Source organism: Pseudomonas sp. NFACC05-1 (assembly GCF_900100135.1).
GTDB classification, from domain to species: Bacteria; Pseudomonadota; Gammaproteobacteria; order Pseudomonadales; family Pseudomonadaceae; genus Aquipseudomonas; species Aquipseudomonas fluorescens_Q.
On sequence record NZ_FMTR01000014.1, the window covers coordinates 53,533 to 141,492 of the forward strand.

An 87,960-nucleotide genomic window follows, 5' to 3' on the forward strand; every position below is an offset into this window, starting at 1 on the left:
CCCGCCAGATCCCATGTGTTCATGTCATAGAACTCGGCTGGCAGCACGATCATATCCGTGGAGCGCTTGCCTACCTGCACACCCTTCAGCTTCGGTATGGCCCAGGCCGTCAGAGCCTTATAGATGAACAGCTGCGGTGCCGGCGAAACCATGCGAGCGACCAGGCGGCCAATGGCGGCTACCTTGTTGGCCTTGTGGGTGGAGTACTTCGCCACCAGCACATCCCACTGAGCCGGCTCAAGCTGGCGGTGCAGCAGCGCATACAGGCAGCAGTCATAATCGAACTTGTCCCGCACTGACAGCGTGCTGCCGGTGCCACCCTGGCGCAGGTCTGCGTCAATCAACTTCTGCCAGGACTGCTTGGTGCTGTTGTCGATGTTGTCCGCTGCCAGCACCCGCACCAGGGTGCCCATCACGTCTTTGTACATAGCCATGGCTCAATCCCCTGTGTAATTGGTGCCGCCGGCGCCGCGGCGATTGTTCTGTTCATACTGAGCCGACGGGCACGATGTGGGCCCAGGGCGGCTCATCAGCTTGATCTGTCGCTCAGCAGCCTGAAGGCGAATGCTCAACTGCGTCACCAACACCTCCAACGGCAACGGCTCGCCGGTTTCGGCGGTGACCCAGCCCGAGGCATTGCACTGCACGCAGGCCAGCTCATGGAATACCCCACTGATCACCGCCTTGCCTCGGCATGCCGGGCACTTGGCAAGGTCTAGTAGGGCCGCGCGGAAGGCTGGGCCGTGGGACTTCTTCATTTGGCCGGCACCTGCTCGACTGGACAAAAGATCACCCGGGTGCCAAGGCCTGGAACAGGATCTCCACGCTGATCCATCAACCCAATAACGCCATTCGCCCAGCAACGCTGACCATCTACCTCATAAACCTGGTGACCTGCAGCGGTCCTCTCACCCTGGACGAGGAGAACTTCGCGGCTACCGAACTGTACCTTCATGGTCGATTTAGTCACTTTTAAACCTCGCCTTTTACGGATTCTTGATTTGTCTGGAGGCCGCGCCGCTCAAGGCCTCGTCGGGGTTCTGCGAATTTCCATTTCCACCGCATATGCACCCATGAATAGAGGCGAATCCATTCCCGTCTAACCATGCGTGCCACTTCTCCAACGCTTCGCGCTTGAGCACCGATGCCGATGTGTGGATATAGGTCTGCACGTTCCTGCTCAGGGTGTGATTCACAAGCATCTCGCCTATGAGGAAATCTACGCCGAGATCCGTCCAGGCTGTTCGGGCAACTTTCCGGAGGTCGTGGCTTGTCCACTCGCCCTGGCCCAGGCTGGCGAACACTGCGCAGGCCTGACCCTCTGTCATGGCGCGGCCATTTTTGGATGGGAACAGATAGGCGCCGGTATAGCCGCGTGCGGACTGGCAGTCGCGGTACCGCTTCAGCAGTGCCCCGACCTGTGGCGTGACGGGCAAGGTATGTTCACAGCGGGTTTTGGTGTTCTCGGCTGGCATGAACCACTCGCCGGCCTCGCCAAGGGTGATGTGAGCCCAACGGGCCTGGCGCGTCTCCCCTACCCTTGTGCCATGGCAGAGCATCATCAGCGCCAGCATGCAGCCCGCCGGATCATGATCGAACCCGGCGGCCAGTTGCCCAAGGATCGATTCGATCTGCACGGACCGCAGTCGCGATGTCTTAGGCTGGATTTTCGCCTTGGTGAAGTCCGTGAACTTGAACCCGGCAATCGGATTGGTGGCGATCATCTTCAGCTTGAAGGCCTGCTGGAACGCAACCACCAACACGCCCCACATCAGGCGCACGTAGGACAGGCTCAGCACCTCCTGAAGCGGCCACATTACGGCCTGGTCCAGGCTGGAACGCGTAACGGAAGCAACCGGCATGTCCGCCAGGCGTGGGAGAAGGTGACAGTTGATGGCTGACTTAGCGGTTTTCCGGCGCTTCGAGGACAGGCTACGGTCACGGGACTGCCGATCTGCAAACCACGTCAGCAACTCGCCGACGGTGCTCAAAGTACCCTCAACGGCGGTGGCCGATGGATCGGCAGCGAGTCGCGCGCGGATCTGGGGCAGCACGCCGAGCAGCGTCTTGGCGTTCAAGTCAGGGTAGCCGGCGATGCGCTCCCACTTCTTTCGATGGACCAGATACCAGGTGCCCCGCTGGCGGTCCTGAGCGAACCGCATGTACAAGCCCGGGTGACGGGGGTCACGTAGCGTTGTCACCGCCTGGTCGGCGGCCTGCCGGCGGATCTCGGGCTCGGTGAGTGATACGACGGCGGTGGTCATGCGGCGCCCCTCGTTGGTGGTTGCAGTAGATAGGCCCGGATCGCTTCCAGGGCGTCGATGTGCCCACGGCAAACGATGGCGAGATAGCCTTGCTCGGTCAGCGCCTGGATGTAGGCGTCCTGGCTGGCAGAGACGGCCGCGTCGAACGGCGGCATGGCCTTGAACTCGATGTACAGCCCGAAGTACCCGCCGCGGGCCATGGGCAGCACCAGGTCAGGAACCCCGGCCTTCACGCCCTGCTCTTTCAGCTTGATCGCCACCAGCTTGTGGCGGTGTCCGCCGTTCGGGACGTGGTAGATCAGCTTCGCGGCAGCCGGGTAACGCAGAGTGACCTCCTTCAGTAGCGCGGCCTGCTCCAAGCCTTCACGGTCGATGGACTTGGCGCGCTTCGGCTTCAACCCAAACGCCTTCATGCGGCCCCCTCGACGGTCAGTATCCCGGCACTGATCAGCGCCTCGTGGGTTTCGGCAATGGCGCGCGGCATATCCGCCCACTCAACGTCCCCGGCGGCCCGGCCGTCGATGACATCGTGGCAAGCGCTGCAGGCGTAGACCGCGACTGTGTCGAAGCCCTTCATGCCCATACCCTTCTGCCCGCATGGCAAATGTGCCAGGACGGTGGTTTCCGGATTGTGGTTGCAGATGCCGGGCATACGCACGGCGCAGTCCTGGCCGTTGGCCGAGGCGCGGAGTTTCTTAGAGGCAACCTTCATTCCAGGCCCCTCGCACGCTGCTCCAGCTCGATCAGCAGTTCGAGGAAGTGCTTCGCCTTCTCCAAATCAGCAAGGCCGCCCTTGTCACGCCACCGCGTCACGTACTTGATCACGCTGCCTTCAGCAAAAGGAATTCCGTTGGCATGGATGTATTCGATCGGCTGGATCTTCAGTGACTTGTAATGACCACCGGCCACTTGGGTATCTAATGCGCTCATTGAGATGCTCCGGCGCGGATCGCGCGCAGTTTGGCCAGGGCCTCGTTGCCAATTTCAGGGGTTCGCTTTGCTTGGGGTGCTGCCAGCTCTGCGGCGGGGATCGGTCCCAGCGCCTCGCCTTTCCAAATCTTCCGGCACTGGGCCAGGTAGTGCCGCTCGAAGCTGGCAAGGCCCAGTTCCCGGGACAGCAGCGGAAGGCTGTGGAAGCCGGCGGCTGCCGTGGCGTGGTAGACAGCCGGGTGCATCCACTTCGCCGAGGTGCGCATCGCTGGGTGGCAGTTGCGCAGGCCCTGGGCGTATGCCTTCTCGACACTGGGTAACCCCAGGCCTTCGGGCGCAAAACACCAGCTGACAAAAACGCCAGGCGCTGGGACAAATGCAACCCTACTCGCGCTGAGCACTCGCATTCCGTGGTCGATCTGCTCCATTCGGGTGATGCCCGACCGCATGAACTCGCCCAGCCACTCCAGCTTCGCGGAGTTCATCACCGCCTCGGTTGGCCAGGATTGACGCCAGGCGCCGCACGCGCCACGCAGCCGTAGGAAAAGGTCGTCGATCACGGCCTTCGTTGCGGGGTCGACTTCAGCAACGACTGGATCCGCCGGGGGATGATAGGTCGGGTCAGTACGGCGTGTGGCGATCAGATCTCGGACATGGATTGCGGTTTTCACAGGCGAACCCCCTTGGCGGTCCAGTCACCGGAACCGTCCATATCGTCGACCACTTCGCCAGACTTCACCGCACGGTCACGCTTGATCCACTTGGCCAGGCGATAGCACCAGCCACCGGCCGAGTCGCGGGTTTCGCTTTTTGCGATGAAAAATCCCTTGAACGAGCCGACGGTCTCGGCGGTGACGGCGTCGAACTTCAGGCCCATCAGGTGGAGCTGACTTTCCAGTTGCTTGGGCTCGTAGGTCCACTCGGCGAACATGGAGAAGCGTTGCCGGGAGTCGGCTGGTTGAGCGATAGCGTCGAGCGTTTGGCGATCCTGCTCATCGACATGATCGGAAACCTCGCGCTGCAGCTGCTGTTCGGTTACTTGATGGTTAATTGACGTATTGGGTGCAGATTCTGCACCCCGTTCTGTCTCAGGCTGCACCCCGTTCTGTTGTGAGTTGCACCCCGTTGCGTCATCTGCACCCCGCTCATTACGGGGTGCAGGATCTGCACCCCGTATCAGCTGGAGGTCATAGACCACCGGGCGCCGGTCGTGGCGATCGATGTGCACAGCGGCGATCGCCTGGTTTCCCTTCTTGATCAGGCCCGACTCTTCCAGGGCGTCCAGCTTGTAACGCACGGTGCGCTCGGACAAGCCAGTGTCCTGGGCCAGGGTAGAAGCCGATGGGAAGGCCCCGGCACCGTTGGAGCCGGCATAGTTGGCAAGGCATAACAGCACGTGGCGGGCGCTGGAGTCCTTCAGGGTTTGAACGGGCAGCGACAGCGCCCATGACATTGCTTGAACGCTCACAGCGAGGCTCCGATATTCTTTTCGGCCAAGTAGGCAAGGCCTTTGGGGGTGATCATGGGGTCGAACGCGGCGCGCTCGATGCCGGTCTCTGGGTCAGCCTTCAGGGCGGTGACCTTGTGGACCATGTAGCCAGCGGTTATGCGCGGCTGATAAGCGACCCAGCGCCTGGACCCCTTGCGCCGATAGATCCAGCGGTGCTGTTCCAGCCAGGCGAACAACTTGGAGGGCTGGACCTGCAGCTGCTTGGCCGAGTCAGTGATGCAGATCGCCCCGCCGGCGGCGGCCAGGCGCTTTATGGCAGCTACTTTGGGTTCCTGGTCCAGGATCACCAGGCGCAACGACTGGTTGTCGCGGGCCTGATCCGCCGCAGCTTGCAGCGCCTCGGCGTAGGTGGCCGGGATACAGAACTGTCCAACCTGCGCCTCCAGCTCCTGCCAGCGGTCGATGATCTTGGCGCGCAACTCGACGCTGTAACCCGAGACCACCACCAAGGTGTCACGCTGGGTCAGCAGGAATTCACGGTAGACCTGGCCGTTCTGAGGGTGGACATAGGGGGTGTCGTTTGAAGAAACGACACCCTTTGCAACTAAGGCACGGATGGTTTTCAAGACGTTGTCGTGACTGCTGCCTGTGAGTTCGGCAATCTCGCGCGACGACATGGTGTTACACGACACCTTTTCAGATGGAACCAAAAGTGTCGCGACATGCCGGGTATTGCCTGGAGCGGTGTTGATGTTCATAATGGCCCCACTGTGTTTTACCAGTTGTTGAAAGAACCGCCCTGCCAGGCGGTTTTTTTATGCCTTCGATTTGGCACTGTATGAATGAACAGCCAATCCGGCGCACTGCCATTGTCTTGGCCAACCCTCGACAATGTGCTCATCGAAACAAGCGCTGCTTAGGCGGCCGCGAGCTCTGGCCAAATTTGTTGCCAGTCATCAGGTCTTAGCGCTTTCCGTGTTACACGGCCGCCGGTTACGGATTCAGTACGAGCCGCAATTTCAGCGGACGCGGTCTTGTGGCCGTACGCAATCAACCGCAAATACGCACGGCTAGTGCCGGTGAGGGCAACTGCGTCATCGCTGGCGGTTTTCAACCACTCAAGAAGTTGAGGATTTTTGGTCCGCATGTCGGGCCTCCTTTTAGATGCCTCGGATTATTACCCGCAGGTAATCGCAAAGCAATACCCACGGGGAATTTACCTGCTGGTAACAGTAACGGATGATTTGCGGATGGAAATTTCAGATATTCGCCGCGAAAATTTGCGGGCACTTATGAAGCAGCGCTTCGATGGAAGGCAGGCCCGATTGGCCGATGCTTTAGGGAAGAGCGCCAATTACATATCTCGCTGCCTGTCGACAGCACCCTCATCAGCTGGTAGTAAAAACATTGGGGAGGAGTTCGCGCGCGATATCGAAGCGAAGCTCGGCCTCGAGCGTTACCAACTGGACCAAAAAGGCATGCAGCCGGCGGAGAAGGTCGTCAGTAACGCCGAGTACCTGGGCCCTTTCTCGGTCTGGGACGATGAGACACCGCTGGATGATGATGAGGTGTACGTGCCATTCCTTAAGGAAGTAGAACTATCCGCAGGCAGCGGAAGGACGGCGGTGGAACCTAACCTTAAGCAGAAGCTGCGGTTTGGAAAGAACACGCTCCGTCGTCAGAATGTCCAGCCAAGTGAGGCTGTATGCGTTACCGTCAATGGGAACAGCATGGAGCCGGTGCTTCCTCATGGAAGCACGGTCGGCGTTGACCAGGGCTGTACCGCCATCACCGACGGAAAAATGTATGCCCTAAACCACAGTGGCCAGCTGAGAGTGAAGACTTTGTACCGAACGCCAGGCGGCGGGATCAGGATGCGAAGTTACAACCGGGAAGAACACCCCGATGAAGAGTACAGCGCAGATGAAATGCTGCAAAAAGACATAATCGTGATCGGCAAGGTTTTCTGGTACTCAGTTCTGTTGTAGATCCAGAACAAAAAAGAACCCCACCAGCCCGCTATCAGCGGGCTTTTTTTTGCTCACCAAAAAATAATTACCTACAGGTATTGACCTGTATCGTTACCCACAGGTAATGTTTGTCCATCGCCGGATAACAACCGGCCAGATGGAAGGCAGCGATGAACCGGCCTCAACGGTTCAGAGGGTTGGCAACTGACCCGGGCGTGCAGCGTAAAGCGCCAAATCGAGTTATCCGGCGGACAGGGTCGCGGTCGGAGGAAAAATTTGAATGAGCCCGTACCGCGCCAGCAGCGCCGAAGGGACACGGTGTTTTTCGCTGATGCGCCTGGAAACCCCGGGCGCATTGGGAAATCAACCGAGAGGCAAGCAGCATGGAATCAATCATCAAGAGCGGCACGTGGACCGGCCATCTCGGCCGGGGGCTTGCTCGCAGAGAACTTCAGTTTTTGCTTTTAGTCGCCCAAGGGCTTACCGCCAAGCAAATCGCCCGATCTCACGATGTTGAGCCAGGGACGGTGGCGAAGCGAATCTCCAATGCCATGTTCAAGCTAGGCGTCAGTCGCCAGTCTGCGGCGGTGGCCGAGGCGATGCGGCGGGAAATTATCGTGGGACACGTTGACGGTCCTAATCCTCAAGGTCCAGTTGGGGAATCAAACGATGGTGTTTTTATCGCTTAAACAACGGCATGCATCACTTCTGCACCTTGGCGACAGGGTGCAGCGGGATGACAACCAAGCTTGCAGGCGAATCGCGGGGTCGTTCAGGTACGAGCGGCCAGGCCTGATACATGCCGGGCGGTGCCGGCCACCTGCATTTCACTTCAGCCAACCCAGAGGGTGACCATCATGAAATAGCCCAGACCAAAGCCCTTCCAATGAAGGCACTCAGCGCTCACGTAGGGAGGTCTTCGTGACGCCAACAAAAGCCCGGTTTCGACTGGGCTTTTTTACGCCTTTATCCGTCAGCACTCTCCCCGGCGCCCAACGGCAAACAACCGGCGGCCAGAGTGCTGACGAATAAACGCAACCCCACACCGAGGGATAAGCAATGCACCCAGCAATGCAAGCTCGCGTCGAAGGCAATATCGCGCTCCAGATCCGGGCCACGGCAGCAACCGCAGAGTTCTACGCGATGATTGGCAGGCCCGTGCCAGTCAGCAAGATTCGCTACCAGGTCGTCACTAAGGGCAACGCCTATCACATCGTTGAGCGCTCCACCGGCTTGACCAAGGGCTTCCGCTGGACCTGGAAGGCTGCGATCAACTTCGCCCAGGTGCTGGAAGCTCGGGCCGATGGCATCAAGGTCTCGCTGTCGGGTGGCAGGCAATGATCGGCGAACCAATGCCCAACCCGCGGGACGCAATCATCCAGGACCTGAATCAGAAGCTCGATCAGTTCTTCGGCAGCGGGAAGACCATCCAGCAGATCGAAAGCGGAGTCAGCGCAGAGGCACCCTTCTTCGGCACTACCGCTCACCACGCCAAGCTGCGGGCCCAGCGGGACAAGCTGGCGCCAGCAGTACGAGAGCAGGCCGACGCCGGCAAGACAGTCAGCGAAGCTGCCAGAGCTTTGAAGATGCACATCAAGCGCGTCCAGCTCATCGCCAGCGAAAACGGTTTCACGTTCGCCGAGCCCTCATGAGACGGATCAACAACCAGGTGCGCCAGCGCCGACGGCAAACATGGCTGGAATTGCCAGCCCAATCATTAGCGAGGAATTACGATGAAGCCCGAAATGATCACTCTGAAGCACGGCGACGCCACGATCAAGATGCCGGCGTCCTCTCTTGCCAAACTGGCACTCGCCAGCACGTTCGCAGTGGTGTTTCCGCCGGCAGCGAACGTTGACCCCGTCGCACCGGCAGCCATTCCGGCCCTGGGCGGTTACTGGCCCGGCCAGGGCGGCATCAACGGCGGCTTCGTTGCTGCTCGCGGCGATGTCCCGGCGCACTATCTGATCTTCGCTGCAAAGGATGCCGGAAGCTTCGAGTGGGGTCCGCGTAACACTGACCTGACTGGCACCAGCAAAACGGACGGCAAGCTCAACACCAAACTGATGTGCTTCGACGAGAAGAATTACCCGGCGGCCAATGCCTGCGCCGAGTTCGAAGCTGACGGCCACAACGACTTCTACCTGCCCGCCGCCGCCGAGCTGTACCAGGGCTGGCTGAACTGCCCCGAGGTTTTCGCCCAGGACTGCTACTACTGGTCATCATCGCAGCGCTCCGCCTACGGCGCGTTCGGCATGGGCTTCGGTGATGGCGATCAGGACAACTACGTCAAGACCAGCGAGCTCCGTGTCCGCCCCGTCCGCAGATTCTTTATTTAATCCTTCATCCATTCGTTCTTGATCCGGCACCGGGCGCAGCAGCGCCTTTTTTGTTGCCTTCGAAAAGAGGAAAGACCATGTCCGCAGCAGCTCAAGCAGCACCAGTAGTGACCGTCCCGGAAATCGGCCAGCCATTCGGCGGCGGCTTCTTCTCCGGCATCACCCGCGACCCGGAGACCGGCAAGCGTTACCTGAACATCACCGCCGGCGCCGAGCACGAGCTGGTCGGTGCCTGGGGCAAGTACGGCGAAAAGATCGACGGGGCCGACAGCTTCACCGACAGCCGGGCCAACACCGAGGCCATGGCCGCCTCTGGCAGCGAGCTGGCTCAGAAGGTTCTGGCCCTGGATATCGGCGGCTTCACTGACTGGGCGATCCCGGCCCGCGACGTACAGGAGCTGCAGTATCGCCACTTCAAGCCGACCACCGAAGAGAACTGGGCTTACGGTCGCAACGGTGACAACCCCAACAGCGAGCCGGTTGGCCTGCTGTACACCGATGAGTCGCCGACCCAGACCAGCATCGAGGCCTTCCGGGAAGACGGTCCTGAAGCCTTCCAGGATCGTGCTTACTGGTCGAGTTCGCAGCGCGCCGCCTACTACGCGTTCTACGTGACCTTCGGTGATGGCAATCAGGACAACGGCGCCAAGGACGGCGAGCTCCGTGTCCGCCCCGTCCGCAGTCAATTAATCGATTGATTCATTAATTTAATCCGGCCGCTTGCGGCCGGTTGCTCTTCAGGGAGATCCACTGCAATGGGAATGCACACAGAGCTGAGCATCTACAAGGTGTCGATGGGCTTGTTGCTCATGGCCACGAACCTGACTCGGAACATCCCCCGCGATCTGAAGCAGTCGCTCGGCAAGCGAGTGATCGACGAGTGCATCGACGTGCTGATGTTGATTGCCCGAGCCAACTCGACCCGGGACAAGCATCCACACCTGACCTCGCTGGTTGAGAAGGTCCAGGTCATCGAGTTCCTGATGCGACTTTTCAAGGAAAGCCGATTCATCAGCGTCCCGCAGCATGCCAAGGCTATCGAGGTCACCACCTCAATTGGCAAACAGGCCAACGCCTGGAAACGCTCCACCCCAACCGCGCCCGCCATCTGAGAGTTACGGCTTTCAGGTCTGTGCGAATTGAATCTGGTCGTGCCGCTGGTCTTCGGGCCACCGCCATGCGCACAAGAGATACCGCCGGTCTAAAGCGTCCGTGTAGGTCTCGCGCAGTTTCCTTGCTGATCGGCTCTGCCTTCGGCTTGGCGACGTAGATAGCACGATAGGTCGCAGCGCTCCGCCAACAACGCATTCAACATGAACTTCGATGATGGCAATCAGAACAACAACGACAAGAACAACGAGCTCCGTGTCCGCCCCGTCCGCAGATTCGAACGTTGGCCCCTACCCGTTCAGCGATCTTGTACAGGCCTATTACGACTGCCGACGCTCCAAGCGCAACAGCGACAGCGCGCTGGCTTTCGAAATGGATCTGGAGCGGAACCTGATCGACCTGCACAACGACCTGACCGCCGGCACTTACCGGCCAGGCCGCTCCATCTGCTTTGTGGTCACCCGACCGAAAGCCCGGGAAGTATGGGCGGCAGCCTTTCGGGACCGCGTCGTCCACCACCTGCTGTACAACCATGTGGCCCCTCGCTTCTACGCCAGCTTCATAGCGGACAGTTGCGCATGTATCCCGGGGCGCGGCACGTTGTACGCCGCAAAGCGCCTTGAGTCGAAGATCCGCAGCGCCAGCGATAACTGGGCGAAGCCGATCTACTACCTGAAATGCGACCTGGCAAACTTCTTCGTCGCCATCGACAAAGAGGTGTTGCGTCGGCAGTTGGCCGCCAAGATCACCGAGCCGTGGTGGCTGGCCCTCGCTGAACAGATCCTGATGCATGACCCTCGCGAGGATTACGAGGTGCGCAGCCCGGCCCATCTGTTCAACCGGGTGCCGCAGCACAAGCGCCTGACAGCACAACCTGCGCGCCTGGGCCTGCCCATCGGCAACCTGTCGTCGCAGTTCTTCGCCAACGTCTACCTCGATGCCCTGGACCAATTCGCCAAGCACCAGCTCGGAGCCAAGCACTACGTCCGCTACGTCGATGACTTCGTGTTCCTGCATGAGTCTCCGCAGCAGCTCAACCAGTGGCTGGCCCAGGTGCAGGCGTTCCTGCCCAGCCTTGGCGCCAAGCTGAACCCAACGAAAACGCTACTTCAGCCAGTTGACCGGGGCGTTGATTTCGTCGGGCACGTTATCAAGCCCTGGCGGCGGACCACTCGCAAGCGATCCCTAGCCCAGGCGCTGAAGCGAACAGCCGCAGCACCGGCCGAGGAACTCCGCGAGACGGCCAACAGTTACTTCGGCCTGCTCAGTCAGGCCAGCCACAGCGAGAAAGATCGGGTGGCGCTGGCCCGGGTCGTGCTGAAGCGCGGCCATACGGTCAACGGCAGTCTGACCAAGACCTACCCGAAGAAATAACCCCACAAACTCGAATCACGCCAACCGGCGAGGATTTTCTATGTCTCCTATCGCTATGCAGGCGCTTGAGAGAGCGAGAGCCAGGGCAGCCCCAGCGCCATCAAGAAAGCATTGGTCGAGCGGTGAAGAGCGCCAATTGACCGAGCTCTATCCCAATACACCCATGCCTGAGCTTATGAAGGTAATCGGCAAGTCAGAGCGCGCCATTTATGCAAAGGCCTATCTGATGGGGTTGAAACGGAGCGAGGCATACCTTGCCAGTGAGCATGCCTGTCGTCTTCGCCGGGAGAACAACCCAGGCATTGGGTCGAGGTTCAAAAAGGGCGCCATATCCTGGAACAAGGGGATCAGCTACACCGCTGGTGGGAGGTCGGGGGAAACGCGATTCAAGGCCGGGACGCTGAACGGAAAGGCCGCGATGCTACTTCAGCCAATCGGTACGGAGCGCGTGACAAAGGACGGCATCCGCCAGCGCAAGATTCGCGATGATGGCCCGCCGCAGAGACGGTGGAAGTCCGTTCACATGATTCTCTGGGAACAGGCTCACGGGGACGTGCCTATGGGGCACATCGTGGTTTTCAAAGACCGCAACACCGCCAACATCGATCTGTTGAACCTAGAGCTGATCTCCCGAGCGGAGAACATGCGCCGCAACACGATCCATCGATATCCCCAAGAGCTGAAAAACACCATTCGGCAACTCGGCAAGCTCAAAAAAGCGATAAGCGAGGCATCCAATGAAAAACAAGATGACTGACCTTCGAGATCATCTTTTTGCAACCCTGGAAGCGCTTCAGGACCCAGAAAAGCCGATGGAAATCGAGAGGGCAAAGGCAATCGCTGATGTTGCCAAAGTGCTGGTCGACTCCGCGAAGGTGGAGGTTGCCTTCATCGTTGCAATGGATGGAGATGTAGAGACCACGGGATTCATTGAGTCCGCCAAGGCCTTGCCATCCCCTCCAGTAACCACTCGCCAATGACTCCCCCACTCCACCGCCCGGGCATGCCCCGGCAAAGGACATAGCCATGCCCGCAGAAAATAAAATCGCTCCAAATATCCGGCTAGCCCTCGACTACTCCCGAAGCTTCGCCACAGCCAAGCCCAATATCGGCTTGACCGAGAAGGAACACATCGAGGGGCTGGCGAACCTGCTGGAGCGAACTGCCACCGAGAACTTGGCTTTGCAGGAGGAACTGGAGCGCCAGAAGCGCTACGTGGAGATCAATGCCGACTCAGCTCAGGGCAAGCACTTGGAAGGTCTTCGCTATAGGGATGAGCGGAACGCCCTGCAAGAAATGCTCAACCAGCGCGACGAACAGTTGAACAGCCTGGAACAGCGCCGCCATGCAGAGCAGCAGGCGTGCCAGGCGGCAGAGCGGCGGGTTGAGGAGTTGGCGGCCTAGGTTAAGCGACTTGATCTGATGGTTTCTCAGGGCGATTACAACTACGACGCAGACCGAGGCCAATTTAAAGCTCGCATTGCGGAGCTTTCAGCAGATAACCAACACCTGCGCAAGCTGCTCGAACAGACCCTGGCAGCCGTTAACCCTACCAAGCGGCTAGCAAAGGCGATGCGCGCCGCCCTCAACCCCACCGCCGAGGCAGCAAGCCATGAGTGAACGAGAAGAATTCATGGCAGCCATCAAGCGCATGTGGCTCAACCTGGGTCGTAGCGAAAACACCTGGGATGCGGTTCATGACTGGGATCTGTATTTCAATCTTTGCGGGCGTAAGGCTGAAGGCGCAACAGCAGCCTTTGCCGATGCACTGGAGTGTGAGTAATGAAGAATGAAACCGTAACCCTGCTGCCGTGCCCTTTCTGTGGCGAAGCGTTGACAATCAATAACGCCAACCTTGGCGCCCATCCAAGATTTTCAGAATGCATCTATGCGCAGCAAGTGGTCGTAGCTGATGACGCTGCCCAAGTAGCTAAGTGGAACACTCGCGCCACCCTGGCTGAGCCTGTGCCGCCTGCTGGCGGGGAGGTGGAAGTGCTGGGCTATCGCTACGATTCTACGAGTGAGGCGTCGAAGTGCCTGCCATTGTTGCGCGAAGACAAAATTTCTACATGCCGGGCAGCGCTTTGGGTGGGACGCGAACTGGTAGACCGCGCCCACGTCACCCGGCTCCAGGCTGAGGTCGAGCGGCTGAAGGGGCTTGCCAAGGCCTACATCGTTTCAGATGGCGACCGCTCTTTACGGGAGCATGCGTTGCGTCAGGATAATGAACGTCTGCAATCCGAGCTGACCAAGGCGCGGGAGCGTGTGTACGAACTGGAACACGCGATATTTCACGCCCTGGATGATTCCATTGAGTACGAAGCGCTCATCGACGAAGTAGCCATAACGAAGCTGGACTTTGAAAAGCTCAATGCTCTGCTGCCAGAAGACTGGGAGCACCGGACCGAGCCCCACCAATCCGCGCCAGCCGCGAAGGACGACCTTGTCGAGTGCGATGCCTGCCCGACTTCCGGCGGATGCGTAAACACCTGCATGAAGGCGAAAGACCAGCAGCCCGCGCCGGTAGCGGTGGTTCTGCCTGAGAGAAGAGCAACGGTTTCGTTTGGCGAGCCAGATATCCGCGGCGAAGCCTGGAACGCCTGCCTGGACGAAGTAGCCCGCCTCAACCCAATCAAGCCGTAACCCCTCCCCCTTCAAAGTCAGCCGCTATAGCGGCAAGGACCGGTATTGCCCGATGAAAGCACTTTCAATTCGCCAGCCCTGGGCCTGGCTGATCATCCATGGCGGCAAGGACATCGAAAACCGGAGCTGGCACACCAAGTTCCGCGGGCGCTTCCTGGTTCACGCTGCCCAAAGCATGACCCGCCTGGAATACAACTACGTCGCCGGTCACGGTGAAACGATTGGCTTCCTTGAAGACGCCGGCATAAATGTGACGCTGCCAGCCTTCGAAGATTTGCAGCGTGGCGGGATCATCGGATCGGTTGAGTTGCTGGATAGCCTCAACGACTGCAGCTCGCCCTGGTACATGGGTGATAAGGGATTCTGGCTGCGCCGACCAATGGCTTTGCCATTTACCCCGTTCAAGGGCCGGCTCGGCTTCTTCGAAGTCCCTGATGAACTGGTGACCCCATGATCCCCAAAGCCCTGGCCCTCAGCGCAATCCTGTGGGGCCTTCTCATCCTCTCTGCTGCATTGGTGATGTCATGAGTGAACAGATGCGAGAAGAGTTCGAAAAGAGCCCGCGATTCAGGGGCATGGATTTCACCCGCTCCGCCACTCATCCAGAGTATTACGAGAGCCCTTACGCGAATGGGGCCTGGGATGGATGGCAGGCCTCACGCGCCGCCCTGGTGGTGGAACTGCCGTCCCGCGTCGATGCCAAGCCATACGCCTGCTACGAGGGTGGCTGGAACGATATGCACGACGAAGCCCGAGAAGCCATCGAAGCCGCCGGCGTGAGGGTGAAGCCATGCCCGTAGACAAAGCGAAGTACGAGCGCCTGATGCAGGTATGTCAGAAGGGCTACCCGGCATCGAACATTCACGTCGAATATGCGAACAACACCCTGGCCGAGTGCTATGGCGCCATTGGCGCTCTGATGAGCGAGTTGAAGAAGATTGATAAAGACCGCAAAGCCTGCTGGGCGGAGTTCAAGGTCCAGGGGCGCCGGCTCGACCAGATCAAGGCCGAGAACGAACGTCTGCTCCAAGCGCTCCAGGCCATCGCGACCCAGGTCAACGGCAACATCCGCCCAACCGTCCGGGATTGCGTGAACGGCCAAAACAACGTCCAGGACATCTACGGCTACTGCGATCAGATCGAAGCGATTGCAGCGGCAGCGATGAAGGAGCCGCAGCCATGATCCTCCCCCTGCTCTACATGGCCTGGCTCGTGTATCGAGGGCCCAGGCCATGAGCGATGCCCCTATCGAGCCACAGGAATACCTGTACGGCGTGAAGGTCGTCCAGATCGAAGACATCCGGGTTGCCCGGGGCCTTACCCGCCGGCCTTCATCTTCATGCACGCACAGGAAGATGGTCTATGACGACAAAGAGCGCCGCGTCTGGTGCAGCGATTGCGAGACCGAGGTCGAATCGTTCGACGCGTTTCTCCACCTGGTGGAAAAGTTTAGCGCCGCCGCAGGTCGGATAAATCGGCGCGCAGCCGAGCTGGCCGAGGCAGAAAAATTCCAGATCCGCAGTCGCGCCGCCAAGGTGATGGACGAAGCCTGGCGAAGCACGAAGACGGCACCGCTCTGCCCTCACTGTAATAACGCCCTCCTACCAGAAGATGTTGTTGGCGGCTTGGCCAGCATATCGAAAGCATTGGTTGTTGCTGCTCGCAAACGAAAGCAGGCGAAGCAGTAACCCCTAACCCCAATCCCCCTACAGCCTGCCGGTGAACGGCGGGCCACCTTCTGCCGCCACGCGCGGCATGGAGCACACCCATGTCTGCAAAAAAACTGTTCGAAGTCCTGATCGGCGCCCTGCTGTACCTGCTGCTCACCCTCCTCTGGTTCGCCTACGCCGTCCCAGGAATGCTTGAGCACGGAACGGACGCAGCGCTGATCACCGCCGGCTTCGTCTCGCTGGTCTGGCTCGCTGCCACCGGCTGCATCGTCATTTACATCATTCAGAAGTCCCGCCCGTAACAGTGGCGCAACATCAATGCCGCCATGCGCGGTACGGAGCATCATCATGGCAAAAGTCATTGCCCAGATTACTGTAAAGCTCCCGCGCCTCATGGAGGTGAGCGAGTATCGAAAGCTGCGGTATGCCGGCGGCAAGCCCAGCGTCCAGCAGCTGAAGAAATGGATTGAGGAAGGCGAAGTAATCGGGGAAGTAAAAGGCGGGATGTACTTTGTGGACTTGCAGGCGGCCGTCATGGGTTCGAATGACCCGCTCCTGGCTCAAATGATGGAGTTAGGCTGATGGCTGCTCGACCGCGCACGCTCAAGAACAGAAAGCTGCCGCCCAACCTCTACCCCAACGGAAAATATTGGCGGTACCGCAACCCGGTTACGGGATTGATGACCAGCATCAACCGCCCCTTGGAGGAGGCAATCAAGCTGGCGCGGGCCGCCAATCTCAAACTGGCCGCGCTGGTCGTCGACGATGGCGCCCTGCTCACGCTGCTAACAGGCGATCGACTGCCCACGGTCAGCAACCTACTTCAGCGCTTCCACGATGAATGGGTCGTGGACAAAGGCTACGCGGCGCGCACCCTGGAAGAAATCAAATTCAAGCTTCAGCGATATCGGCAGGATCTTGGTGACCGGCTGATTGGGCAAATGGATGTGCTCGCCATGGCTGAATACCTGGACCAGTTCAGCAACAACGCCTACACCAAGCACCGGGGGCTATGGGTGCAGATCTTCGCCTTCGCCGTGGCCAAGGGCCTGGCGGAACGAAACAACGCCGAGTTGACCCTGGTGAAGAAGGAGGCGGAGAAGAAGCGCCAGCGGCACACGGTAGAGGGATTGAAGCTCATTATCGATGCCGTCACCACGCCGCCCTGGCTGAAGCGAGCAATACGCCTTGCCCTGACCAGCCTCCAGCGAAGGGAAGACATCGTGACCTGGCTGAAGTCGGCAGCGGACATGGATCAAAATACGCTGACCGTCTCGCCGGGGAAAACCCAGGGATACGACAACCCGGTGCACCTGAAAATTACCATGGGAGCCGCGTTGCGCGAGGTGGTTGGTGAGTGCCTTCGCTCGCCGATCGCGTCGCCGTACCTGATTCACTACAAGCCTAAGGCCAGGCGAAGGGAGCAAATCGACGCCAAAGATCATTGGACGTCAGTGACGCCGGATTATTTGACCAAGGAGTTCAGCAAGGCTCGGGACGCAGCCCACGCCTACGATCATGTCCCGGCCGGAGAGCGCCCCACTTTTCACGAGATTCGCGCTTTGGGTGCCTGGCTCTATGAGCAGCAAAATTTCCCAATGGAATACATCCAGGCCTTGATGGGGCACGCAGACGAGAAGATGACCAAGCACTACCAGGAAGGGCATGGCAGTAAGACGATTGAGTACGTCGAGGTGTGCGCCGAATTGGCGTTCTGAGGTGGGGGTTTTGCAAAAGTTTTGCAAAAGTTTTGCAAATGGCAGAAAGCAAAAAGGGGCTACCGTTTCCAGTAACCCCTTCTAGACCGCCCAGCAGAGCGGATTTTGTTTGGTAGGCGCGATTGGACTCGAACCAACGACCCCCACCATGTCAAGGTGGTGCTCTAACCAACTGAGCTACGTGCCTGCTGTGAGGCGGCATTCTACGGAATTCCGGAGGGGTGTCAACACCTTTTTTTCACCTAACCCTATGAATATGCAAAATATTTAATTTCGCCGATGCGACGAAGACTTGGCGGTGGCTGGCGGCCGATTTTTATCTCGGGTAGGATCGCTGCATTCGTAAAAAATATAAAACAGAGGTTGCAGAATGGCGAACACATCCTATCCAGCGTCCTATTACGCCGCGTCGGCCAACCCCACTCCTCCGCGCCCTACCCTGCAGGATGACGTCGAGACGGATGTGTGCGTGATCGGCGCTGGTTACACCGGCCTGTCCTCTGCACTGTTTTTGCTGGAGAACGGTTTCAAAGTCACCGTGCTTGAGGCGGCGAAGGTCGGCTTTGGGGCTTCGGGTCGCAACGGCGGGCAGATCGTTAACAGTTATAGCCGCGATATTGATGTGATCGAACGCAGCGTTGGCCCTCAGCAGGCGCAGTTGCTGGGCAACATGGCGTTTGAGGGTGGACGGATCATTCGTGAGCGGGTGGCGAAGTATCAGATTCAGTGTGATTTGAAGGACGGCGGCGTATTCGCCGCCCTCACCGCTAAACAGATGGGCCACCTGGAGTCGCAGAAGCGCTTATGGGAGCGTTTCGGGCATACCCAGTTGGAGTTGCTGGATCAGCGGCGTATTCGCGAGGTGGTGGCTTGCGATGAGTATGTGGGCGGCATGCTCGATATGAGCGGCGGGCATATTCATCCGCTCAACCTGGCGCTGGGCGAAGCGGCGGCGGTGGAGTCGCTGGGTGGGGTGATTTATGAACAGTCGCCTGCGGTGCGTATCGAACGAGGCGCCAGCCCGGTGGTGCATACACCACAGGGCAAGGTCAGGGCCAAGTTCATTATCGTGGCGGGCAATGCCTACCTGGGCAACCTGGTGCCGGAGCTGGCCGCCAAGTCCATGCCGTGCGGCACCCAGGTCATCGCCACTGAGCCGCTGGGTGATGAGCTGGCTCGCCGCCTACTGCCGCAGGATTATTGCGTTGAAGACTGCAACTACCTGCTTGATTACTACCGCCTGACCGGCGACAAGCGCCTGATCTTCGGGGGCGGCGTGGTATATGGCGCGAGGGATCCGGCGAACATTGAGGCGATCATTCGGCCGAAGATGCTCAAGGCCTTCCCGCAGCTCAAGGATGTGAAGATCGATTACGCCTGGACCGGAAATTTCCTGCTGACGCTGTCGCGTCTTCCACAGGTCGGGCGACTGGGGGATAACATTTATTATTCCCAGGGCTGCAGCGGCCACGGCGTGACGTATACGCATCTGGCGGGCAAGGTTCTGGCGGAAGCACTGCGGGGTCAGGCTGAGCGCTTTGATGCGTTTGCCGACCTGCCCCACTACCCTTTCCCCGGTGGGCAGTTGTTGCGTACGCCGTTCGCGGCAATGGGGGCTTGGTATTACGGGTTGCGGGATAAATTGGGGTTCTGAAGCCACCAACAACAAGGGCTGCTTCGCAGCCCTGCGGGGATAAATCCCCTCGCCACAGCAAGCTCCCTCGCCACGGGTTTGTTCCAATGTCATTTCGCCAAAAACAAAAAACCCCGGTCTTTCGACCAGGGTCTTTGCTATCGATTAGAAGTAGCTTTGCAGCTTTCTTCTTAGCTTCAAGGCGTTCAGTGGGCCTCAAAGCAGATATGGCGCAGCGGACGGGACTCGAACCCGCGACCCCCGGCGTGACAGGCCGGTATTCTAACCGACTGAACTACCGCTGCGTATCGCTATGGACTTGCGTCCAGTTAACTCGTCTGACCCAACCCCTTTGAGCTTGGATCTCGAACCAGGCGAACCTGCTTCGGAAAATATGGCGCAGCGGACGGGACTCGAACCCGCGACCCCCGGCGTGACAGGCCGGTATTCTAACCGACTGAACTACCGCTGCGCGTCGGTGGAGGCTTTTGACAGCTTCCGTCTTGCTTTCGCAAAACTCTCGTAAAACATGGTGGGTGATGACGGGATCGAACCGCCGACATTCTGCTTGTAAGGCAGACGCTCTCCCAGCTGAGCTAATCACCCTTTGCTTCGTTGAGGCCGCGAAATTTACGCAGGTACCGAAGCTAAGTCAATAGCAGGGTTGGGTTTTTTTCAAAAACAGCTTCGAGCGGCAAGCTTCAAGCTACAAGTCAGAAGCACCAACACCGCATAGTCGCTTGCAGCTTGCAGCTCGCCACTTGCAGCTGCTCCTCACTCATAAATCATTTTCTTGGTCATGCCGCCGTCCACCACGAACTCCTGCCCCGTGACAAAACCGGCGTTGCGCGACAACAGCCACGCCACCATCGCCGCCACGTCCTCTACCGTGCCTACCCTGCCCGCTGGATGCTGGGCGTGATCGGCGTCGGTCAGCGGCTGTGCACGACGCTGTGAGGGATCGCGCGCGTCGATCCAGCCAGGGCTGACGGCGTTCACCCGGATCTCCGGCCCGAGGCTGATGGCCAGGGCATGAGTCAGGGCCAGCAAGCCGCCCTTGCTCGCCGCATAGGCTTCGGTGTCAGGTTCCGATTGCGCAGCGCGGGTCGAAGCCAGGTTGACGATGGCGCCGTTGTGAGCGCGCAGATACGGCGCGCAGTGCTTGGCCAGCAGCATCGGCCCACCCAGGTTCACCGCCAGGACCCGATTCCAATAAGCCAGGTCCAGGCTTTCCAGGGTGATGTTGTGCGGGTCGGCGATGGCCGCGTTGCACACCAGCGCGTCGAGCCGCCCGAACTGCCCAAGCACCTCGGCGATACCGGTGGCGACCTGCGCCTCGTCCGCCACGTCCATGGCGATGAACCAGGCATTGTCGCCCAGGGTCTTCGCCACCTTGGAACCGCGTTCGCGGTCCAGGTCGGTCAGCACCACCTGCCAGCCTTCACAGATCAGCCAGGCAGCGATGCCCAGGCCGATGCCCCGTGCGGCGCCCGTAACCAGGGCAACCCGGCCATGAGTGCCGCTCGGTGGCGTTGCCAGCTCGATCACAAGGCCGCCAACCCGCGGGCCAGGTCGGCTTGCAGGTCAGCCACGTCTTCCAGGCCGACCGCAACGCGGATCAAGCTGTCACGAATACCCGCCGATTCACGCTCCTGGGGCGACAGGCGACCGTGGGACGTGGTGCTCGGGTGGGTGATGGTGGTCTTGCTGTCACCCAGGTTGGCGGTGATGGAAATCAACCGGGTCGCGTCGATGAAGCGCCAGGCGCCCTCCTTGCCCCCCTTGACCTCAAAGCTCACCACCGCGCCGAAACCGCGTTGCTGACGCAAGGCCAGGTCATGCTGCGGATGGCTCTTGAGGCCGGCGTAATGCACCTTCTCGATGCCATCCTGCTGCTCCAGCCACTCGGCCAGGGCCTGGGCATTGGCGCAATGGGCTTTCATGCGCAGGCCCAGGGTTTCCAGGCCCTTGAGGAAAATCCAGGCGTTGAACGGGCTGAGGGTGGGGCCTGCGGTGCGCAAAAAGCCCACGACTTCTTTCATCTGTTCGCCACGACCGGCCACCACGCCGCCCATGCAGCGACCCTGGCCGTCGATGAACTTGGTGGCCGAATGCACCACCATGTCCGCGCCCATTTTCAGTGGCTGTTGCAGCGCCGGGGTACAGAAGCAGTTATCGACCACCAGCATGGCGCCCTTGGCGTGGGCGATTTCCGCCAGCGCGGCGATGTCCACCAGCTCGGCCAGAGGGTTGGAAGGCGACTCGACGAACAGCAGCTTGGTATTGGCCTTGATTGCCGCATCCCAAGCAGACAGGTCCGCCAGGGGCACATAATCGACCTCCACGCCAAAGCGCTTGAAGTACTTCTCGAACAGGCTGATGGTCGAGCCGAAGACGCTGCGCGACACCAGCACATGATCACCGGCGCTGCACAGGCTCATCACCACGGCCATGATCGCGGCCATGCCGGTGGCAGTGGCCACCGCTTGCTCAGCGCCTTCCAGGGCGGCGATGCGCTCCTCGAAGGCCCGCACGGTCGGGTTGGTGTAGCGCGAGTAAACGTTGCCCGGCACTTCGCCGGCAAACCGTGCGGCTGCATCGGCAGCGGTGCGGAACACGTAGCTGGAGGTAAAAAACATCGGATCGCCATGTTCGGCTTCCGGTGTACGGTGCTGACCCGCGCGAACCGCCAGGGTATCGAACGCTACGCCTTCAAGGTCGCTGTCCAGCCGACCGGCATCCCAATCCTGACTCATGCTGTCACTCCTGAAATCGGTTTAAACGCAAACCGGCCCCTCAGGGCCGGTTGGTTAATCAATTGTTGTACAGATCGATGATCGCGCTGACCGCCTGAGTCTTGGCCTTGGACGCATCGTTACGTGCGTTCTCGATCTTGTTCAGGTAGGCCTCGTCGACGTCGCCGGTGACGTACTTGCCGTCGAATACCGCGCAATCGAAGTGCTCGATCTTGATCTTGCCGCCACCGACCGCTTCGATCAGGTCCGGCAGGTCCTGGTAGATCAACCAGTCGGCGCCGATCAGGTCGGCCACATCCTGGGTGGTACGGTTATGAGCGATCAGCTCATGGGCACTCGGCATGTCGATGCCGTAGACGTTAGGGTAGCGCACGGCCGGGGCCGCAGAGCAGAAATACACGTTCTTGGCGCCGGCTTCACGGGCCATCTGAATGATCTGCTTGCACGTGGTGCCACGGACGATGGAGTCGTCCACCAGCATCACGTTCTTGCCGCGGAACTCCAGTTCGATGGCGTTGAGCTTCTGGCGTACGGATTTTTTCCGTGCAGCCTGGCCTGGCATGATGAAGGTCCGGCCAATGTAGCGGTTCTTCACGAAGCCTTCGCGGAACTTGACGCCCAGGTGGTTCGCCAGCTCCAGGGCCGCGGTGCGGCTGGTGTCCGGGATCGGGATGACCACGTCGATGTCATGGTCCGGACGCTCGCGCAGGATCTTGTCGGCGAGTTTCTCACCCATGCGCAGGCGGGCCTTGTAGACCGAGACGCCATCGATGATCGAGTCCGGACGCGCCAGGTAGACGTGTTCGAAGATGCACGGGGTCAAGGACGGGTTGGTCGCGCACTGACGGGTGTGCAGCTTGCCGTCTTCTGTGATGTAGACCGCTTCGCCCGGGGCCAGGTCGCGAATCAGGGTGAAGCCCAGCACGTCCAGGGACACGCTTTCGGAGGCAATCATGTATTCGACGCCTTCGTCGGTGTGGCGCTGGCCGAACACGATCGGGCGGATGCCGTGGGGATCGCGGAAACCGACGATGCCGTAGCCGGTGATCATTGCCACCACCGCATAGCCGCCGACGCAACGGTTGTGCACGTCGGTCACGGCGGCAAATACGTCTTCTTCGGTCGGCTGCAGCTTGCCGCGCTGGGCCAGCTCGTGGGCGAACACGTTGAGCATCACTTCCGAGTCGGAATTGGTGTTGACGTGGCGCAAGTCAGATTCATAGATCTCCTTGGCCAGTTGCTCGACGTTGGTCAGGTTGCCGTTGTGCGCCAAGGTGATGCCGTACGGCGAGTTGACGTAGAACGGCTGGGCTTCAGCCGACGTCGAGCTGCCCGCGGTCGGATAGCGCACGTGGCCGATACCCATGTGACCGACCAGGCGCTGCATGTGGCGCTGGTGGAACACATCACGCACCAGGCCATTATCCTTGCGCAGGAATAACCGGCCGTCATGGCTGGTCACGATACCGGCAGCGTCCTGGCCGCGGTGCTGGAGCACGGTTAGCGCGTCATACAGCGCCTGATTGACGTTCGACTTACCGACGATACCGACGATGCCACACATGCGACGCAACCCCTACTTAATGGATCTGAACTGAACAACACTCACTGCGGCGTTTTGGCCGTCGGCAAGAGGTGTTCCTTGAACGGTATTTCAGCGGGTACGCTGATACCGCTGGCAAGCCACTGACTACTCCAACCCAGGATCAGGTTTTTGGACCAGTCTGCGACCAATAGAAATTGTGGCACGAGCCGGGACTCCTGCCACCACGTATCCTGCTGTACCGGCCCCAGGCTCAAGAGCCCGACGGCCACGACCACCAGCAACGCGCCACGCGCCGCGCCAAAGGCCATGCCCAGGAACCGGTCCGTCCCGGAAAGCCCGGTGACGCGAATCAGTTCGCCGATCAGATAATTGATCATTGCGCCAACCAGCAAGGTGGCGATAAACAAGATGGCACAGCCCGCGATCACGCGAGCCGACGGAGTTTCGATGTATCCGGCGAGGTACTGGGACAGCGAACCACCAAACATCCAGGCTACGACTCCCGCGATGATCCAGGTCAGCAGCGAGAGGGCTTCCTTGACGAAGCCGCGACTCAGACTGATCAATGCGGAGATGGCGACGATCGCAACGATCGCCCAGTCAACCCAGGTAAATGGCACGGTGCAGCCTACAGACGGATAAGGCGGCGCATTTTAGCAGAGCGCAGGGCTGTCGGTAAGCTGCACGATTCAAATCAGCCAAATCGCTGTCAGCCGCGCTCTGGCTGGAAGCGCACCACAAAACCCTTGAGGTTCTGCTGGCGGCTAAGCAGATCACGCAGGCGGTCGGCTTCGGCGCGCTCGATCAGCGGCCCGACAAACACCCGGTTCTTGCCATCGGCGGAGCGGATGTAGGCGTTGTAGCCCTGGCTGCGCAGGGTTTTCTGCAAGTTCTCGGCACTTTCGCGACTGGTCAGGCTGGCCAGCTGCACCGACCAGCTGACCGACAGGCCATTGGCATCCACGCGGCTTTGCGTGGTGTCAGGCTTGGTCGTGGCGGCGGTAATCGGCTGGCTTGGAGCCGGCTTGACCGCTGGAGCAGCCGGAACGGGAGCTGGAGTTGGAGCGACTGACGGCTTGGTCGGTGCGGCAGGCGCAGGCGTTGCGGGTGCAGGCGCAATCGGCATCGACGGCACCGATTGTTCGGCCAATTCCTCGTCGCTCGGGACAGGTTCCTGAGGCAACGCCTGGGGCTCGGGCACCGCCACTGGCTCGACTTGCACCGGCGGCACCGAAGGCGCCTGGGGCGCGGCCGGCGCGTCGACCGTGACCTGGCGTTGCTCGTCCTGACGGGAAAACAGCATCGGCAGGAAAATCACCGCCAGGGCCACCAACACCAAGGCCCCGACCATGCGCTGCTTGTACGCCTTATCCAGCAATGCCATCTGCAGCCTCCTCCGTGGAGCGCCGGGCCAACCATTGAAGGGCCTCGGCAACACAAAAAAATGATCCGAACAGCAGGATTTCATCATCGGCCGTCGCCAGCGCGCACTGCCCTTCCAGCGCGGCGGCCACGCTAGCGTAGGCCTGCACTGAAGCGCCATGGCGCTGCAAGGCTTCCTGCAACTGCGCCGCGGTACGCGAGCGCGGCGAATCCAGTGACGTCACCGCCCAATGCTGGACACTAGCACCCAACGCCTCGACAACGCCATCCAGATCCTTGTCAGACAGTAGCCCGAACACCGCCAGGCGCCGCCCCACCACGGGTCGCCGTGCCAGGCGCTCGGCCAGGTACTGCGCCGCGTGGGGGTTATGGCCGACATCCAGCAACAGGTTCAGACGCTTGCCTTGCCAGTCGAACTGACGACGATCGAGGCGCCCGACCACACGGGTCGCCTGCAGCGCCTGGACGATTTGCCCGGCATCCCATGGCAAACCCAGCAACAGGTAGGCCTGGAGCGCCAGCGCGGCGTTTTCCATCGGCAGGTCCAGCAAGGGCAGATCGTGCAACTCCACTGGATTGCCCTGCAGGTCGCTGCCGCGCCATTGCCAATGCTGCTCGGTCATCGCCAGGTCGAAATCCCGCCCGCGCAGAAAGAACGGGCAGCTCAATTCGCGAACCTTGTCCAGCAACGGCTGGGGGGGATTGAGATCGCCGCAAAGCGCAGGCGCGCCCTGGCGAAAGATGCCGGCCTTCTCGAAGGCCACGGATTCGCGGGTATCGCCCAGGTAATCGGCATGGTCCACACCAATGCTGGTGACCAGTGCAATGTCTGCGTCCACCAGGTTGACCGTATCCAGCCGTCCGCCCAGGCCCACCTCCAGCACAACCGCATCGAGACCGGCACGGGCAAACAACCAGAACGCCGCCAGGGTGCCCATCTCGAAATACGTGAGGGTTGTATCGCCTCGCCCGGCTTCCACCGCGGCAAAGGCTTCGCACAGCTGGACGTCAGTGGCTTCGACGCCGTTCACTTGCACCCGCTCGTTGTAGCGCAGCAGGTGCGGCGAGCTGTAGACACCGACGCCCAGCCCCTGGGCCCGCAGCAGCGAAGCCACGAAGGCGCAGGTCGAACCCTTGCCGTTGGTGCCAGTGACGGTGATGACCCGGGGCGCCGGCTTGGACAGCCCCATCCGGGACGCTACCGCTTGCGACCGCTCCAGCCCCATGTCGATGGCCGAAGGATGCAACTGCTCGAGGTAGGCAAGCCAGTCGCCCAGGGTGCGTTGGGTCATAGTCCGGCAGGCACTGGCGGAACCACGATCGGCTCGATCGGCGCGGCGACGAATTTCGGCGTCGGCAGCCCCATCAGTTGCGCCAGCAGATTGCCCAGGCGCGGACGCAACTCCTGACGATGGATGATCATGTCGATGGCGCCGTGCTCCAGCAGGAACTCGCTGCGCTGGAAGCCTTCCGGCAGTTTTTCACGCACGGTCTGCTCGATCACGCGCGGGCCAGCGAAGCCGATCAGGGCTTTCGGCTCGCCGACGATCACGTCGCCCAACATGGCCAGACTGGCGGAAACGCCACCGTAGACCGGGTCGGTCAGCACCGAGATGAACGGAATGCCTTCTTCGCGCAGACGCGCCAGCACCGCGGAGGTCTTGGCCATTTGCATCAGGGAGATCAGCGCTTCCTGCATCCGCGCACCGCCGGAAGCGGCGAAGCAGATCATCGGGCAACGGTTTTCCAGAGCGTAGTTGGCGGCACGAACGAAGCGCTCACCGACGATGGCACCCATGGAGCCGCCCATGAAGGAAAATTCGAAGGCCGACACCACCACCGGCATGCCCAGCAGGGTGCCACTCATGGATATCAGCGCGTCTTTTTCGCCGGTCTGCTTCTGGGCAGCGGTCAGGCGATCCTTGTACTTCTTGCCGTCACGGAATTTCAGACGGTCCACTGGCTCCAGGTCGGCACCCAGCTCAACACGGCCTTCTGCATCGAGGAAAATGTCGATACGGGCACGCGCACTGATGCGCATGTGATGGTTGCACTTGGGGCAAACGTCCAGGGTCTTTTCCAGCTCGGGGCGGTACAGCACCGCTTCGCAGGATGGACATTTGTGCCACAGACCTTCAGGCACCGAGCTTTTCTTCACCTCGGAACGCATGATCGAAGGGATCAGTTTGTCTACCAACCAGTTGCTCATGCTTTCTTTCTCCAGTACCGGCGGCCCGAACGCTTTGGTTCGCGGCCCCGCGTATGCCCTTGAGCTAAATTCATTGTGCGGCGAGTCGAGGGGCCACCACGGTCAGTACAAAACATGACCTGCGTGCAACCCAACCTTCCTCAGCCATCCCGGCAACCGCACGGCGGCTACCACTTCGCTATCGGCCCACCCGGAGGCGGCACCTGCCTGCTTTGTACAGTGCTGGTATGGACGGCGGCAGTCTGCCAGCCGTCACATTGACGACTGGCTGCTGCGCACAGCGGCCATGAATGCACGAATCTTTGCAGGGTCCTTGATGCCCTTGCCCTGCTCCACACCTCCGCTCACGTCCACCGCGTAAGGGCGGACCTGGCGAATGGCCTGGGCCACGTTGTCCACGGTCAGGCCACCGGCCAGGATGATCGGTTTGTCCAGGCCTTGGGGCACCAGCGACCAATCGAACGCTTCGCCGGTCCCTCCGGGAACGCCTTCCACATAGGTGTCCAGCAAAATGCCGCTGGCACTGGCGAACGCTGCGCAACTGGCGGCAATGTCATCCCCGGCCTTGACCCGCAACGCCTTGATGTACGGACGATGCCAGCCTTCGCAATCGGCCGGGGCCTCGTCGCCATGAAACTGCAACAGGCCCAGCGGCACCGCATCGAGTATTTCACCCAACTCGCAACGACTGGCGTCGACGAACAGGCCCACGGGCGTCACGAACGGCGGCAAGGCCTGGATAATCGCCCTCGCCTGCTGCACCGTCACCGCGCGCGGGCTCTTGGCATAAAACACCAGCCCGATGGCATCGGCCCCGGCCTCGACAGCCGCCAACGCGTCCTCGACGCGGGTAATCCCGCAAATCTTGCTGCGAACGACCGGCATGGTGGGTAAAACCTCAGGCAAATCCGTGAAAGTCCCGGATGGTAGCAAATGCTGCGGAGGGCGTCAGCCGTCGAGTTCCGAGAAGCCCGTGAGGAAATGTGGCCCGATGTAACGCTCCGGCAGCTCGAATTCATCGCGATATTCGACCTGTACCAGGTACAAGCCAAACGGGTGCGCGGTGACGCCACCGGAGCGACGGACACGACTGTCGAGCACTTCCTTGATCCACTCCACCGGCCGTTCGCCAGCACCAATGGTCATCAGCACGCCGGCAATGTTGCGCACCATGTGATGCAGGAACGCGCTGGCGCGGATGTCGAGCACGATCATCTTGCCGTGACGGGTCACGCGCAGGTGATGCAACTCCTTGATCGGCGATTTGGCCTGGCACTGGCCGGCACGGAAGGCGCTGAAATCATGGACACCGACCAGGTATTGCGCGGCCTCGGCCATGCGTTCGACGTCCAGCGGGCGGTGATTCCAGGTGATTTCTTCATTCAGGTGCGCCGGGCGGATCTGATCGTTGTAGATCACGTAGCGATAACGCCGGGCGATGGCCTTGAAGCGTGCATGGAAATGCGCCGGCATCACCTTCGCCCAACTGACGCTGACGTCGTGGGGCAAGTTGATGTTGGCGCCCATCACCCAGGCCTTCATCGAACGCTCGACCTGGGTGTCGAAATGCACCACTTGGCCGCAGGCATGCACGCCGGCATCGGTACGGCCGGCGCAATGCAACGACACGGGCGAGTCAGCGACTTTGGACAGGGCGTTTTCGAGGGTTTCCTGCACCGTCAACACACCGGAAGCCTGGCGCTGCCAGCCACGATAGCGCGAGCCTTTGTATTCAACGCCCAAGGCGATCCGGAAAAAGCCGTCGGCCGCCATTTCGGCGGCCGGGTTGTCTATGTTTGCCAAGGAATTACAGCCTGCTGAAGTACGCAAAGGCGGGCATTATAAGGCCGATGGCTAGGGATGCCAGTCCGGCGGGTGATCCTGTGTTGAATGGGCTGGCGCTATCGCGAGCAAGCTCGCTCCCACAGAGGCTCAGGTGATTTTCCGGACCAAGACAAGCCCTTGTGGCGAGGGAGCTTGCTCCCGCTCGAGTGCGCAGCGCTCGCAAAAGTGCTCGAGGCACCATGGAGAGGGTCTGCTTCGCAGCCCAGCGGGAGCAAGCTCCCTCGCCACCAAGAGCGGTGCGAATCACCCGCAAAAAAAACGGCAGCCTCACCGGCTGCCGTTTTTGTATAACCGCTGATTCACGCCAGGCGCGACAACATCTCCTGCGCTTCGCTCTTCTGGGTAGCGTCGCCTTCGCTGAGGACTTCGCCAAGGATGTCGCGGGCGCCGTCGTTGTCGCCCATGTCGATGTAGGCCTGGGCCAGATCGAGCTTGGTCGCCACTTCATCGGTACCGCTAAGGAAGTCGAAGTCCGGTTCATCTTCGGCGCCGACCAAGGCATCTTCGGCGGTAAACGTCGGCTGGCCCAGGCTGTCGGACAGGCGATCCAGCTCGGCGTTCACATCGTCCAGCTCGGACTCGAAGGCATCCTTGGGCGCATCGTGCGCGTCCATTTCGTCAGACAGGGACAGATCGAAATCCGCTGGCAGTTCGAGATCGTCGGCTGGGATGTCGGCCAAGGCTGGCGTTTCAGTCGCAGGCAGATCCAGGCCCTTGAGGTCGTCGTCCAAGTCCAGCAGGAAGTCTTCATCGTCGAGCGCCGCAACCGGCGTCGGCGCCTCGGCGCCCAGGTCCAGGTCGAATTCCGACAGGTCGTCCAGGCTTTCGTTGGCTTCAGTCTGCTGCTTGAGCACCGACTCGAAACTCAGGTCGTCATCTTCCGGGAACGCGTCCAGCTCAGCGACAGGCTCTGGCGCCGGCGCAACCGGGGTCGCTTCCAGGTCATCCAGGCTCAGGTCGAAAGCGTTGTCCAACTCCTCGTCGGTCGGCGTCTTGTCTTCCAGCAGGTCCTTGACGTACTGCGCGTCCAGCTCTGCTGCCACGGTCGCGGCGGCCAAGCCTGCGGCGGTGGCGACCACCATGGCCGGGAAACGGCTTTTCAGCTGTTCGACCTGGGCGAAATTCTCGCCATTGGCCACCAATTGGCGTTCTTGGGCGACGAAAGCGTCGCGGTCGCCCTGCTGACCGTAGACTTCCATCAGCTTCAGGCGCAGGTCGCTGCGCTGAGGCTCGGCCTTGATGCCTTGCTCAAGCAAGTCAGCGGCCTGGTTCAAGCGACCGCGGTCGATATGGGACTGGGCCTGGGGCAGCACGTCGTCGGAGCGCTCGGCAGCCGGAGCCACCAATGGCGCCGCGATAGGCGGTGTGACCACCACAGGCGCGACCACCGGAGCCGGCTTGGGTACTGGCGCAGGGGCAGGCGCGGGTTTTGGCTCGAGTTTCACGCTTGGCGGTGGAACATCAATGCCCTCGAAGCTGCTCGGGGGCAGATCGAGCTCCGGGGAGAAGTCAGCCTCCTCCTCAAGGGCTCGAGCCATGCGCAAATGCTTTTCCGCTTCCTGTTGAGCCTTGCGGCGACGGGCGAGCAACAACAGCAGCAACAGCAGGAGCACCGCGCCGCCGCCAATCAATCCCAGCAGGATCGGGTTGGTCAGCAGGTCGTTGTACTTTTGCTCGTTGGACGCGGCAGGCGTCGGCTCGACCGGAGCGGCAGGCGGCGTCGCTTCCGGGGCCGCCTCTGGCGCAGGCGCAGCCGTCGGGGCCTGTGCCGCTGGCGCAGGGGTCAACTCTGCGGACATTGCAGGAGGTGCCTCGCCAGCAGGAGGAACGGCAGCACCTTCGGCCTGCATCTTGGCCAGTTGGTTGTTCTTCAGCTCGATCAGGCGCTGCAGTTTGTCCAGTTGGCTCTGCAGATCTGCCATGCGACTTTTCAGTTCTTCGTTATCCCGGCGAGCCGAGTCGAGGCTTTCCTGGGTGACTGCAAGCTTGTTGCTAAGCGCCTGGGCATCACCGGCAGCGCCCTTGCCCTTGCCGCCCGCCTTCGCCGAGTCGGCCGACACCAGGCTCAAGTTGTCGCGACCGGCAGCCTGCGCCGGCGCGCCTTCGCCACGGCCACGCTTGGTGGCATCCAACTGCTGCTTGCCAGCACCCGCCACGCCACGGCGACCCGAGCGCCAGGCGGCGTTCTGCGCAGCCACTTCAGCGATGGCCTGGGGTTGCGGCAGTGCAGTGCTTTGCACCGGGTCGGGCAGGCGCAAGACCTGACCGGTCTTGAGCAGGTTGATGTTGCCGTTGATGAATGCGTTCGGGTTCAACGCCTGGATCGCAAGCATGGTTTGCTGGACCGACCCACCATTACGCACCTTGGCGGCGATTTCCCACAGGGTATCGCGCGGCGTGGTGGTGTATTGGGAAGGCTTGGTGGCCCCGGTGACCGGCGTGGCCACGACCTGGGGCGGTTTCGCCCGGGCCGCGTCAGCGGCCTGTGGCGAGAATTTGGAAGGATCGAGCAATACGCTGTAGTCGCGCAGCAGACGGCCGTTGGGCCACATCACCTGCACCAGGAACTTGACCATCGGTTCAGACAGCGGCCGGCTGGACGTTACCCGCAGGACGCTCTTGCCATTGGCGTTGATCACCGGGGTGAAGCTCAGGTCGTTGAGAAAGGCCTGGCGGTCGACGCCGGCCTTGGCGAAGTCATCGGGCGAGGCCAGGCTCGGCACGACTTCGGCAGCGGTCAGTTGCTGGACGTCGAGCAACTCGATCTCGGCGACCAGAGGCTGGTTCGGCGTCGACTTCAGGGTCAATTCCCCGAGCCCGAGCGCTTGCGCCATACCGGAGGACAGCGCCGAGGCGGCCGCTATTGCTAACACCAGTTTGCGAACTTGAACCATAGCCTCTTCCTTTGTTTGAACATTCCTCGGCCAGCGAGAAGGTATTGATGCCGCTGCCGTAAGGCATTGCGCGCAGCCCCGATGCGACGGTGCGCGCGATCATTTCACTCATGCCCCGGGAAAGTCGCCCAGAGGGATGTTCGCCTTCAGCACTCCGACCAAGCATAGCGCCCAGCTAGAATCATTCGACAAATTGATGCCAAGTATCTTTTACAGCAAGTCTTTTATCAACAACTCAGCCACCTGCACGGCATTGAGTGCCGCGCCCTTGCGCACGTTATCTGACGTCAGCCACATATTTAGTTCCGCCGGATCGTCGATCCCACCGCGCACACGACCAACGTAGACCACATCCTGCCCCACCGCATCGCCCACCGCCGTCGGATAATCGCCCGCATCCACCAACTCGATACCGGGTGCCGCTTCCAACGCCGCGTTGACCTTGACCAGGTCGATGGGACTCGCAGACTGCACAGTCACGCTAAAGCTATCGCCAAAAAACACCGGGGCTTGAATGCAAGTTACGGAAATCTTTAACAAAGGTTGATTCAGCAGCTGGCGCAACTCGCGGACCAGGCGCTTTTCCAGTTGCGTATGACCCTGCTCGTCAGGGGTGCCGACCTGAGCCAGCAGGTTGAACGCCATCTGTCGATCAAAGAATTTCGGCTCCAGCGGACGGGCGTTGAGCAGCTCGGCGGTCTGGCGCGCCAATTCGCTCACCGCCACGCGGCCCTGGGCCGACACAGCGAGGCTCGCGGTCAGGCTGATGCGCTGCAAGTCCAGGCATTCGCGCAGCGGCGCCAGCACCACCGCCAAGGCCGTGGCCGAAGCGCTGGGGCTGCTGACCTGCAACGGCTTGCCCAAGCCGGCGAGCATCTGGGCATTGGCTTCCGGCACGATCTGCGGGGCCTGTTCAGGCGGCAAGGCCCCGGACAGGTCGATCAGCGCACAGCCAGCCGCCGTGGCCCGCGGGGCGAAACTCAGGGTCACTGCCGGACCAGCGGCGAAGAACACCAGTTGGACCTTGCTGAAATCGAACTCGTCGACTTCGCGCACCCGCACGTTTTTGCCGCGGAACATCACCGAGCTGCCTGCCGATTCGCTGCTGGCCAGCAGGTGCAGGTTGCCGACCGGGAAGTCCCGCTCTTCGAGAATCTGCACGAGGGTTTCGCCGACAGTACCGGTGGCGCCGATCACGGCAATATCAAAGGACTGGCTCATGGGTCTACCTCAGGTAAAACGTGGGGAGCGGCACTTTACCGGGTGGCTGGCGGGCAAGCAATTGAACACAAGAGAACCTGTGGCACTCACCCGACCGAGATAAAAAAACCCGCACCTCTCACAAGGCACGGGTTCTTTCACAGCAGCAATCGATCAACGTTCGAGCAGGATCCGCAGCATGCGACGCAGCGGTTCGGCCGCGCCCCACAGCAGTTGGTCGCCGACGGTGAAGGCACCGACGAACTGCGAACCCATGTTCAGTTTGCGCAGACGGCCCACCGGTACGTTCAGGGTGCCGGTGACCTTGGTCGGGCTCAGCTCCTGCATGCTGATTTCGCGGTTGTTCGGTACCAGCTTGACCCAAGGGTTGTGCTGGCTGATCAGCCCTTCGATGTCGGCGATCGGCACGTCTTTGTTCAGCTTGATGGTCAGCGCCTGGCTGTGGCAGCGCATGGCGCCGATGCGCACGCAGATGCCGTCCACCGGGATCGGGCTCTTGAAGCGACCGAGGATCTTGTTGGTTTCGGCCTGGGCCTTCCACTCTTCGCGGCTCTGGCCGTTAGGCAGTTCCTTGTCGATCCAGGGGATCAGGCTGCCGGCCAGCGGTACGCCGAAGTTCTCGGTCGGGTAGGCATCGCTGCGCATCGCCTCGGCGACCTTGCGGTCGATGTCGAGGATGGCGCTGGCCGGGTTGGCCAGGTCATCGGCGACGGCGGCGTGGGTGGCGCCCATCTGCTTGATCAGCTCACGCATGTTCTGCGCGCCGGCACCGGACGCCGCCTGGTAGGTCATGGCGCTCATCCATTCCACCAGACCCGCTTCGAACAGGCCGCCCAGGCCCATCAGCATCAGGCTGACGGTGCAGTTGCCGCCGATGTAGTTCTTGGTGCCCGCGTCCAGCTGCTGGTCGATGACCTTGCGGTTCACCGGGTCGAGGATGATCACCGCGTCATCCTGCATGCGCAGGCTGGAGGCGGCGTCGATCCAGTAACCCTGCCAGCCGGCTTCACGCAGCTTGGGGAAGACTTCGCTGGTGTAGTCGCCACCCTGGCAGGTCAGGATCACGTCGAGGGTCTTGAGCTCTTCGATGCTGTAGGCATCCTTGAGCGCACCGATGTCCTTGCCCACGGACGGGCCCTGGCCACCGACATTGGAAGTGGTGAAAAACACCGGCTCAATGAGATCGAAATCCTGCTCTTCCAGCATTCGCTGCATGAGCACGGAACCGACCATGCCGCGCCAACCGATCAGACCTACACGTTTCATCGCAACTACACCTATACAAAAGTGGGCCACCGTCGGAGCGGTGGGCCCGAAAGATTACAGATTCCGCAGCGCGGCGACTACTGCATCGCCCATTTGCTGCGTACCGACTTTGGTACAACCTTGCGACCAGATGTCACCGGTGCGCAAGCCTTGGTCCAGGACCACACTGACGGCTTTTTCGATCGCGTCGGCGGCATCGTTCAAGTTGAAGCTGTAGCGCAGCATCATCGACACCGACAGGATGGTCGCCAACGGGTTGGCAATGCCCTGTCCGGCGATGTCCGGCGCCGAACCGTGGCACGGCTCGTACATGCCCTTGTTGTTGGCATCCAGGGAGGCCGACGGCAGCATGCCGATGGAGCCAGTGAGCATCGACGCTTCGTCGGACAGGATGTCGCCGAACATGTTGTCGGTGACGATCACGTCGAACTGCTTCGGCGCACGCACCAGTTGCATGGCGGCGTTGTCGACGTACATGTGGCTCAGTTCGATGTCCGGGTAATCCTTGGCCACCTGCTCGACCACTTCACGCCACAGTTGGCTGGAAGCCAGTACGTTGGCCTTGTCCACCGAGCACAGCTTCTTGCCACGCACGCGGGCCATGTCGAAGCCGACCCGGGCGATACGGCGGATTTCGCTTTCGCTGTACGGCAGGGTGTCATAGGCCTGGCGCTCGCCATTTTCCAGCTCACGGGTGCCACGCGGGGCGCCGAAATAGATACCACCGGTCAACTCGCGGACGATGAGGATGTCCAGGCCCGAGACGATTTCCGGTTTCAGGCTCGAGGCGTCGGCCAGTTGCGGATAAAGAATCGCCGGACGCAGGTTGCCGAACAGGCCCAGTTGCGCGCGAATCTTCAGCAGGCCGCGCTCAGGACGGATGTCGCGTTCGATCTTGTCCCACTTCGGGCCGCCCACGGCACCCAACAGCACGGCATCGGCTGCACGGGCACGGTCCAGGGTTTCATCGGCCAGGGGCACGCCGTGCTTGTCGATGGCGGCGCCGCCGATCACGTCGTGGCTGAGTTCGAAGCCCAGGCCATACTTGTCGTTTGCCAGCTCCAGGACCTTGACCGCTTCGGCCATGATTTCCGGGCCAATACCGTCACCGGGGAGAATCAGAATCTGCTTGCTCATGCGTTCCTCGTTTGCGCTATCGGCGCGCCAGGCTTTGTGTCCCTGGCGGGCCGGGAAAAATGCTATCGCTCGGCCCACAGCACCAGTACATCTGTACTGAACGAACCATCGGCCTCAATCTGAAAATATTCACGCACTTCGTCGCCCATCGAGCGCTGCAGTTGGAGAATCGCCGCCCGCATCACCTCGGGGGTACGCATGCGCTCGACCCACGAGCGGTACTCCAGGCGCAGGCGCTGACGCGAAGTACTGCGGGTGTACAGCCCCGCCTCGCTGACCTGCCGCAACCACTCACCGGCCGAATAATCGCGCACATGGCTGGTGTCACGCAGCACTTCGACGCTTTGCAGGTACGTGTCCAGCAACGGCGCGCCAGGCGACTGGACATCGATGAACGCCGCCACCCCGCCCGGCTTGAGCACTCGGCGCACTTCCCGCAACGCCAGGCCCAGATCGCTCCAATGATGCGCCGAATAGCGGCTGAACACGAAGTCGAACTCAGCGTCGGCGAACGGCAGGTGCTCGGCGGCGCCCCGTACCGTGCCGATATTACCCAGGCCACGCTCGGCAGCCGCCGTGGCAACCACGTCGAGCATCTGCTGGGACAAATCATAAGCCACCACTTCACCGGCCAGCGGCGCCACGTGGAAACTCACATGGCCGGCACCGCACCCCAGGTCCAGCACCCGCGCATCGCCACGACCGGCCAATGCAGCTTGTAGCAGCGCGAATTCAGCACCCTGGGCGTGCACGGCACTGCTCAGATAGGCCGAGGCCTGTTCACCGAATTGCTTTTGTACAACCTGACTGTGGGCGGTGCTGGTCATGGGATGTCCTTGTGGTTTTGTCTTGCCTGGGCCGGCCCCATCGCGAGCAAGCTCGCTCCCACGGGGGCTTTGTGAACGCCGCAAATCCAATGTGGGAGCGAGCTTGCTCGCGATGGTGTCTTTACGCCTTACGCAAAATCAAGCATCGCGAAACAACCAAGGCTGGCTCGCCCGGTGCTTGGCCTCGAACGCAGCAATCGCCTCGCCGTCCTGCAAAGTCAGGCCGATATCGTCCAGGCCGTTGAGCAGGCAATGCTTGCGGAACGCGTCGATCTCGAAACCCAGCACCTTGCCGTCGGGACGGGTCACGGTCTGGGCGGCCAGGTCGATCTGCAACTGATAGCCCGGGTTGGCCTCGACCTGCTGGAACAGCTCATCCACGTCAGCATCGCTGAGGATGATCGGCAGCAAACCGTTCTTGAAGCTGTTGTTGAAGAAAATGTCGGCATAGCTCGGCGCGATGATGCTGCGGAAACCGTACTCTTCCAGGGCCCATGGCGCGTGCTCACGACTGGAACCGCAGCCGAAGTTCTCACGGGCCAGCAGCACGCTGGCGCCTTGGTAACGCTCGGCGTTGAGCACGAAATCCTTGTTCAATGGCCGCTTGGAGTTGTCCTGGTACGGCTGGCCGACATCCAGGTAGCGCCACTCGTCGAACAGGTTCGGGCCGAAGCCGGTGCGCTTGATGGACTTCAGGAACTGCTTGGGAATGATCTGGTCGGTGTCGACGTTGGCACGATCCAAAGGCGCGACAAGACCGGTGTGCTGGGTAAAAGCTTTCATGCTGCGCTCCTTCAGATCAATTCGCGGACGTCGACGAAACGGCCGTTGACAGCCGCCGCCGCGGCCATGGCCGGGCTCACCAGGTGCGTACGGCCACCGGCGCCCTGACGGCCTTCGAAGTTACGGTTGGAGGTGGAGGCGCAATGTTCGCCCGACTCCAAACGGTCCGGGTTCATCGCCAGGCACATGGAGCAGCCCGGCTCCCGCCATTCGAAACCGGCTTCAAGGAAAATCTTGTCCAGCCCTTCCGCTTCCGCCTGGGCCTTCACCAGGCCCGAGCCCGGTACCACGATGGCCTGCTTGATGGTCGAGGCGACTTTGCGGCCCTTGGCGATCACCGCCGCAGCGCGCAGGTCTTCGATCCGCGAGTTGGTGCAGGAGCCGATGAATACGCGGTCGAGCTGAATATCAGTGATCGCCTGGTTGGCGCTCAAGCCCATGTATTTCAAGGCGCGGACGATGGAGTCGCGCTTGACCAGGTCCATTTCCTTGGCCGGATCCGGTACGTTCTGGTCCACCGCCAACACCATCTCAGGCGAAGTGCCCCAGCTGACTTGCGGCTTGATCTGCGTTGCGTCGAGCTCGACCACGGTGTCGAACTTGGCATCGGCATCGGAGACCAGGTCTTTCCAGGCCTCGACCGCCATGTCCCATTCGGCGCCTTTCGGGGCGAACGGACGGCCCTTGACGTATTCCACGGTTTTTTCATCGGCGGCCACCAGGCCGACGCGGGCACCGGCCTCGATGGACATGTTGCAGATGGTCATGCGGCCTTCGACGGACAAGTCGCGGATCGCACTGCCGGCGAACTCGATGGCATGGCCGTTACCGCCGGCGGTGCCGATCTTGCCGATCACGGCCAGGACGATGTCCTTGGCGGTCACGCCGAACGGCAACTTGCCTTCCACGCGCACCAGCATGTTCTTCATTTTCTTGGCGACCAGGCACTGGGTGGCAAGCACATGCTCCACCTCGGAGGTGCCGATGCCATGGGCCAGGGCGCCGAAAGCACCGTGGGTCGAGGTGTGCGAGTCACCGCAGACCACGGTCATGCCAGGCAAGGTCGCGCCCTGCTCCGGGCCGATGACGTGGACGATGCCTTGGCGCACATCGTTCATCTTGAATTCGACGATGCCGTATTCGTCACAGTTATCGTCGAGGGTCTGGACCTGCAGGCGCGAGACCTGGTCGGCAATGGCTTCGATGCCGCCCTTGCGCTCTGGCGTGGTCGGTACGTTGTGGTCCGGGGTCGCGATGTTGGCATCGATGCGCCAAGGCTTGCGCCCGGCCAGGCGCAGGCCTTCGAAGGCTTGCGGCGACGTCACTTCGTGGATGATGTGACGATCGATATAGATCAGCGCCGAGCCATCGTCGCGCTGCTTGACCAAATGCGAATCCCAGAGCTTGTCGTAGAGCGTTTTGCCGGCCATCAGACGGTTTCCTCATCAGCTTGTTTCTATGCCCCGGGTCCTGAGCGAATCAATAACCCCTTGGCTTGTGAGGCTGATCCTATGGGGTTACATTAAATAACTCAAATTCATATTTTTCATACTTTGCATAACCAACTGGAATTCAATCGGAACCGCCATGGATCTCGCCAACCTCAATGCCTTTATAGCCATCGCCGAGACGGGCAGTTTCTCCGGCGCCGGCGAACGCTTGCACCTGACCCAGCCGGCCATCAGCAAGCGTATTGCCGGCCTTGAGCAACAGCTCAAGGTACGCCTGTTCGACCGTCTCGGTCGTGAAGTGGGCCTGACCGAGGCGGGCCGGGCCCTGCTGCCACGGGCCTATCAGATCCTCAACGTGCTGGACGACACCCGCCGCGCCCTGACCAACCTGACCGGCGAAGTGACCGGGCGCCTGACGCTCGCCACCAGCCACCACATAGGCCTGCACCGCCTGCCGCCGTTATTGCGGGAATTCACCCGACGCTACCCCCAGGTGGCGCTGGATATCCAGTTTCTGGATTCGGAAGTGGCCTACGAAGAAATCCTCCATGGTCGGGCGGAACTGGCCGTCATCACCCTCGCCCCCGAACCCCATACGCTGGTACGGGCCAAGCCAGTGTGGGACGATCCCCTGGATTTCGTGGTCGCCCCGGAGCATGCGCTGCTGGAAAACGGCGCGGTCAGCCTGGCGGACGTTGCCTTGCATCCAGCGGTTTTCCCGGGGGGCAACACGTTTACCCATCACATCGTGCAACGGCTGTTCGAAGCCCAGGGCCTGACGCCGAACATCGCCATGAGCACGAATTACCTGGAAACCATAAAAATGATGGTCTCCATCGGCCTGGCCTGGAGCGTCTTGCCGCGCACCATGCTCGACGAACAGGTGGCGCGCATTCCTTTGCCGGGCATACAACTCAGTCGCCAGCTAGGCTATATCTTGCACACCGAACGGACGCTATCGAATGCCGCACGGGCTTTCATGGCCTTACTGGACGCACAAATCGATTTGCCAGGGACAAGGGCATAGGTTGTGCCGCGCCTGTAGGGCCCGAACGCTTGTGCTTTATGCCCAAACCCGCTCAAGGCTCGCGAGATAATGCCCAAACCCGCTGACCACCTTCCGCCCTTGCCACGCATCCAGGCGCTCGACCCGAAACGGTCCGAACAAAGCTGGGACAGCGCGCAGCAGTTGCTGGCCGCCCTGAACGGTGCACGGCTGGGGGCCTGGTCGTGGGACATCGACAGCGGACAGATCAGCTGGTCCCGGGGCACCCAGGCGCTGTTCGGCTTCGATCCGCGCCAGCCATTGCCAGCGGATGTGGATTATCTGGACCTGTTACTACCCGAAGACCGGGCCCGGGCCGTGCGCGCCTTTCACGCAGCAGTGGCCGGAGCGCCGCTGGAACAGGCCATGCACCACCGCATCGTCTGGCCCGATGGCAGCCTGCACTGGCTGGAGATCAGCGGCAGCGTGCTGCCCGACAAACATGGGCGCCCGCGCATGATCGGGGTGATCCGCGAAATCACCCATCAGCGCGAGCGGGAACAGGCGCTGCGCAGTTCGGAAAAGCGCTTTGCCACGCTGTTCCACCTGAGCCCGAACATGGTGTTGCTGACCCGCCAGGAAGACGGGATGATCAGCGAGGCCAACCAGTATTTCGAAAGCCTGTTCGGCTGGCCGCTGCACGATGTGATTGGCCGGACCACCCTGGAACTGGGCCTGTGGGTCGACCCCGGGCAACGGGTAAAACTGTTGGAGGTCATCAAGGCCAGGGGCGAACTGGCGAGCATGGAGGTGGAACTGCGGGCCAGCAACGGCCAGATCCACACCGGCCTGCTCAGCGCACAGAAAGTCGAGCTGGAGGGCCAGCCCTACCTGTTGAGTACCTTCCTCGACACCACCGAGCGCAAACTCGCCGAACAGGCCCTCAAGGACAGCCAGGAACGCCTGGACCTGGCCCTTGACTCGGCGCAACTGGGCACCTGGGACTGGCACATTCCCAGCGGCATGCTCTACGGCTCGGCCCGGGCCGCGCAGCTCCATGGCCTGGAGCCCAAGCCGTTCCACGAATCGTTCGATGCGTTTTTCGAAGGCGTCCCCACTGAAGAACGCAACAACATGCGCAATGCCTATCGCAGCCTGCGCGAAGGCCCGGCGGGCAACTATCAGTTGACCTACCGCGTGCAACTGCCGGACGGCAGCTCGCGCTACCTGGAAAGCCGCGCCCGCCTCTACCGCAACGACGACGGCAGCCCCTTGCGCATGGCCGGCACCTTGCTCGACATCACCGACCAGGTGGAGCGCGAACAGAGCCTGGCCGCCTCGGAGGAAAAATTCGCCACACTATTCCAGGTCAGCCCCGACCCCATCTGCGTCACTCACCAGGACAGCGGCCGGTTCCTTGAGATCAATTCCAGTTTCACCCAGACCTTCGGCTGGACCGCCAGCGACGTGATTGGTCTCGACGCCGACGAAATCGGCCTATGGGATGCCTCGGGCAGCAGCCTGCAACGCATCGAACGGGTGATCCGCGAACAATCGCTGAACAATGTCGCCATCGTCGTTCACCATAAGAACGGCCAGCCATTGACCTGTGTGATTTCCAGCCGGCAAATCAACGTCGGCAACCAGCCCTGCATCGTCACGACCTTGCGGGACATCACGCAGCAACAACGCTCCGAAGCCGCCCTCAAGGCCAGTGAAGAGAAATTCGCCAAGGCGTTTCATTCCAGCCCCGACGCCATCACCATCACCGAGCTCGAAAGCGGTCGCTACCTTGAGGTCAACGACGGCTTCTGCCGGCTGACCGGCTACCGCGCCGACGAAGTGATCGGGCACACCGTCTACGAAGTGGGAATCTGGGCCGAAGAAAAACAGCGAGCCGCCTTGCTGGCCGAGCTGCGACTCAAGGGCCGCGTCGTTCACCAGGAGATGCTCGGGCGCAATAAACGGGGGGAAATCCTTACCGTGGAGGTCTCGGTCGAGCCCATCACCCTCAATGAAACGGCGTGCCTGCTGCTGACCGCCCGGGACGTGAGCCTGCTGCGCAATGCCGAAGCCCAGATCCGCCACCTGGCCTACCACGACCCGCTGACCAACCTGCCCAACCGCGCCTTGCTGATGGACCGGCTGAGCCAGCAGATCGCCCTGCTCAAGCGCCACAACTTGCGCGGCGCCCTGCTGTTTCTCGATCTGGATCACTTCAAGCACATCAACGACTCCCTCGGTCACCCGGTGGGCGACACCGTGCTGAAGATCATCACCGCACGCCTGGAGGCCAGCGTGCGCCTGGAAGACACCGTCGCACGGCTGGGTGGCGATGAGTTCGTGGTGCTGCTCAGCGGCCTGGAAGGCTCACGCAGCGATGTCAGCAAGCAAGTGCAGACCCTGGCCAACACCCTGCGCGAATTGCTCTCGGAGCCGATGTTCCTCGATGGCCAACGACTACAGGTCACGCCGAGCATCGGTATGGCGCTGATTCCCGACCACGGCTCCACACCCACCGATTTGCTCAAGCGCGCCGACATTGCGCTGTACCGCGCCAAGGACTCAGGGCGCAACACCTCGCAGATGTTCCACACCACCATGCAAAAAGCCGCCAGCGAACGGCTGCGCATGGAGACCGACCTGCGCCTTGCCCTGGCCCGTGGCGAGTTCAGCGTGCATTTCCAGCCCCAGGTCGATGCCCGGGACAACCGCATCATCGGCGCCGAAGCCCTGGTGCGCTGGCACCACCCGGACCTGGGCGCCCAATCGCCTAACGAATTCATCAAAGTGCTGGAGGACAGTGGCCTGATCCTGGAAGTCGGGACCTGGATCCTCGATGAAGCCTGCGACGGCTTCAAGCAACTGATCGCCAAGGGCAAGATCGATCCCCAGCAATTCAGCCTGTGCGTGAACATCAGCCCACGGCAATTCCGCCAGAGCGACTTTGTCGAACGCATCGAAAATAGCCTCATCACTCATGGCCTGCCCTTCTCCCTGCTGAAACTGGAGATCACCGAAGGCATCGTGATCCAGAACCTGGACGACACCATTGCCAAGATGCGCCGGCTCAAGAAACTGGGGGTGAGCTTCGCCATGGATGATTTCGGCACCGGTTATTCGTCGCTGACCTACCTCAAGCGCCTGCCGGTGGACACGCTGAAAATCGACCAGTCATTCGTGCGCGACGCCACCAGCGACCCCAACGACGCCGAAATCATCCGCGCCATCGTCGCCATGGCCCGCAGCCTCAACCTGATCATGATTGCCGAAGGCGTGGAGACCCTGGAGCAATTGCACTTCCTGCAAGGGCTCGATTGCCATCTATACCAGGGTTATTTGCATAGCCGACCGCTGCCGCTGGAGGCGTTTGAGCGGTTGTTGCCATAGAAAGGAATATGAGAAAGCCGAGCCAGGCGATGTTGTGGCGAGGGAGCTTGCTCCCGCTGGGCTGCGCAGCAGCCCTACAAAGCGGTCGACTGTACCTCGACAATTGATTGGGACTGCTGCGCAGTCCAACGGGAGCAAGCTCCCTCGCCACAGGTACAAATATGAAAAAGGGCGCCATCTGGCGCCCTTCTTCAGTTGCGATGCATCAGTTTTGCAGCGCGGGTTGCTGCTGCGCACCGTTGATCGGGATGCGCTTGGCTTTCGCCTCTTCCGGAACCACTCGCAGCAGGTCGATGCTCAACAGACCGTTACGCAGGCCGGCGGACTTGATCTCGATATGGTCGGCCAACCGGAAGGACAGCTTGAACGCACGCTGGGCGATGCCCTGGTGCAGGTAGGTGACGCTGTCGTTACTGGCTTCACGTTTGCCACCACTGATGGTCAGCACACCTTTTTCCACTTGCAGGTCCAGGTCTTCTTCCTGGAACCCGGCGGCGGCGACCACGATGCGGTACTCGTCATCACCATGTTTTTCCACGTTGTAGGGTGGATAGCTGCTGCCCGGCTCGTTGCGCAGGGCGGTTTCGAACAAGTCATTGAAACGGTCGAAACCTACCGAGGAACGGAACAGAGGGGCCAGCGAAAATGCAGTACTCATGATTCAAATCTCCTGAAAAATTCAGCAAGTTTTTTTGTCTCCGCGACCCGAATTCGGCATCGCGTAACCCTTATCTAGGGACCGCCAAAAACTTTTCAAGAGCTTTTTCTGAAATTTTTTTCAGGCCGCTTCGGTGCGCTGCACACCCAGCAAATGGCCCACCGCGTCCAGGTCGGTTTCCCGGCGCAAAGCGCTAAACAGCGCCACCGCTTCGGGGTAATTGCGAGTCAGCATCGCCAGCCACTGCTTCAACCGGCCCGGGGCCTGGCGCGGTGTCAGCTGCTCGACCACTTGCACCCAGAAGTCGTGGAGCATCGGCTGCAGTTCGACCCAGGACATCTCGACCACCTCCTCACCGGCTCGAGCGGCGGCGATCTGCCGGGCCAGGTCAGGACGGGAAACGAGACCGCGACCGAGCATGATGTCTTCGACACCGCTGATTTCGCGGCAACGGCGCCAGTCGTCCACGCTCCAGATATCGCCGTTGGCGAACACCGGCACCTTGACCACTTCCTGCACCCGCGGAATCCACTCCCAGTGGGCCGGAGGCTTGTAGCCGTCGACCTTGGTCCGCGCATGCACCACGATATGCGCCGCGCCACCTTCGGCCAGCGCCGTGGCACACACCAGCGCGCCGTCCGGGCTATCGAAACCCAGGCGCATCTTGGCGGTAACGGGGATATGCCTGGGCACCGCGCGGCGCACGTGTTCGACGATCTGGTTGAGCAACTCCGGTTCCTTGAGCAACACCGCCCCACCCCGGGATTTGTTCACGGTCTTGGCCGGGCAACCGAAGTTCAGATCGATAACCTGGGAACCCAACTCGCACGCCAACGCCGCGTTTTCCGCCAGGCACACCGGATCGGAACCGAGCAACTGCACCCGCAACGGCACGCCGGCAGCCGTCTGGGCACCGGTCAGCAACTCAGGGGCGAGCTTATGGAAATAGGCCGGCGTGAGCAGGCGGTCGTTGACACGGATGAACTCGGTGACACACCAGTCGATCCCGCCAACACGGGTCAGGACATCCCGCAGGATGTTGTCGACCAACCCCTCCATGGGCGCCAGGGCAATTTGCATGAAAAAGACACACTCAAGGAAAAAACGTGCGGCAGTTTACCGGATTTTGCCCATGACATCGGAATTCACCATCAATCCCTGTGGGAGCTGAGCTTGCTCGCGATGGCGGTGGATCAGCCCACGAGGATGCCGGACGGTTCCAGGGCGGGACCATAACCCTCGATGAATTCCTGCGGCATACGCTTGGGCCGGCCAGTGGACAGTTCGATGCAAACGAAGGTGGTCTGGGCCCGCAGCAACGTGGTGTTGTCGCTTGGCCGAATCAGCTGGAAATGCCGGGTCATCTTCAACCGCTGGTCCCAGTCGACGATCCAGGTCGCCAATTGCAACTCGTCGCCTTCATAGGCGGCTGCCAGGTAATCGATTTCATGCCGCACCACTGCCATGGCCCGGTCGAGGCGCCGGTACTCCACCAGATCCAGCCCCAGGCGCTGGGAATGACGCCAGGCACAGCGCTCGAGCCAGGTAACGTACACCGCGTTGTTGGCGTGCCCCAGCCCGTCGATGTCTTCGGCATTTACCTGAAGATCAATAATGAACGGTGTTGCGCGATCCCAGCCCATGCCCCTCTCCCGGTTGAATGTGGATCGGGGCAGTGTAACGGATGATCAAGCCGATTGCCGCGCTTGCAGGCTGCGCCCGGCCAGCAGTGATAACACCCCATCAATGACACGAGGATCGGCCAGCACCCGCTGGTGCCCACCCTCGGGCAATCGCAGCAAGCGGCTGTCGAACCAGGCTTCGTGGATCAGTTGCGATTCCTTGACCGAGACGAATGTGTCGTCCTCGGCATGGACGATCAGCCCGGGCAGATCCAGCTGGTAGTGGGAGACGTCCATCTTTGCGGCCCGCATGCCGACGTCACGCTCCACTTCGCGAATGAAGGCCGAACGTGCCTTGGGTGGCAACCCCATGATCCGGGCGAACCCGCGCAACACGCCAAGAATGCGGCCGGGCGCGGCAACACTGACCAGGGTCTCGGTACGCAACCCCAACTGAACCGCCAGCATGGCACTGGCACCGCCCATGGAATGCCCGATCACGGCTTGCAGCGGCGGTAATTCAGCCGCTGCTTCAAGCATGGCCCTGGCGAACAGCAAGACATTCGCCTCGCGACCAGGAGAGCGACCATGGGCCGGGCCATCCAGCGCCACCACCATGTAGCCGGCGTCCACCAACGCAGTGATCAACGCCCCGAACTGAGTGGGCCGCCCTTCCCAGCCGTGCATCAGCAGGACGACCGGGCCCCTGCCCCAACGTAACGCCGACAGACCGAAACGCAAGGTGATGCGCTCAGAACTGGCCAGCAGCGGCAACTCCCAGTCGCGGGGCGGCAGGTTCCGGGGCTGCATGAACACCCCACGCATCTTCTTCGCTACCAGGCGCGGAGCCACCCAACCAAGCGTGCCATTGACGCTACGAATCCAGCTCAACCTGTTCATCGCTCATCTCCAGGGCTTGCGCCTTAGCTCATCGCACCGCCGACTTGGCGGCGCGCAGCAAACGATCCGACAACTCTCCCGGGCCCAATGCCCGTGCCAGGGCCAGGCCACCCACCATCAAGGCAATGTCGGCCAAGACTTTGTCGGCGTCTTCCGGGCTGGCCGCCAATTGCGCGGTCATCAGCTCGATATGCTCATTGAGGACCTCACGGAACGCATCCGGCAGCCGGCCGAGCTCGCCGACCGACGCCGGGATCGGACAAGCGTTTTCGGTGGAATCGCGGTGCTTGCGCGACAGATAGAACGCCGCCACCAGGGCGCGCCGCTCTTCGCCTGTCAGCTCGCCGTCCATGTCGGCGATCAGGCCGCGACGCCGGCTGAGCAAGTGCTTGAATGCCTCCAGCATCAAGGCATCCTTGCTTTCGAAATGGGCATAAAAACCGCCCACCGTCAGGCCGGCCGCGCCCATCACCTCGCCCACGCTCGGCTCAGCCGGCCCACGCTGGATCAGCGCGTCGCTGGCGGCCTTGAGAATGCGTTCACGGGTTTGTGCCTTTTTATCGCTCATCGTCGCCTCCGAATATTACGATTGAAATATTATTCCTATAATAATTTTCCGCAAGCGGAAATTTTGACCGCCGGTCAGAAGTCTATTTTCAAGGACAAGGGAATTGGCCGAACGCCAGACAAACAAAAGGGCCATTCAAGAATTGAATGACCCTTATAAAATCCCGCAGAGCGGGTAATCGTGGCGTCCCCTAGGGGACTCGAACCCCTGTTACCGCCGTGAAAGGGCGGTGTCCTAGGCCACTAGACGAAGGGGACACAAACCTTCTGACTTGATCAGTGCTGAGAACTGATCGATTCAAGGACCGTGTGGCCAGACCTTGAACCTGTAATTGGTGGAGCTAGACGGGATCGAACCGTCGACCTCTTGCATGCCATGCAAGCGCTCTCCCAGCTGAGCTATAGCCCCGGATTTTTCGCCTCGCGGCGGAGCGACATCTTGCAACATCGCTTCTGTAAAACTGGCGTCCCCTAGGGGACTCGAACCCCTGTTACCGCCGTGAAAGGGCGGTGTCCTAGGCCACTAGACGAAGGGGACGCAAACCCTTCTATACAACTGATCAACGCTGAGTGTTGATCGCTTCAAGACCGGTGTGGCCAGGCCCTGAAGTGTAAATTGGTGGAGCTAGACGGGATCGAACCGTCGACCTCTTGCATGCCATGCAAGCGCTCTCCCAGCTGAGCTATAGCCCCTCATCGCTGAGGACGGGGCGAATCTTAAGGGCGTATCGGAGGGCTGTCAAATTTATTTTCAACAAATTTGAAAATTTTTTGCCGGGATAACAATCACTTACCGACAAACCCCGGAAAACCGGGGTATGTCCTGCCTCATTGAACGCTTATGCGATCGCGCCCAGCAGTTTTTCCCACTCCTTGTTTTCCTTCTTCGACACACCACCGAGCAGATCGATGGCCTGGCGCAGGCGGAAACGGGTCAGGTCCGGCCCGAGGATTTCCATCGCATCGAGCACCGACACCGAACTGGCCTGGCCAGTAATGGCGGCGAACATCAGCGGCATGGCATCGCGCAGTTTCAACTCCAGCGATTCGACCACGGCCTGGATGGTCGCGGTGATGCTGTCCTTCTCCCACTGACGCAGGCTTTCGAGCTTCCACAGGATCAGTTGCATCAACTGGCGCACCTGGTCGCCCGAAAGCTTCTTGGATTCGAACAACTTCGCATCCGGCGTCACGCCGCCGGCGAAGAAGAAACCGGCCAGCGGGGCGATCTGACTGAAGGTCTCTACCCTGCCCTGCACATGAGGAGCGATCTTCATCATGTACGCAGGGTTCAATGCCCACTTCTGCACACGTGCGGCGAACTCCTCCACCGGCAGGTCCCGCAGCCACTGGCCGTTGAGCCACGACAGTTTCTCGACGTCGAAGATCGGCCCGCCCAGGGACACGCGCGACAGATCGAAATGCTCGACCATTTCCTGCAGCGAGAACTTCTCGCGCTCGTCCGGCATCGACCAGCCCATGCGTCCCAGGTAGTTGAGCATCGCCTCGGGCATGAAGCCCATGCGCTCGTAGAACGTCACCGAGGTCGGGTTCTTGCGCTTGGACAGCTTGCTCTTGTCCGGGTTACGCAGCAGCGGCATGTAGCACAGCTGTGGTTGCTCCCAGCCGAAGTATTCGTAGAGCAGGATCAGTTTCGGCGCCGACGGCAGCCATTCTTCACCGCGCAACACGTGGGTGATGCCCATCAAGTGATCGTCGACCACGTTGGCCAGGAAGTACGTCGGCAGGCCGTCGGTCTTCATCAGCACTTGCATGTCCATGCGATCCCACGGGATCTCGACATCGCCACGCAGCATGTCCGGCACCACGCAGACGCCTTCGGTTGGCACCTTCATGCGGATCACATGAGGCTCGCCAGCCGCCAGGCGACGAGCGACTTCTTCCTTGGACAGCAGCAGCGCCCGGCCGTCGTAGCGCGGGGTTTCGCCACGGGCCATTTGCTCGGCGCGCATCTGGTCCAGCTCTTCGGCGGTGCAGAAACACGGGAACGCATGCCCCATGTCCACCAGTTGCTGGCAATACTGCTGGTAGATGTCACCACGCTCGCTCTGGCGATACGGACCGTGCGGGCCGCCGACGTCCGGGCCTTCGCTCCAGTCGATCCCCAACCAGCGCAGGGCGTCGAAGATCTGCTGTTCGGACTCGCGGGTCGAACGCAACTGGTCGGTGTCCTCGATCCGCAGAATGAACTCGCCGCCATGCTGCTTGGCAAAGCAATAGTTGAACAAAGCGATGTAGGCGGTGCCGACATGGGGATCGCCAGTGGGCGAAGGCGCGATGCGGGTGCGGACGGTGGTCATGGCATGTCTCGGAAAGAATATAAAAGCGAAGATCAAACAGGGGGCGAATGGTAACAGGCGATGGCGGGCGGGCTCCAGTGAGAGCGGGATTTGTGTCGCCAGTCGTCAGACCGAATCGCCCCCATCGCGAGCAAGCCCACTCCCACAAAGGATCATTGGGCGACTCGATCGAACTGTGGGGGCGAGCTTGCTCGCGATGACGCCCTTAAGGTCGCCACACAACCTCAGACAACCAGCAAACGCTCGCGCAACTTGCCAATCTCATCGCGCAACTGCGCCGCCGCCTCGAACTCCAGGTCCCGGGCCAACTGGTACATCTTCTCTTCCAACTGCCGGATGCGCTTGGTGATTTCGCTCGGCGAGCGCAGTTCGGCCTCGTAACGAGCGCTCTCTTCGGCCGCCTTGGCCATGCCCTTGCGCTTCTTGCTGCGCGAGCCGGGCACGGTGGCGCCCTCCATGATGTCGGCGACGTCCTTGAACACGCCTTTGGGGGTAATGCCGTTGGCCAGGTTGAAGGCGATCTGCTTGTCGCGACGGCGCTCGGTCTCGCCGATGGCCCGCTCCATGGAGCCGGTGATGCGGTCGGCATACAGAATCGCCCGGCCATTGAGGTTACGTGCCGCACGACCAATGGTCTGGATCAACGAACGCTCGGAACGCAGGAAACCTTCCTTGTCGGCGTCGAGAATCGCCACCAGCGACACTTCCGGCATGTCCAGGCCTTCGCGCAGCAGGTTGATCCCCACCAACACATCGAAAGTGCCCAGGCGCAGGTCGCGAATGATCTCGACCCGCTCCACCGTGTCGATGTCCGAGTGCAGGTAACGCACCCGCACGCCGTGGTCGGCCAGGTAGTCGGTAAGGTCTTCGGCCATGCGCTTGGTCAGCGTGGTGACCAGCACTCGCTCTTCCAGCGCCACGCGCTTGGAGATTTCCGAGAGCAGGTCGTCCACCTGGGTCAGCGCCGGGCGCACTTCGACTTGCGGGTCCACCAGCCCGGTCGGTCGCACCACTTGCTCGACCACCCGCCCGGCATGCTCGGCTTCGTAGTTGCCGGGCGTGGCCGAGACAAAAATCGTCTGCGGACTGACGCTTTCCCATTCGTCGAAGCGCATCGGCCGGTTGTCCAGCGCCGAGGGCAGGCGGAAACCGTATTCCACCAGGGTTTCCTTGCGCGAACGGTCGCCCTTGTACATGGCGCCGACCTGGGGCACGCTGACGTGGGACTCGTCGATGACCAGCAGGGCATCGGCTGGCAGGTAGTCATACAAGGTGGGGGGTGGCGCGCCCGCCGGACGGCCCGACAGGTAGCGCGAGTAGTTTTCGATGCCGTTGCAGTAGCCCAGCTCCAGGATCATCTCCAGGTCGAACCGGGTCCGCTGCTCCAGACGCTGGGCTTCCACCAGCTTGTTGTTCGAACGCAGGTATTCCAGGCGCTCCTGCAACTCGACCTTGATCCCTTCAATGGCGTCCAGCAGGGTTTCCCGGGGCGTCACATAGTGGCTCTTGGGGTAGAACGTGAAGCGTGGCAACTTGCGGATCACTTCACCGGTCAGCGGGTCGAACGCCGAGAGGCTCTCCACTTCATCGTCGAACAGCTCGATGCGAATCGCTTCCAGGTCCGATTCCGCCGGGTAGATGTCGATCACATCGCCACGCACCCGGAACGTCGCCCGGGCGAAATCCATGTCGTTGCGGGTGTACTGCAAGTCCGCCAGGCGCCGCAGCAAGGCGCGTTGGTCGAGTTTGTCGCCACGGTCCACGTGCAGTACCATCTTCAAGTACGTTTCCGGGCTGCCCAGGCCGTAGATGCACGACACCGTGGTGACGATGATCGCGTCCTTGCGCTCGAGCAAGGCCTTGGTCGCCGACAGTCGCATCTGTTCGATGTGATCGTTGATCGAGGCATCCTTCTCGATGAAGGTGTCCGACGACGGCACGTAGGCCTCGGGCTGGTAGTAGTCGTAGTAGGAAACGAAGTATTCCACGGCGTTATTCGGGAAAAACGCCTTGAACTCGCCGTACAGCTGCGCCGCCAGGGTCTTGTTCGGCGCCAGTACCAGGGTCGGGCGCTGAATCTGGGCGATCACGTTGGCGATGCTGAAGGTCTTGCCCGAACCGGTCACACCGAGCAACGTCTGGTGCGCCAGCCCGGCCTCGATGCCTTCGACCATCAGGCGGATGGCTTCCGGCTGATCGCCGGCGGGCTGGAAGCGGGTGACTAGCTGGAATTCAGACATGACATAACCTCTGGATTCACCCCTGTCGGCCAGCCGACAGGAACGAGAAAGACCGAAACGACGGGTGTCGCCCGAGGAAAAAGCTGGGATGCACACAATGTGGAGGTGAATGCCTTCGCTTTCAAGACGAACGTCCTACACGCCTTGAAGACTTTGACGCGGCGAAAGGACTAACGGTCGAAAAAAATCGAAAAAACTTAGCCTGAAAGCCGAATCGCCTGTCGCCGTGCCGAGTGATGGCCTCTATACTAGCTCCCCGTTTGTGCACCGCTCTAGTGCATTCGGCTGGAGCGCCACACCTCCCCTCACTCTCCATTAGAGCCGCGCAATAATGAGCCTGTTTTCCGCTGTCGAATTGGCACCCCGCGACCCCATCCTGGGCCTCAACGAAGCTTTCAACGCCGACACCCGTACCAACAAGGTCAACCTGGGTGTAGGTGTTTACTGCAATGAAGAGGGGCGTATTCCACTCCTGCGCGCCGTTGTCGAGGCCGAGACGGCTCGCGTGGCTCAGCACGTTTCCCGTGGCTACTTGCCGATCGACGGCATTGCCGCCTACGACCAGGCCGTGCAGACCTTGCTGTTCGGCAAGGATTCGCCGCTGATCGCCTCCGGTCGCGTCATCACCACCCAGGCCGTGGGCGGCACCGGCGCACTGAAGATCGGTGCCGACTTCCTCAAGCAACTGCTGCCTGACGCCGTCGTCGCCATCAGCGACCCAAGCTGGGAAAACCACCGCGCCCTGTTCGAAACCGCTGGTTTCCCGGTGCAGAACTATCGCTACTACGACGCCGCCACCCACGACGTGAACCGCAGCGGCCTGCTGGAAGACCTCAACGCCCTGCCCGACCGCTCGATCGTTGTGCTGCACGCCTGCTGCCACAACCCGACCGGCGTGGACCTGAGCCCGGAAGACTGGAAAAACGTGCTGGCCGTGGTCAAGGCCAAGAACCACGTTCCGTTCCTGGACATGGCCTACCAGGGCTTTGGCGCCGGTATCGACGAAGACGCGGCGGCCGTGCGCCTGTTCGCCGAGTCGGGCCTGACCTTCTTTGCCTCCAGCTCGTTCTCCAAGTCGTTCTCCCTGTACGGCGAGCGCGTCGGCGCCCTGTCGATCGTCAGCGAATCGAAAGAAGAAAGTGCCCGCGTGCTGTCCCAGGTCAAGCGCGTGATCCGCACCAACTACTCCAACCCACCGACCCACGGCGCCAGCATCGTCGCCGCCGTGCTCAACAGCCCGGAACTGCGGGCCCAGTGGGAAGCCGAGCTGGCCGAAATGCGCCTGCGCATTCGCGGCATGCGCATCCAGATGGTGGACATGCTGGCCAAGGCCGCCCCGCACCACGACTTCAGCTTCGTCGCACGCCAGAGCGGGATGTTCTCCTACTCCGGCCTGACCGTTGAACAAGTGACGCGCCTGCGCAACGAGTTCGGCATCTATGCCCTGGACACCGGCCGCATCTGCGTGGCCGCGCTGAACCAGAACAACATCGATGCGGTGACCAAGGCCATCGTCCAGGTGATCTGAAGGTCTCTGTAATGAAGAACGGGAAGCCATGGCTTCCCGTTTTTTTTGAGCCCGCACACCGACCCGTGGCGAGGGAGCTTGCTCCCGCTGGGCTGCGAAGCGGCCCTAAAGCCAGCCACCGCGGTGTGTCAGACTGATTGGCTCAAGCATTTCCTGGGGCTGCTACGCAGCCCAGCGGGAGCAAGCTCCCTCGCCACAAAAAGCCTCCAGGACTACAACTCCGTCGCCCGCTGGCTCGCCGCATCGTCGTACACGACGTACAGCGACTCGGCCACCTGGCTCTTGATCGCCTTGGTACTTTCCAGCCCCAGGACAAAACCCTCGGCCTTGCCCCCGGCACGGTTCAATTCCTCAGCCGTGCTGGCCTGGGTGATGGCGTCGTACAGTTTCTCGGCATGAGGCCCCACACCCTTGGGCAAGCTGATCTGGGCGGTACTCACAAGAGCACCTCGGCGCGGCGGGCACTGAGAAGAGGTAACAGGTGGTTCATGGCGCGTACCTTAATGTCGGCGAATGGCCGGCAGCGCATCCTGCCACTTCCGGGCGACCATGGTAGTCCTCTCCTGCCCTGACGGTAACTGCCAATCGTTGATTGACCATCAAAGGGCACCAGGAATGCGCCGCCCGCCAATGGACGCTTGACTTCTCTTTTCCAATCAGTAACATACGCGCCATTCCGCGATAGCTCAGTTGGTAGAGCAAGTGACTGTTAATCACTGGGTCCCTGGTTCGAGTCCAGGTCGTGGAGCCAGATAGCAAGCAATCAAGCCCCTGAATCGAAAGGTTCAGGGGCTTTTTTGTGGGAAAAATAAAGCGCAGCTGGTTGAAAAGACTTGCCGAGGTCGCTACAGGAACAATAATCCGGCGCCAAAAAGGCATTATGGTCTGAATCCTGCTTTCTTTTTTCCAACAACCCAAGCTGTCACGTGAGCGTCATGACAGGGCCGCAAACTGGCTCTGTCCGCCAACAACAGCTTCATAAGAACAAGGACGAAGGTATGCCCACACAAAACCCCCATCGCATCGTCGGCCTGTGCACCTCAAGCAAGGTGTACAACGTGCTGACCGAACTCAAGCAACTCGAAGGCCACCGCAGCGCCAAGTTCCTTTCCCTGTTGGCGGAAAACCTGGTGCGCAAGGGCCTGCTCAACGAGCAGGAAGTGGTGCACATGCTCGATCTGGTCGTCGATTGAGCGGCATCGATTCCTACTATTGAGCCGGTTGATTTTTCGTTACCCCCACTGAGTCGTAAGGTAACCCCCATCGATTGATGGAGGTGTCCCATGCCCAAGGTTCAAATCATGTCTGTCATTGGCAGCGCCGTCCCTGCCCCACTCCGGGAGCTCGGGTTGCTGGCCTGCTGGTATCTGGTGCAAGACGGCGTGACCATCAGCGGCCCGCTGACTTCACTGCCCGCCGCCCAGGCCCTGTCGCAACGCATCGGCCCGTACCTGCTGAGCGCCTAGGGCAACTGCACCCGCGGCGTGGTTTCGACGAACAGGGCCCAACTCGACATGAACAGCGCGGCGATCAGCGGCCCGATCACGAAGCCATTGAGCCCGAACACCGCCAGCCCGCCCAATGTCGAGACCAGCACCATGTAGTCGGGCATCTTGGTGTCCTTGCCCACCAGGATCGGGCGCAGGAAATTGTCCACCAGGCCGATCACGAACACCCCGAACAGCGTCAGCACCACGCCCTGCCAGATCGCCCCGGAAAGCAGGAAATACACCGCCACTGGCGCCCAGACGAGGCCCGCCCCCACCGCTGGCAACAACGACAGGAACGCCATCAGCACCGCCCAGGGCAACACCGTCGGAATCCCCAGGACCCAGAAGATCAGCCCACCCAGCGCCCCCTGGCTGATGGCGACCAGCAGGTTGCCTTTCACCGTGGCGCGCACCACTCGATTGAACTTCAGCTGCAGGCGGCGCTTTTGGTGTTCCGCCAAGGGAATGGCCATGCGCACCTTGCGCACCAGCTCCGCGCCGTCGCGCAGAAAGAAGAACAGCAGGTAGATCATCACGAAGAAGCTGACCATGAACTGAAAGGTGCCCTGCCCGAAACTGAAGGCCTGGGTGGCGAAGAACTCGCTGCCCTGCATCGCGCTCCTGACGATCTTGTCGCGCAAGCCGTTCAGGTTGCCCAGGCCGAAGCGGTCCAGCAGGTGCTGAAAGTACGGCGGCAAGGCATCCTTGAAACGGGCCAGGTAATCGGCAATGTCCAGTTCTCCGCTTTCCAGGCTCTTGTACAGCGCCGCGCCTTCCTGGACCAACAACGTGCTGATGATGATCACCGGCAAGATCGCGCTGACCACACAGATGCTCAACGTGAACAGCGCGGTGACATTGCGGTGCCAGCCGAATTTCAACTGCAGGCGGCGCTGCATCGGCGCAAAGACGATGCCCAGGATCACCGCCCAGAACACCGCGCCGTAAAACGGCAGCAGAATCCAGATGAACGCGATGGTGACCAACACCAGGAGCAGCATCTGGGCTTTGTTTTGCAGCATCTTTCGATTCATCAGCTTTCCATGTCCTAAGGCGGGATAAACATTAGTCAGCCAGGACTCGTGGGAGTGCCTTCTCGTTTGCGCCGTGCATTGATTCAGATCAATAAGGCCTGGCCGACCATGGGCTACCCTCGCCGCCTTTTGCGATCCGACGCCATCATGACCCTCGCCGCCCCCGAACTGCTGGCTCCCGCCGGTACCCTGAAAAACATGCGCTATGCCTTCGCCTACGGTGCCGATGCGGTGTATGCCGGCCAGCCGCGCTACAGCCTGCGGGTGCGCAACAACGAGTTCGACCATGCGAATCTGGCCTTGGGTATTGCCGAGGCCCAGGCCATGGGCAAGCGCTTCTACGTGGTGGTGAACATTGCCCCGCACAACGCCAAGCTGCGCACCTTCCTCAAAGACCTTGAACCGGTGATCGCCATGGCGCCGGACGCGCTGATCATGTCCGACCCGGGGCTGATCATGCTGGTGCGCCGGCACTTCCCCCAGATGCCGATTCACCTGTCGGTGCAGGCCAACACGGTGAACTGGGCGAGCGTCGAGTTCTGGCAGCAGCAGGGCTTGAGCCGGATCATCCTGTCCCGGGAACTGTCCCTGGAGGAAATCGCCGAGATCCGCGAGCAGGTGCCGGCCATGGAACTGGAAGTGTTCGTCCACGGAGCGCTGTGCATGGCTTATTCCGGGCGCTGCCTGCTGTCCGGCTATTTGAACAAGCGCGACGCCAACCAGGGTAGTTGCACCAATGCCTGTCGCTGGAAATATGCGGCACAACCGGCGGTGGAAAATACCGTGGGCGACATTGTGCAGAGCTATCAGCCCGAGCCGACCCTGGGCCTCGGCGCGCCCACCGACCAAGTGTTTTTGCTCCAGGAAGCCAACCGCCCGGAAGAATCCATGCCGGCCTTCGAGGACGAACACGGCACCTACATCATGAATGCCAAGGACCTGCGCGCCGTACAACACGTCGAGCGCCTGGCGCGCATGGGCGTGCACTCGCTGAAGATCGAAGGCCGGACCAAGTCGCACTTCTATTGCGCGCGCACCACCCAGGTGTATCGCCGGGCTATCGATGACGCGGTGGCCGGCCGGGAATTCGATCGTGGCCTGATGACCGACCTGGAGTCCCTGGCCCAGCGCGGCTACACCGAAGGTTTTCTGAGGCGCCACGTGCACGACGAATACCAGAACTACCAGAACGGCAGCTCGGTGTCGGAGCGCCAGCAGTTCGTCGGCGAACTGACCGGCGAACGGCGCGAACGCCTGGCCGAAGTGCGGGTGAAGAACCGCTTTGGCCTGGGGGATCACATGGAACTGATGACCCCCAAGGGCAATTTCCACTTCGACCTGCATCAGTTGCAGAATGCCAAAGGCCAGGGCATCGAGGTGGCACCGGGGGATGGACACGTGGTGTACCTGCCCATCCCGGATGCGGTGGACCTGCGGTTTGGGTTGTTGATGCGCGATGTGCGCGAGTTGCCTGCCTGATTATGGCAATGTGGCAATGTGGCAATGTGGCAATGTGGCAATGTGGCAATGTGGCAATGTGGCGAGGGAGCTTGCTCCCGCTGGGCTGCGGAGCAGCCCCAAAAAGGTGATCAGCCCGTTACACCGAGGTGCCTGGTTCCAGGGTTGCTTCGCAACCCAGCGGGAGCAAGCTCCCTCGCCACTTACCCGGCAGGAACTGCCGAAGGCTGCGATCCTTCTTTCTCGATAAGACCCGGTTGCCCGGGTGAAAACATCTGGATCGAGAGCAAAAGATCGCAGCCTTCGGCAGCTCCTGCTGCGATGGGATCAGATCCGGAACTGCCCCACCAGCTTGCCCAGGCGCTGGCCCAGGTCAGCCAGGCTGCGGGAGGTCTGGGCGCCGAGTTGGGTTTCGTCGGCGACGCTGTCCACGGCCACGGCGATCTGATGCACGCTGCGGTTGATTTCCTCGGCCACCGCGGTCTGTTCTTCGGCAGCGCTGGCGATCTGGGCGTTCATCGAGTTGATGGTGCCGATCAGTTGCGCCATGGTGTCCAGGGAGGCGCCCGCCTCGTTGGCCCGTTCCGAGGTGCCGTCGCCGGCCTCACTGGAACGGCGCATCGCTTCCACCGCCGCGTGGGTGCCTGATTGCAGGCGATCGATCATGCCCTGGATTTCCTGGGTGCTCTGCTGGGTCCGGCTGGCCAGGGCCCGTACTTCATCGGCCACCACGGCAAACCCACGCCCTGCCTCGCCAGCACGTGCGGCCTCGATGGCGGCGTTGAGGGCCAGCAGGTTGGTCTGTTCGGCAATCGAACGAATCACTCCGAGCACGCTGACGATCGAGGCCACGTCCTGCTGCAGGCTGTCCAGGGACACGCCGCTGCTGCGGATATCGTTCACCAACGCATGAATCTGCTGGATGCTGCCGGCCACCACACGCTTGGCCGATTGTCCTTCCTCGTCGGTCTGCTGGGCCGCGACGGCGGCACCCTGGGCGCTGCGGGCGACTTCCTGGGCCGCCGAGGACATCTCGTTGATCGCCGTGGCGACCTGGTCGGTTTCGTGGCGCTGGCGTTCCATGGCCTGTTCGGAGCGCTGGGCCTGCTCGGAGACTTGCGTCACCAGCCCGGTCAGTTGCGAGGTCATGTCGGTGATCTGCCGCACCAGGCCGTGGATCTTGTCGACGAAGCGGTTGAACGAACCGGCCAGTTGGCCGAGCTCGTCCTGGCTGGTGATGGTCAGCCGACGGGTCAGGTCGCCCTCGCCCGCGGCGATGTCGTCGAGGTTGTCTTTCATCAGGTGCAGGGGACGCAGGATCGCATTGGCCAGCAACAGGCCCACGACCGCGATCACCAGCAACACCACGGCGGCGATCCCGACAATGCTCAATATCACGCCTTGTACACGATCGTGGACCTTGGCTTCCACCAGGGCCACCTGGGCCTCGATGCCGTCCAGGTTGACCGAGCTACCGACTGCCAGATCCCACTTGGACAGGTACTCGGTGTAGCCGAGCTTGGGCACCAAGTCCTGGCTGCCGGGCAGTGGCGAGCTGTATTCCAGATAATGCGTTCCGTCCTTGGCGACTTTCACCAGGTCGCGGTTGACGTAGACACCGTTCGGGTCGCGGTTGTCCTTGAAACTCTTGCCAACGCCATCGGGGCTGTTGGCCTTGAACAGACGAATGGTCTCGGAGTCGTAGCCGAAGAAATAGCCGTCCTTGCCGTAGCTGATGTTCGACAGCAGCTTGATCGCCTGGGCACGCGCTTCATTATCGCCAGGCGCAGCGGCATCGTAGAGCGGCTTGATGGCGGTCAGGCCCACTGCCACATAGTTCTGCAGCGTGGCCTTGGCCTCGCTGAGCAGGCGTTCGCGGGTCTGCTGGACCTCTTTGCTAGCTTGCTCCTTCAAGATGAAAGCCGTGGTCAGGCTGATGATCACGGCGGACAGCAATACCGGCAGTATCGCAAGGGACAGGACTTTAGCCTTCAGGCTCAGGCGCATGCTGTTCACTCTTGTAGGTGTTATTGGCGTGGTTAGCTGTATTAACGGCACCGCACGGCAAAACTGTAGGACAGGTTTAACCGGCTATCGCGTACAGGCAGCAACTTCTTCGCGGGATTCAAAGGCCTCATCGCGAGCAAGCCCGCTCCCACAAGGGATCGCTGGTGCACACATATTCTGTGTTCATTGCGGATCCAGTGTGGGAGCGGGCTTGCTCGCGAAGGATGCGACTCGGTCCTTGAGCCCTGTTGAATCAGCCTTACAACACCATCGCCGCCACCCAACCAAACACCAGCAGCGGCAGGTTGTAGTGGATGAAGGTCGGGACCACGGTGTCCCAGATGTGATGGTGCTGGCCGTCGATGTTCAGGCCGGAGGTCGGGCCCAGGGTCGAGTCCGAGGCGGGCGAGCCGGCATCGCCCAGGGCGCCGGCGGTGCCGACGATGCAGACGATCGCCAGCGGGCTGAAGCCCAGTTGCAGGCACAGTGGCACGAAAATCGTCGCCAGGATCGGCACCGTGGAAAACGACGAGCCGATGCCCATGGTCACCAGCAGCCCCACCAGCAACATCATCAGCGCGCCAATGCCCTTGTTGTGGCCGATCCAGGCCGCCGAAGACTCCACCAGGCTCTGGACTTCGCCGGTGGCCTTCATCACTTCGGCGAAGCCTGAGGCCGCGATCATGATGAAGCCGATCATCGCCATCATCTTCATGCCTTCGGTGAACAGGTCGTCAGTCTCGCGCCAGCGCACCACCCCCGACAGCGAGAAAATCAGGAACCCGACCAGGGCGCCGATGATCATCGAGTCCACCAGCAGTTGCACCGCAAACGCCGCCGCCACCGCAAAACCGGCCACCATCAGGCTCAGTGGGTTGTAGCGCACGGCCACTTGCTCGACCCGGGCGATTTTCTTCAGGTCATAGACGCGCTTCTTGCGGTAGGAGAACAACGACAACAGCAGACCAAACACCATGCCCAGCGCCGGGATGCCCATGGCATGGGTGACGTTGATGCCACTGACGTCCACACCGCTGCGGGCGATGTTGGCCAGGAGGATTTCGTTGAGGAAGATATTGCCGAAACCAACCGGCAGGAACATGTAGGGGGTGATCAGGCCGAAGGTCATGACGCAGGCGATCAACCGGCGGTCCAGCTGCAACTTGGTCAGCACATAGAGCAGCGGCGGCACCAGCAGCGGAATGAAAGCGATATGGATCGGCAAAATGTTCTGGGAGGCGACCGCGACCGTTCCCAGCAGACCGATCAGCACCCATTTGACGCCCGTGCCGCCGGCGGTGTCCTGGCGATCCACCAGGGCCAGGGCTTTGTCCGCCAGGGCGTGGGCCATGCCAGACTTGGCAATCGCCACGGCGAACGCGCCGAGCAAGGCGTAGGACAACGCCACCGTCGCACCACCACCCAGGCCGGCGTTGAACGCCTTGAGCGTCGCCTCGATCCCCAGGCCACCCGTCAGGCCACCCACCAACGCACCGATAATCAGCGCGATCACCACATGCACGCGGGCCAGGCTGAGCACCAGCATGACGCCAACCGCGGCAATTACTGCATTTATCATCATTACCTCAAAGCACAGCGATGGAAAGCCACCGGACAAAAAGGTCGCGACTTTGCAGCAAGCGGCGGCAAGCTGCAAGGGCCGTGGGGCGGGTTTTCAAATCTCGCAATATTGACTACCACCGCCGCCCCACCCTAGTGGGAGCGAGCTTGCTCGCGATAGCGATCTTTCGGTAGCTATCCATGTGGCTGAACTGACGCCATCGCGAGCAAGCTCGCTCCCACAGTAGGGCGGCGCCATGCGATAGAGGTCAGCGCTTGGGCAACTCAATCACGACCTTCAATCCACCCCACTCGCTGTCGTCCAACGCCAGCAGGCCGCCCCAGGTGTCGACGATGTCCCGCACGATGCCCAGGCCCAAGCCGTGTCCATCGGTCTGTTCATCCAGCCGCGTGCCGCGGCTGAACACCTGGTCGCGGCGATCCCTGGGGATGCCCGGGCCGTCGTCTTCCACGGCCAGACTGAATCCGTCGGCTGTCTCGGTCATGGTCAGGCGCACTTCGGCGTCGGCCCATTTGCAGGCGTTGTCCAGCAGGTTGCCCAACAGCTCCAGCAGGTCTTCACGATCCCAGGGCAGGTGCAGGCCCGGCGGGGCAGCGTAGCTCAGGTGCAGGTGTTCGCCGTGGATCATGTTCAGTGTGGCGAGCAATCCCGGCAGCTCGGCATCGCAGTCCAGGTGCGCGCCGGGCAAGGCATCGCCGGACAAGCGGGCGCGGTTGAGTTCCCGGTTCAGGCGCTGGCGGACCTGCTCCAGTTGATCGAGCAGCAGCTTGCGCAACTCGGGATACGGATCGAGCTTCTCGTTCGAAGCCAGGCTTTGCAGCACCGCCAGCGGGGTCTTCAAGGCATGGCCGAGGTTGCCCAGGGCGTTGCGTGAACGCTTGAGGCTGTCCTCGGTGTGGGCCAGCAGATGGTTGATTTGCGCCACCAGCGGTTCCAGCTCCCGTGGCACCTGTTCGTCGAGTTGCGAACGCTGCCCGCGCTGCAACTGGGCAATCTGCTCCCGCGCCCGGTCCAGCGGACGCAAGGCGCGGCGCACGGTGATGCGTTGCAGCAACAGAATCAACAGCAACCCCGCCAACCCGAGCCCCAGGCCGATCTGCTGCATTCGGCGGAAGCTGTCACGCACCGGCGTGTAATCCTGGGCCACGCTGATGGAGATCGCCTGGCCCAGCCGTCGATAGTCGGTGCGTAGCACCAGCAGCTTCTGGCCCTCAGGCCCCAGTTGCAGGTTGCTGTGCAGGCCCGGGTGATCGAGCCGGGGCAATTCCTGGTCCCACAGGGAGCGGGAGCGCCAGTGCACATCGGCAAAGTCGATACGGAAATAATGTCCGGAAAACGGCCGCTGATAGGCCGGCGACAAGCGTCGTTCATCCAGTTGCAGCCCCTGCGGGCCGCGCACCAGGGCCACCAGCAGGTTTTCGCTGTCGTTGCGCAGCCCGGCTTCCAGGTAACGCTGCAAGCCCAGCTCGAACAACCACAGGCTGGTCTGTGCCAGAACCAGGCCGACCACCACCATCACACCGATCAACCCCAGGCTCAGGCGCCGCTGGATGGATCTCACTGCGCCTGCCCGCCGAACAGGTAACCCTGGCCGCGACGGGTTTCGATCACGCTGCGGCCCAGCTTGCGCCGCAAGTGATTGACGTGGACTTCAAGCACGTTGGAATCGCGCTCGGTCTCACCGTCGTACAGGTGTTCGGCGAGATGGCTTTTAGAAAGGATCTGCTCGGGATGCAGCATGAAATAGCGCAACAGGCGGAACTCGGCGGCCGTGAGCTGGATGTCGGTGCCGTCGCGGACCACGCACTGGCGACTCTCATCCAGGTGCAACCCGGCCGACTTCAGCGTCGGCTGGTTGACCTGGCCGTGGGAGCGGCGCAGCAACGCCTGGATCCGCAACTGCAGCTCTTCAGGATGAAAAGGTTTGGTCAGGTAATCGTCGGCCCCGGCCTTGAGGCCTTCGATGCGCTCGGCCCAGGAACCGCGCGCGGTAAGGATCAACACTGGCGTGCTCAAACCACCGGCACGCCATTGGGCGAGCACCTCAAGCCCCGGCACGCCCGGCAGGCCGAGATCGAGGATGATCAGGTCGTAGGGTTCGCTGCTGCCCTGGTACACCGCGTCGCGACCATCGGCGAGCCAGTCGACGGCGTAGCCCTGGCGTGCAAGCCCGGCCATCAATTCATCAGCCAGGGGCACGTGATCTTCCACCAGAAGCAGGCGCATCAGTCTTCCTTATCTTTGAGTAAGCGGCCGGTCGCGGCCTCCAGGTCCAATTCGCGCACGACGCCGTCGGTGTCCAGCAACTCGACCTCATAAATATAGACGCCGTGTTTCTCCTCCAGCTCGGCTTCCAGCAGTTTGGCGCCCGGGTGCAGGTCCAGCGCCTGTTGCAGCAGTTGCTCCAGCGGCAAGATCACACCCTGCTGGCGCAGTTGCAGGGCCTCGTCCTGATCCAGGTCCCGGGCCACGGCCAGCGAACAAAACGCCAGCAGCGCCAGCGCCCATCGATTATGGGCGCGCAGATTAAGCTTCATTACGTATCCTGATGATTCTTGAGCACCTTGCCGTTGGTGGCGTCCAATTCCAGATCCCACTCAATGCCCTTCGTATCGCGCAAATCCACCTGGTAAATGTACTTGCCGTACTCTTCGTCCAGCTCGGTATCGGTCAAGGTGGCGCCAGGGTGTTCGGCCAGGGCAGCGGCGTTGAGTTTTTCAAAGGACAGGATGGTACCAGCGTCTTGCAGTTTGCGGGCTTCGTCCGTGTCCAGGTCTCGTGCGTGAACCAGGCTGGTTCCCAGTGCCATCAGGGTCGCGATAAAAAAGGCAGTCAGGCGGTTCATGGGGTATCTCCTTCTTATAATCTTTACCGGGGCGACTGTATCGGGGTGAACTTAACTGAAACTGAATGGCCATCATGGGACCCACATCAATAACAAGGTTTTGTGTCGTTATAATCAGCCGCTTACCCGCATTCGAGACCGGTATGACCGCCATCCACATCAAGTTTCCCGCCCTCACCCTCAAGGCCGGCCCCCGTGCGTTCGCGCGGATTCGCCAGGCCGGCTTGAACGCCGCCGACGTCGGCATCCTGCCGGGCGCTGCCGGTGGTCCCAAGGCCCTGGGCATCCAGGGGCTGGACTTGGCGCTGTTCGACGAATGGCTGCCCGCCGCGCCCCGGGAGCGCTCGCTGATCGGGGCCTCGGTGGGTGCCTGGCGCTTCGCCAGCGCCTGCCTGCCGGATGCCGCCGAGGGCATCCGGCGCCTGGGCACCTTGTACAACGAACAAAGCTTTGCCAAAGGCGTGACCATGGCCGGGGTCAGCCAAAGCTCGCAACGCATGCTCGATGATTTGCTCGACGGCCGCGACGCTTCGATCCTCGATAACCCGCGATACCGGCTCAACATCATGGTGGTCAAGAGCCACGGCCTGCTGGCCCAGGATCATCGCGGCCGGCTGGGCCTGGGCTTGTCGTCGGTGATCGCCGACAACCTGCGAGGTCGGGCGCGGCTGTCGCGGCATTTCGAACGGCTGATCATCCATGACCCGCGCCTGGCCCCGCCCCTGCATCCGTTGAATGACTTTCCGTCACGCTTCGTTCCGCTGGCGGCCGGCAACCTGCGCCAGGCCCTGCTGGCCTCGGGCTCGATCCCGATGGTGATGGAAGGCGTGCGCGACCTGCCGGGCGCCGGTGCCGGTACCTACCGCGACGGCGGTCTGCTGGACTACCACCTCGACCTGCCCTACAGCGGCGAGGACATCGTGCTCTACCCGCATTTCACCGACCGGGTCATCCCCGGCTGGTTCGACAAGGGCCTGCCGTGGCGCCGGGGCAACGTCGACCGCCTGCAAGACGTGCTGCTGCTGGCACCGTCCCGTGAATACCTGGCGCGCCTGCCCTACGGCAAACTGCCGGACCGCAACGACTTCAAGCGCTTCATGGGCGATGACCCGAGCCGCCGCAAGTACTGGCGAACGGCGATGGACGAGAGCCGCCGGCTCGGTGACGAGTTCCTGGAGCTGACGGCCAACGGTGGCTTGGGCGAGCGTTTGCTGACCCTTTAGTCAGCACGGTCGCGCAACACCGTTATCAAACTGATAAACTCCGCCGCCTGCCTCGCGACCGCTACCTTCAAAGAGCCCGAACCTGTGGAAATCTTCAAAGAGTTTACCTTCGAATCCGCTCACCGCCTGCCCCACGTGCCGGACGGCCACAAGTGCGGCCGCCTTCACGGCCACTCGTTCAAAGTGGCGATCCACCTGAGCGGCGACATCGATCCGCACACGGGCTGGATTCGTGACTTCTCGGAAATCAAGGCGATCTTCAAGCCGCTCTACGAGCGCCTGGACCACAACTACCTCAACGACATTCCTGGCCTGGAAAACCCTACCAGCGAAGTCCTGGCCAAGTGGATCTGGAATGAATTGAAGCCATTGCTGCCGGAACTCAGCGCCATCCGCATCCATGAGACCTGCACCAGCGGTTGCATCTACCACGGCGAATAACCCCTTTCCTTGTGGCAAGGGAGCTTCTGTGGCGAGGGAGCTTGCTCCCGCTGGGCTGGGCAGCAGCCCCAAAAGCAGCGACTCGATTCAACCTGATACACCGCAATCTCAGGCTTGAGGACCGCTTCGCGGCCCAGCGGGAGCAAGCTCCCTCGCCACAAGGGTGTCTCCCCTGCTCAATGGCATTGGCCTATGCTCTAGCCCCTGAGCCATTTTCTGGGGAGTATCGATCATGACCCACTGGACGCTGGATCAAACATACGACTTCAACGGGCACTGCATCCGCTACGCCATCCACGGCGATGGCCCGCCGTTGGTGTTTGTCCACGGCACTCCTTTCTCTTCCTACGTGTGGCACCGGATCGCCCCGCTGTTCTTCGCCACCCACCGGGTGCATTACTTCGACCTGCTGGGGTATGGCCAATCCGCGCAACCCGATGCCGACGTGTCCCTCGGCGTGCAAAACCTGTTGTTCGCACAATTGCTGGAGCATTGGCGCCTGGATTGCCCGGATGTGGTGGCCCATGACTTTGGCGGTGCCACGGCCCTGCGCACGCACCTGCTAAACGGCAAGGATTACCGCAGCCTGACCCTGATCGACCCCGTGGCGCTGTCACCCTGGGGTTCGCCCTTTGTGCAGCATGTCCGCCAGCATGAAGCGGCCTTCAGCGGCCTGCCCGACTACATTCAGCGGGCCATCGTGCCGACCTATGTCCGCGGCGCGATCAAACGGGACATCCCGGACGCGGAACTGGCGCCCTACGTGCAGCCGTGGCTTGGCGAGCCGGGCCAGGCGGCGTTCTACCGGCAGATCGCGCAGATGGACGAACGCTACACCCGGGAAGCCGAGGGGCTGTATCCGAACGTGCGCTGCCCGACCCAGATCCTGTGGGGCGAGGATGATCAGTGGATTCCCATCGAGCGCGGCCGGGCCCTGCAACGGATGATCCCAGGGGCACAATTTCATCCCATTCCAAATGCCGGGCACCTGGTCCAGGAAGACGCGCCGGAGGCCATCGTCGCGGCGGTGTTGCGGTTCCTGCCATTGCATCTTGGTCCCTGAAGAAACCGCTCCCACAGGGGATTCCCTGCGAGTGAGATCCGTGTTCCAACTTGAATCACTCTTGCACCGCTTTTGGTCCCTGCGCCCACCCAATCCCCAGGATTGTCTATAAATAACCTCGCGATCACTCGCTTGGCACGGGCGCTGCACGTTTGCGATATCCCCATCATCCGCAAGGACCGCCACATGACTCAGAACGATCCGGGCAATGACTATCCCTTGAGCGAAGTCCCGATGCACGCTCGCAAGGGCCTGGCCTCCACGGCCATGGTGCTGCTGGGTTTCACCTTTTTCACCGCCACCATGTTTGCCGGCGGCAAGCTGGGGGTAGCGTTCGGTTTTGCCGAGATGCTCACGGTCATCGTCATCGGCAATCTGCTGCTGGGCCTCTACGCCGCAGGCCTGGGCTATATCGCCTTCAAGAGCGGGCTCAATTCGGTGTTGATGGGGCGTTTCTGTTTCGGCGAGGTGGGCAGCAAGCTCAGTGACTTGATCCTGGGGTTCACCCAGATCGGCTGGTACGCCTGGGGCACGGCGACTGCCGCGGTGGTGTTGGGCAAGTATTTCGAGTTGAGCGAGAGCACCGTGCTCGGGTTGATGGTGCTGTTCGGCCTGGGGTTCTGCGCCACGGCCTACATTGGTTATCGCGGCTTGGAAATCCTCTCCTACATTGCCGTGCCGGCCATGATGTTGCTGCTGATGCTGTCGATGTGGGTCGCGACGGTGAAGGTCGGCGGCTTCGAAGGCTTGTTGGCGGTGGTGCCGACGGGCAGCCTCGACTGGTCCACCGCCATCACGTTGGTGTTCGGCACCTTCGTCAGCGGCGCGACCCAGGCCACCAATTGGACGCGTTTCTCCCGCTCGGCGAAGGTCGCGGTGCTGGCGAGCCTAATCGGCTTCTTCCTGGGTAACGGCCTGATGGTGCTGATCGGCGCCTACGGGGCCATCGTCTATCAACAACCGGACGTGGTCGAAGTGTTGCTGCTGCAGGGCTTCGCCATGGCGGCGATGGCGATGCTGCTGCTCAACATCTGGAGCACCCAGGACAACACCATCTACAACTTCGCCGTGGCCGGTTGCAACCTGCTGCGCACCCGTCGGCGCAAGACCGTAACCCTCGGCGGCGCGGTGATCGGCACGTTGCTGGCGCTGCTGGGCATGTACGATCTGCTGGTGCCATACCTGATCCTGCTGGGCACCGTCATCCCACCCATCGGCGGGGTCATCATGGCCGATTTCTTCTTCCGCTGGCGTGGTCGTTATCCGCGCCTGGCCGAGGCGCAACTGCCGGCGTTCAACTGGCCCGGGCTGTTGGCCTATGGGGTTGGCACCGTCGCGGCGTTCAATTCACCCTGGGTCGCGCCGCTGGTAGGAATCGCTGCCGGCGCGCTAACGTATGTGCTATTGATCAGCGTAATGGGTACTCGCACCGCTGATGCGTCCCTACAAAACCTCTAAAGGATTCGCCTGATGCACATCATCAACGCCCGCCTGCGTAACCGTGAAGGCTTGCATGAACTGCACCTGGAAAACGGCTTGATCGCCAACATCGCCCGCCAGACCGAGGCACCCAGCCTCGGCCCGGAAGACCTCGATGCCGGCGGCAACCTGGTGGTCCCGCCCTTCGTCGAACCACACATCCACCTGGACGCCACGCTCACCGCCGGTGAACCGCGCTGGAACATGAGCGGCACGCTGTTCGAAGGCATCGAGTGCTGGGGCGAACGCAAGGCCACCATCACCGAGGAAGACACCAAGACCCGCGCCAAGAAAACCATCCAGGCCCTCGCCGCCCATGGCATCCAGCATGTGCGCACCCACGTCGACGTGACCGACCCCGAGCTCACGGCGCTCAAGGCCCTGCTGCAAGTGCGCGAGGAAAGTCGTCACCTGATCGACATGCAGATCGTCGCGTTTCCCCAGGAAGGCATCGAGTCCTATCGCAACGGCCGCGAGCTGATGGAAGAAGCGATCCGCATGGGCGCCGACGTGGTGGGCGGCATTCCCCACTTCGAGTACACCCGCGACCAGGGCGTCAGCTCGGTGAAATTCCTCATGGACCTGGCCGAACGCACCGGCTGCCTGGTGGATGTGCATTGCGACGAAACCGATGACCCGCACTCACGTTTCCTCGAAGTGCTCGCCGAAGAAGCCCGCAGCCGCGACATGGGCACGCGTGTCACCGCCAGCCACACCACGGCCATGGGCTCCTACGACAACGCCTACTGCGCCAAGCTGTTCCGCCTGCTCGGGCATTCGGGCATCAGCTTTGTCTCGTGCCCGACCGAAAGCATTCACCTGCAAGGGCGCTTCGATAATTTCCCCAAACGCCGCGGTGTCACCCGGGTCAATGAACTGCTCGAGGCCGGGATGAATGTGTGCTTCGGCCAGGACTCCATCGTCGACCCGTGGTACCCGCTGGGCAACGGCAACATCTTGCGAGTCCTCGAAGCCGGCCTGCACATCTGCCACATGCTCGGCTACCGCAACCTGCAAAGCGCCCTCGACCTGGTCACCGACAACAGCGCCAAGGCCATGGCCCTGGGCGAGCGTTATGGCCTGGAACCCGGGCGTCCGGCTAACCTGCTGATCCTGTCGGCGGACAGTGACTACGAAGTGATCCGCAGCCAGGGCTTGCCGCTCTATTCGATTCGCAACGGTGAAGTGCTGATGAAGCGGCAGATGCCGGTGGTGGAGTTTGCGCAGCAGCCAGGCTGATGTCCCTGTGGGAGCGGGCGCGCTCGCGATAGCGGCATCGGCCACGCCACAAACCTTCAGAAAGCTCTAGGGCACAGACCGCGCCGTCCCAAACAACCTGACCCGCGCCAACTCTCCCGCCTCTTCTTCCAGCAAAATCGGCGCAGTCCCCCCTGGCATCATCACACTCACCGCCCCCGCCTGCACCCAACCCACCCGCCATGCCGCACTGGCCACGGCACTGGCGCTGGTGCCCGAGGATGCGGTGGGACCTTCACCCCGCTCGAACACCCGGGCGGCGATTCGCCCTTCGGCTTCGAGCCAGGCCCATTGCAGGTTCACCCCCATAGGGCACGGCATTCCAGACCCACCCGGCGGAGCATAGGCGATGCGGGTCAGGCTCTGGCACAGTGCCGGCGCACGCATCTGCGAATTGCTCGGCAGCGCCTCGGCACTGTCCACCAGCGTCACGCAATGCGGGTTGCCAATGTTCACGAACTGGCTGTTGCCCCACGCCGGGTTCAATCGTTCAAGCGCCGCCACACGGCTGACATCGCACTGGTTGAACATCACACGCTCGACGTCCTGGGCACCGACGGCGCCGGGCCCGAACAGCGGTTTGCCCAGGTCCAGCCAGAAGCCTTGGGCGCCTTCGAATTCAGCAGCGCGAACCGAGGTTTGCAGCGGTGACAAACCGTCGGGTTTATCGTGATGGACCTGCAGCAAGCAATCACCCGTCCCTGCCATCAAGCCCTGCTCTTGCAAGGCCTGGGAGAAAATCGTCAAGCCGTTGCCACTGCGCTCGGCCAGGGTGCCGTCGGTATTGACGATCAACAGATCAAAGGGCGGTTCGTTCTGGAACGGGCCGATCAGCAAACCGTCACTGCGATGAGCCTTGGCTTGCGGCGGAGCTTCGCCCGGCGCCCAGGCGCAGAACGCGTGCACGGCAGCCGTTGCCCAAGACTCGCGTGTCTGCGCAGCCTGGGCAGCCGACTGAGGCAGAGCGATGCCGTGGTCTCGAACCTGCCGAGGGGAAATGACGCCATAGATATTGCCGCGCGCGTCATAAAACTTCGTCATGGATCTGTCCGGTATCAGCCAGCAAGGACCGCTACTTTATGTCGGCAAAGGCCAGGGAGCAAAGCTTGCTGGCAACCGGATATTCGCGTCGGCACCTTGGGGTCGCGGTGCGGTCAGTGGATATGCAAGCATAGGCTCCTGCCTGCACCACCGCATCGCACGTAAGCCAAGGACGTTTCATGACTGCCATTACGCCCCCGCCCACCTTTATCCCCGGACGCCTGGAACAGATGTCCACCCGCATCGCCTATCTCATCGCCGGCATCGGCATCGCCGCCTGGGCGCCGCTGGTGCCTTACGCCAAGGTGCGGGCGAACCTGGATGAAGGCACCCTCGGGTTGCTGCTGTTGTGCCTGGGGGTCGGGTCGATCCTGGCGATGCCGATTTCCGGTGCGCTGGCGACGCGGTTCGGCTGCCGGCGGGTGCTCAGCGGCGGTACGATTCTGATCTGCCTGGCGTTGCCGTTACTGGCGACAATGACTTCCCTGCCCTGGCTGGTGGCCGCATTGTTCCTGTTTGGCGCCGGGCTCGGCACCGTGGACTCGACCGTGAACCTGCAAGCGGTGATCGTCGAACGGGCCAGTGGCAAGACCATGATGTCGGGTTTCCACGGCATGTTCAGTCTCGGCGGGATCATTGGCGCGGCGGGTGTCAGTGCCCTGCTTGGCCTGGGGCTTTCGCCGCTGGGGGCGACGCTGGTGGTCAATGGCGTGCTGCTGGTAGCGTTGTTCAAGGCTGCGCCGCACCTGCTGCCCTACGGCAGTGAAAGCTCGGGTCCGGCGTTCGCCATTCCCCACGGCGTCGTGCTGTTTATCGGCATCCTGTGTTTCATCGTATTCCTGGCCGAAGGCGCGGTGCTGGACTGGAGCGCCGTATTCCTGGCCACCGAACGCGCGGTGGATACCGCCTATGCCGGGCTGGGTTATGCCGCCTTCGCGCTGACCATGACCGTCGGCCGGCTGACCGGCGATTCAGTGGTACATCGCCTCGGAGCCAAACGCGTGATCATCTATGGCGGATCGATCGCGGCAGCCGGGTTCCTGTTGGCGACCCTCGCACCGATGTGGCAAGCCGCGCTACTGGGCTATGGGTTGGTGGGCGCCGGGTGTTCGAACATCGTGCCGGTGCTGTACACCGCCGTCGGCAAACAGACCTTGATGCCAGAGGCCATCGCTGTGCCGGCCATCACCACCATCGGCTATGCCGGCATCCTTGCCGGCCCGGCGCTGATTGGTTTCGTCGCCCATGGCAGCAGCTTGAGCTTTGCGTTTGGGTTGATTGCGATATCGCTGGTGGCGGTGGCGGCCAGTGGCAAAGTGTTGAAAGTCTGAGGCCTCACACCGCTCTCTGTGGCGAGGGAGCTTGCTCCCGCTCGGCTGCGCAGCAGTCGTAAACCAGCCGATGCGGTCTGCCTGGAAAACGGCGTCAGGCCATTTTGGGGCGGCTGCGCCACCCAGCGGGAGCAAGCTCCCTCGCCACTGGATTGTATTTCAGCCCCTGGCATTGTGTTCCAAGCTACAGGGCCTGGTCCTCGATCAGAACCCCACACTCGCCTGCACAAAGAACGTACGCGGTGCGCCCACGTAGATGCCCGAGTTGTTGTCACTGGAACGGGTGTAGTACTGATGGTCGAACAGGTTCTTCACCCCGGCGCCGACTTTCAGGTTCGACAGCTGCGCGCCAAAGTCATAACCGGCGCGCACGTTCCAGAGCACGTAGCCCGGCATGTCGCCAAACTGCCCATCGGCGCTGCCATCGGTGATGTAGTCGTCGCTGAAGCTGCCATCGGCGTTCACGCTGTTGCCCGGTGAGCGCTGCTTGGACTGGGCAAAGGCGTCGAGGTTGTAGGTCCAGCGATTGACGTCGTAGCGCAGGCCCACGTTGGCCACCTGCCGGGAATAGAACGGCAGGTCACGTCCCTTGAAGCTCGGGATCTGGCCTTCGTAAGTCGCACGGGTGTAGGTAAAACCGGCATTGGCGGTGAGGCCTTCGAGACGTGGGTCGAGCGCGGCCATGTCGTAATGCACCGAAGCCTCCAGCCCCTGGTGCTTGGTCGCGCCCATGTTGGTCCAGCCCACGTCGTTGCTGATGTACTGCAATTCGTCGTCGAAGTCGATGTAGAACAGCGTCACTTCCCCGCCCCACACGTCATCGTTGTAGCGCGTGCCGATCTCGTAGGTCTTGGCCTTTTCCGGGCTCAGGCCATTGGCGGTGTTGTTGCCGTCACCGCCCTGGCCGAGCTGGAAATACTGCAGGCTGCCGAACGAGGTCTCGTAGTTGGCGAACAGCTTCCAGGCATCGGACAGGTGATACATCACGCTCAGGGCCGGCAGCGGTTCGTTGCTGTCGATGCTGCGGCGTTTTTCCTGCACCGGGCGACCGGCGGTGTCGAGCACCGGGCGGTCATGCCATTCGGTGCTGATGCTTTCGAAGCGGATGCCCGGGGTGATGGTCCACTTGCCGACATCGATCTTGTCATCGATATACACCGCGTGGGCTTCAGTGCCACCGGTACGGTCCTGGTAGACGTGACCGTCGGCCCCCGGACGCACCACTGGTTCGTTATCACGCAACGCCAGGCGACTGGCCTCTTCGTGCATGCCTTCCTTGAGGTAGCGATAACCCACGCTGGCCTCTTGGGTGGTGGGGCCCAGGTCGAACACGTGGGACACCCGGGGCTCGATGCCGAAGGTGTAATAGGTGCGCGGGTAGGACACCAGGTTGCGCTGGTCCCGGGAAGCGATGGTGCTGCCCCGGTAACTGTCGGAGTAATAGGTCAGCACTTCGGCCTGGGTGCGGTCGTCGATCTGGCGCAACCATTTGAACGACACGTCCTTGCGCCGGCCGCTGAAGTTGTCCCAGTCGCGGTCGGACTGGTACGGATCGGCGTCGTATTGCTTCTGGGTCAGGCCACCGGGCATGTCGGCCTTGGCGTCGTAGTAATGGAAGTTCAGCGAGAAGTCGTCCACCTCGGTGGGCGCCCAATGGGTCTTGAGGATGACGTCGTCGATGTCGTTGCCATTGTTGCTCTGGCGATAGCCGTTGCCGTTCACGCCAGAATACAGCAGCGCAACGCCCAGGCCATTGTCCGCCGTGCCGCCGAGAAACGCCGTGTCGATGTGCTTCCAGCCGCCGCGCTGGGAGGTTTCCAGGGTGCTGCCGATTTCACCGGTGGCTTTTTCCGGGATCGCCCGGGTCACGAAGTTGATCACCCCGCCGACGTTCTGTGGCCCGTAGCGCACGGAACCGGCGCCGCGCACCACGTCGATACTGTCCAGGTTGCCCGAGGAAATCGGCGCCATGGACAGTTGCGGCTGGCCGTAGGGCGCGAACGCTGCGGGCACGCCGTCGATCAACACCGTGGAGCGTGGCGACAAGCGTGAGGTGAGGCCGCGCACGCCGACGTTCAGGGAAATGTCGCTGCCACCCGTGCCGTTGGCGTCCTGCACCTGCACCCCTGGCACGCGCCGCAGCACGTCGCCGACGTTCATCGCGCCCTGCTCCACCATCGCTTCGCGGCGGATCACCGTCCGCGCGCCGGGGTGGTTCTGCACCACCTCGGCGTTGGCATCGCCGAGCCAGTCACCGACCACCTGGATTTCAGTAGCGCCAAGCTCCAGCGGGCCGGCGCTGGAGGCCGAAGGCGCCGGCAATACGGTCGCCGAACCGTCATCAATCCGGTATTGCAGGCCACTGCCCTGCAGCAGTTGGTGCAAGGCCGCTTCCGGGGACAGGGTGCCGTCCACGGCCGGCGCTTGTTTACCGGCCACCAGTTCGGGGCTGAAGAACACCTGCAACGCGGTTTGCTGGCCGAGCTGGCTCAAGGCTTGCCCCAACGGCTGCGCCTGGATGTGAATGGCGGTGGTAGCCTGATCGGCGTACGCCTGGGGCACAGCGGCGCTGACCGCCAGGGTCAGGGCCAGGGGCAGCCAGCGTACGTGGGTACGGTTGTTGTTTTTGGCGGTTGTTTTCACGTCGAACCTTGTCCTGTCGAATCGCAAGAATACGCGTCTGTTAATGCAAACCAGTTGCAGTTGGACAAGAAGACGAAGAACTCGAAAAAAACCTGAATTTATCGCGCAATTATTTCCTGGCTGCCGTCATCCAGGCTGCGCACGGCCACCGGCAGAATGCTCGGCAACGCCTTGAGCAGTGCCTCGGGATCGTCGGCGCGGAACACGCTGGTCAGGCGCAGGTTGCCCACCGCCGCACTGCCGACCCGCAGGGGGTGAGTGCGATAACGGGAGACCTCTTCGGCCACTTCCTTGAGCGGCGCGTTGTCGAACACCAGTTTGCCGTTGCGCCAGGCGGTGAGCGCCTCGGCGTTGACCGCGTAAGGTGTGGCGACTTTGCCCTGGGCATCGATCTGAGTACCGAGGCCCGGCGTAAGGCTGACGAACTGGGCTCGCGACGCATCGCGTCCCTGGACCTTGACGCTGCCCTGCGCCACCGCCACCCGGGTCTTGTCGGCATCGCGACGCACGTCGAAGCGCGTCCCGGTCACCGTCACCTGGCCGTTGCCCGCATCGACGGTGAAGGGTCGGCCGGCATCATGCTCGACCGTGAACATGGCCTCGCCTTCGACCAGTTCCACCCGACGTTGATGATGTGCAAATTGAATACGCACCCGGCTGCGGCTGTTGAGGTCGATCATCGAGCCGTCCGGCAAGGCGATATGCCGACGCTCGCCAAGGGCGGTGGTGTATTCGCCGCTGTAGTCGGTGGAAGAACTCAAACCGCTGAACAGCCCCAACCCCAGCGCCACCGCGAACAGTCCGGCGGCGACGGCATAGCGCAGCAGTGGCCGACGCTTGGGACGTTTGGCGGGAGGTTCGCACAGCGCTCGCAGGCGTTCCTTGGGCAGCAGGTCCGTGGCGCTCCAGATACCCTGGAGCAATTGAATTTCGTCACGGTGGTTGGCATGTTCGTCCAGCCAGGCTTCGAAACGCTGGCGCTCCTCGACACTCATGGCGGGCGCTTGCAGGCGCACGAACCATTGCGCCGCCGCGTCGCGAACCCTGTCCTGCCCGCACGGGCATTCACGGCTATCCATCATGGAAGGTCCTGTGGCTCAGGTGGAAGAGGACGACGGATCATTGGCCAGGCCCGTCCAGGCAATCGCGCAGATGCCGCAGGGTGCGGATCATATATTTTTCCACCATGTTTTTGGACAGGCCCAAACGCTCGGCGATTTCCGCCTGGGTCAGGCCTTCGATCTTCTGCCAGACAAACACCGTACGGCAGTTGGCCGGCAGCTCGGCAAGCGCTCGCTCGATGGAGTCTGCCAGCTGGATCGCGTGCATGTAGTGCTCCGGGTCGCCCGACAGCGACTGGCTATGGTCGACGGCCGCCTCCTCCATGGCCCCCCGTCGATCTTCGCGCCGATAGCCATCCACTGCAATGTTGCGCGCCGTCTGATGCAAATAGGCCCGTGGCTGCTCGACCCCGCTCGAATCGGACTCAAGCACCCGCACGAAGGTGTCATGGGCCAGGTCCTCGGCCTGCTGGCGATTGCGCAGGCGACGGGTCCAGGTGCCGATCAACTCTTCGTAATGCTCGAAAAAGCCGGGACTGCGGGGCAACTTGGGGGTCATCGCGGCGCGCTGTGGAAACGGGGTGTGAATAGTAATGGTTACTATTCATGTGAAGCAAACCTATTACGGTGCCTGTCGTCCGAAGCTTTCAGATTGAGAATGTCCTGTGGGAGCGAGCTTGCTCGCGATGGCGGTGCATCAGTCACCCTCACTGTTGAAGGTCAGTCCGCTATCGCGAGCAAGCTCGCTCCCACAGGTCAAATGGACTGCCCTCTAGCTGGACCAAGCCCGGCGCACCGTCAAGCACACCGCCAGAACGCCACACAGTATCAAGGTCCAGCCCAGCGCCTGAAACCAGGCAGCGAGCATCAGTGCACCACTAATCAACACGTAATAGAACAAGCCAAACAACGCCCCGGCAGTACCCAGGCAGTCGCCATAGCGAACCAACGCGGCGCCCAGCACGTTGGGTATCGCCATGCCAAACGCCAACACGATCAGCAGCATCGCCACAACAAAACCGCCGCTGTCGAGCAAGCCTTGAACACTCACGCCACCGATCAGCAGCACCACTGCCGCCACCGCCGACAACTGGCCACCGTCGTAACCTCGCGCCAACAGACGCTTGTTCAGCCAAGCCCCCAAGCCCGAGCCCAGCGCCAGGATCACGCCGCTGTAGCCGAACAACTCGGGGCTCAATCCGAGCCGTTCGAACTGAAACGGAGCGAGATTGTAGTAACTGAACAGCGCCACATTGAAGGCGGCGACAAGAAACGACGAACACCAGATGGAGGGGTCCTTGAGCATGCGCCACAGTGTCTTCGATAGGGGTTGCGCAGGGAGACGGTCCGGCAGGGTTTCGGGCAAGGCGCGTGCGCACCACACCAGTAAAACCAACGACAGCATCAATAGGCCGCCGAGTACGCCTTGGTAACCAAAGAGTCGTACCAGGCTGGCGCCACTGAACAAACCCATCGCTGGGCTGGCCGCGAGGGCAATACCGATCACTGAAAAAACCTGGCCCAGTTGTACACCGTGATAACGATCACGCAGGACCGTCTGGGTCACCACCGAACCAACTGCCGCACCAAACGCAGCCAGGGCCTGAACGGCCAGCAGCGCATCGAAGGTGTCGACATTCAACCCCAGCATCGTCGCGGCAGCATACAAGGCCAACCCGCTCAACATGGCGGGCCGGCGACCGATGCGGTCACACACACGCCCCCACACCGCTACACCCAGGGCGAAACCCAAGAAAAACGTGGATAACAGCTGCGCGGCCATTTCTGCACTGACGGCAAAACTCGCGCTGATGTCTGCCAACGCTGGGCTGTAGAGGGTCTGGGCAATCTGCGGGAACATCACCAAGGCAATCGCCAGGCAAAGGAAAGGTCGCGAAATCATGCAAGCCAAGCTCGTTCGAAGACGGGCGAGCAGTCTACGAAGCCATTGGCTGTCGTATTATCCGAAGCCTGACAAATAATCCTCGAAATCGGACAAGTCATGGCCTGGCTCGACGCTCATGCCCTATTCGACCCCGACCGCCATGACGCGCCGGTCATCGGTCTCGCCGCAACGCTGGGTCATCACGATTCCGGCGTACATCGACATCAGCGCGGGCAACTGTTGTTCACACGCCAGGGCTGTACTCGCATCACCCTGGCGCAGCAACTGTGCTTGCTGCCACCATCGCGAGCTGCCTGGATTCCGCCGTTGATACCCCACCGCGCCGTGATGCAACAGAGCGTGGATTATCGATCGATCTACCTGAAGGCATCACTGTGCGCTGACTTACCTTCACACGTGTGCATCATCGATGTATCGCCACTGCTACGCGCCGTACTCGAACCGATCACCGACGCAGCGTTCGACAGCGACTGGACGCAAGGCCGTAACAAGCACCTGCTGGGGTTGTGCCTGGATGAAATCCGCGAGGCACCGCAACAGCCGATGCTGCTGCCGCTGCCTCAGGACAAACGCCTGGCACCTCTGCTCGCGGCACTGCAGCATTTGCCGCCGACATTGAACGTATTGGAAGAGCAAATCGGGGCCAGTGGCCGGACCATCGGCCGGATCTTTCAACGGGAAACCGGCATGGGCTATCAGCAATGGCGGCAGCAATGGCGCCTGATGCGCGCCATTGAACTGCTCGCCACCGGCCGCGGCCTGAGTTACAGCGCTTTCGAATTGGGCTTTGCCAGCGACAGCGCCTTCATCGCCTTCTTCAAGCAAATGACCGGTTTTACGCCAAAAGCCTACTTGGGTTGATTGCCGGCCGGTTTACGCCTCAGGCATCTTGCGAAAGCCCACCGCCAAACGGTTCCAGCCATTGATGGCGTTGATCGCCACGGTCAGGTCGACCATTTCCTTGGGGCTGAAATACTCGCTCAGCAGGGCATAGTCGGCGTCCGGCGCGTGGGTGTCGCTCAGGCGGGTCAGGGCTTCGGTCCAGGCCAGAGCGGCGCGCTCGCGGCCGGTGAAGAACGGTGCTTCGCGCCAGGCGGTCACGGCGTAGAGGCGACGTTCGGTCTCGCCGTCCTTACGAGCATCGGCGGTGTGCATGTCGATGCAGAAGGCGCAGCCGTTGATTTGCGAGGAACGCAGCTTGACCAGCTCCAGCAGGGACTTTTCCAGGCCCAGTTTCGAGACGGCATTTTCCAGGGCCAGCATGGCTTTGAAGGCGTCTGGGGAAGCGGTGTAGAAATCGATACGCGGTTGCATGATGAGCTCCAGAACAATGGGGTGTAGCGCTACGTTAGCCGTGCAGTGGCGCGGTACAAATAGCCAATTGTTGGGAAGTTCGGGTGGCCAATGGGAGGCCGCCAGGTTGGAGCGGATATTGGCCTGTGCAAGGGTATTCAATCATAGGGGCTGTTGTGGCGAGGGAGCTTGCTCCCGCTCGGCTGCGAAGCAGTCGTCACCCGACTGACGCGGTCTGCCTGGGGAACGGTGTAGGCCATTTTGGGGCGGCTGCGCCACCCAGCGGGAGCAAGCTCCCTCGCCACAGGGGGTGTTTTCGGGGCAGGTTCAGGCCCGGCTGCGCAGCCACTGCAGGAAGCGCTTCTTGGCGACGGGCTTGGGTAGCTCGCGGGTGAGGTTCTGGGCGAGGTGGATGCGTACGTCCAGCAGGTTTTTCATGGCGTCGTTGATGTCGTGACGGGCGTCGAGGCAAGGCTTGAGGTAGCTGTTCTCGATGCGATAAAGGGTGCAGAAGGTCTTGGCCGAAAAGCTCGCCAGCGCGGCCTGTTCGGAAACGATCCCGGCTTCGCCGATCACCTCTCCCGGCCCCATGCGCCCGGCTTCGAATGGCTGGCCGTTACGCACAAGGGTCACGCTGACCACGCCGGATTCAATGATGAACAAATGATCGCTGACCTCCCCCGCCGGCAAAATCATGTCGCCGGCGCGGAAGGTCTGCAGGGTCATGTTCTGGCTGAAGGTATCTTTCTCGTCCTGGCGCAAGGTGGAGAAGATGTTCGAGCTTTCCAGCAACGCCCGAGGCCGCGACGCATCCTTGGCGGTGGCGCTTTCACTGTTGGACAACAGGCTCACGCCCGAGGCCTGCAAATGCCGGAACGCCAGGTCGAACAGCTGGTTGCGCACCTCGCGCTTCTGGGCCCTGGAGGCGACGAACCCGCTGATCTCGTATTCCGCCCCGTCACTGCTGCTGCTTTTGAGCGTCACGCAGGGTGCCGGGTTGGCGAGCAAGGTCCGACAGCCGATCATCGCTCGCTCCAGCGCGTCGATCACGGTTTGCGGCCGCGCGTGAGGGCTGACCTGGACGCTGATGGACAACCCATGGACATCGCTGGGTCGACTGAAGTTGATGACCTTGGCCTTGGCCGCGAGTGAGTTGGGGATCACCGCCATGCTGCCCTGGGCGGTCTGCAACCGCGTGGCCCGCCAGTCAATGTCGGTGACCCGGCCTTCGGTGCCGTCGATGGAAATCCAGTCATCGAGCTGATAAGGCTTGGTGGTGTTGAGCACGATCCCGGAGAACACGTCGCTGAGGGTGCTCTGCAAGGCCAGGCCGACGATGATCGCCATCGCCCCGGACGTCGCCAGCACGCCCTTGACTGGGAGGTCCAGCACATAGGCCAGCGCTGCGATGACGGCGATCAGGAAAATCACCGCGCCGAGCAAATCCTGCAACAAGCGCCCGGTGTGACCGACCCGCTGCATCATCACCGCGCCCATCATCACCGTCAGGGTTCGCGCGGCGAGCAGCCACCAGGCGATCTGCAGCCCGGTGGCCGCCAGGTGCCGTGGCACGTCGTCGACCCACTGCGCCGGCTCCATGGGGTTGAGGCCCTCGTTGAACAGCAACATGCTGAACAAGGAAAAAATCACCAGCCGCGCGCCGATTTTCCAGTAGGTCCGATCCGCACTCACCAGCCGCCATATCAGGATGTCGAGCACCAGCAGCGCCAGGGCACAGAGCAGCGGGTGCTCGGAGATCAGAGACAGCATCGGACGGCTCCAGAAAGATCAATGAGGCGAAGATTGGCACAGAATGACCAAACTGTAGAGATCCCCGCAGATCTCCATGTGGGAGCGAGCTTGCTCGCGATTGCGGTGCGTCAGTCAATGATGCCTGGACTGTTAGACCGCTATCGCGAGCAAGCTCCCACACAGTGAGTGCGGCGTGGCTGTTGTTTTCGCGTTCAATCGTCCATCCGGCCAAAACGCCCCGAGTGGAAATCGTTGAAGGCCTGGTGGATTTCCTGCTCGCTGTTCATCACGAACGGGCCATGGCCAACGATGGGTTCGTCGATCGGCTCGCCACTGAGCAGCAGCACAACGGCATCGTTATTGGCTTGCAGGCTCAATTGGTCGCCAGCCCGGTCGAACAGCGCGAGCTGGCCGGCCTCGACCCGTTCGCGGCCATTGACCTGGACCGAGCCATGCAGCACCACCAGGGCGGTGTTGTGGCCTTCATGCAGGTCAAGGACCAGGTCTTTACCGGCCTTCAAGCGAATGTCCCAGACGTCGATGGGGGTGAAAGTCTTCGCGGGCCCTTGATGCCCCTCGAAGCGCCCGGCGATCAACCGCAGGCTGCCGGCATCGTCCTTCAGCGCAATGTTCGGAATGTCGCCTTTGAGCAGTGTCTGGTAGCCGGCCGGGGCCATCTTGTCCTTGGCAGGCAGGTTGACCCACAACTGGACCATCTCCATGAACCCGCCCTGCCGGGCGAAGGCTTCGGAGTGGAACTCTTCGTGGATGATGCCGGACGCGGCGGTCATCCATTGCACGTCGCCGGGACCGATCTTGCCGCCGCTACCGGTGGAGTCTCGGTGCTCCAGTTCACCCTGGTAGACGATGGTCACCGTTTCGAAACCGCGATGCGGGTGCTGGCCGACGCCACGACGCTCGGTGGTGGGCGTGAATTCAGTCGGGGCGGCGTGGTCCAGCAGCAAGAACGGGCTGACGTGCTTGCCCAGGTTGTCGTAGGAAAACAGCGTGCGAACCTGGAAGCCATCGCCAACCCAATGGGGCCGTGGGCTGGTGTAGAGGCCGATGATGTTTTTCATGCTGTGTCTCCAAAATCAGGTACTGCGATTCAATGGACACAGCTTAGAACCGACACCTTTGCAGCACTAGACTGCAAAAATCGGCTTTAGCGTTCTATTTAGAGAACGACTGAAAAGCCTGGTGTCATTCAAAGGTGATTGCGCTTGGCAAACTCCGACAGCCCCACCAAGGATTGCAGGCCAAGCTTTTCCAGCAACCGAGTCTTGTAGGTGCTGACAGTTTTTGGACTCAGGAACAGGCTTTCGGCGATGTCCTTGCCGCGCATGCCCATGGCCAGCATGCGCAGGATGGACAGCTCGCGGGTGGAGAGGCTTTCCAGCGCCTGCTGTTCGCTGCGCTGCTGAAAATCCAGCCTGACGGACATCTGCGGAAAATAGGCATAACCGGACTTCAAGGCCTGGATGGCCTTGGTCAGTTCCTTGAGGTCGCTTTTCTTGGTCACAAAACCCCGGGCCCCGGCCGAGATGCAGCGGTTACAGAAGTGCTGCGCATCCTGGGAAGTGAACACCAGCACACTGCACTCAGGGAATTGGGCCATGATCCAGACCAGCAGGTCCAGGCCATCGAAACCGTTCATCACCAGGTCGAGGATCACCAGGTCTGGCACGCACTCCTTGATGAGGGCCCTGGCATCGGCCACGCCGCTGGCGTCTCGGATGTGGGTGAACGCCTCATTCTGGCAAATAAGCCGCAGCGCCCCTCGTATGACAGGGTGGTCATCCACGATCAACACGTCTTTCAAGGCAATTCCCCAGGTCATTACAAACGGCACCGGCGCCATGACTGCACCGGACTCTTGCACAAGCGCCAGGCCCAGACACCTGTCAGATCCGACAGTGCAGACCAACGGTCTTTCTCAGCGTCCATGGCCCTGCCTGAGGGCGTGCGTCCACGGTTGCAGCGACTCACGGGCTTGAGGGTCGACCTGCTCCATCAGGCGCCGCAGGGAGACAAGGTCAGGCAGTGGCGCCTGGCTCAGGTGCATGCTCGATCGGCGCGCGACCGGCACCGGCGACAGGCTGGCCGGTTGCGCGTTGTAAATCATCCCGTGACGAACCTGTGGGTTATAGATAACAAAATCGTGCAAGTCCAACGCCCCGCTGGTCAGCCCGGCATTGACGACGATCAGGTCGAAGGGCTCGCTGCCGTACTCCACCAGCGTCAGCAACTCTTGCACATGGCTGACGGGGACAATCCGGAAATAGCCCTGTTGATTGAACAGGCGCTCCAGCACGATTCGATGAGCATGGTGTGGGTCGGCAATCAGGATACGGAGTGCTTTGTTCGGCATGGCAAGCTTTCCAATAGCAACGCGCCAGGTAGAAACCGGCTCAGAACATTAAAGGCCGTCAGGCTAGAGGAAGCGCTTGAAAGACGATGTAGGATTATTCCCAAAATGAAGCCAGACGAAGCCCTTGTTAGGTCTTCAGTTGCTCCGCCACGTGCTCGATGGCTTGGCGAATATCTTCCACGGCTTGGGCGAGCAGCAACGTATCGCCGCCTCGACAAGCGCTTTCCAGCGCCTCGCAGGCGGCGATCAGCCGTTGCGCCTGGACGATCCGCGCCCCACCCTTGATCCGGTGCGCCAGGTCCGCCAGGCCCGGCAAGTCTTGTCGGCTGGACAAGTGCAACAGTCGCGCCTGATCGTCGGCATTGCTGCTGACCAGTTCCTCCAGCAGTGCCCTGATGGCGGTCGTGTCGCCACCGGTCAGTTGTTCCAGGCTGGTCAAGTCGATGCCATCGTCGGGCTGAGGCGCCCCCACGTCCGGCGTGACCGAAACCAGGCACGCATTGAGCGCCCGAAGGCTGATGGGTTTGAACAGGCAATCGTCCATCCCGGCCTCGGCGCAGCGGTCCTTTTCCTCAGGCTGGGCGTTGGCCGTGAACCCCAGGATCAACCCAGGCGACAGGTTTTGCGCATGCTCTTCGTCGCGAATGGCCCGCGCGAGTTCATAACCGCTCATCAAGGGCATGTTGCAATCGGTGATGACCACATCGAAGTGCTCGCTGCGCCAGGCGTTCAGGCCTTCGACACCGTTCTGCGCCTCCTGGACACGATGGCCCAGGTAGGCCAGTTGCTGGGACAGCAGCAAGCGATTGGCCGGGTAGTCATCGACCACCAGGATACTCAGCGCCGGGCCCGGCACCAGCGCCTCAGCCTCGACAGGCGGCGAGGTCGGCAAGGCGTCGAGCAGGGGCAGGTCCAGCAGGATCTCGACCTGCGTGCCCGCCCCCGTCACGCTGCGCAACGTCAGGGTGCCGCCCATCATTTCGCACAAGGTGCGGCTGATGACCAGCCCCAGCCCGGAACCGCTGCGGGCCGACTGGGTCGTGTGGCTGGCCTGGGTAAAGGGGCTGAAGAGGCGGCGCTGGTCCTCAGGCGAAATCCCGCAGCCGGTGTCCTCGACTCGCAGGCAAATGCCCAGGCGCCCGTGTTCAATGTCCGGCTCGCCGCGCACACTCAGGCGCACCTCGCCTTGGTCGGTGAATTTGATGGCGTTGCTCAACAGGTTCGAGACGATCTGCTTGAAGCGCAACGGGTCGATCAACACGTCATGGTTGACCCCGGTGTCCAGCACCCGTTGCAGGCGCAGGTGTTTCTGCCGAGCCAGTCCCTCGAAAATCCGCGCCACCGACTCGGTCAATTCGTGCAGATTGGCCCGTTGCGGCGCCAGCGACAGCTTGCCCGACTCGATGCGGGCGATGTCGAGGATGTCGCCGATCAAGTCCAGCATGCCATGGGCGGCCCCCGACGCGACCTCGATGGCGACCCGGTCCACGATGCCTTGGTCGGCTTTTTTCAGGGCCAGTTCCAGCAGGCCGATCACCGCGTTCATCGGTGTGCGGATCTCATGGCTCATGGTCGCCACGAAGGTGGTCTTGGCCCGGTTGGCGTCGTCAGCGCTTTCCTTGGCGACGCGCAATTGCTCCAGCAGGCGCCGCAAGTAAATGACCCAGCCCAAGGTCACCAGCAATAGCAGCGCAGCGACGGTGAACCCCTGGAGAATCGTGGTGCGGTTGCGCAGCCAGTAACTGTCGTCGATCACTACCTCACTGCGCCAGCGGTTGGTCAGCTCGTCCATCTCTTCGGGAGAAATGCTCAACAGCGCCTTGTCGAGAATCGAGTAAAGCTCCAATGCGCCCCGGTTCGTCGCCAACGCAACGCGCGCGGGCAAGGTGCCGACGGTACTGGTGACCTGCAGCGTGTCGCGGTACTGGCGGGAGATCATGTAGCGGGCGCTGATCAGCGGATTGACCGCAGCGTCCGCCCTGCCGGCGGCGACCATGGCCATGGCATCGGCGGTGTTTTGTGCCGTCACCAACTGCACGCGGGGGAACTGCTCCAGCAGGAACTCGCGCAACACGTTGCCACGCACCAGCGCCAGGCGCTTGCCGGCCATCTGGTCCAGGGTTAGCGGCCCCTTGGCCCGCGCGGGCACCACCAGCACGAACGGATTCGTCAGGTACGGTCGGGTAAAGCGCAACTCGTCTTCGAGTTCGGTGCTGGGTATGGCGGTCGCCAGGACGTCGACCTTGCCGCTCTTGATCTGCCCGATCAAATCATCAACCGAGTCGCCACGCTGCACATCGAATTTCAAACCGGTGCGCAAACTGATCCTCGCCAGCACATCGGCGCCGATGCCGTGCAAATGGCCTTGTTCATCGAAGAACGTCAGCGGCAAGAAGTTTTCGTTGGCAGCGACTTTGATCCGTGGGTGAGCATCCAGCCAGCGCTGCTCCTTGACGCTGAAATGCAGCGCCTGCTGACCCGGCATGCTCGCGCCGCCAGCGCTCCAGCGCCTCAGGATGCTCATCTGTTCGCTGGCGGGGATGGCTTGCAGCGCGGCATTGATGATGCGTAACAGGCGCACGTTGTCGCGGCTGACCGCGAAGGCGAACGGCTGCACTTCCATGCGCGAAAAATCGGCCAGTTGAATATTGTTCAGGTAATTCTTGCTGATCAGGTAGTTGGAACTGATCGAGTCCCCCAGATAAACATCGGCCTGACCAAACGCCACGGCACCGATGGCGCTCAAGGTCGAGGGGAACAGCTGCAAGGAGGCTTCGGGGTAAAACGCCTCGACCGTCTCCGGCGGCAAGTAGTGATACAGCATCGCCACGCGCTTGCCCGCCAGGTCGCTGGGCAAGTCCTGGCTGTCGTTGATGCGGGCCACGAGGGTGGGCAGGTCATCGGCATAGGCCTGGGACATCGCCAGGTCCGGGTCGCTGGCTTCGAAGCCGTTGGCGGTGCCGAGCATATCGATCTCACCGCCGCGCAGGGCCTGGAGCGATTCGGCACGGGATGGGTAGCGCTGGACCTGCACCTTGATGTGAAGGAGTTGCCCGAGCAATTGCGCATAATCGGCGGTCAGGCCTTCATAGTCGCGACCATTGCCGGTGATGCTGAACGGCGCGTAGTCCGGCGCCGAGGCGCCCAACTGCAACGTGCCCTTTTGGCGCAGCCAGGTCCAGTCGGCGTCGTCCAGGGACACCGAATAATCGCTCACATTGGAGCGCCCGAGCACTCGCAGCGCCTCGGGGGCCGCGTCCACTGGTGGCACCACACTCAATGAGCCCAGCAACAGCGCCACCAGGCCTGTGCGTAAAAGCAACATCATCTGGTCAGGGTGTTTCGCTTGGCGTAGTCGGCCCGGCTCACACCGACTGCACATACAGTCAGGGTGGACCGGCTGAGGGGTTCAGACTGCCAATACGAGGGAACAGCGAACCGAGCCTGTCAAACAGCAGGAGGCTGTGAAGTGAGTGTAGGAAATTTCTGAAGAATTTCCTGCGAGTGACCAGAGACCGGGCCTATGGCCTGTGGGAGCTTGCTCGCCCCCACAGGGTTGCGTTGGCTAATAGATTTCCTGCGAGTGACTCGCTCCCACAGGGCCTATACGGCGGCGAGCAACTGATCGCGCACCGGACGCGCCTGCCCGCGATTGCTCCCGTGCTCATACAGCGAGCCGGCAATTTCATCGGCACGCACCGGCAGGATCGACAGCAAGGTATCGCTCAGGCCATGGCTGGCCTGGCAGAAGCCCTGCATGTAGATCGCCGCCTTGCAGCGCTCGTCGGTGATCAGCTTGTAGTTGCGATCCACCTCGAAATCCCCCAGGTATTGCGCCAGCGGCTCCAGCAAGGTGCGGTGCATCTGCCGCTCGTATCCTGTGGCCAGCACCACGGCGTCATAGCGGCGCACGGTCAACTCGCCAGTAGCGTTGTTGCGCACCGCCAGTTCCACGCCGGCGTCGGTGGCCGTGGCCTTCTCCACCGTAGTGAGGGTCCGGAACGCATGACGGGCGATGCCAGAGACTTTCTGGCGATAGAAAATCCCGTAGATGCGCTCGATCAGGTCGATGTCCACCACCGAATAGTTGGTGTTGTGGTACTCGTTGACCAGGCGCTCGCGCTCGCTGTGGGGTTGCTGGAACACCAGGTCGGTGAACTCCGGCGAGAACACTTCGTTGACGAATGGGCTGTCGTCCGCCGGCTTGAGGGCCGAGCCGCGCAGGATCATGTCGACCTGCACCGAAGGGAAGCTGTCGTTGAGGTCGATGAAGGCCTCCGCCGCACTTTGCCCACCGCCGATGATCGCGATCTTCATCGGCTGGCCCTTCACGCACGGCTGGCCCGCCATGCGCTCCAGGTACTGGGAATGGTGGAACACCCGCGCGTCGTCCTTGAACACCTTGAACGCCTCGGGAATCCGCGGCGTACCACCGGCACTGACCACCACCGAACGGGTGGTACGTACGAATTCTTCGCCCTGGCGGCCGCGGGAAATCACCCGCAGGGCTTCGACCTGCTGATTGTGCAGCAGCGGTTCGATGCGCAGCACTTCTTCGCCATAGCGACTCTGTTCGGTGAAATGCCCGGCCACCCAGCGCAGGTAGTCATTGAACTCCATGCGGCACGGGTAGAAGGTGCCGAGGTTGATGAAGTCCACCAGGCGGCCATGGTGCTTGAGGTAATTGACGAACGAATACGGGCTGGTGGGGTTGCGCAGGGTCACCAGGTCCTTGAGAAAGGAAATCTGCAACTCGCTCTGGGTCACCAGGGTGTTGCCGTGCCAGCGGTAGTCGGCCTGCTTGTCGAGGAACAGCACGTCCAGTTCACCCTGGACCGGCCCGCGCTCCTGCAATGCGATGGCCAGCGCCAGGTTCGAGGGGCCGAAACCGATGCCGATCAAGTCGTGAACGATGGGCGATGCAATTGCCTGTGTCATGTCCAGTGTCCTCTGGAAAAGCCCTCAACAGGGCGCGAAAAGCCTGGGGTGACCTGCCCAGCGTTTAGGGGGCCAACAAGTCGTGTGTTGAGAGGAACGAGGACAATGAAAAAAAATTTACCGCGAGACGACCGGCGTAGGCAGATTAATGTGCGTCCCACTGCCGCACGCGAACGCGGCAGTGCTTCATGGCGTTGACGATGTGTTTTTCCACCAATGCCCGGGAAATGCCCAGGCGCTCGGCGATTTGCGGGTGGGACAGGCCTTCGAGCTTGCGCAGCAGGAAGCTCTCGCGGCACAGCGGTGGCAGCTCGGCCAGGGCACGCTGGAGCATGTCCAGGCGCTGGCCGTGGTCGAGGCTGGTCTGGGGCGACGGGGTGAAGAAGCGCTCTTCGCTGTCCAGCACCTCCAGGGATTCGACCTGGCGCAAGGTATTGCGCCGATGCCCGTCGATCACCAGGTTCAATGCCGTGCGATACAGGAACGCCCGGGGCTGTTCGATGGGCGTGTCGCTGGCGCGCTCCAGCACCCGCACATAGGCGTCATGCACCACATCCTCGGCCGCCTGGCGGTTGCCTAGCCTGGCGTTCAGGAAACACACCAGCTCGCGATAGTAGTTTTCCAACATGACTCCCGTGCGCAATGGCTGCGCCAGCTATCCCTGTGCCCACTCGGCATGCCCGGGAAAGGCAATGGCACGATAGTGGCAGATTCAATCGCGTAATTTATAGTAATTCTCATATAGATTTAAAGCTTTGGTTTGTATCAGGGCTGATTCGTTCAGTTGACGAGGCGTCGGCCCCTGGCTTTTGTGGCGAGGGAGCTTGCTCCCGCTGGGGCGCGAAGCGGCCCTGAAACCTGAGTCCCGGATCCTCCAGGTTCATGGAGGCGTCTGTTTTGGGCCTGCTGCGCAGTCCAGCGGGAGCAAGCTCCCTCGCCACAGGGTTCGGGGTCGCTTCGGCTGATTCGCCAACCTGCTACCAAGTGTTTCAACCCAGTAAATTCCCGCCCCAAGCGCTCGTTTACCAGAACAGCCTCCCGTCCCTGCCCTCCCTGGGACGGGCCCGATATCACCGGCTAGAGCTGATTCGTTCAGTTGACGAGGTGTCGGCCCC

The 87,960-nt window shown here is 61.6% G+C and carries 88 protein-coding genes, 9 tRNA genes and 2 pseudogenes (1 of these 99 only partly in view); 36 read left to right on the plus strand and 63 right to left on the minus strand.

From position 1 onward, the window contains the following. From BLO97_RS19845 to BLO97_RS19895, 10 genes are all read right to left on the minus strand, one after another. Positions 1–434: the 5' portion of a hypothetical protein gene (locus tag BLO97_RS19845; protein ID WP_092347543.1), read on the minus strand. It extends 130 nt beyond the left edge of the window; 434 of the gene's 564 nt are visible here — the first part of the coding sequence; it begins with the start codon at positions 432–434; its stop codon lies beyond the left edge, outside the window. Positions 435–437: 3 nt separating this feature from the next. Beyond that, the gene (locus tag BLO97_RS19850; RefSeq protein WP_092347546.1) at positions 438–758 is read right to left on the minus strand and encodes a hypothetical protein; all 321 of its coding nucleotides are present in this window, start codon (positions 756–758) and stop codon (positions 438–440) included. Between the two features lie 228 nt (positions 759–986). After that, positions 987–2,264 carry a tyrosine-type recombinase/integrase gene (locus tag BLO97_RS19860; protein ID WP_092347552.1) on the minus strand — a complete coding sequence of 426 codons (1,278 nt, stop codon included), beginning with the start codon at positions 2,262–2,264 and terminating at the stop codon, positions 987–989. Beyond that, complete coding sequence (locus BLO97_RS19865; RefSeq protein WP_092347555.1) at positions 2,261–2,677, minus strand: VRR-NUC domain-containing protein; 417 nt, start codon at positions 2,675–2,677, stop codon at positions 2,261–2,263. Before BLO97_RS19865 ends, BLO97_RS19860 begins: the two co-directional genes overlap by 4 nt. After that, positions 2,674–2,976 carry a nuclease domain-containing protein gene (locus tag BLO97_RS19870; protein WP_092347558.1) on the minus strand — a complete coding sequence of 101 codons (303 nt, stop codon included), beginning with the start codon at positions 2,974–2,976 and terminating at the stop codon, positions 2,674–2,676. The genes BLO97_RS19865 and BLO97_RS19870 overlap by 4 nt, the downstream gene beginning before the upstream one ends. Next, entirely contained in the window at positions 2,973–3,194 is a 222-nt protein-coding gene (locus BLO97_RS19875; RefSeq protein WP_092347561.1) for a DUF3310 domain-containing protein, read from the minus strand. Before BLO97_RS19875 ends, BLO97_RS19870 begins: the two co-directional genes overlap by 4 nt. After that, positions 3,191–3,865: a replication protein P gene (locus tag BLO97_RS19880; protein WP_092347564.1), complete on the minus strand. Its 675-nt coding sequence runs from the start codon at positions 3,863–3,865 to the stop codon at positions 3,191–3,193. Before BLO97_RS19880 ends, BLO97_RS19875 begins: the two co-directional genes overlap by 4 nt. After that, on the minus strand, positions 3,862–4,647 hold the full coding sequence (locus BLO97_RS19885) for a helix-turn-helix domain-containing protein (RefSeq protein ID WP_092347567.1): 786 nt from the start codon (positions 4,645–4,647) through the stop codon (positions 3,862–3,864). The genes BLO97_RS19880 and BLO97_RS19885 overlap by 4 nt, the downstream gene beginning before the upstream one ends. Before the next feature lie 11 nt (positions 4,648–4,658). Continuing rightward, the gene (locus BLO97_RS19890; RefSeq protein WP_175489855.1) at positions 4,659–5,321 is read right to left on the minus strand and encodes a Rha family transcriptional regulator; all 663 of its coding nucleotides are present in this window, start codon (positions 5,319–5,321) and stop codon (positions 4,659–4,661) included. A gap of 239 nt (positions 5,322–5,560) precedes the next feature. Beyond that, positions 5,561–5,791, minus strand: a complete 231-nt coding sequence (locus BLO97_RS19895; RefSeq protein ID WP_092176481.1) for a transcriptional regulator — start codon at positions 5,789–5,791, stop codon at positions 5,561–5,563. A gap of 145 nt (positions 5,792–5,936) precedes the next feature. On the opposite strand from BLO97_RS19895, the gene BLO97_RS19900 reads away from it, so the two are divergent. From BLO97_RS19900 to BLO97_RS19995, 21 genes and pseudogenes are all read left to right on the plus strand, one after another. Then, positions 5,937–6,632 (plus strand): S24 family peptidase, encoded by a 696-nt coding sequence (locus BLO97_RS19900; protein WP_092347684.1) that lies wholly within the window; start codon positions 5,937–5,939, stop codon positions 6,630–6,632. Positions 6,633–6,997: 365 nt separating this feature from the next. Then, a pseudogene (locus tag BLO97_RS19905) lies at positions 6,998–7,231 on the plus strand (response regulator transcription factor); the annotation flags it as partial. A 454-nt stretch (positions 7,232–7,685) separates the two neighbouring features. Continuing rightward, a complete protein-coding gene (locus BLO97_RS19910) occupies positions 7,686–7,955 on the plus strand; it encodes a hypothetical protein (protein ID WP_256572115.1) in 270 nt (89 codons plus the stop codon). Then, a complete protein-coding gene (locus BLO97_RS19915) occupies positions 7,952–8,266 on the plus strand; it encodes a hypothetical protein (protein WP_092347579.1) in 315 nt (104 codons plus the stop codon). Before BLO97_RS19910 ends, BLO97_RS19915 begins: the two co-directional genes overlap by 4 nt. Positions 8,267–8,347: 81 nt before the next feature. Further along, entirely contained in the window at positions 8,348–8,953 is a 606-nt protein-coding gene (locus BLO97_RS19920) for an Lcl C-terminal domain-containing protein (RefSeq protein WP_092347582.1), read from the plus strand. 77 nt (positions 8,954–9,030) lie between these two features. Further along, a complete protein-coding gene (locus BLO97_RS19925) occupies positions 9,031–9,651 on the plus strand; it encodes an Lcl C-terminal domain-containing protein (protein WP_092347585.1) in 621 nt (206 codons plus the stop codon). Positions 9,652–9,708: 57 nt separating this feature from the next. After that, positions 9,709–10,065: a four helix bundle protein gene (locus tag BLO97_RS19930; protein ID WP_039012590.1), complete on the plus strand. Its 357-nt coding sequence runs from the start codon at positions 9,709–9,711 to the stop codon at positions 10,063–10,065. Between the two features lie 370 nt (positions 10,066–10,435). Continuing rightward, a complete protein-coding gene (locus tag BLO97_RS19935; protein ID WP_092347687.1) occupies positions 10,436–11,437 on the plus strand; it encodes an RNA-directed DNA polymerase in 1,002 nt (333 codons plus the stop codon). Between the two features lie 136 nt (positions 11,438–11,573). Further along, positions 11,574–12,194, plus strand: coding sequence for an HNH endonuclease signature motif containing protein (locus tag BLO97_RS19940; protein ID WP_256572116.1), 621 nt, complete (start codon positions 11,574–11,576; stop codon positions 12,192–12,194). Beyond that, entirely contained in the window at positions 12,175–12,417 is a 243-nt protein-coding gene (locus tag BLO97_RS19945) for a hypothetical protein (protein WP_092347591.1), read from the plus strand. Before BLO97_RS19940 ends, BLO97_RS19945 begins: the two co-directional genes overlap by 20 nt. A 46-nt stretch (positions 12,418–12,463) precedes the next feature. Beyond that, positions 12,464–12,841, plus strand: coding sequence for a hypothetical protein (locus tag BLO97_RS19950; RefSeq protein ID WP_092347594.1), 378 nt, complete (start codon positions 12,464–12,466; stop codon positions 12,839–12,841). 18 nt (positions 12,842–12,859) lie between these two features. Beyond that, a complete protein-coding gene (locus BLO97_RS19955; protein ID WP_092347597.1) occupies positions 12,860–13,057 on the plus strand; it encodes a hypothetical protein in 198 nt (65 codons plus the stop codon). After that, a complete protein-coding gene (locus BLO97_RS31690) occupies positions 13,050–13,220 on the plus strand; it encodes a hypothetical protein (protein WP_175489854.1) in 171 nt (56 codons plus the stop codon). Before BLO97_RS19955 ends, BLO97_RS31690 begins: the two co-directional genes overlap by 8 nt. Further along, positions 13,220–14,080 carry a Lar family restriction alleviation protein gene (locus BLO97_RS19960; RefSeq protein WP_092347600.1) on the plus strand — a complete coding sequence of 287 codons (861 nt, stop codon included), beginning with the start codon at positions 13,220–13,222 and terminating at the stop codon, positions 14,078–14,080. Before BLO97_RS31690 ends, BLO97_RS19960 begins: the two co-directional genes overlap by 1 nt. A gap of 52 nt (positions 14,081–14,132) precedes the next feature. Continuing rightward, positions 14,133–14,534 carry an ASCH domain-containing protein gene (locus BLO97_RS19965; RefSeq protein ID WP_092347603.1) on the plus strand — a complete coding sequence of 134 codons (402 nt, stop codon included), beginning with the start codon at positions 14,133–14,135 and terminating at the stop codon, positions 14,532–14,534. A 70-nt stretch (positions 14,535–14,604) separates the two neighbouring features. Further along, positions 14,605–14,880, plus strand: a complete 276-nt coding sequence (locus BLO97_RS19970; protein ID WP_139197711.1) for a phiTE_015 family protein — start codon at positions 14,605–14,607, stop codon at positions 14,878–14,880. Further along, on the plus strand, positions 14,871–15,263 hold the full coding sequence (locus tag BLO97_RS19975) for a hypothetical protein (protein WP_092347609.1): 393 nt from the start codon (positions 14,871–14,873) through the stop codon (positions 15,261–15,263). Before BLO97_RS19970 ends, BLO97_RS19975 begins: the two co-directional genes overlap by 10 nt. A 49-nt stretch (positions 15,264–15,312) precedes the next feature. Next, positions 15,313–15,768, plus strand: a complete 456-nt coding sequence (locus BLO97_RS19980; protein ID WP_092347612.1) for a hypothetical protein — start codon at positions 15,313–15,315, stop codon at positions 15,766–15,768. 80 nt (positions 15,769–15,848) lie between these two features. Further along, positions 15,849–16,052 (plus strand): hypothetical protein, encoded by a 204-nt coding sequence (locus tag BLO97_RS19985; RefSeq protein WP_092347615.1) that lies wholly within the window; start codon positions 15,849–15,851, stop codon positions 16,050–16,052. A gap of 46 nt (positions 16,053–16,098) precedes the next feature. Beyond that, entirely contained in the window at positions 16,099–16,332 is a 234-nt protein-coding gene (locus BLO97_RS19990; protein WP_092347618.1) for a hypothetical protein, read from the plus strand. After that, a complete protein-coding gene (locus BLO97_RS19995) occupies positions 16,332–17,468 on the plus strand; it encodes a phage integrase Arm DNA-binding domain-containing protein (protein ID WP_092347621.1) in 1,137 nt (378 codons plus the stop codon). The genes BLO97_RS19990 and BLO97_RS19995 overlap by 1 nt, the downstream gene beginning before the upstream one ends. Positions 17,469–17,578: 110 nt before the next feature. Here BLO97_RS19995 and BLO97_RS20000 read toward each other — a convergent pair. Further along, a tRNA-Val gene (locus BLO97_RS20000) sits at positions 17,579–17,655 on the minus strand. Between the two features lie 183 nt (positions 17,656–17,838). Between BLO97_RS20000 and BLO97_RS20005 the strand changes: the two genes are divergently transcribed. Continuing rightward, complete coding sequence (locus tag BLO97_RS20005; protein ID WP_092347624.1) at positions 17,839–19,122, plus strand: NAD(P)/FAD-dependent oxidoreductase; 1,284 nt, start codon at positions 17,839–17,841, stop codon at positions 19,120–19,122. Positions 19,123–19,329: 207 nt separating this feature from the next. Here the strand turns inward: BLO97_RS20005 and BLO97_RS20010 are convergent. The 19 genes from BLO97_RS20010 to leuC all read right to left on the minus strand — a co-directional run bounded on the left by BLO97_RS20010 (position 19,330) and on the right by leuC (position 38,398). Continuing rightward, positions 19,330–19,406: transfer RNA gene (locus BLO97_RS20010), tRNA-Asp, on the minus strand. A gap of 90 nt (positions 19,407–19,496) precedes the next feature. After that, positions 19,497–19,573: transfer RNA gene (locus BLO97_RS20015), tRNA-Asp, on the minus strand. 58 nt (positions 19,574–19,631) lie between these two features. Continuing rightward, positions 19,632–19,707: transfer RNA gene (locus BLO97_RS20020), tRNA-Val, on the minus strand. Between the two features lie 168 nt (positions 19,708–19,875). Continuing rightward, positions 19,876–20,649, minus strand: coding sequence for an SDR family oxidoreductase (locus BLO97_RS20025; RefSeq protein WP_063320321.1), 774 nt, complete (start codon positions 20,647–20,649; stop codon positions 19,876–19,878). Next, positions 20,646–21,857 (minus strand): O-succinylhomoserine sulfhydrylase, encoded by a 1,212-nt coding sequence (locus tag BLO97_RS20030; protein WP_063320320.1) that lies wholly within the window; start codon positions 21,855–21,857, stop codon positions 20,646–20,648. Before BLO97_RS20030 ends, BLO97_RS20025 begins: the two co-directional genes overlap by 4 nt. A gap of 58 nt (positions 21,858–21,915) precedes the next feature. Further along, positions 21,916–23,421: an amidophosphoribosyltransferase gene (gene purF, locus BLO97_RS20035; RefSeq protein WP_063320319.1), complete on the minus strand. Its 1,506-nt coding sequence runs from the start codon at positions 23,419–23,421 to the stop codon at positions 21,916–21,918. A gap of 41 nt (positions 23,422–23,462) precedes the next feature. Then, a complete protein-coding gene (locus BLO97_RS20040) occupies positions 23,463–24,023 on the minus strand; it encodes a CvpA family protein (protein ID WP_030142022.1) in 561 nt (186 codons plus the stop codon). 89 nt (positions 24,024–24,112) lie between these two features. Further along, complete coding sequence (locus BLO97_RS20045) at positions 24,113–24,787, minus strand: SPOR domain-containing protein (protein ID WP_092347627.1); 675 nt, start codon at positions 24,785–24,787, stop codon at positions 24,113–24,115. After that, positions 24,771–26,078 (minus strand): bifunctional tetrahydrofolate synthase/dihydrofolate synthase, encoded by a 1,308-nt coding sequence (folC, locus tag BLO97_RS20050; RefSeq protein ID WP_092347630.1) that lies wholly within the window; start codon positions 26,076–26,078, stop codon positions 24,771–24,773. Before folC ends, BLO97_RS20045 begins: the two co-directional genes overlap by 17 nt. Continuing rightward, positions 26,075–26,995: an acetyl-CoA carboxylase, carboxyltransferase subunit beta gene (gene accD / locus BLO97_RS20055; RefSeq protein WP_058546590.1), complete on the minus strand. Its 921-nt coding sequence runs from the start codon at positions 26,993–26,995 to the stop codon at positions 26,075–26,077. The genes folC and accD overlap by 4 nt, the downstream gene beginning before the upstream one ends. Before the next feature lie 252 nt (positions 26,996–27,247). Then, positions 27,248–27,880 carry a phosphoribosylanthranilate isomerase gene (locus BLO97_RS20060; protein WP_092222569.1) on the minus strand — a complete coding sequence of 211 codons (633 nt, stop codon included), beginning with the start codon at positions 27,878–27,880 and terminating at the stop codon, positions 27,248–27,250. A gap of 63 nt (positions 27,881–27,943) precedes the next feature. Beyond that, entirely contained in the window at positions 27,944–28,768 is an 825-nt protein-coding gene (truA, locus tag BLO97_RS20065; protein WP_018610821.1) for a tRNA pseudouridine(38-40) synthase TruA, read from the minus strand. Positions 28,769–29,139: 371 nt separating this feature from the next. Continuing rightward, on the minus strand, positions 29,140–31,734 hold the full coding sequence (locus tag BLO97_RS20070; protein ID WP_092149278.1) for a FimV/HubP family polar landmark protein: 2,595 nt from the start codon (positions 31,732–31,734) through the stop codon (positions 29,140–29,142). A gap of 210 nt (positions 31,735–31,944) precedes the next feature. Then, positions 31,945–32,955, minus strand: a complete 1,011-nt coding sequence (locus BLO97_RS20075) for an aspartate-semialdehyde dehydrogenase (protein ID WP_092149275.1) — start codon at positions 32,953–32,955, stop codon at positions 31,945–31,947. Between the two features lie 153 nt (positions 32,956–33,108). Then, positions 33,109–34,221, minus strand: a complete 1,113-nt coding sequence (asd, locus tag BLO97_RS20080) for an aspartate-semialdehyde dehydrogenase (RefSeq protein WP_063320313.1) — start codon at positions 34,219–34,221, stop codon at positions 33,109–33,111. A gap of 54 nt (positions 34,222–34,275) precedes the next feature. Next, positions 34,276–35,358 (minus strand): 3-isopropylmalate dehydrogenase, encoded by a 1,083-nt coding sequence (gene leuB / locus BLO97_RS20085; RefSeq protein WP_063320312.1) that lies wholly within the window; start codon positions 35,356–35,358, stop codon positions 34,276–34,278. A gap of 62 nt (positions 35,359–35,420) precedes the next feature. After that, the gene (locus BLO97_RS20090; RefSeq protein WP_092347633.1) at positions 35,421–36,185 is read right to left on the minus strand and encodes a class I SAM-dependent methyltransferase; all 765 of its coding nucleotides are present in this window, start codon (positions 36,183–36,185) and stop codon (positions 35,421–35,423) included. Between the two features lie 138 nt (positions 36,186–36,323). Next, entirely contained in the window at positions 36,324–36,968 is a 645-nt protein-coding gene (gene leuD / locus BLO97_RS20095) for a 3-isopropylmalate dehydratase small subunit (protein WP_003203864.1), read from the minus strand. 11 nt (positions 36,969–36,979) lie between these two features. After that, a complete protein-coding gene (gene leuC, locus BLO97_RS20100; RefSeq protein WP_092347636.1) occupies positions 36,980–38,398 on the minus strand; it encodes a 3-isopropylmalate dehydratase large subunit in 1,419 nt (472 codons plus the stop codon). A 157-nt stretch (positions 38,399–38,555) separates the two neighbouring features. On the opposite strand from leuC, the gene BLO97_RS20105 reads away from it, so the two are divergent. Together BLO97_RS20105 and BLO97_RS20110 are read left to right on the plus strand one after the other, a co-directional pair. After that, positions 38,556–39,446, plus strand: coding sequence for a LysR family transcriptional regulator (locus tag BLO97_RS20105; protein ID WP_092149266.1), 891 nt, complete (start codon positions 38,556–38,558; stop codon positions 39,444–39,446). A gap of 69 nt (positions 39,447–39,515) precedes the next feature. After that, on the plus strand, positions 39,516–42,794 hold the full coding sequence (locus BLO97_RS20110) for a sensor domain-containing protein (protein WP_092347639.1): 3,279 nt from the start codon (positions 39,516–39,518) through the stop codon (positions 42,792–42,794). A gap of 205 nt (positions 42,795–42,999) precedes the next feature. Here BLO97_RS20110 and BLO97_RS20115 read toward each other — a convergent pair whose 3' ends face one another. From BLO97_RS20115 to uvrB, 11 genes are all read right to left on the minus strand, one after another. Beyond that, positions 43,000–43,452, minus strand: coding sequence for an Hsp20 family protein (locus tag BLO97_RS20115; RefSeq protein WP_063320307.1), 453 nt, complete (start codon positions 43,450–43,452; stop codon positions 43,000–43,002). Positions 43,453–43,572: 120 nt separating this feature from the next. Continuing rightward, positions 43,573–44,532 carry a tRNA dihydrouridine synthase gene (locus tag BLO97_RS20120; RefSeq protein WP_063320306.1) on the minus strand — a complete coding sequence of 320 codons (960 nt, stop codon included), beginning with the start codon at positions 44,530–44,532 and terminating at the stop codon, positions 43,573–43,575. Between the two features lie 113 nt (positions 44,533–44,645). Beyond that, positions 44,646–45,095: an acyl-CoA thioesterase gene (locus tag BLO97_RS20125; protein WP_092149260.1), complete on the minus strand. Its 450-nt coding sequence runs from the start codon at positions 45,093–45,095 to the stop codon at positions 44,646–44,648. Positions 45,096–45,140: 45 nt separating this feature from the next. Then, positions 45,141–45,974 carry an alpha/beta fold hydrolase gene (locus BLO97_RS20130; protein ID WP_092347642.1) on the minus strand — a complete coding sequence of 278 codons (834 nt, stop codon included), beginning with the start codon at positions 45,972–45,974 and terminating at the stop codon, positions 45,141–45,143. Between the two features lie 28 nt (positions 45,975–46,002). Next, positions 46,003–46,542 carry a TetR/AcrR family transcriptional regulator gene (locus BLO97_RS20135; protein ID WP_063320303.1) on the minus strand — a complete coding sequence of 180 codons (540 nt, stop codon included), beginning with the start codon at positions 46,540–46,542 and terminating at the stop codon, positions 46,003–46,005. Between the two features lie 181 nt (positions 46,543–46,723). Beyond that, positions 46,724–46,799 (minus strand) — tRNA-Glu (locus BLO97_RS20140). Between the two features lie 75 nt (positions 46,800–46,874). Then, a tRNA-Ala gene (locus BLO97_RS20145) sits at positions 46,875–46,950 on the minus strand. 53 nt (positions 46,951–47,003) lie between these two features. Further along, positions 47,004–47,079 (minus strand) — tRNA-Glu (locus BLO97_RS20150). Between the two features lie 79 nt (positions 47,080–47,158). Further along, positions 47,159–47,234: transfer RNA gene (locus BLO97_RS20155), tRNA-Ala, on the minus strand. A 146-nt stretch (positions 47,235–47,380) separates the two neighbouring features. Continuing rightward, a complete protein-coding gene (gene gltX / locus BLO97_RS20160) occupies positions 47,381–48,862 on the minus strand; it encodes a glutamate--tRNA ligase (protein WP_092347645.1) in 1,482 nt (493 codons plus the stop codon). Between the two features lie 224 nt (positions 48,863–49,086). Next, positions 49,087–51,102, minus strand: coding sequence for an excinuclease ABC subunit UvrB (gene uvrB, locus BLO97_RS20165; RefSeq protein WP_063320302.1), 2,016 nt, complete (start codon positions 51,100–51,102; stop codon positions 49,087–49,089). Between the two features lie 331 nt (positions 51,103–51,433). Between uvrB and BLO97_RS20170 the strand changes: the two genes are divergently transcribed. Then, positions 51,434–52,630 (plus strand): amino acid aminotransferase, encoded by a 1,197-nt coding sequence (locus BLO97_RS20170; RefSeq protein WP_014337444.1) that lies wholly within the window; start codon positions 51,434–51,436, stop codon positions 52,628–52,630. A gap of 212 nt (positions 52,631–52,842) precedes the next feature. On the opposite strand, the gene BLO97_RS20175 is transcribed toward BLO97_RS20170, so the two are convergent. Beyond that, positions 52,843–53,070, minus strand: coding sequence for a hypothetical protein (locus tag BLO97_RS20175; protein ID WP_063320300.1), 228 nt, complete (start codon positions 53,068–53,070; stop codon positions 52,843–52,845). Positions 53,071–53,305: 235 nt separating this feature from the next. Between BLO97_RS20175 and BLO97_RS20180 the strand changes: the two genes are divergently transcribed. The 3 genes from BLO97_RS20180 (at position 53,306) to BLO97_RS20190 (ending at position 54,096) form a co-directional block, all read left to right on the plus strand. Next, positions 53,306–53,381: transfer RNA gene (locus BLO97_RS20180), tRNA-Asn, on the plus strand. Positions 53,382–53,628: 247 nt separating this feature from the next. After that, complete coding sequence (locus BLO97_RS20185; protein ID WP_003203896.1) at positions 53,629–53,823, plus strand: hypothetical protein; 195 nt, start codon at positions 53,629–53,631, stop codon at positions 53,821–53,823. A 90-nt stretch (positions 53,824–53,913) separates the two neighbouring features. Then, positions 53,914–54,096 (plus strand): hypothetical protein, encoded by a 183-nt coding sequence (locus tag BLO97_RS20190; RefSeq protein WP_003203898.1) that lies wholly within the window; start codon positions 53,914–53,916, stop codon positions 54,094–54,096. Here BLO97_RS20190 and BLO97_RS20195 read toward each other — a convergent pair. Next, on the minus strand, positions 54,093–55,154 hold the full coding sequence (locus BLO97_RS20195; protein WP_092347648.1) for an AI-2E family transporter: 1,062 nt from the start codon (positions 55,152–55,154) through the stop codon (positions 54,093–54,095). The genes BLO97_RS20190 and BLO97_RS20195 overlap by 4 nt on opposite strands. Positions 55,155–55,301: 147 nt before the next feature. Here BLO97_RS20195 and yegQ point away from each other — a divergent pair, with 147 nt between their 5' ends. After that, entirely contained in the window at positions 55,302–56,633 is a 1,332-nt protein-coding gene (gene yegQ, locus BLO97_RS20200) for a prephenate-dependent tRNA uridine(34) hydroxylase TrhP (protein WP_092149341.1), read from the plus strand. Between the two features lie 306 nt (positions 56,634–56,939). On the opposite strand, the gene BLO97_RS32385 is transcribed toward yegQ, so the two are convergent. From BLO97_RS32385 to BLO97_RS20230, 7 genes and pseudogenes are all read right to left on the minus strand, one after another. Beyond that, the gene (locus tag BLO97_RS32385; protein WP_371914218.1) at positions 56,940–57,761 is read right to left on the minus strand and encodes a methyl-accepting chemotaxis protein; all 822 of its coding nucleotides are present in this window, start codon (positions 57,759–57,761) and stop codon (positions 56,940–56,942) included. Positions 57,762–57,797: 36 nt separating this feature from the next. Next, positions 57,798–58,619 (minus strand): annotated as a pseudogene (locus BLO97_RS32390) (cache domain-containing protein); the annotation flags it as partial. 259 nt (positions 58,620–58,878) lie between these two features. Continuing rightward, positions 58,879–60,195 carry a Na+/H+ antiporter family protein gene (locus tag BLO97_RS20210; RefSeq protein WP_175489856.1) on the minus strand — a complete coding sequence of 439 codons (1,317 nt, stop codon included), beginning with the start codon at positions 60,193–60,195 and terminating at the stop codon, positions 58,879–58,881. A 253-nt stretch (positions 60,196–60,448) separates the two neighbouring features. Then, positions 60,449–61,762: a sensor histidine kinase gene (locus BLO97_RS20215; RefSeq protein ID WP_063320295.1), complete on the minus strand. Its 1,314-nt coding sequence runs from the start codon at positions 61,760–61,762 to the stop codon at positions 60,449–60,451. After that, positions 61,759–62,427 carry a response regulator transcription factor gene (locus BLO97_RS20220; RefSeq protein ID WP_063320294.1) on the minus strand — a complete coding sequence of 223 codons (669 nt, stop codon included), beginning with the start codon at positions 62,425–62,427 and terminating at the stop codon, positions 61,759–61,761. Before BLO97_RS20220 ends, BLO97_RS20215 begins: the two co-directional genes overlap by 4 nt. After that, positions 62,427–62,738: a PepSY domain-containing protein gene (locus BLO97_RS20225; RefSeq protein ID WP_063320293.1), complete on the minus strand. Its 312-nt coding sequence runs from the start codon at positions 62,736–62,738 to the stop codon at positions 62,427–62,429. Before BLO97_RS20225 ends, BLO97_RS20220 begins: the two co-directional genes overlap by 1 nt. Continuing rightward, a complete protein-coding gene (locus tag BLO97_RS20230; RefSeq protein WP_063320292.1) occupies positions 62,738–63,046 on the minus strand; it encodes a PepSY domain-containing protein in 309 nt (102 codons plus the stop codon). Before BLO97_RS20230 ends, BLO97_RS20225 begins: the two co-directional genes overlap by 1 nt. Before the next feature lie 143 nt (positions 63,047–63,189). On the opposite strand from BLO97_RS20230, the gene BLO97_RS20235 reads away from it, so the two are divergent. The 5 genes from BLO97_RS20235 to codA all read left to right on the plus strand — a co-directional run bounded on the left by BLO97_RS20235 (position 63,190) and on the right by codA (position 68,491). Next, positions 63,190–64,269, plus strand: coding sequence for a hypothetical protein (locus BLO97_RS20235; protein ID WP_092149248.1), 1,080 nt, complete (start codon positions 63,190–63,192; stop codon positions 64,267–64,269). An 84-nt stretch (positions 64,270–64,353) separates the two neighbouring features. Further along, positions 64,354–64,710: a 6-carboxytetrahydropterin synthase QueD gene (gene queD / locus BLO97_RS20240; RefSeq protein WP_003203918.1), complete on the plus strand. Its 357-nt coding sequence runs from the start codon at positions 64,354–64,356 to the stop codon at positions 64,708–64,710. A 232-nt stretch (positions 64,711–64,942) separates the two neighbouring features. After that, the gene (locus BLO97_RS20245; protein ID WP_092347654.1) at positions 64,943–65,773 is read left to right on the plus strand and encodes an alpha/beta fold hydrolase; all 831 of its coding nucleotides are present in this window, start codon (positions 64,943–64,945) and stop codon (positions 65,771–65,773) included. 186 nt (positions 65,774–65,959) lie between these two features. Beyond that, positions 65,960–67,231 carry a cytosine permease gene (gene codB / locus BLO97_RS20250; RefSeq protein WP_072345861.1) on the plus strand — a complete coding sequence of 424 codons (1,272 nt, stop codon included), beginning with the start codon at positions 65,960–65,962 and terminating at the stop codon, positions 67,229–67,231. Positions 67,232–67,243: 12 nt separating this feature from the next. Beyond that, positions 67,244–68,491, plus strand: a complete 1,248-nt coding sequence (codA, locus tag BLO97_RS20255) for a cytosine deaminase (RefSeq protein ID WP_092347657.1) — start codon at positions 67,244–67,246, stop codon at positions 68,489–68,491. Between the two features lie 66 nt (positions 68,492–68,557). On the opposite strand, the gene BLO97_RS20260 is transcribed toward codA, so the two are convergent. Further along, a complete protein-coding gene (locus tag BLO97_RS20260; RefSeq protein ID WP_092347660.1) occupies positions 68,558–69,550 on the minus strand; it encodes a diaminopimelate epimerase in 993 nt (330 codons plus the stop codon). Positions 69,551–69,729: 179 nt separating this feature from the next. On the opposite strand from BLO97_RS20260, the gene BLO97_RS20265 reads away from it, so the two are divergent. Then, the gene (locus BLO97_RS20265) at positions 69,730–70,881 is read left to right on the plus strand and encodes an MFS transporter (protein ID WP_092347663.1); all 1,152 of its coding nucleotides are present in this window, start codon (positions 69,730–69,732) and stop codon (positions 70,879–70,881) included. A 204-nt stretch (positions 70,882–71,085) separates the two neighbouring features. On the opposite strand, the gene BLO97_RS20270 is transcribed toward BLO97_RS20265, so the two are convergent. The 4 genes from BLO97_RS20270 to BLO97_RS20285 form a co-directional block, all read right to left on the minus strand. Beyond that, the gene (locus BLO97_RS20270; protein WP_092347666.1) at positions 71,086–73,524 is read right to left on the minus strand and encodes a TonB-dependent siderophore receptor; all 2,439 of its coding nucleotides are present in this window, start codon (positions 73,522–73,524) and stop codon (positions 71,086–71,088) included. Positions 73,525–73,622: 98 nt separating this feature from the next. Beyond that, positions 73,623–74,606 carry a FecR family protein gene (locus BLO97_RS20275; RefSeq protein ID WP_092347669.1) on the minus strand — a complete coding sequence of 328 codons (984 nt, stop codon included), beginning with the start codon at positions 74,604–74,606 and terminating at the stop codon, positions 73,623–73,625. 37 nt (positions 74,607–74,643) lie between these two features. Continuing rightward, positions 74,644–75,144 carry a sigma-70 family RNA polymerase sigma factor gene (locus BLO97_RS20280; protein ID WP_092149230.1) on the minus strand — a complete coding sequence of 167 codons (501 nt, stop codon included), beginning with the start codon at positions 75,142–75,144 and terminating at the stop codon, positions 74,644–74,646. A gap of 213 nt (positions 75,145–75,357) precedes the next feature. Next, entirely contained in the window at positions 75,358–76,488 is a 1,131-nt protein-coding gene (locus BLO97_RS20285) for an MFS transporter (protein WP_092347672.1), read from the minus strand. Positions 76,489–76,587: 99 nt separating this feature from the next. Between BLO97_RS20285 and BLO97_RS20290 the strand changes: the two genes are divergently transcribed. After that, complete coding sequence (locus BLO97_RS20290; RefSeq protein ID WP_092149224.1) at positions 76,588–77,352, plus strand: AraC family transcriptional regulator; 765 nt, start codon at positions 76,588–76,590, stop codon at positions 77,350–77,352. Between the two features lie 12 nt (positions 77,353–77,364). Here BLO97_RS20290 and BLO97_RS20295 read toward each other — a convergent pair whose 3' ends face one another. The 8 genes from BLO97_RS20295 to BLO97_RS20330 form a co-directional block, all read right to left on the minus strand. Further along, positions 77,365–77,805 carry a carboxymuconolactone decarboxylase family protein gene (locus tag BLO97_RS20295; RefSeq protein WP_092149221.1) on the minus strand — a complete coding sequence of 147 codons (441 nt, stop codon included), beginning with the start codon at positions 77,803–77,805 and terminating at the stop codon, positions 77,365–77,367. 306 nt (positions 77,806–78,111) lie between these two features. Continuing rightward, on the minus strand, positions 78,112–79,554 hold the full coding sequence (locus BLO97_RS20300; protein WP_092149218.1) for a mechanosensitive ion channel family protein: 1,443 nt from the start codon (positions 79,552–79,554) through the stop codon (positions 78,112–78,114). A gap of 194 nt (positions 79,555–79,748) precedes the next feature. Next, positions 79,749–80,615, minus strand: a complete 867-nt coding sequence (locus tag BLO97_RS20305) for a pirin family protein (RefSeq protein WP_063320281.1) — start codon at positions 80,613–80,615, stop codon at positions 79,749–79,751. A gap of 128 nt (positions 80,616–80,743) precedes the next feature. Continuing rightward, positions 80,744–81,397: a response regulator transcription factor gene (locus BLO97_RS20310; RefSeq protein ID WP_170845957.1), complete on the minus strand. Its 654-nt coding sequence runs from the start codon at positions 81,395–81,397 to the stop codon at positions 80,744–80,746. 75 nt (positions 81,398–81,472) lie between these two features. Continuing rightward, positions 81,473–81,907, minus strand: coding sequence for a response regulator (locus tag BLO97_RS20315; RefSeq protein ID WP_092149215.1), 435 nt, complete (start codon positions 81,905–81,907; stop codon positions 81,473–81,475). Positions 81,908–82,034: 127 nt separating this feature from the next. Beyond that, positions 82,035–85,235, minus strand: coding sequence for a transporter substrate-binding domain-containing protein (locus tag BLO97_RS20320; protein WP_092347675.1), 3,201 nt, complete (start codon positions 85,233–85,235; stop codon positions 82,035–82,037). Positions 85,236–85,510: 275 nt separating this feature from the next. Further along, on the minus strand, positions 85,511–86,845 hold the full coding sequence (locus BLO97_RS20325; RefSeq protein ID WP_092149209.1) for a lysine N(6)-hydroxylase/L-ornithine N(5)-oxygenase family protein: 1,335 nt from the start codon (positions 86,843–86,845) through the stop codon (positions 85,511–85,513). Positions 86,846–86,990: 145 nt separating this feature from the next. Beyond that, complete coding sequence (locus tag BLO97_RS20330; protein ID WP_058546861.1) at positions 86,991–87,473, minus strand: sigma-70 family RNA polymerase sigma factor; 483 nt, start codon at positions 87,471–87,473, stop codon at positions 86,991–86,993. Positions 87,474–87,960: the final 487 nt, after the last annotated feature.

Bases quoted from the DNA above. Each gene is read 5' to 3' on its own strand.
- BLO97_RS19970 (WP_139197711.1), top strand. From the start codon at position 14,605: ATGAGTGAACAGATGCGAGAAGAGTTCGAAAAGAGCCCGCGATTCAGG.
- BLO97_RS19995 (WP_092347621.1), top strand. From the start codon at position 16,332: ATGGCTGCTCGACCGCGCACGCTCAAGAACAGAAAGCTGCCGCCCAAC.
- BLO97_RS32385 (WP_371914218.1), bottom strand. From the start codon at position 57,761: ATGACCTCGCAACTGACCGGGCTGGTGACGCAAGTCTCCGAGCAGGCC.
- BLO97_RS20220 (WP_063320294.1), bottom strand. From the start codon at position 62,427: ATGCGCCTGCTTCTGGTGGAAGATCACGTGCCCCTGGCTGATGAATTG.
- BLO97_RS19860 (WP_092347552.1), bottom strand. From the start codon at position 2,264: ATGACCACCGCCGTCGTATCACTCACCGAGCCCGAGATCCGCCGGCAG.
- BLO97_RS19925 (WP_092347585.1), top strand. From the start codon at position 9,031: ATGTCCGCAGCAGCTCAAGCAGCACCAGTAGTGACCGTCCCGGAAATC.
- BLO97_RS31690 (WP_175489854.1), top strand. From the start codon at position 13,050: ATGAGTGAACGAGAAGAATTCATGGCAGCCATCAAGCGCATGTGGCTC.
- BLO97_RS19900 (WP_092347684.1), top strand. From the start codon at position 5,937: ATGAAGCAGCGCTTCGATGGAAGGCAGGCCCGATTGGCCGATGCTTTA.
- BLO97_RS19890 (WP_175489855.1), bottom strand. From the start codon at position 5,321: ATGTCGTCGCGCGAGATTGCCGAACTCACAGGCAGCAGTCACGACAAC.
- BLO97_RS20105 (WP_092149266.1), top strand. From the start codon at position 38,556: ATGGATCTCGCCAACCTCAATGCCTTTATAGCCATCGCCGAGACGGGC.
- BLO97_RS20275 (WP_092347669.1), bottom strand. From the start codon at position 74,606: ATGATGGATAGCCGTGAATGCCCGTGCGGGCAGGACAGGGTTCGCGAC.
- BLO97_RS20195 (WP_092347648.1), bottom strand. From the start codon at position 55,154: ATGAATCGAAAGATGCTGCAAAACAAAGCCCAGATGCTGCTCCTGGTG.
- BLO97_RS20090 (WP_092347633.1), bottom strand. From the start codon at position 36,185: ATGACCAGCACCGCCCACAGTCAGGTTGTACAAAAGCAATTCGGTGAA.
- purF (WP_063320319.1), bottom strand. From the start codon at position 23,421: ATGTGTGGCATCGTCGGTATCGTCGGTAAGTCGAACGTCAATCAGGCG.
- BLO97_RS20330 (WP_058546861.1), bottom strand. From the start codon at position 87,473: ATGTTGGAAAACTACTATCGCGAGCTGGTGTGTTTCCTGAACGCCAGG.
- BLO97_RS19990 (WP_092347618.1), top strand. From the start codon at position 16,099: ATGGCAAAAGTCATTGCCCAGATTACTGTAAAGCTCCCGCGCCTCATG.
- BLO97_RS19960 (WP_092347600.1), top strand. From the start codon at position 13,220: ATGAAGAATGAAACCGTAACCCTGCTGCCGTGCCCTTTCTGTGGCGAA.
- BLO97_RS19915 (WP_092347579.1), top strand. From the start codon at position 7,952: ATGATCGGCGAACCAATGCCCAACCCGCGGGACGCAATCATCCAGGAC.
- BLO97_RS19870 (WP_092347558.1), bottom strand. From the start codon at position 2,976: ATGAAGGTTGCCTCTAAGAAACTCCGCGCCTCGGCCAACGGCCAGGAC.
- BLO97_RS19955 (WP_092347597.1), top strand. From the start codon at position 12,860: ATGGTTTCTCAGGGCGATTACAACTACGACGCAGACCGAGGCCAATTT.
- BLO97_RS20115 (WP_063320307.1), bottom strand. From the start codon at position 43,452: ATGAGTACTGCATTTTCGCTGGCCCCTCTGTTCCGTTCCTCGGTAGGT.
- BLO97_RS20310 (WP_170845957.1), bottom strand. From the start codon at position 81,397: ATGGCGCCGGTGCCGTTTGTAATGACCTGGGGAATTGCCTTGAAAGAC.
- BLO97_RS20130 (WP_092347642.1), bottom strand. From the start codon at position 45,974: ATGAACAGGTTGAGCTGGATTCGTAGCGTCAATGGCACGCTTGGTTGG.
- uvrB (WP_063320302.1), bottom strand. From the start codon at position 51,102: ATGTCTGAATTCCAGCTAGTCACCCGCTTCCAGCCCGCCGGCGATCAG.
- BLO97_RS19980 (WP_092347612.1), top strand. From the start codon at position 15,313: ATGAGCGATGCCCCTATCGAGCCACAGGAATACCTGTACGGCGTGAAG.
- BLO97_RS19945 (WP_092347591.1), top strand. From the start codon at position 12,175: ATGAAAAACAAGATGACTGACCTTCGAGATCATCTTTTTGCAACCCTG.
- BLO97_RS20225 (WP_063320293.1), bottom strand. From the start codon at position 62,738: ATGAAGCTTAATCTGCGCGCCCATAATCGATGGGCGCTGGCGCTGCTG.
- truA (WP_018610821.1), bottom strand. From the start codon at position 28,768: ATGGCGGCCGACGGCTTTTTCCGGATCGCCTTGGGCGTTGAATACAAA.
- BLO97_RS20265 (WP_092347663.1), top strand. From the start codon at position 69,730: ATGACTGCCATTACGCCCCCGCCCACCTTTATCCCCGGACGCCTGGAA.
- BLO97_RS20320 (WP_092347675.1), bottom strand. From the start codon at position 85,235: ATGATGTTGCTTTTACGCACAGGCCTGGTGGCGCTGTTGCTGGGCTCA.
- BLO97_RS19935 (WP_092347687.1), top strand. From the start codon at position 10,436: ATGGATCTGGAGCGGAACCTGATCGACCTGCACAACGACCTGACCGCC.
- BLO97_RS20030 (WP_063320320.1), bottom strand. From the start codon at position 21,857: ATGAGTCAGGATTGGGATGCCGGTCGGCTGGACAGCGACCTTGAAGGC.
- BLO97_RS20260 (WP_092347660.1), bottom strand. From the start codon at position 69,550: ATGACGAAGTTTTATGACGCGCGCGGCAATATCTATGGCGTCATTTCC.
- BLO97_RS19985 (WP_092347615.1), top strand. From the start codon at position 15,849: ATGTCTGCAAAAAAACTGTTCGAAGTCCTGATCGGCGCCCTGCTGTAC.
- codB (WP_072345861.1), top strand. From the start codon at position 65,960: ATGACTCAGAACGATCCGGGCAATGACTATCCCTTGAGCGAAGTCCCG.
- BLO97_RS19875 (WP_092347561.1), bottom strand. From the start codon at position 3,194: ATGAGCGCATTAGATACCCAAGTGGCCGGTGGTCATTACAAGTCACTG.
- BLO97_RS20060 (WP_092222569.1), bottom strand. From the start codon at position 27,880: ATGCCGGTCGTTCGCAGCAAGATTTGCGGGATTACCCGCGTCGAGGAC.
- BLO97_RS20125 (WP_092149260.1), bottom strand. From the start codon at position 45,095: ATGGGCTGGGATCGCGCAACACCGTTCATTATTGATCTTCAGGTAAAT.
- BLO97_RS19865 (WP_092347555.1), bottom strand. From the start codon at position 2,677: ATGAAGGCGTTTGGGTTGAAGCCGAAGCGCGCCAAGTCCATCGACCGT.
- BLO97_RS19950 (WP_092347594.1), top strand. From the start codon at position 12,464: ATGCCCGCAGAAAATAAAATCGCTCCAAATATCCGGCTAGCCCTCGAC.
- BLO97_RS20295 (WP_092149221.1), bottom strand. From the start codon at position 77,805: ATGCAACCGCGTATCGATTTCTACACCGCTTCCCCAGACGCCTTCAAA.
- asd (WP_063320313.1), bottom strand. From the start codon at position 34,221: ATGAAACGTGTAGGTCTGATCGGTTGGCGCGGCATGGTCGGTTCCGTG.
- BLO97_RS20045 (WP_092347627.1), bottom strand. From the start codon at position 24,787: ATGGCATTGCTGGATAAGGCGTACAAGCAGCGCATGGTCGGGGCCTTG.
- BLO97_RS20305 (WP_063320281.1), bottom strand. From the start codon at position 80,615: ATGAAAAACATCATCGGCCTCTACACCAGCCCACGGCCCCATTGGGTT.
- BLO97_RS20235 (WP_092149248.1), top strand. From the start codon at position 63,190: ATGACCGCCATCCACATCAAGTTTCCCGCCCTCACCCTCAAGGCCGGC.
- BLO97_RS20135 (WP_063320303.1), bottom strand. From the start codon at position 46,542: ATGAGCGATAAAAAGGCACAAACCCGTGAACGCATTCTCAAGGCCGCC.
- BLO97_RS20315 (WP_092149215.1), bottom strand. From the start codon at position 81,907: ATGCCGAACAAAGCACTCCGTATCCTGATTGCCGACCCACACCATGCT.
- BLO97_RS20110 (WP_092347639.1), top strand. From the start codon at position 39,516: ATGCCCAAACCCGCTGACCACCTTCCGCCCTTGCCACGCATCCAGGCG.
- BLO97_RS19920 (WP_092347582.1), top strand. From the start codon at position 8,348: ATGAAGCCCGAAATGATCACTCTGAAGCACGGCGACGCCACGATCAAG.
- BLO97_RS20285 (WP_092347672.1), bottom strand. From the start codon at position 76,488: ATGATTTCGCGACCTTTCCTTTGCCTGGCGATTGCCTTGGTGATGTTC.
- BLO97_RS20185 (WP_003203896.1), top strand. From the start codon at position 53,629: ATGCCCACACAAAACCCCCATCGCATCGTCGGCCTGTGCACCTCAAGC.
- BLO97_RS20120 (WP_063320306.1), bottom strand. From the start codon at position 44,532: ATGCAAATTGCCCTGGCGCCCATGGAGGGGTTGGTCGACAACATCCTG.
- BLO97_RS19910 (WP_256572115.1), top strand. From the start codon at position 7,686: ATGCAAGCTCGCGTCGAAGGCAATATCGCGCTCCAGATCCGGGCCACG.
- BLO97_RS20230 (WP_063320292.1), bottom strand. From the start codon at position 63,046: ATGAACCGCCTGACTGCCTTTTTTATCGCGACCCTGATGGCACTGGGA.
- BLO97_RS19930 (WP_039012590.1), top strand. From the start codon at position 9,709: ATGGGAATGCACACAGAGCTGAGCATCTACAAGGTGTCGATGGGCTTG.
- gltX (WP_092347645.1), bottom strand. From the start codon at position 48,862: ATGACCACCGTCCGCACCCGCATCGCGCCTTCGCCCACTGGCGATCCC.
- BLO97_RS20245 (WP_092347654.1), top strand. From the start codon at position 64,943: ATGACCCACTGGACGCTGGATCAAACATACGACTTCAACGGGCACTGC.
- accD (WP_058546590.1), bottom strand. From the start codon at position 26,995: ATGAGCAACTGGTTGGTAGACAAACTGATCCCTTCGATCATGCGTTCC.
- BLO97_RS19975 (WP_092347609.1), top strand. From the start codon at position 14,871: ATGCCCGTAGACAAAGCGAAGTACGAGCGCCTGATGCAGGTATGTCAG.
- BLO97_RS20170 (WP_014337444.1), top strand. From the start codon at position 51,434: ATGAGCCTGTTTTCCGCTGTCGAATTGGCACCCCGCGACCCCATCCTG.
- BLO97_RS20190 (WP_003203898.1), top strand. From the start codon at position 53,914: ATGCCCAAGGTTCAAATCATGTCTGTCATTGGCAGCGCCGTCCCTGCC.
- BLO97_RS20280 (WP_092149230.1), bottom strand. From the start codon at position 75,144: ATGACCCCCAAGTTGCCCCGCAGTCCCGGCTTTTTCGAGCATTACGAA.
- BLO97_RS20075 (WP_092149275.1), bottom strand. From the start codon at position 32,955: ATGAGCCAGTCCTTTGATATTGCCGTGATCGGCGCCACCGGTACTGTC.
- BLO97_RS20300 (WP_092149218.1), bottom strand. From the start codon at position 79,554: ATGCTGTCTCTGATCTCCGAGCACCCGCTGCTCTGTGCCCTGGCGCTG.
- folC (WP_092347630.1), bottom strand. From the start codon at position 26,078: ATGACCCAACGCACCCTGGGCGACTGGCTTGCCTACCTCGAGCAGTTG.
- codA (WP_092347657.1), top strand. From the start codon at position 67,244: ATGCACATCATCAACGCCCGCCTGCGTAACCGTGAAGGCTTGCATGAA.
- BLO97_RS19850 (WP_092347546.1), bottom strand. From the start codon at position 758: ATGAAGAAGTCCCACGGCCCAGCCTTCCGCGCGGCCCTACTAGACCTT.
- leuB (WP_063320312.1), bottom strand. From the start codon at position 35,358: ATGAGCAAGCAGATTCTGATTCTCCCCGGTGACGGTATTGGCCCGGAA.
- BLO97_RS20070 (WP_092149278.1), bottom strand. From the start codon at position 31,734: ATGGTTCAAGTTCGCAAACTGGTGTTAGCAATAGCGGCCGCCTCGGCG.
- yegQ (WP_092149341.1), top strand. From the start codon at position 55,302: ATGACCCTCGCCGCCCCCGAACTGCTGGCTCCCGCCGGTACCCTGAAA.
- leuD (WP_003203864.1), bottom strand. From the start codon at position 36,968: ATGAAAGCTTTTACCCAGCACACCGGTCTTGTCGCGCCTTTGGATCGT.
- BLO97_RS20005 (WP_092347624.1), top strand. From the start codon at position 17,839: ATGGCGAACACATCCTATCCAGCGTCCTATTACGCCGCGTCGGCCAAC.
- BLO97_RS20290 (WP_092149224.1), top strand. From the start codon at position 76,588: ATGGCCTGGCTCGACGCTCATGCCCTATTCGACCCCGACCGCCATGAC.
- BLO97_RS19895 (WP_092176481.1), bottom strand. From the start codon at position 5,791: ATGCGGACCAAAAATCCTCAACTTCTTGAGTGGTTGAAAACCGCCAGC.
- BLO97_RS19965 (WP_092347603.1), top strand. From the start codon at position 14,133: ATGAAAGCACTTTCAATTCGCCAGCCCTGGGCCTGGCTGATCATCCAT.
- BLO97_RS19885 (WP_092347567.1), bottom strand. From the start codon at position 4,647: ATGTCATGGGCGCTGTCGCTGCCCGTTCAAACCCTGAAGGACTCCAGC.
- BLO97_RS20325 (WP_092149209.1), bottom strand. From the start codon at position 86,845: ATGACACAGGCAATTGCATCGCCCATCGTTCACGACTTGATCGGCATC.
- leuC (WP_092347636.1), bottom strand. From the start codon at position 38,398: ATGGCCGGCAAAACGCTCTACGACAAGCTCTGGGATTCGCATTTGGTC.